The sequence below is a fragment of the Thioalkalivibrio versutus genome (assembly GCF_001020955.1).
Classification (GTDB): Bacteria; Pseudomonadota; Gammaproteobacteria; order Ectothiorhodospirales; family Ectothiorhodospiraceae; genus Thioalkalivibrio; species Thioalkalivibrio versutus.
The window spans coordinates 1084865-1200207 of sequence record NZ_CP011367.1 but is presented as its reverse complement, the minus strand read 5'-3'; the positions used below and the strand labels follow the sequence as shown (position 1 = coordinate 1200207).

The window sequence follows — 115343 nt, the reverse complement described above, 5'->3', positions numbered from 1 at the left end:
CGAAGTTCAGGTCGCGCATCAGCACAAGGTCATCGAAACCCATGGTCAGCCCGCGAACACGGATAACCACTTCGCCTTGCGTGCCATCCGGGACGGTCATGCCCGCGTCGGTCATGCCTCAGACCCCCAGATGGTAGAACAGCACGGCGAACACGCCGTCCAGCACCACAATGAGAATGATGGATGTCACTACCGCGCTGGTGGTGGAAAGCCCGACCGAGGCAGCCCCGCTACCGGTCTGCAATCCGCGCAGACAGCCTACCCCGGCGACCACCAGGCCGAACACCACCGCCTTGACCAGCCCGGAAAAAAGGTCCGAAAGTGACAGCGCGGACGTCACCTGATTGAAGAACGCCACCCAGGGAATGCCGAAGCCCTGCATCACCACCGCAGCGCCGATCAGCCCGATCATGTTCGCGTACAGGGCCAGCAACGGCGCAACCAGCAACCCCGCGAGCACCTTCGGCAACACAAGAAAACGCACCGGATCCAGCCCCATTGTCTTCAGGGCGTTGACCTCTTCGTTCACCTTCATCGTGCCGATCTCGGCCGCGAATGCCGCGCCCGAACGCCCCGCCAGCAGGATCGCCATCATCAACGGCCCCAGTTCGCGGAATAGCGAGACCGCCACCAGGTTGGCCACGAAGATCTCGCCCCCGAACTGGCGCATCGCGATCGCCGACTGAAAGGCCAGGATCACGCCCAGCAGGAAGGCAATCAGCGAAACAATCGGCAAGGCCTGGAAGCCCGCCGCCTCCGCCACCCGCAGGGTATCGCCCCACCGCACCTGGCGCGGGTGGCGCAGGGCACTGCCCACGGCTCGGGTCAACTCGCCGACAAAGCTGAACTGCGAGTGTGCCGCACGCCCTACCCGGTCCACGCCGTCCATCCAGCCCTGCCACCAGCCACGTCCATCGGCGGCGCGAGCCGGCTCGACCGCATCCAGCTCGCGGTACGGGGCAAGCTGCTCCTCGACCATCCGGCCCATACCCTCGAACCGGACCTCCGCATCTGCGCGCGCAAAGTCTTGCTCCAGCGCATGCAGCAACGCCGCCCCCGCCCCGTCGCAATACTCGACGCCCCGCAGGTCCACCAGCACCGCACCCGCCGCCTGCTGCCCCAGATCGCGGGCACGGCGCCGCAGCGAGCCCCAGTGTTGCTCTACGGCATGCACATCCAGCCGCCCCGACAGGCGCAGCCGGGGCGCGGGATCGACTGTGGCATCATATTCGAACGGGGGTTCCGCACTGGCGGCCGTGGAATCCATCGCGTGACTCGCGGAAAACGAGCCTTCATGGTAGCCGCATCCTGGCACCTGGAACCATTCGCCGGTGAAGAACTCTTCAAGGCAGACTGCCAATCCATCCGCCGCAACCAACAACGAGGCTCGAATGTCATCGGCCAAGGACGCCCTGCAACAGGTAGAACACGCACTGAACGAGGTCCTCCTTGGCAAACCCGAGCCGGTCCGCCTGGCGCTGGCCTGCCTGCTGGCCAATGGGCACCTGTTGATCGAGGACGTGCCCGGGGTGGGCAAGACCACCCTGGCCCACGCCCTGGCCCGGGCGATGAACCTCGAGTACCAGCGCGTGCAGTTCACCAGTGACCTGCTGCCCGGCGATGTCCTCGGCGTCTCCATCTTCGAGCAGGCCAGCGGCCAGTTCCGCTTCCACCCCGGGCCGATCTTCACCCAGGTCCTGCTCGCCGACGAGATCAACCGCGCGCCCCCGAAGACCCAGAGTGCCCTGCTGGAAGCAATGGAAGAGCGCCAGGCCAGCGTGGAGGGCGCCACCCGCGAATTGCCGGTGCCGTTTTTCGTCATCGCCACCCAGAATCCGGAGGAGCAGGTCGGCACTCACCCGCTGCCGGAATCCCAGCTCGACCGGTTCCTTATGCGCATCCAGCTTGGCTACCCGGACGCCGGCGCCGAACGGGCCCTGCTGGAACGCAGCGGGCCCGCCCCCGCGGCCGCACCGGTGGCGGAGAGCCACCCCACCCCGCCCCGCCTGGTGGCCCCGCACCAGTTGCGGGAGTGGCAGGACCGGGTGGCCGAGGTCCATGCCGGCGCTGAGGTCCTCGACTATCTCCAGGGCCTGATCAGTGCCAGCCGCGACCGAGCGCGCTTCGCCCACGGCCTGTCACCGCGTGCCGGGCTGGGGCTGCTGCGTGCGGCCCGGGCCCACGCCTTCCTGGAGGGCCGTGACTACACGACACCCGACGATATCGCCCACGTATTGCCAGCCGTTGCCGGGCATCGGGTGCGCGCACGCGAGCCGGAGGCCCCCGAACGCACGGTCGCGCGCCTGATGGAATGCGTCCCGACTCCGTGACCGGACCCGCCCGCTCGCGCGGCCGCATGGCCCGCCTGCGCGACGATGCCATCCGCTGGATCACCCGGCGCCACGCACACGATGGCGACCAGGCGCACCTCGGGCGCGACCGCATCTACATCCTGCCCACGCGTGCCGGGTACACCCTGTTCGGCATCATCCTGGTGATGCTCCTGGGATCGATCAACTACTCCAACAACATGGCGTTCCTGCTGACCTTCCTGCTGGTGGGCATCGGCCATAACGCCATGTGGTACACCCATCGCAACCTGCTGGGTTTGCAGGTCTCCACCCTGCCCGTCCCTGCGGTATTTGCCGGTCAACCGCTGACCCTCCCGCTACGCCTGAGCGAGACCGCTGGACGGGCCCGCGAGGCCCTGGTCCTGCGCATCGGTACGCACACCAGCGCCCCCTTCCCGGTCCCGGCACAGGGGACCCATACCGCACAGCTGGAACTGCCCGGACTCGCACGCGGCGTCTACCGCCTGCCACGCCAGCGGCTGGACACACGCTACCCGCTGGGCATCCTGGAGGTCTGGAGCTGGCTGACCCTGGCGCCGGAGATCGTGGTCTACCCGGCGCCGATCGATCCGGGACACACCGCCGGGGACGATGGCGAAGAAGCCGCAGGGGCGCACGACCGGCGCGAGGGCGATGCGCCCGACCAGATCCGCCCCTACCGCACAGGCGATCCACCCGGTCGCATCGTCTGGAAGGCCTTCGCCCGCAGCGGCAAGCTGCATGTCCGTGAATTCGCCAGCGGCCAGGGTGATCGCCTGTGGCTGGAATGGGGGGCCATGCCCGCCTCCGATACCGAGACCCGCCTGTCCATGCTGTGCCATCAGGTACTCGCGGCCCATGCCGAGGGCCGCGTCTTCGGCCTGCGCCTGCCCGACCAGGCCCTGGAGCCGGCCCAGGGAGTGATTCACCGCGATCACTGCCTGCATGCCCTTGCGCGGTTCCGCAGCACCCCGGTCGAAATGAACCCGGAGCCGGGCCCATGAGAGACAAGACCGCCAGGCCTGCAGACCACACGAATCTGCGCGGATTGGAGCTGGCCCTGGTCGCCCTGCCGGTCGCCGCCCTGCCACACGTCTGGCATCAGCCACCGTGGATCACCGCGCTGGTCGTGCTCGCCATCGCCGCGCGGGCGTGGCTGCTGGGCACGGGCCGCCCCGCGCCTTCCCTGGGCGTGATGAGCGTGCTGGCCGTGATCGCCGGCGGCCTGACCTTCGCGCAGTTTGGCACCGTATTCGGCCAGGAGGCCGGCACCGCGCTACTGCTGGTGATGATCGCCTTCAAGTTGCTGGAGACCCGCAACCGCCGCGACATCGTGATCGCACTGTTCCTCGGCTACTTCGTGGTGGTCACCACCTATTTCTTCGACCAATCCATCCTGATCGCGGCTTATTCGCTCCTGGCCACCTGGCTGCTCACCGCCGCGCTGATCCAGGTGCATGCCGGACGCGTGATCCCCCGCCCGCGCCTCGCGCGGCAGGCGGGCGCCATGCTGCTGCATGCCCTGCCCTTCATGCTGATCCTGTTCTTCGTCTTCCCGCGCGTCGAGGGTCCGCTGTGGGGCGACCCACAACGCGAGCAGACCGCGCGCACCGGGTTGTCCGGCGAGCTCAATCCCGGCGATATCGCCAACCTGCTGCAGGACGAATCGACCGCGCTGCGGGTCGAATTCGACCGCCAAGTGCCGCCCCTGCGGGCGCAATACTGGCGCGCCCTGGTCATGACGGACTTCGATGGCCGGCGCTGGTCCGCGGACGAAAATCGCTCGCTGATCCAGCCCACGGCCGCCGACACCGACAACGTCATCCGCTACACCGCCACCCTGGAGCCCACCCGAGCGCGCTATCTGCCGATGCTGGATTACCCAAGCACCCTGCCCGAGGATGCCGAGCTGCGCGCGAACTACCAGGTCCTGCGCGATCGCCCCGTGACCAGCCGCATCCAGTACAGCGCCGAGGCCGCCCTGACCACCCCGCCCGGAGCGGGCGAACCCACACTGGACCCACAGGAGCGCACCCGCGCACTGCACCTGCCGCCTTCCGCCGCGCCCCGGTCGCGGGCCGAAGTCGCCCTGTGGCGCGCCACCCACGGAGACGACGATCGGGCCATCATCCAGGCGGCCCTGCAACAGTTCAGCGCCGAGCCATACCGCTACACTCTCCAGCCGCCACGACTCGAAGACGACACCACCGACACCTTCCTGTTCGAGACCCAGGCCGGCTACTGCGAGCACTATGCCTCCGCGTTTGCAGTGCTGATGCGCGCGGCCGATATCCCGACCCGCGTCGTCACCGGCTACCAGGGCGGAGCATGGCAGGCCCGTGGCGAATACCTGCGCCTGCGCAACGCCGATGCCCACGCCTGGAACGAAGTCTGGCTGGATGGCGAAGGCTGGATCCGGGTCGACCCCACCGCCGCCATCGCACCCGAACGCATCGAACAGGGGCTGCCCGGGCTGGCCAGCGACACCGGCGAGGAGATACCCGGCTTTCTTCGCCGCGGGGAGGGGCTCTCCTGGCTGCAGCGGGCGCGCTTCGGGATGGACGACTGGGGCGACTTCGTACGCTTTCGCTGGGAGAGTTGGGTGCTGGCCTTCGACCCCGAACGCCAGCGCGAGCTGTTCGCTCGCCTCGGGCTGGATTCGCAGGACTGGCGCTCGGTCCTGATCGCGCTGGGGGTTGGGTTCGGCAGCCTGGCGCTGATCGCCCTGACCTGGGTATGGCTGCGCCGGCCGCGCCAGCGGCACGCGCCCGCCGATCGCGTGCTGCAACAACTATCGCTTCGCATCGCGCGCCACGACCGCCGCCTGGCCCGCCAGGCCCACGAGCCTGTGGATGCCTGGTCCCGCCGCGTCGCACGGGCGCGCCCGGATCTGAGGGAATCCTTGAAGGCCTTCGCAGAGGCCTACAACCGCCAGCGTTTCGCCCCGTTGACGCCCGAACAACGCCAGGAGGATTTGCGTCACCTGCGCGGCCTGCTGTACGCGGTACCGCGCGGGAAGCCACCCGCGCCCCGACCGGACCCTGCCCACGCGTAGTGCGCGCCCGTGTTTCCGGCGCCCCAAAACGACTCGGGGCCGCCCGGTCTGTCTGACCCGGACGGCCCCGTTTTCTGTCCACGATCCGCGTGAGCGAATCGCCCCGAATAACGCCTTATGCCGCGTCGTTACGGAAGATGAAGTGGTGCCGCGCACCGCGCCGCTCGTCCTGACGCCGCGCGACCTTCTGCACCTCGGGACGGTTGGCAAACTGCGCCAGGGTAATCCCGTCGAGGAAGTCGTAGAGCTGCTGGCTCAGGTCGTCCCACAGCTCGTGGGTCAGGCAGCGATCGCCGTCCTGGCAGTCCTTGTGGCCCTTGCAGCGCGTCACGTCGACGGATTCATCCACCGCCGTAATGATGTTGGCAATGCTGATCTGGTCCGCACGCTTGGCCAGGCGATAACCACCACCCGGGCCCCGCACGCCTTCCACCAGATCGGCCTTGCGCAGCTTGGCGAACAGCTGCTCGAGGTAGGACAGCGAAATGCCCTGGCACTGCGAGATGTCGGCAAGCGTCACGGGACCAATCCGGTCGTGAATCGCCAGATCCATCATGGCCGTCACTGCATAGCGGCCCTTGGTTGAGAGTTTCATGCTTGTTGCCTCCGAATAACCTTGAGTATGTGTCCTGCTCGACATCCGTTCGCAGGCTGGCATCCATTCTTAATTCCTGACAACGCCTGTCAAGAATAATTCCTTACTTACCTGACAATGGTAGTCGGGAATAATTCCCTCATTCTAGCAGGAGAATGAAGAAAGATCACGGAATGCTAACGTAGGTATTCAGAACCGTTCCATGCAGGGGAGTTCCCCGGCACAAGAACGCATCGGCGAGGGATCCGCGCTGGCAGGAGGGATTGGGGAGGGCCGAACGAAGCGACGATATACCCGAGCGGAGATGCGCCTTTCAGATCGGTACCGGAGATGGCGGACGCGCCCGTCCGGGTACTTGGCTTGTCAGCCGGGCGGGCGACTGAGGTCCGGCACGGCCGGACCCTCGAGGATCATCACCAGCGTCCCGACCGGCAGGCGCGGGAACAGCTCGATCACTTCATCGTTGCGCATGCGCACACAGCCCTCCGAGGCCGGTTCGCCAATGCGTCCCTCCTCGTCGGTCCCGTGGATGTAGATGTACCGGCGCAGCGAATCCACATTGCCGCCCCGATTGATGCCCGGCTCCAGGCCTTCCAGCCAGAGGATCCGCGAGGTGATGTTGTCGCGTGGGCTTTGCGCGCCCGGCTCGGTCAGGATTTCCGCGATCTGGCCGGTGTTGCCGCGGGCACGGAAGATCGTGCCCCGCGGCGCGCTGTCACCGAAGCGCTCGGCAATCCGATGCAGGCCCAGCGGCGTCTTGAAGGTTCCCTCCTCGAAACCCACCCCCCGCGCCGAGGTCGATACATCGAAGATCTCCGTCACCCGCCCGGCCTCCCAGACGTACAGCCGCTGCTGATCCACCCGGACCACCACCACCGGGACATCATCCGCATTGGGGGCTCGTTCGCGGGCATCCCGGACGACGGGTTCGATCCATTGGAGACTGGGCAAGAGCACCTCGCGTCTACTTCTTGTTGGCCAGATCCAGCACCTCGCCGGCGACCGGCGTGTTCACCAGCCCGTCACCGCGCAGCGCTGCGAGGTGTTCCAGGTAGTCCGGAGGCAGTCCAGTCACGTACTCCCCGGTGAAGACCGAGCAGTCGAACTCCTGGATGTTCCGGTTGCCGCGGCGCACGGCCTTTTGCAGGTCTTCAAGGTCCTGGTAGATCAGGCGGTCGGCGGCAATCGCCTCGCACACCTGGGCCTCGTCCCGACCGTGGGCAATCAGCTCGTCGGCGGCCGGCATGTCGATCCCGTACACGTTGGGATAGCGCACCGGCGGCGCGGCCGAGGCGAAATAGACCTTCTTCGCCCCGGCCTCGCGCGCCATCATCACGATCTCGCGCGAGGTCGTGCCGCGCACGATGGAGTCGTCCACGAGCATCACGTTCTTTCCGCGGAACTCCAGCGAGATCGCGTTGAGCTTCTGGCGCACGGATTTCCGCCGCTTGGTCTGGCCCGGCATGATGAACGTACGCCCGATGTAGCGGTTCTTGATGAACCCCTCGCGGTACTTGATGTTCAGTTCGTGCGCCATCTCCAGCGCCACGGTACGCCCGGTGTCGGGGATCGGCACGATCACGTCGATGTCGTGATCCGGCCAGATGCGCCGGATCTTTTCACCCAATGCGGTCCCCATGCGCATGCGCGCGCGGTGGACGAACACGTTGTCGATCACCGAGTCCGGGCGCGCGAAGTAGACGTGCTCGAAGATGCACGGGTTCAGGCGAGTCCCCTCGGCACACACGCGCGTGCTGACCTCGCCGTCCGGCGTGATAAACACCGCCTCGCCCGGTGCCAGGTCCCGCTCCAGATCAAAGCCCTGGGACTCCAGCGCGGCACTTTCGGAGGCGACCATCCATTCGCGCCCGCCCTCTTCGGCCTCGCGCGAGCCATAAACAATGGGTCGAATGCCGTGCGGATCGCGGAACGCCAGCAAACCGCCCCCGGCGATCATCGCGACCACCGCGTAGGCGCCTTCCGCCCGCTGATGCACGCGTTCCACCGCATCGAACACGGAATCCGGCGTCAGCCCGTTGTCGAGGAAGCGCAGCAGCTCCTGGGCGAAGACGTTCAGGAGGATCTCGGAGTCCGAATCGGTATTGATGTGCCGCCGATCCGTGGCGTACAGCGCCTGCTTGAGCTCGCGCGCGTTGGTCAGGTTGCCGTTGTGCCCCAGCGTAATCCCGAATGGCGAGTTCACGTAGAACGGCTGCGCCTCGGCCGAGCTGGACGAACCGGCCGTCGGGTAGCGCACGTGGCCGATACCCATATGGCCCGTCAGGCTCTGCATGTGCTGGTTGTTGAACACATCGCGCACCAGACCATTGTCCTTGCGCAGATGCAGCCGCCCGTCATCGTCACAGGTCACAATGCCTGCGGCATCCTGGCCCCGGTGCTGCAAGACCAGCAGGGCGTCATAAAGGGGCTGGTTCACCGGGCTGCGCCCGACGATTCCGACAACTCCACACATACGGTTTCAGGCTCCAGGGTTTTGCAAACGCTGACCAAAGCCGTTCACGGCCTGTCAGCACACGTTGCGCTGCAAATGCCGTTTGCAGCTCGCTTCTAGGGCGTCGCCGGCTCGTCGGCTTCGGGGATTACTTCTTCGACCGGCTCGTCACTCGCCAGCAGATCATGGATCTGTTCCTGCCAGCCTTCCGGCAATTGGGCAATCAGCCAATCCACGAGGCGCTCGAACTCCGGGATCAGGCGGCTGTTTTCCCACCAGGACTCGTCCGGCATCAAGGTCAGCGAGGCAAGGAAGATCAGCACCGCCACCAGCAGCACACCGCGCAGCAGCCCGAAGATCACGCCCAGCGAGCGGTCGGTACCGGTCAGCCCGGTCCCCTTCACCAGGCGGTTGGCCACTACTCCGAGAATGCCGCCCACAATCAGGACGCCAATAAAGATCAGGGCGAAGCCAATGCCCAGGCGCAGGGTGGCATCCGACACCGCCTGGGGGATTTGTTCCGCCACCTCGGCCGCATAGCGGATACCCAGCCACACGCCCACGATCCACGTGGCGAGCGAAAAGGACTCGCGCACGAAGCCACGGAAAAGGCTGATCAGCCCTGACACAACGATCAGGGCGATGATGATGAGGTCGATCCAGTTCACGGGGCCGGCATCGCGTGCTGAAAGGGCGCGTAGTTTACCCCAGCCATCGGTTCCTCGCAGGGGGCCCCGGTCGTCATGGCCATCAGGGGTGTGCCACCACGATACCGGACAACTCCAGCTCGTCCTGCAGCCGTTCGCCCAGCTTCACGGCCTCCTCGCGCTGCGCCAGCGGACCGACCTTCACCCGGTAAATCGGGCGGCCATCGGCCATGGAGTCATCGATGAAGGCGGGCCAGCCCGTGTCGCGCAAGCGGGCCGCCTGCTCGCGCGCGTTGTCCTCGCCGCGGAAGCTCCCGACCTGCACCGCCCACCCGGCCTGCACCGGCTCGTCTGGCTCGACCGAGCGCACCGGCACGTCCTGGCGGGCCGCGGAACCTCCCTGCTCCCCCGCGGCCGCCCGCGCGCCCTCGCCGTTCTCCAGGCTGTGCAACTCGGCAACCGGCCTGTCGCGTTCCGCCGCCGGCGCGGCGGGTGCCGTGTCCCGACGTGCAGCCGGGCGCTCCGATGGCAGGGCGATATCGGGCTCGGCAAAGGCGGGCGCCGCGGGCACCGGGTCATCGATCCCGCTCATGTACTCGTAACCTGCCCCGTCGAACAACCAGGGCAAAAAGATGACCGCCAGCACGATCAGGATGACCGCGCCAACCAGGCGAAAGCGGATGGGATTGTCGCTGCTGGTCATGCGGTCATCCGAGGGCGGCGCCAGGGCCAGTTAAGGAAACACTACACGCCTGTGACAGTACGCTCGCTCGCGCCGGCGTCGCAAGCCGTCGGGCGTGACGCTCCTGACGCTCAAAGGGCATGCACAACCTCGCCCGCACCACCAAGCGCCTCGGCCTGCCCGGACAGTGCCAGCTCGGCCAGGTCCTGCGACTGCTCCAGTACCGCCGCCACGGTGTAGAACGAACCGAACACCACCACCCGGCCACAAGGTCCGGCGCAACGCGTTGCTTCTGCGATGGCCGCCGCGACGTCATCCACGCGGGACACCCGGCGTTGTCCGCTCGCCTCCAACTCGGTGGCCAGCGCCGCGGCGGGCAATGCCCGCGGCAGGTCCAGCGGGACTGGCACCCAGGCATCGACGAGGCCATCCAGACGACTCCACATGGCGGCACGCTCCTTGTCCGCCATGACGGCGACCAGGGCCACCACCGCGCCCGGGGCGGGATGCGCCTCCAGCCAGCGCGCGAGTTCGTTGACCGCATGCACGTTGTGGGCAACATCCAGCAGCCATTCCGGCTCGCCGTGTAGCCGCTGCAGACGCCCCGGCGCCGAGATCGCCAGGGCCCGACTGACGACAGCATCGTCGAGCCCCCGGGCCATTCCCAGTGATTCGACCACAGCGAGGGCCGTAGCCGTGTTCAGGAGCGCCGCACCATCAATCCGGGCGGCTGCGCCCTCGACCCGCCATTCGCGCGCCGTCCCCTGCCACTGCCATCGTAGCGTCGTCGCGTCGCGCGTCAGGGCGAAATCACGCCCACTGCGCAGGACCTGCGCCCCCAGTTGTGCGGCATGCTCCAGCACGCTGGCCGGCGGTTCGGGCTCGCCCAGCACTACCGGGCGATTGGGGCGCATGATACCCGCCTTCTCGCGGCCGATCGCCTCGCGACTGTCGCCCAGCCAGGTCTGATGGTCGAGGTCCACCGCGGTGATCGCAGCGACGTCGGCATCCCAGATGTTGACGGCGTCCAGGCGCCCGCCCAGCCCCACCTCCAGCACCTGTACCGCGACTCCCTGCTCGCGGAACAGCCAGACCGCGGCCAGTGCACCGAATTCGAAATAGGTCAGGGAATCCTCGCCGCGAGCCTGGTCGATCGCCTCGAAGGCACGGCACAGGGCGGCATCGGAGACGGGCTCGCCGTCGATGCGGATGCGTTCGTTGTAGCGCAGCAGGTGCGGCGAGGTGAACAGGCCGACCTTCAGCCCCTGCGCCTGCAGCAGGGCCGCGGTGCGCGTCGCCACCGTCCCCTTGCCGTTGGTCCCGGCCACGATCACGGTGGGCGGTCTGTCGGCCCCACGCAGCCCCAGGCGATCGGCCACCAGGGCAATGCGCTCCAGGGTCAGATCCATTCCCACGGGATGCAGTTGCTCCTGGAAGGCGAGCCACTGCGCCAGGGTCGTGAAGCGCACCGGCTGCCTCAGGCGGGGCGCGGCGCGTCGACGCGCTCGCCGTCCGCCCCGTTTTCGGGACTGATAACCTCGACGGACCCCTCGCCCTCCGCCTCATCTGCGGCTGGGTCGGCGCCCGGCGCCGGGGCGTGGGTCAGCATGCCCAGCACCGCAGCCAGACGGCTGCGCATGTCACGGCGATCGACGATCATGTCGATCGCGCCATGCTCGAGCAGAAACTCCGAACGCTGGAAGCCCTCGGGCAGGGTCTCGCGCACGGTCTGCTGGATCACGCGCGGCCCAGCAAAGCCAATCAGGGCATTCGGCTCGGCCACGTTCAGATCACCCAGCATGGCAAGGCTCGCGGACACACCCCCCATGGTCGGATCCGTCATCACCGAGATGAACGGGATGCGTTCTTCCTGCATGCGCGCCAGCACCGCGCTGGTCTTGGCCATCTGCAACAGCGAGAACAACGCCTCCTGCATGCGCGCACCACCGGAGGCACTGAAGCACACCAGCGGGATGCCCTGTTCCAGCGAGCGGTTGGCGCCGCGCACGAAGCGCTCGCCCACCGCGGAGCCCATGGAACCGCCCATGAAGCGGAAGTCGAAGGCAGACGCCACCAAGGGGCGCCCCAGAAGCTGGCCCTGCATCACGATCAGGGCATCGCGCTCGCCGGTGGCCCGCTGGGCAGCCACCAGGCGATCCTTGTACTTCTTGGAATCGCGGAATTTCAGGACATCGGAGGATTCGATATCCGCCGCGATCTCCTCGCGGCCCTCGGCATCCAGGAAAGTCTCCAGGCGCCGGCGTGCGCTCATGCGGCGGTGATGACTGCATTTCGGGCAGACATCGAGGTTGCGTTCCACCTCGGGGCGATAAAGCGTCGCGTCACAGCCCTCGCAACGGACCCACAGGCCCTCCGGGACCCCCCGCTTGGTCGCATTGTCGGTGCGGATGCGCGAAGGCATCAACTTCTCGAACCAGCTCATGCCGTCTCCCCGTAATTCGAATCGGCGCCGCGCATTCTACACCGTGGCTGCCGCGCCCGGGGAGCGCGCCGCATCCATGGCATGACGCATCTCGCTGACCACCGCCGCCGCCGCACGGGCGAAGCCGTCGGCATCGCCGTCGTGCTCCTCGGCCAGGCGCACGATCGCGCTGCCCACCACCACGGCATCGGCCACCTGCGCGACCCTCCCTGCGGTCTCGGCATCGCGAATGCCGAAGCCCACGCCCAACGGCAGCCCGGTGTGGCGACGCAGACCTTCCAGGCGCGCGGCCAGTGCCGAGGTATCCAGGGTCTGCGAACCGGTCACGCCCTTCAGCGATACGTAGTAAACGAAACCGCGCGCCGCCCGGGCCACATGATCGATACGTGCCTCCGAGGTCGTGGGCGCGATCAGGAAGATGGGATCGATGCCGGCCTGCTCCAGCAGTCCCACCACGTCCTCGCTCTCCTCGGGCGGCAGGTCCACCGTCAGCAGCCCATCCAGCCCGGCCGCCTTCGCGGTCTGGGCAAAGGTCTCGTACCCCATGCGCTCGACCGGATTCAGGTAGCCCATCAGGACCACCGGCGTGGTGGTGTCGGTCTTGCGGAACTCCGCCACCATCGCCAGCACGTCGCGCAACCCGGTGCCAAAACGCAGGGCCCGCTCGCAGGCCTTCTGGATCACCGGGCCATCGGCCATCGGGTCGGAAAACGGGACGCCCAGCTCGATCAGGTCGGCCCCGGCCTCCACCAATGCATGCATCAGGGGTACGGTGGCCCCCGGCTCCGGGTCGCCCGCCGTCACGTACGGGATCAACGCCGCGCGATTCTGTTCGCGCAGTTCGGCAAAACGCTGCTCGATGCGACTCATAGCGTAATCCCCTCGCGTTCGGCCACGGTGTTCAGGTCCTTGTCGCCGCGCCCGGACAGATTGATGATGATGCTTTGATCGGGACGCATCTGCGGGGCCAGGTCCAGCACATGGGCAATCGCATGACTGGTTTCCAGCGCCGGGATGATGCCCTCGGTGCGGGTCATGCGGTGGAAGCCGGCCAGCGCCTGGTCATCCGTTACCGACACGTAGTTCACCCGGCCGATGTCCTTCAGCCACGCATGCTCCGGCCCGACGCCCGGGTAGTCCAGGCCCGCCGAGACCGAGTGCGTGCCGATGATCTGGCCGTTCTCGTCTTCCATCAGGTACGTCCGGTTGCCGTGCAGAACGCCCGGCTGCCCGGCGCACAGCGGCGCAGAGTGGCGCCCGGTCTCGACCCCGTCGCCCCCGGCCTCGACCCCGATCATTTCCACCGACTCGTCGCCAAGGAACGGATGGAACAGCCCGATGGCATTGGACCCGCCGCCAACACAAGCGACCAGGGTATCCGGCAGGCGGCCAGTCATCGCCAGGTGCTGCTCGCGCGCCTCGCGGCCGATCACCGCCTGGAAGTCCCGGACCATCGCCGGATACGGGTGCGGCCCTGCCACGGTCCCAATGATGTAGAAGGTGTCGTCGACGTTGGTCACCCAGTCGCGCATCGCCTCGTTCAACGCGTCCTTCAGGGTGCGGGTCCCGGATTTCACCGCCACCACCTCGGCGCCCAGAAGGCGCATGCGATAGACGTTCTGTGTCTGGCGCCGGGTGTCCTCTTCGCCCATGTAGACCACGCATTCCAGCCCCAGCCGCGCGGCCACGGTGGCCGTCGCGACGCCGTGCTGTCCGGCACCGGTCTCGGCGATGATTCGCTTCTTGCCCAGGCGCTTGGCCAGCAGGGCCTGGCCGATCGTGTTGTTTACCTTGTGCGCGCCGGTGTGATTCAGATCCTCGCGCTTGAGGTAGACCTGCGCCCCACCCAGTTCCCGCGACATGCGCTCGGCGTGGTAGAGCGGGTTCGGCCGCCCAACGAACTGCTTCAGGTCATGATCCAGCTCCGCCAGGAAGTCGGGATCCTGCATGTACTGCTCGTATACCGCCTGCAGCTCGTCCAGCGCCCCCATCAGGGTCTCGGACACGAAGCGCCCGCCATACGGCCCGAAATGCCCACGGGCATCCGGGAAAGCCGCCCAGTCAATCTTGTTCATCAGTCTCTACCTCGCATTGACGCACCGCCTGCACGAAGGCCCGCATGCGTCGTGCATCCTTGATTCCGGGCGCGGATTCCACCCCGGAACTCACATCGACCCCGTACGGACGCAGGTGTTCCAGCGCAGCGCGCACCGAGTCCGAATCCAGCCCCCCGGCCAGCAGCCAGGGCCGTTCCAGTGCGTCGGGGACCCGCTGCCAATCGAAGCGATGCCCCGATCCGCCGCTGCGCCCCCCGCCATGACTGTCCAGGAGAAACCCCTGGGCATCCGGGTGCTGCTCCATCACCGGCCGTGGATCCTGCCCTTCGCCCATGGCGATGGCCTTCAGATAAGGCCGCCCGAAGCGCGCGCAAAACGGCGCCGTCTCGTGCCCGTGAAACTGCAGGCAATCCAGCCCTACCGTCTGCAATACCGTTTCGACGCGTGACGGATCCGGGTCCACAAACAATCCCACCGTGGTCACGAACGGGGGCAGCGCGGCCGCGATGGCCGCGGCCTGCGCCGGCTCTACCGCCCGCCGACTCGCTGCATGAAACACCAGCCCGATGGCATCGGCCCCAGCCGCCGCCGCGGCACGTGCCTGTTCCGGGCTCGTCACTCCGCAGATCTTCACCCGATAACGCATGCGCCCGCCGGCCTCCTCTATCCGGTCGCAAAGCCTACCAGAACCCGGCACGCGATCCGGCTTTCCCGCAATCACCCCTGCGCATTCCCCGGGACGCCATCGAGGACCGGCCCCGCGGTGATCGGCAGCTCGAACTCCACCGGATAATCCACATGCACGAAATAGAGCCCGCCGGCCGGCGCGGTGATCCCCGACGCGCGCCGATCCCGCGCCGCCAGAACCTCCATCGGCCAGCCCACTTCGGCCCGACCATCCCCCACCGCCAGCAGAACGCCGGCGATGTTGCGCACCATGTGGTGCAGAAAGGCATTCGCGTGGATATCCAGAATGACGTAGGAGCCGCGCCGGCTCACCGACAGCGAATGCACCCGCCGCACGGGCGACTTGGCCTGGCACGCCGCCGCTCGCAGGCTGCTGAAATCGTGCTCCCCCACGAAGGTCTGACCGGCCCGATGCATGCGCCGGGCATCCAGCGGCCGTCGCCACCACGATACCCGCCCGGCCTCCAGCGCCGGACGGATCTCGCGATTCGCGATCACATAGCGGTAGCGCCTCCCGAACGCGCCGAACCGGGCGTGGAAGGTATCGGGTACCGGCTGCGCCCAGGTCAGCGCAATCGCACCCGGCAGACGACTGTTGCTTCCAAGGATCCAGGCGCGTGGTTCGCGTTGTGCCGGGGTGTCAAAGTGCACCACCTGGGCGGTGGCATGGACGCCCGCATCGGTACGCCCGGCACAGTTCAGCTCCACCGGGTGATTCGCCACGAAGCCCAGCGCCGCCTCCAGGTGGCCCTGGACGCTCGGACCATCCTTTTGCCGTTGCCAGCCCAGCAGCCCGCGGCCATCGTATTCGACACCCAGCGCCCAGCGCTGGCGCGTGGCCGGCCCCGTTCCACCCCCGGATGACACCGACATCTGGTCGCTATTCAAAACCCTGCCCCCAGCACCATCCACCAGACCGCCGCCACGCCCGCCCACAGCCAGGCCAGCGCAGCCTTGGGGATTCGCCAGCCCGAGATCATCGCGGATTCCGCCGGGAGCTCTGCCGTGACAGCGCCACCCCCTGCGAGGGCCTGATCCAGGCGCAGGACAAGCCATTCCCGGACCTGTGCCAAGCGCGCTCGGCGCACTCCACGCAGGCCCGCCCGGCGTTGCTCCAGTGCCACCCGTTCACCCTCGAACATGGCCAGTGCCAGAAACAGACGTCGCGCGAAGCGCTCGCCCCAGCCCCCCAGCACCTGGCGTGGGCCGCCCAGAATGCCCCCAAGGGCACGCACCAGGGCCGGCCGCGGGAAGCGTCCGGTCATCCAGACCACCAGCACCACCACGAGCATCAGTGCAGCAATACGCCATCCGGCCACCTGCAGTCCCGTGCCCCAGTCTCCGCCCCCGGTCGGCCACACCCCGTAGAACACCACGAGCGAGAGATAAAACCATTTCAAACGCAGCACCAGCCGGCCCGCACGGCCCCAGTCCAGACCGGTCAAGGCCAGCCCTCCGGCCACTACACCCGCGACGGCCACCACCTGCGGCTCGGCCGGCACTAGCGCCGCAGAAACACCCAGCACACCCAGCAGCGCCGCTGCCGCGGCTCCGGCATCGCCCTCAGCGGGGGCCGACCTCATCGGCTCTTCCGCGCTCATCGCCACTCAGCGCCCATCCCCATCCTCCAAACCAAAAGGCCCCGCCCGAGAGATCCCCCCCGGGCGGGGCCGCACATCGTAGCCATGATCGGTTCACGGCGCCGGCATCACCAGCCCGACACGACCCGGCTCCAGCAATCAGCTTCCCTGAATCTGATCCCGGATCGCCTCGGCCTCGCGCTTCTGTTCGTCGGTACCGGAGGCCAGAACCTCGTCGATGAGCTCCTGGGCACCCTCCGCATCACCCATGTCCGCGTAGGCCTGGGCCAGACTCAGCCGCGTAACGTTCTCGTCATCGCCGGCCCCATCCGTACCTTCCCCGGCATCGGCCGATTCCGGCGCGGCGAATGCCTCGCCCGAGGCTGGCAGATCCTCGTCCATTTCCAGTCCGGTCTCCTGGCCTTCACCACTGTCACCGCCACTGGCGGGCGCATCAAGGTCCGGAAGCTCGTTCTCCTCGAGATCGAAGGACAGGTTGTTCAGGTCATCGCCTGTCTGGCCTTCTTCCGCAGTCGCTTCGGCCGCACTGGCGAGGTCCTGTTCCAGGTTGTCGTCGATATCAAACGAAAGCCCCTGATCCTCTGCCGTGCCCGGCTCTTGCGCATCGGCACGCGGCTCCGCATCGTCGGATTCCGGCAGCTCCAGATCGGAGAAATCGATCTCGTTGCTGTCAGCGTCGCCCCCCGCGACCCCGGGGTCCACCGAAGCCGGCTCGTCAAGGGAATCGGCGCTGGCCAGGCCGGCCGCCCCGGAGGCACCGCCCAACTTCGACTCCAGCTCCGAGAGGCGATCGCGCAGGGCATCGTCGTCCGCGCCCAGGCGATCGCGCAGGGCCATCGCCGCCTCGCGTGCGCCCGCTTCGTCCTCAAGCGCCACATGGGCCTCGACCAGCTTGAGCCGGTACTGATTGTTGTCCGGGTTCTCCTTCAGGGCGGCGTTCAGCGTCTCGACCGCCTGGTCATTCATGCCATAGGCCAGGCAGACATCCACCTCGGCCAGCACGTCGTCCGCGCCCGCCGCACCCTCGCTGGTGCTGGCGACCACCACTTCGCCTACCTCTTCTTCGGGTTGGGCCGGTGGATGCGCGGATTCTTCCTGCGCGGTCTCTGCAGACTCGTCGGAGCGCGAAGCGGCCGATCCCACAATGGTTCCGGCCGCAGCCGCGGTCGCGGCCCCGGACACCCCGGAACCCGCGCCTCGCTCGCCGCCCTGGACTTCACGCGCCTCGTACCCCGTGGCACCCACGGTCGACGCCTGCACCCCGCTGTTGTCGGCCCGCGGCTTCAGGCCGGAACCGTGTTCGTCGACCATCACCTCGCGGCGGCCGCCGCGGGCAAATGCCAGCAACACCAGCAGCAGCAGAATGACCAGCGCAATCGCCATCATCAGCAGCAACGGATCGTTCATGATGCGTTCGTGCAGCGGGGCATTGCGTTCGGCGTCCGCACGATCCAGACGGGTGCGCAGCTGTTCGCGCTCGGCGCGCAGCTGGCTCAGCTGTTCCTCGAGCCCGGCCATGTTCTCGCTGGAGATCTCGGCCAGACGCCCGCGCTCGCCCAGCTCCTCGCGCAATTCGGAGAGCTCGTCGCGCATTCCGTCCATTTCGGCACGCTGGGACAGCAGGGCTTCCTGCAGCAGCTCTTCGGAACTGCCCTGGGTTGCCCCGGCTTCGGCATCTTCCGGCAGCAGATCGGCGACGATCTCCAGGCGATCCTCGGCCGCCACCTCCTCGGTCGCGGCCTCGTCGCCCACCGCCGTTTCGTCCTCGGTCACGGCCGAGTCCGATTCGGCCACCGCGGATTCGTCGTCCTCAACCGCCGCGGCAGCGTCCTCTGTAACAGCTGCTTCTTCGTCCTCGGCCAACGCCTCGCCCTCGACACCCTCCTCAGCCGCGGCCGGAGCCGGCTCCGGTTCTTCGCGGGCGACGCGAGTGGATTCCTGCCAGGCGCGCGTCTGGTCGGCAACCTCGGCCCGCGCCTCGGCGGTACTACGCGCGTCCAACTGTTCGCGGGACGGCGTACGCAATTCCGCGTCCGCTCGCAACGAATTGATGTTGTTACCCATGAAGGCCTGCGGATTGGCGTCGAGGAACGCGAGCATGGCCTGCTCGTCGCTGTATCCCGACACACCGCTGCGGCGCACGACCGCGTAGAGGGTGTCGCCACTACGCACCCGGATGGTTTCGCCTTCGCGGGTCGCACGGGGCGCCGCGCCGGGGTCCCTGCTCACGGCCGGCGCAGAAGTTCCGGAAGGCATCGTGCCGGGCGGATCCAGCAACAACGAGACCTCGCGCATGGCGCGCCCGCCATCCCAGCGCGCCTCCAGCAGCATGCCCACATAGGGCTCGCGCACCGGCCGGCGTGTGGTCAGGATGATGCGGTCACCCTCAACCTGGATGTTCAAGTCCCCCGGAACACCGCCACGGTTCAGACCGGCGCGGCGGTATGCATCCTCGGAAGCCTGGCGAATTCGCAGGGAATCGCCAGCAGCTGCCGCTCCCCGCAAGGGAATCTCCGCCCGCAAGGGCTGATTCAGGAAGGATTGAAGATTGATTTCGCCGAAGCCCACGGAACTCGAGGACGCCGGGGCCACCAGCAGCAAGAACAAAAACCCAACCAAAAACTTGCGCACGAATTCCCCCTGAAAATGCCACCTGGCCGTACTGCCTCGGCCGACACGGCCGATGACCCCCTGGCCACGGATGTACCGGGTAGTGTCCCCGGCGTTTTCCCGGATTAAATCACAGGTAATCGCGGATCAAAACCTCCGCGATCTGAATCGTGTTCAGCGCAGCCCCCTTGCGCACGTTGTCCGAGACCACCCAAAGGTTCAGTCCGCGGGGGTGGGAAATGTCCTCACGGATGCGGCCGACGAACACCGCATCCTTGCCGGAACCCTCGGTCACCGCAGTTGGATAGCCCCCGTCCTCGTGCTTGTCCAGCACCGTGATCCCCGGTGCGCCGGAGAGGATTTCGCGCGCCTTCTCCGCACTGATCTTCTCGCGCGTCTCGATATGCAGGGCCTCGGAATGCCCGTAGAACACCGGAATGCGCACCGCGGTCGGGTTCACCAGGATGGACTCGTCGCCCATGATCTTCCGGGTCTCCCAGACCATCTTCATCTCTTCCTTGGTGTAGCCATTGTCCTGGAAGACGTCGATGTGCGGCAGGGCATTGAACGCGATCTGCTTGGGATACACGTTGCACTCCACCGGACGGCCATTCAGCAACGCCGCCGTCTGGTGCGCCAGTTCATCGATCGCTTCCTTGCCGGTACCGGACACGGCCTGGTAGGTCGCCACGTTGATCCGTTCGATGCCTACCGCATCGTGCAACGGCTTCAGCGCCACCAGCATCTGAATGGTGGAGCAATTCGGGTTCGCGATAATCCCGTGTTTCGTGTAATCGCCCACCGCGTCCGGGTTCACCTCCGGAATCACGAGCGGGATTTCCGGGTCGTAGCGGAACTGGGAGGTATTGTCGATCACAACGCAGCCGGCCGCCGCCGCCTTGGGCGCATATTCCGCGGACACCGAGGCGCCCGGCGAGAACAGCCCGATCTGCACCGTGGAAAAATCAAAAGTCGCCAGGTCCTCGACCTCCAACTCGCGCCGGCCGTAGTCCACCGTCTTGCCCACCGACCGCGAGCTGGCCAGGGCATGCACGCGCCCGATCGGCAGGTCGCGCTCGGCCAGGATGGACAGCAGGGCCTCGCCAACGGCGCCCGTTGCCCCGACCACGGCCACGTCAAACTTGCGGTCACTCATCGTTAATTCCCGGTTTAATTTTGATCTTCAAGCTATTGATAGTTCTATTGAACCGTAGGATGCGACGAGCGCAGCGAATCGCATCAATCTCTTGCCCAGCGGAGGCAATGATGCGTTTCGCTGCGCTCAACGCATCCTACACTTGCGCGTGATACAAGCCCCGTTCGTGAGGCCGCCTCAATCGTCCAACGCAGCCACCAGGGCATCCCCCATCCCCTGCGTACCGACCAGCTTCATGCCTTCACCGAAGATGTCTGGGGTACGCAAGGCCTGATCCAGTACCCGACCCACAGCCGCCTCGATGCGTTCGGCCAGGTCGTTGCGGTTCAGACTATGACGGAGCAGCATTGCGACCGACAGCACCGTCGCCATCGGGTTGGCCTTGCCCTGCCCCGCAATATCCGGTGCCGAACCGTGGATCGGCTCGTACAGGCCCACGCCCTCGCTGTTCAGCGAGGCGGACGGCAGCATGCCAATGGAGCCGGTCAGCATCGCCGCTGCATCGGACAGGATGTCGCCGAACATGTTGCCGGTCACCATCACGTCGAACTGCTTCGGGTCACGCACCAGCTGCATCGCGGCGTTGTCCACATACATGTGAGACAGCTCGACCTCGGGGAATTCCTTCCCGACACGCTCGACCACCTCGCGCCACAGCTCGGAGACCTCCAGCACGTTGGCCTTGTCCACCGAGCACAGGCGCTTGCCCCGCTTCATCGCCGCCTCGAAGCCGACCCGGGCGATCCGCTCAATCTCCGATTCGCTATAGACCAGCGTATTGAATCCGACCCGCTCGCCATTGCGTTCCTCGATCCCGCGTGGCTGGCCGAAGTAGATCCCCCCGGTCAGCTCGCGCACGATCAGGATATCCAGCCCGCTGACCACCTCGGGCTTCAGCGTGGAGGCCGAGGCCAGCTGCGGGTACAGGATCGCCGGGCGCAGGTTCGCGAACAGGCCGAGATCCGAGCGGATGCCCAGCAGCCCACGCTCGGGGCGCAGGTCGCGCTCCAGCGACTCGTACTGCGGGCCACCCACCGCCCCCAGCAGGATCGCGTCTGCACGACGCGCCGCCTCGCGGGTGGCCTCCGGATAGGGGTGCCCGGCCGCGTCATGCGCCGCGCCCCCGATCAGGCCCTGCTCGATCTCCAGATCCAGACCGCCGATCTCGCCCACGCGCTCCAGCACCTTCAGCGCCTCGGCCACGATCTCGGGCCCGATCCCGTCCCCGGGCAATACCAGAATTCGGCTCACAAACCTCTCCCAAGTAACTATTATGCTTTAGCTATACATTCCTAGTGGCAACGTCATTGCGAGGATCCGCAGGCGACGTGGCAACCTCCGTGGGCGCCCCGACGTTTACCCGAGCCAGCGCCGGACTGCCCTGGGAGATCGCCACGTCGCTGCGCTCCTCGCGATGACGGTGCTTCCTGCCCCCCGTCATTGCGAGGCCCCGCCAGGGGCCGTGGCAATCCCCGGACGCCCCCCGACGTTTGCCGGGACCAGCGTCGGGCCACCCACGGAGATCGCCACGTCGCTACGCTCCTCGCCATGACGGTGCTTCCTGCCCCCGTCATTGCGAGGCCCCGCAAGGGGCCGTGGCACAAAAGCGCGAAGCGCGTTGAACGGCCGCAGGCCGGCCCGAAGGGCGAGCGCAGCGAGTAACCTCCCAAAGCTGGCAGAGCGCCGGTACGAAGATCCGGTGGTTCCGGACGGAGGTTGCTTCGTCGCTTCGCTCCTCGCAATGACGGTGCCCGGATCCAGGCCGCGCCAGACGCACTGTCTACCGTTGTTCCGCCATCCACGGCCACTCGCGGCGCTGGCGGTCCTCGAAGGCGCGGATATCGTCCGCGAACTGCAGCGTCAGGGCGATATCGTCCAGCCCGTTCAGCAGCCGGTGCCGGCGGTCCTCGTCCAGCGTAAAGCTGAATACCGTACCGTCCGGCGCGGTCACGGTCATCTCTTCCAGGTTCACCTCGACCTGCGCGCCCGGGTTCGCCTCCACCTGTTCGAACAGGTTCTGCACCTCGTCCTCGGCCAGCACCACCGGCAGCAGGCCATTCTTGCAGCTGTTGGAGAAGAAGATGTCCGCGAACGACGGCGCAATCACCGCGCGGAATCCGAAGTCCGTCAGCGCCCAGACCGCGTGTTCCCTTGAGGAGCCACAGCCGAAATTCTTGCGCGCCAGCAGGATGGTCGCCTGGTCAAACGGCGCCTGGTTGAGCACAAAGTCCGGGTTCGGCCGGCGCTTCGAGCCATCCATGCCCGGCTCGCCCGGGTCCAGGTAGCGCCAGTCGTCGAAGGCATTGGGGCCGAAGCCCGTGCGCTTGACCGACTTCAGGTACTGCTTGGGGATGATCGCATCGGTATCCACGTTGGAGCGGTCCAGCGGCGCGACGATCCCCTTGTGTACAGTAAAGGCCTGCATCGCTTACGCCTCCTTCAACGCGGACGGTTCAATGAAGTGCCCGGCGACGGCCGCCGCGGCGGCCAGCGACGGGCTGACCAGATGGGTGCGCCCGCCCTGCCCCTGGCGGCCCTCGAAGTTGCGGTTCGAGGTGGAGGCGCAGCGCTCGCCCGGTTCCAGGCGGTCGGCGTTCATCGCCAGGCACATCGAGCAGCCCGGCTCGCGCCACTCGAAGCCGGCATCCAGGAAGATGCGGTCCAGCCCCTCCTGCTCCGCCTGCTGCTTCACCAGCCCGGAGCCCGGCACCACCATGGCCAGCTTGATGTTGTCGGCCTTCTTGCGGCCCTTGACCACCTCGGCGGCGGCGCGCAGGTCCTCGATCCGCGAGTTGGTGCAGGAACCGATGAACACCTTGTCCGGACGGATCTCCGTCATCGGGGTATTCGCCTTCAGGTCCATGTACTCCAGCGCCCGCTGCATGCCCTCGGCGCGCACCGGATCGGACTCGGCCGCCGGGTCCGGCACCCGCCCGTCGATCGGCGCGACCATCTCCGGCGAGGTGCCCCAGCTGACCTGCGGGGCGATCTCGGCGGCGTCCATCTCCACCACCGCGTCGAACTCGGCATCCGGGTCGGAGACCAGCGTGCGCCAGTACTCGGCCGCCCGATCGAACATCTCGCCGGTCGGCGCCTGCGGCTTGCCGCGCACGTATTCGATGGTCTTCTCGTCCACCGCGACCATGCCCGCACGGGCCCCGGCCTCGATCGACATGTTGCAGACGCTCATGCGGCCTTCGACCGACAGGCTCCGGATCGCCGAACCGGCAAACTCGATCGCGTAGCCGGTACCGCCAGCGGTGCCGATGCGACCGATGATGGCCAGCACCACGTCCTTGGCGGTGACGCCCGGGCGCAGCTCGCCCTCCACACGGATCTGCATGGCCTTGGTCTTCTTTTGCCACAGGCACTGGGTGGCCAGCACATGCTCCACCTCGGAGGTGCCGATGCCGAAGGCCAGCGCGCCCAGCGCGCCATGCGTGGAGGTATGCGAGTCCCCACAAACCACGGTCATGCCCGGCAGGGTCGCGCCCTGCTCCGGGCCGATCACGTGCACGATGCCCTGGCGCACGTCCGCCATCGGGAAGAACTTCAGCCCCAGGCTGGTGACGTTGCTCTCCAGTGTTTCCACCTGGATGCGCGAGACCGGATCCGCGATCCCCTGGTCGCGGTTCTCCGTGGGCACATTGTGATCCGGCACCGCCAGCACGGAATCGCCGCGCCATGGCTTGCGCCCGGCCAGCCGCAGCCCCTCGAAGGCCTGCGGACTGGTCACCTCATGCACCAGGTGGCGATCGATGTAGAGCAGCGTCGAGCCATCCGGCTCCTCGCGCACCCCATGCGCCTCCCACAACTTGTCATACAGGGTCTTGCCAGCCATTACCTACTCCCGCGGCCGTGCCGCGTTCTATCGTTCTTGCGTCCCACCGCCAGCAATCCGCCGGCGCTATACAGGCTCGCCCTTGCACGGCGTCGCCACTGGCACCGTCATTGCGAGGCCCCGCAGGGGCCGTGGCAACCTCCGTCCGGAACCACCGGATCCCGGTACTGGCGCTCTGCCAGCTTCAGGAGGTTGCCGCGTCGCCTTCGGCTCCTCGCAATGACGTCGTTTCATGACGCCCGTTGATCTAGAGTCTGGGCCCACCCCCGGTATTCTTTCAAATCCGATTTCTTATCCGTATCATTCCATACGGTTATATAGGTGCCGGGTCATGCAGAGCCCGACCATCGAACGGACCATTATCTCACGCAGGGACTGGAGAGACACGGATGCGCCCAGAACAACTGAGTGTCGAATCCCTGCAAGCCTTCGTCGCGGTCGTCGACACCGGCGCCTTCTCCGCCGCGGCCGAACGGCTGCACCTGACCCAACCCGCGATCAGCAAGCGCATCCAGTCCCTGGAGGCCACGCTGGAGCGCCCGCTGTTCGAGCGCCAGGGCCGCCGCGTTCGGCCGACGGAGGTCGCGGAGCGCCTGCTGCCCGAGGCCCGCGAAATCCTCGCCCGCCTGCGCGCCATCGAGCAGCAGGTCGCCGACCTCGACCAGGTGGTGCGCGGCCGCATCCGCCTGGCCACCTCGCACCACATCGCCCTGCACCGCCTGCCCACGCCACTGTCGGCCCTGCGCGAGCGCTACCCGGAACTGGAACTGGAACTGGCATTCATGGATTCCGAGGCCGGCATCGAGGCCGTCATGCACGGCGATGCCGACCTGGCCCTGGCGACCCTGCCCGAGGATCTGCCGAAGGGCGCCGAGGCGCACACTGTCTGGACCGACGACCTCGTCCCCATGGTCGCCCGCAACCGTGCTGCTGATACCCCGCTGGATACCCTGCGGCGCCTGCACGACTGGCCGGCCATCCTGCCGCCCGCGGATTCCACCACCCGGCGCCAGATCGACCAGGCCCTGGCCGCACAGGGCCTGCACCCCACGGCCGCCCAGGAAAGCCCCTATCTGGAAGTCATCCGCATGATGATCGCGGCCGGCCTCGGCATCGGCTTCCTCCCCCGCACCATGGTTACGGATGACCTCACGGTGCTGGACTGGACCGCCGCACCCATAACCCGCCACCTCGGCTGGGTCCGCCACGCCGACCGCTACCGCTCGCGCACACTGGACGCCGTCATCGAGGAATTGCACAACGGGCTGGCCCGGGAGATCCCGGACCTCACCGATCTTCAGGAGTGAGCCTACTGGGCAAGTCCATTGCATCGTGGAGAACGCGGAGCACATCCACGGTGCGAGCCCTGTCAGGCGCGGCCCGGAAAACAAGCAAGTGCCGGCCTTTCCGCCCTCCCCGTGCGACATGGAGGGTGCATATCCCCGAGCCAATCTCGCCGCGCCGACGCACGGCAAGGAGGTCCGGCCCACCTTTCAGCGCCACGATCGCCGCGGACAACGTGCCGGCATAGACACGAGCCTGCTTCTCGCCAAACTGCTCCGCCGTCCAGGAAATGATCTCCCGAAGATCCTTCTCGGCCCGCGCCGCAAGACGGACATTCCATTGTCCGGAGGGATCGGGCATACGTTATTCCTTGGCGATGGTCTGTTCCGTCAGTTCCTGCAGATGAGCCTCCAGGGCACTCTCGCTATCAAATTCGGCATACCGGCCTGCTTCTACGTCTCCGATACCTTCCGCAGTCGCCCGCCGCAAGGCTTCCAGACGCGCTTCCTGCTCACGCTCGCGAACCTCCACGAGCCGAAGTCCGTCACGCAGAACCTCGCTGGCATTCTGGTAGCGACCGGACCGAACCAGTTGCTCCACAAAACCGCTTTGCTCCGCCGTCAGGACAATGTTTCGCGTCGGCATGGTTAACCTCCGTCCGTCATCATTGGCACTTTATGCCAATGATGACGGACAATCCAGTCGCCACCCCGCTGCACACCCTTTCTCTGCGAGCATCGCACTCGACAGAACGAGCACCGCGCGATTCGGGACACCGGCAACCGAGCCTTTCCGGCATCAGGTGCGGGCGGCGTCGCGGGGCAGCAGCGAGGAGATCATCCAGGTGGCGAAGATGAACAAGGTGGAGGCAATCAGGGCGCCTTCCAGGCCCCAGACCATGAAGATAGCGCCGGAGGCGACGGTACCGACCAGACGGCCGCCGGCGTTGGCCATGTAGTAGAAGCCGACCTTCATCGCGACGCGGTCGGCCTCGGCGTAGTCGAGGATCAGAAAGGAGTGGACGGCGGAGTTGATTGCGAACACCACGCCGAACACGCCCAGCCCGACCATCAGCACCCAGGCCGGGTCCAGGCCCACCTCCAGGCCGATCACGATGGCGATTGGCAGCAGCATCAGGATGAACGCCCACAGCCGCGCGGTGAGCCCGGTCGGATGCACCCCGCCCTTACCCAAGAGGCGGGGCACGGAGGCCTGCACGATGCCGTAGCCGATCACCCACAGCGCGAGGAACGCACCCACCTGCATGTGGTTCCAGTCCAGCGTGGCGCTGAGGAATACCGGCAGCGCGACCACGAACCAGACATCGCGCGCGCCGAACAGAAAGAACCGTGCGGCCGAGAGCACATTGATGGCGGCGGAGTTGGAGAACATCTGGGTGAACTTCGGCTTGCCACCGACCTTGCCCAGACCCCGCGGCAGGCCCACCACCGAGAACAGCATCACCACGGCGAGCATCCCAGCCAGGATCACCAGCGCCATCTGGAAGCCCACGCTGTAGAGCAGCGCCCCGCCGACGAAGAAGCCGACCCCCTTCAGCGCATTCTTGGAGCCGGTGAGCACCGCAACCCAGCGAAACAGCCGCCCCTCTCCGTCGCCGGCGACCAGCTTCACGCCGGACTTCGCGCTCATCTTGTTCAGATCCTTGGCGATCCCGGACAGGGCCTGCGCAAACATCACGTAGGCCACGCCCAACCAGGCCTCGGGCACCGTGAGCATCAGCAGGGCGGCCACCTGCAGCAGCGTCCCGCCGATCATCGTCGTGTTCACCCCCAGCCGCGCGGCCAGCCAGCCGCCGGTCAGGTTGGTGATGACCCCGAACAGCTCGTAGAACAGGAACAGAAAGGCGATCTCCAGCGGGCTGTAGCCCAGCTGGTGGAAGAACAGCACGACCAGCATGCGGATCGCGCCGTCGGTGACGGTGAACGCCCAGTAATTCGCGGTGATCCGCGCGTAGGCACCCAGCCCCAGGGTAGGCGGCCCGCCGGAGTTTGGCTGGTCGGCCGTGCCGCTCACAACGGCCTCAAACCCCGAGCTTGGCGACGCGGGCGACCAGCTCGACCAGCCGGTTCGCGTAGCCCCACTCGTTGTCGTACCAGGCCAGCACCTTCACCTGCGTGCCATCGACCACCATGGTCGACTGGGCATCCACGATGGACGAGCGCGGGTCGGTGCGGAAATCGCTGGAGACCAGCGGGCGCTCCTCGTAGCCGAGGATGCCGTTCAGATCACCGTTCGCCGCCTTGCGCAGCAGGCCGTTGACCTCGTCCGCCGTCGTCTCGCGCGCGGCCTCGAAGGTGAAATCCGTCAGCGAGGCATTCATCAGTGGCACGCGCACCGCATGGCCGCTCAGCCGCCCATTCAGTTCGGGGAAGATGTCGCCAATCGCCTTCGCCGAGCCGGTGGTGGTCGGGATCAGGTTCAGCCCGGCGGCGCGGGCCCGGCGCAGGTTGTCGCGCGGCAGGTCCACCGGCGACTGGGTGGCGGTCATGTCGTGGACGGTCAGGATGGTGCCGTGGCGGATCGATAGCGCCGGGTGCAGCACCTTGACCAGCGGCGCCAGGCAGTTGGTGGTGCAAGAGGCAGCCGTCACGACGTGGTGCTTCGCGGGATCGTAAGCGGCGTCGTTCACACCCATCACCACGTTCAGCGCGCGCTCGTCCTTCACCGGCGCCGCGACCACCACGCGCTTCGCGCCCCGGGTGAAATGCGGCTCCAGCGTGTCCATGGTGCGGAAGGCGCCAGTGGCATCAATCACGATGTCCACGTCCGACTCGCTCCACGGCACCTGCGCCGGCTCGGCCAGGCTCGTGTGGCGCAGCTCGCGCCCGTCGATCCGGATCCGGTCCGCTTGGGCCTCGGGCTCGCGGCCCCAGCGCCCGTGCACCGAGTCGAACTCCAGCAGGTGGCCAGTGACGGTCCCGTCGGCCGCGACCTCGTTCAGATGCACGATCTCGATGTCGTCCCGGTCCCATGCCGCGCGCAGGGCCAAGCGACCGATCCGCCCCATCCCGTTTATACCGACGCGCACCGCCATGGAGCCCCTCCCGCGAAAAATCGCGTCAGCATACCCCGCCCAAATGACAACCGCATGACGCCCAACCGCTGAAGACCCGGCTCGTCAGTTGAGCCAGACGATCCCCGCGTTGAGGTAGATGGCGAAGGCGACCCACAACAGGTACGGCACCAGCAGCGCGCCGGCAACACGATCGATCCGCCAGAAAGCGATCAGGGTGGCCAGGATCAGCGGCCACAGGATCAGGATCTCGGCGAGCGCCAGATCCGGGCGTTGCACGCCGAAGAACAGCACCGACCAGCCGAGATTCAGCGCGAGCTGGGCCAGGAACAGCCCCAGCGCCATCGGGGCGCCGGTCAGGCCGACGCGCCGCCAGACATGCCAGGCGGCGAGACCCATCAGGCCGAACAGCACGGACCAGACCGGGCCGAATACCGCGTCCGGCGGGTTCAGCGGCGGGCGCGTCAGCGTCGGATACCAGTCGCCCACCGACAGGCTGGTCGCCCAGCCACCCAATCCCGCCACAGCGAAGACCAACACCATCCAGGCCAGCAGGCCCAGCATGTCCGTGGCAAAGGAGCGCCGCCGCGGGCGCGAGGGACGGGCCGAATCGGATGTCGTCACGGAATTCTCCTTGTACTCGGGGGTCCTAGTCCGGGCTTCATCGAATCGGCGCCGAATTCCGAACGGAATTCATGCACGATTCAGTGAACCACGCGACACTCTAACCTGGCCACCCCGCACGCAAGCGAGTCGCAATGCCCCGCCCCTCCACACTGATCACCGCGATCCTGTTTCTCCTGGCCGCTGGCATCCTCGCCTGGATGCTGCTGGGCCCGGAAGACGACGCGGCCCCTTCCGGTCGTCCGGGCGGTGGCGAGACCCGCCCGGTCGCGGTCGCCATCGCCGGCATCGAGACCCGCGACCTGGTCGAACGGCGGCGTTTCACCGGCAGCATCGAGGGCGCCGACCGGATCGAGATCACCCCCCGCGTGGGCGGGCGGGTCGCCGAGGTATTCGTCAATCTGGGCGACCGCGTGGAGCCCGGTGATCCGCTGCTGCAGCTGGATACCGAGGAATTCGAGCAGGACGTGGCCCAGGCCGCGGCGGAGCTGGAAGTCGCCGAGGCCAGCCTGGCCGAGGCCCTGGCCAGCCGCGATGCCACCCGGCGCGAACTGCAGCGCACCCGCGAGCTGCGCGACCAGGGGATCGCGTCGCGCTCGGAGCTGGAGGCCGCGGAAACCGAACTCGCCCTGGCACAGACGCGCGTCACCCTGGCCGAATCGCAGATCCGCCAGCGGCGCTCCGCGCTGCGCACCCGCGAGATCCAGTTGAGCTACACCCGCATCGAGGCGGGTACGGCCGACAGCACCCGCTGGGTCGCCGAACGCCACGTGGATCCCGGCACGGTCATCAGCGCCAACGACACCGCACTGGCGCTGGTCCGGCTGCAGCCGGTGCGCGCCATCCTGGCCGTGACCGAGGCCGACTACGGCCGGCTGTCGCCGAGCCAGGGGGCACAGGTCTACACCGCCGCCTATCCGGACGCCGGCTTTGCCGGCACCATCGCCCGCATCGCCCCGGAATTCCGGCCCGGTTCGCGTCAGGCGCGGGTCGAGGTGGAGATCCCCAACGAACGCGACCAGCTGCGCCCGGGCATGTTCGTGGAGGCCGCCATTACCCTCGGGGAACGCAACGCCGTCCTCGCGATCCCACGCGACGCGATCATCCAGCGCGAGGTCGGCCCGACCCTGTTCAGCGTGGACCGCAGCGGCGAGCGCCCGCAGGCCCGCCGCCATCAGGCGGTTACCGGCGTGCGTGACGGCGACTGGGTCGAACTGCTGGAACCCGAGCTGCCGGAAGGCACCGAGGTCGTCGTGCTCGGCCAGCACCTGCTCGCGGACGGCACCCCGCTGCGCCTGACCGACCCGCGCAACGTGCCGGGTGGAGACGACACACCCGAGTCGGACACCCCGTGAATCCGGCCCGCGTAACGGTCCACCGCCCCGTGCTGACCAGCATGGTGGCCCTGATCGTGGTGATCCTCGGCCTGACCGCGCTGACCCGCCTGCCGGTGGATCTGCTGCCGAATATCACCTACCCGGTGGTCACGGTGATGACGTCCTACCCCAATGCCGGGGCCGAGGAAGTCGAACAACTCGTCACGCGCCAGGTGGAGCAGGCCGCGGCCGCCATTACCGGTGCCCAGGAGATCCGCTCGACCTCCGCCGAGGGCAACAGCAACGTCCGCATCAACTTTGCCTGGGGCACGGACATCCGCCAGGCGGTGGACGACCTGCGCGATCGCCTGGCGCGTATCGAGGACCGCCTGCCCGATGACGCCGATCGCCCGCTGGTGCGCCAGTTCGACACCCAGGACTCGCCCATCATGCGTCTGGGCATCGGCTCGCAACTGGACGCCATCCACCTGCGCACCCTGATCGACAACCGTATCGCCCCGCGTCTGGAACGCATCCCCGGCGTGGCAGCTGTAGATACCTTCGGCGGCCTGGAGCGCGAGGTCCGCGTGGAGGTGGACCCGGAGCGCATCGAGGCCATTGACCTCGGCCTGGACGACCTGCGCAACCGCATCCGCGACGCCAACGTGATCACCCCCGGCGGCCCGATCATGGACGGGCGCCGCGAATACCGCCTGCGCACGCCGGCCGAGTTCCGCTCGGTGGACGAGGTCCGCGATACCATTGTGCAACGCAGCGAGGACGGTGTGACCTACCTGCACCAGGTGGCCGACGTGCGCGACACCCACCAGCGCGTTACCCGCCGGTTCCGGGTCAACCAGGAGGAAGGCGTGCAGCTCGCCGTGCGCAAGCTGGCCGACGCCAACACCGTCGAGGTCTCCGAGGCGGTCCACGCCGAACTGGTGCGCCTGAACCGCGACTTCCCCCAGATCGACATCCGTGCGGTCACCGACGAGGCCGGTTTCATCCGCAACTCCATCACCAATGTCGGTCGGTCGATCCTCTACGGCAGTGCACTGGCCGTGCTGGTGCTGCTCGTGTTCCTGCGCAACATCCGCTACACGCTGGTCGCGGCCACCGCAATCCCGCTGGCGGTGATCGCCACCTTCGGCCTGGTCTACTTCGGCGGCTACTCGCTGAACCTGATGACACTCGGGGGGATCGCGCTGGGCGTGGGGCTGATGGTGGACAACGCCATCGTGGTGATCGAGAGCATTGCCCGAAGGCGCGAGGAACATGCCGAACAGACCGCCGCCGAGGCCGCCATCAGCGGCACCGGGCGCGTCGCACCCGCCATCGTCGCCAGCACCCTGACCACCGTGGCGATCTTCCTGCCGCTGTTCTTCGCCGAGGAACTGGCCGGCCAGCTGTTCAAGCCGCTGGCGGCGGTGGTCGCCTTTGCCCTGGCAGGCTCGCTGATCGTCGCGCTGACCCTGGTCCCGATGCTGATGGCCCGCGCCCCGATGCCCAAGCGCGACACCAGTGCCCTCGCGCGCATGGAGCAACGCTACCAGGGGCTGCTGCGGCGCACCCTGGCCCAGCCGTGGATGGTCATCGGCATCAGCCTCCTGCTGCTGATGATCGCCCTGGCGGGGCTGCGCGGCGTGGGCACGGAATTCCTGCCCGCCACCGACGAAGGCGAATTGCGCGTGCATGTCGCCATGGAGCCCGGCACCCCCCTGGAAGAGCTCTACGCCACCATGTCCGGCCTCGAGGCGATCATCCACGACGAGGTCCCGGAACTGGAAAACCTAGTCTCCAGCTCCGGCGCCTCGGCGTTCCGCGCCTCCTCGCCCGCCTCCGGCAACATGCGTGTGATGGTCGGCTCGCGCGACAGCCGCAGCCGCTCCTCCGACGAGATCGCCGCGGCCCTGCGCGAAGCGCTGGGCAGCCCGCCGGGGGTCGAGATCCGCGTGCGCGCCTCCAGCGGGATTTTCTTCCGCGGCTTCGGGCGCGGCGCCGACGAAGAAAGCCTGTCCATCGAGGTCCGCGGCTTCGAGCTGCCCACGATGAACGCCGTCATCGAGCGCTTCGAGAGCGCGCTGGCGGACGTCCCCGGCGTCACCGACACCCGCGTCGGCTCCGACGGCGGGCAGCCGGAATTCGCCACCCGCATCCACCGCGACCGCGCCGCCGACCTCGGCGTGGACGTGCGCACCATCGCCCAGACCCTGGAAACCGCCCTGGGCGGCTCCGGCGCCGGCCAGCTGCGCGCGGGCGGCGACGAGACGCGCATCTGGGTCCAGCTTCGCGACGCCGACCGGAGCTCGCTGGACGACCTCCTCAACCTGACCGTGCGCAGCGAGGACGGCGAACGCGTGGCATTGCGCAGCCTGGTCACGTTCGATACGGCGATCGGCCCGGACAGCATCCAGCGCCGCGAACAGGCGCGCATCAGCACCTTGTTCGTGAACATCGGCGACCGTTCGCTGGGCGAGGTCGCCGCCGACGTGCGTGCGGCGCTGGCCGACATCCCGCTGCCGGAGGAGATCGACTTCTCGGTCACCGGCGACATCGAGGAGCAGGAAGCGGCGTTCTCCGAACTGCTCCTGGGCACCCTGCTCGCGACGTTGCTGGTCTACATGGTCATGGCCAGCCTGTACGAGTCGTTGCGCGATCCGCTGATCGTGATGTTCTCCATCCCGCTGGCGATCATTGGTGTAACCGGCGCGCTGCTGATCACCGACACCACGCTCAACGTGCAGTCGCTGATCGGCATCCTGCTGCTGGTCGGGATCGTGGTGAACAACGCGATCCTGCTGGTGGACCGCATGGCGCGGCGCCACCGCGAAGACGGCATGGAACTGCAAGCGGCCATCGTGGCCGCCGCGGGCGAGCGCCTGCGCCCGATCCTGATGACCACGCTGACCACCATCCTGGCGCTGTCGCCGCTGGCCATCGGCATGGGCGACGGCGGCGAGGCCCAGGCCCCGATGGCCCGGGTCGTGATCGGCGGGCTGCTCTCGTCTACCCTGATCACCCTGGTGCTGATCCCGACGCTCTACCTGCTGTTCCACCGCCGGGGCGAGCACCCGCAACCCGTCTACCGAGTCGCCACGGATCATGCCTAGAACTCCCCTGCCCTTCCTCGTCGCGCTCGCACTGGCGCTCGCACTGGCGCTGGCCCTCCCGGCCCACGCCTCTGAAGCGCCGGATGCCTCCGACGGGCTGCGCCTGTCCCTGCCCGCGGAGGCACTGACGGACGCCCGGCCGTTCGAACGCGAGGCGGTGGCGGAAGAGACCCTGTCCCTGGAGGAGGCCGTCGCCCGCGCGCTGGAAGGCAACCGCGGCCTGCGCGCCGAGCGCCTGCAAACCGCGATCCAGGGCACCTTCGAGGCACAGGAACGCGCGGTGTTCGACCCCGAGCTGTTCGCCGAGCTGGAGATTAGCCGCGACCAGAGCGTGCGCCAGCTGGAACAGATCGGAGAAACCGATGAAGTAACCACTACCCGGCGCTTTGGCGAGGCGGGCCTCAGCCAGTCGCTGCCAACCGGCACGGACCTGACGGTCTCCGTACGCAGCTCGCGCAGTTCCAGCTCGCGCGTGGAGGCACCCCAGTTCACTACCCGCGCGGGCCTGAGCCTGACTCAGGCCCTGCTCCGCGGCGGGCGTATCGAGTCCAACCTGGTGCGCCTGCGCCAGGCCGGCCTCGACGTGGAGGCCTCGGAGTACGAGGTCCGCGGCTTCGTCGAACAGCTGATCACCGACGTCGAGGGACGCTACTGGGATCTGGTGCTGGCCGACGAACGGATCGCCATCTTCGAGGAGGCCCTGGCCGTGGCCCGCGAGCAGCTCGACCAGACCGAGCGGCGCATCGCCGCCGGCGACCGCCCCGAGACCGAGGCCGTGTCGGCCCGTGCCGAGGTGGCGCTGCGGCGTCAGGGCCTGATCGACGCCCGCGCCGAACGCGCCCGCGCGCAGGACGGCCTCGCGCGACTGCTCCAGGGCGACGGCGGCCTGTGGGATACCCGGCTCGAGGCGAGCTCCGAGCCGGGCCTGGAACGCTACACGCTGGAACCCCTGAATGCCTACGTGGCGCTGGCCCGCGACCATCGCGCCGATCTCAACGAAACGCGACTGCGGGTCCAGCGCGACCAACTGGAGGTCGTGCGCACCCGCAACGGCCTCCTGCCGCGCCTGGACTTCTTCGTGACCCTGGGCCAGTCGGGCTACGCAGACAGCTTCAGCCGCACCTGGCGCGACCGCCAGGGCGACGGCTACGACCTGGCGGCCGGCCTGCGCTTCGAGATGCCGATCGGCAACCGCGCCGCCGAGGCCGAACACACCCGGGCCCGGCTGACCCGCCAGCAGATCCAGGAAACCCTGGCCAACCTGGAACAACTCGCCATCGAGGACGTGCGCGGCACCTGGTTCGATGCGGCCCGCATCCGCGAACAAATTCAGGCACAGAAGGAAACCGTCGAGTTGCAGGAAGAACTCCTGCGGGTGGAACAGACGCGCTTCCGCGTCGGCGCCGGGACCGCGCTGGCCGTCTCCCAGGCCCAGCGCGACCTGCTGGAGAGCCGCCTGAACCTGACCGAGACGGTCGTGCGCTTCCGTCAGCTCACCACCGAACTGCTGAACGCCAGCGGCACCCTGCTGCTCCATCGCGGCATCGACGCCCCCGGCGCCGAACGCGTGGATATCCGTCTGTAAGCCGGTTTGCACACGACCCGGCGCCTTCGGTTCGCGCGGCTATTGATCCACCGGCCGGGCATTGCCCTGCGCGTCGATCTCGACGACCAGCATCGCCCCGGCGCCAAGGCTGCGGCCGCTCAGCTCCATGATGTTGGCCCGGTGGGTCACGTAGACCGCCGGCCCCGCCGTCTGCCGGTATTCTTCCGCCAGGTGTTCGCGCCACGCCTGCATGCGCCGCTCGCGATGCGGGGCATTAGTGCGAAACACCGAGCCCATTGCCTCCAGCACAACGGGCTCACCGAACCCCAGGAGCGCCGCGGTATCGACATTGCGGCACCACGGACCCGCGAACACCCGGATCGACTCGAGGCCCGCCGCGCGCAGGCGCTCCCCACTGACGCGCGCCTGCGCGCGTCCTTCAGCCGACAGATTGCGCTGCGTGGCGCAGTCATCGACATCGAAGCCCGACGGGTCACCGATGCCGGGCGCCAGGGCATGGCGCAGCAGCAGGATGCGGTGGGGCTCCTGTAATTGCGCGACGATCGCGCGTTCGGCCGCCAGGTCGCCCGCCACCAGGGGCAGAGGCACCGCCAGCACGGCGATCCAGAACACCAGAACGACAAAGCGCTTCGTCACGCGATCTTCCCCGAACGGCGACGCCGGCAGGCGTCCGAACAGTAGCGAACCTCATCCCAGCACCGGGCCCATTTGCGCCGCCAGGCGAACGGGCGGCCGCATACCGCACAGGTCTTCTCCGGTAGATGCGGCTTGGCGTGGGCCACCTTAAGGAGACGCTGATTTAATCGCGCGTCCGCGCTCGAGTCGCTTTTGCGTGCGAACAAGGCGCGGTGACTGCCGTGCAGTCATTCTGCACAAGGGAACCGCAACGCAGTTCCCACGCAAAAGCGGCCGAGCCCCTGCTTTCAATGGCTTGTGGGGTTGGTGTCCCCTGTTCCCCGATCCTGCGTTGCGCCGCTTGCCGGTAGAACCACTACCCGCTGCACGACGCGCCTTGTCTCGGAAAACAGGGGGCACCAACGCGGACGTGCGATTAAATCAGCGTCTCCTTAGCGGTCCGGGTGACAGACCCCATCGTCGCAGCGCGAGCGCCAGCGATAACGCGCAATCACGTTGTAGACGCGATCCATCAGCCAGACGATCGGCGGCAGGCGATGCAGCACACCGCCAAGCCAGCGGTAATATGGCAGGTGCCGCCAGACCAGCACGAAGGCCCAGGCGCCGCTGCGAATGCGCCCGTCGGCGCTTACGGCATGCATGCGCCGCATCGCACGATCCCAGGTGATCCCCCAGGCGTCGAGCGGTGTGGCATCAGCATGGATATCACGCCAATCGATCGCACCCGCAGTGTCGAGCCGCTGGTAGTGGCCGATCTCGCGCCGGCAAAGCGGACAACCGCCGTCGAAGAACACCACCGGTCGTCCCGGGGCCTCGGAATATTGGTCCTGGTGGTTTTCAGGCATGCCCCACCGGCCCGGTCTGCTGGTGCCGGGCACCATCGAGGGATCTAAGCGCCCGCTCGACCACATCACGCGCCAGATCCTGGGTCATCTCGGGGTTGGCCGGGATCATCTCCGTGCGCACGGCCAGGGCCATTGCCAGCGCTTGCAGCACGTCGCCATTGCAGGTATCGCCCAGCACGCCGATCTCGCTGTCCAGCGTGTCAGTCAAGCGATCCAGCAACTGTTGTACCCGCACCGCCGAGCCGGTCTCGGGGTGCAGACGGAAGTCGAAGGACACGGCCTCGCCGCTCGGGGTGACATAGCGATAGGGCAATACGTCCATGGCTCTCTCCTTCGCGAACGGTTGGCTTGTTAAGGCGAATTCCGGGGTCGTCCTCCTCACCCCTTCGCCATTGGGCCACGAAACGGCAAAACAGTTCGCCGCGCATGCTTCCAGAAGAGAAGAAAGGGCACGCCCCATCCCGCCCGGCGAGCGCAGGGGTTATCCTTTCAGCCCATGAATCCACGTGTCCGGACAGTCATCCATCCGCACGCCCACCGCCCAGAGGCGAGACCGTAGTGGCCACGCGCCGCAAGCGCCGCCCGCTCCGCCGGTTGCTCTACTGGACGGGCGGACTGGCCGCATTGGTCCTGGCGCTGGGGATCGGGGCAATGCTCGCCCTGGTGGTGCTGTTCGCCCGGGTCGACCCGCCCTACGGCATGGCCATGGTGGTGGCCACCGACTGGCAAACCGCCTCCAACCGGCGCCCGGACTGGCAACGCCTGGACGATCTGCCCCGCCATCTGATGCTGGCGGTGATCGCGGCCGAGGACCAGCACTTCCCCAACCACCGCGGCTTCGACTGGGGCTCGGTACGCCAGGCGCTGGGCGATCACGTTCGCGGCGGACGCCTGCGCGGCGCCAGCACCATCAGCCAGCAAACCGCCAAGAACCTGTTTCTGTGGCACGGCCGCTCCTGGGCGCGCAAGACGCTGGAGGCCGGATTCACCCTGGGCATGGAGACCCTCTGGCCGAAGCGGCGCATCCTCGAGATCTATCTGAACCTGGCGGAATGGGGCCCCGGCATTTACGGCATCGAGAACGCCGCCCAACACTACTTCGGGATCTCCGCCACCGAGCTGGATCGCCACCAGTCCGCGCGCCTGGCCGCCATCCTGCCCAGCCCTGGCCGCATGAACCCCGTGCAACCCGGACCACAGCTGGATCGCCGGATCGCCTGGGTCGAGCGCCAGATGGCCCAGCTCGGCATCGCCTGGCTGGATCCGATGCTGCTGGAATAAAGCCTGTGCGCAGGCCACCGAAATTGTGGTACGGAACTTCCAGCCATTAGACTGCCTCGGACTGACTGACCGTACCGGGGGCTCGCATGGATGTCCCGCCCAGACATGGAGGTTTGCCGTGACCCACCTGCGCGCGCCGCGTATCGACTTCTCCCGCCTGCTGGTGCTTGTCGCCCTCCTACTGATCCTGCCCCTCGGGGCCGCGTCCGCACAGGACACCGGTCAGCAGGATTCCGGCAGCGATCTGCGCCAGATGCTCATCGACGCGCTGGAGAACGAGGAGGCCCGCGAAGACTTGCTCGAGGCCCTGCGCTCCGGCGACGGCTCCAGCGCGAAGGACGCCGCCACGGATGACCTCCCGGTCGAAACCGGCGACAGCGAATCCGTGGCGCGCCAGATTGCCCAGCTCACCCAGTCGCTGGCCGAGGGCACCGTGGCCGAGGTCCGCGCCCTGAGCGATATCGCCACGGACATCGCCGAGCGCGTCCGCGCGATCGAGCCAACCGTGTTCGGGGTGGCCGTGCTCGATCTCGCCATCATCATCGTGTTCACCGTGGCCGTGTTCCTGGTGCTACGCCGGATGGGTGCGCCGCTGTTCACGGCGCTCGACCGCTGGGCGCTGAATGCCGCGGAGCACATGCGCCTGATGCGGGCGCTGCCGGCCGTGTTCCTGGCGGCCGCCATCGACTTCCTTGTCGTCATCCTCGCCTGGCTGGCCGGCTATGCCCTGGCGCTGTTCGTGCTGGGCGATACCGGCGAGATGAACACGCGTCATTCGCTGTTCCTGAACGCATTCCTGCTGATCGAGGTGACCAAGGCGGCCCTGCGCCTGATCTTCGCCACGCGCTACCACGGCCTGCGCCTGCTGCCGATGGCCGGGGACGAAGCGGCCTACTGGAACGCCTGGCTGGCCCGCATCGTGGGGTATATCGGCTACGGCCTGTTGCTGCTGGTGCCGATCGCCAACAACCAGATCTCGTCCGAGGCCGGGCGCTCCCTGGGCCTGATCGTGATGCTGACGGCTTTCCTCTACGCCGCCGTGATCATCCTGCAAAATCGGACGCGGGTGCATGACCGCCTGATGGCGTTGGCGAACAGGACCCAGTTCACCTTCACCCGCATCCTAGTCTCGATGCTGGCGAATTTCTGGCACTGGATCGCCCTGATCTACTTCCTGGCCCTGGCCGTGGTCAGCATCACCCGGCCGGAAGATGCGCTCCCCTTCATGGCCAAGGCGACCGGACAGACGCTGCTCGCCATCTTCGTGGGCATCTTCGTCGCGAACCTCCTGACCCAGTTGATCGGCCGCCGGATTCGGGTCCCCGAAGAGACACGGGAGAAGTTTCCGTCGCTGGAGCTGCGCCTGAACTCCTACATCCCCAACGCGCTCAAGGTGATGCGCCTGGTGATCCTGCTGATCGTACTGGCCGTGGTCGCGGATGCCTGGGGTGCATTCAGCCTGACCACATGGCTGGCCTCGGATATGGGCATGGCGGTACTGGGTACCGCGATCTCTGTAGCATTGATCCTGCTCGGCGTTCTGGCCATCTGGCTGGTCTTCGCCAGCTGGATCGAGCACCGCATGAATCCGAATACCGGGGGTGGTCAGCCGACCGCCCGCGAGGCCACGCTGCTGACGATCTTCCGCAATGCGATGGCCATCGTTCTGATCGTGATGACCACCATGATCGTGCTCGCCGAAATCGGCGTGAACATCGGCCCGCTACTGGCCGGTGCCGGTGTCCTCGGCCTGGCGGTCGGCTTCGGCGCACAGAAACTGGTGCAGGATGTAATCACCGGCGTATTCATTCAGCTGGAGAACGCAATCAACGTCGGCGATGTGGTCACCGTGGCCGGCACCACCGGTACGGTCGAGCGCCTGACCATCCGCTCGCTGGGCGTCCGCGACCTCTCCGGAACCTATCACCTGATCCCATTCTCGTCGGTGGATGCGGTGGCTAATTACATGCGCGAATACGGCTATCACGTCGGCGAATACGGCGTCGCCTATCGCGAGGACATCGACGAGGTCATCGTGCGCCTGCGCGAGGCCTTCGAGGAACTCAAGGCCGATCCGGTTCAGGGGCCGAACATCCTCGACGAGATGGAGGTGCACGGTGTCACCGCGCTGGCGGACAGCTCGGTCAACGTGCGCATCCGCATCAAGGCCCTGCCCGGCACCCAGTTCGGCCTGGGCCGCGCGTTCAACCGCCTGGTCAAGCGTCACTTCGACGCCGCCGGCATCGAGATCCCGTTCCCGCACCAGACCATCTACTTCGGTCGGGAGAAGGACGGCGGCGCCCCGGCAGCCAATCTGCGGCTTCTGCAGGACAAACCGGCCAACGAGCAGGATGGCGACGACTACTCGGATGACCGGCGGGCGCGCCCGAATCCGAAGCACAAGGGCGACTACGACGAGGCCGACGACTGAAGCGCTTGCCCGTGAGCGGGGCGCGCACTCGAATCCCCCCTGCCGCGGCAGCTCCCGGGCAGGGGCTTCGCGGGCGACCCCGCTCCCAAGGCCCCAGGGAGACGCTGGCTCTTTCCGACGCCTCGGGCTTCGGGAGATCATGAGCGTATGCGTCTCCTGATCCTGCTTGTGCCTCTGCTCCTGCTCGTTGCCTGGGCACCGGGCTGGTGGGTCCGCCACACCATGAAGAAATACCACCGCCCGGCGGACCGCTACGATGGCACCGGCGCGGAGCTGGCGCGCGAGCTGCTGGACCGCCACGGACTGCACAAGGTCCAGGTGGAAACCACGAAGGACGGCGATCACTACGACCCGGCCTCGCGCACCGTGCGCCTGTCACCGGAGAACCACGACGGCCACTCGCTGACGGCGATTACCGTGGCCGCCCACGAGGTCGGCCACGCCGTACAGCACGCCCAGGGCTATGCGCCACTGCGCATGCGCAGCACGCTGGTCGGAATGACGCGCTACGGCCAGCAAATCGGCGCCTGGCTACTGGTCGCCATTCCGTTCATTACGCTGCTGGCGCGGCACCCGGCGCCGGGGATCCTGTTCTTCCTGGCCGGGGTGCTGTCCATGGGTCTGGCCGCCCTGGTCCACTTCATCACCCTGCCCACCGAGTTCGACGCCAGCTTCCGCCGTGCCATGCCGATGCTGCGCGAGGGCAACTACCTGCACCCGCCCGACTACCCGCATGCCGAACGCATCCTGAAGGCGGCGGCCTATACCTACCTGTCGCAGTCGCTGATGAGTCTGCTGAACATCGCCTCGTGGTTCCGGTACCTGCGCCGATGATCGTTCCCGCCCCGGACGCCTGTCCGTTGTGCGGGCAGTCCACCCGGCCGTTTCACCACCGCGGCATCGGCGACGCCTCGCCCGGAGACTATCGCCGCTGTCAGCACTGCGGCGTGATCGCGCTGGAACGCAACGCCTGGCCCCACCGCGAGGTGGAGAGGGCGTACTACCAGACCCACGAGAACCGGCCGGATGATCCCGGCTACCGCGCCCATCTGCAGCGACTGATCGAACCATTGGTCAAGGCGCGGCCACCCCCGGCCCACGGACTCGACTGGGGTTGCGGTCCGCAACCCGTGCTCGCCGGGTTGCTCCAAGACCGGGGCTACACGATGGCGTTCTGGGACCCGGCCTTTGCTCCCACACAACCCGATCCGCCCGGCGACGGCTGGGACATCCTTACCTGCACCGAGGTCCTGGAACACCTGCACACGCCCCTGAACACGCTGGGAACCATGGTCGCGGGACTGCGCCCCGGCGGGGTCCTGGCCATGATGACCGAATGGCCCCCTGCGGCGGCCGGCTTTCGTCGCTGGCACTATCGCCGCGACCCCACCCATGTCGCCTTCTACGGCCCGACCACACTCCAGTGGATTGCCACCCGCCTGGGATGCACACTGGACCTGCCTGCCCCCGATATCGCCCTGTTCAGCCGCACAGGAGACCTCCCGCAATGATCCACCGACTGCGTGCCTGGCGCCCGGAGTGGTTCGGTCTGCCCGTCGCGCACCTGCAGGCAATCCACGTCTGTGCCGCGGCTGGCGACCCGATGGATACGATCGAGTCCATCGAAGCCATCGCCGGCAGCGGACTCCGGGGCGATCGCTACGCCACCCATCGAGGGCACTGGCATGCGGTCGAGAGCTGCCCGGTCACACTGATCACGGCCCCGGAACTGCAACGGGCGTCACAGCGCCGCGGCCGCCCGATCGCCCCCGGGGAACACCGCCGCAACCTCGTGGTCTCCGACTGGTACCGCATACCCCGCCAGAGTGGCTTTCTTCGGATCGGAGAGGCGGTCCTGAAGATCGGACGGCCACGCCCGCCCTGTGGGTATCTCAACCAGTTAGTGGGCGACAACCTCGCACGAGCCCTCGGTCTCGACAGCGGGATTTGCCTTGAAGTCGCGCATTCCGGGATCCTGCGCGTCGGCGACCGGGTGAGCTGGCACCCGGGCGGGCCCGCATGATCCGGCCACGCTTGTTAAGCTGGGGTTAAGTGCCATTGACTACGATGTACGTGTATTCACGAGGAGAAACTTTATGAAGATTCGTTCCCAGTCCCTCGCCGGACTGATTGCCGCCGCCGCGCTCGCGCTGGCCAGCCCACTCGCCATCGCCCAGGGCATGGGCCAGGGGCAAGGTCAGGGCGGCATGGGCATGCAGGGTGGCCAGGGCGGCAACCCGCAGATGGAGATGCAGCAGCTCCAGCAGACCCTCGCCGAGACCCAGCAGCAGGCCATCGAGAACAACCCCCAGCTGGAACAGAAGGGTGAAGAACTGGAGAACCTGGTGCTGGACAAGATGGAGGCCGCCGGCTACCAGCCGCGCCGTGATCTGGAGACCCTCGAATCCGCCGAAGAGCAGCTGCGCGACCCCGATCTGAGCGCGGAGCAACGTCAGGAAGTCATTCAGTCCGAAGACGTGCAGCAGGCGCAGATGAACCTGCAGGAAGCACAGCAGGCCGTCGCGGAAGACCAGGAAATTCGTCAGGCGCAGGAATCCCTGCGTGAAGACCTGATGGCCGCCATGCGCCAGGAAAACGCCGATATCGACGACGTGATCGAGCGCATGCAGCAAATGCAGCAACAGATGCAGCAGCAACAGGGTGGTCAGGGCGGCATGATGCGCTAATCGCGCAACCAGCCCGGTAACAAAGAAAGCCCGGCCCCTGCAAAGGGACCGGGCTTTTTTCATGTCCGGGCCGGACCGTCAGTCGAGGCGACCCGTCTCCTGCGCCAGCGCACGCAGCGCCTCGGTCTGTCCATCGGGCAGCTGGTTCCAGCCAAAGCGCCAGCTCCAGTTGCCGTTACCGACTGTGCCGGGGGTGTTCATGCGCGCCTCCGATCCCAGGTGCAGGGCGTCCTGCATCGGCAGGATCGCAAGCTGGGCCGGTGACCGACAGGCCGCACGAATCAGCGGCCAGGGCATCTCCTCGGCCGGGCCCTCGTCCAGTGTCCCGATCACATGCTCCTGCATGGCCGGCTCCAGGGAGCGAAACCAGCCCAGCGTGGTGTCGTTGTCATGGGTCCCGGTATACACCGCACTCAGTTCATCGTGATTCGCCGGCAGGTAGGGGTTGTCCTCCCCTCCTTCGAAGGCGAACTGCAGGATGCGCATGCCCGGCAGATCGAAACGCAGACGCAGTTCGGTGACCTCCGGCGTGATCACCCCCAGGTCCTCCGCCAGCAGCGGCAACGCGCCCAGGCGGGCCTGCAATTGCTCGAAGAAGTCGGCACCCGGCCCCGGCACCCAGTGGCCCTGAGTCGCATCCGGCTCGCTCGCCGGCACTGCCCAGCTCGCCTCGAAGCCGCGGAAGTGGTCGATGCGCACGGCATCCACTGTCTCCAGCGTCCAGCGCATGCGCTCCACCCACCAGTCGTATCCGCGCTCGGCAAGACGATCCCAGCGGTAATGCGGATTGCCCCAGCGCTGCCCGGTCTCGGAGAAGTAATCCGGCGGCACGCCGGCCACGGTCTGCGGATGCCCCGTGGCGTCGAGGTCGAACAGGTCGCGGTGGGCCCAGACCTCGGCCGAGTCGTGGGCCACGAAGATCGGCATGTCGCCGAGGATCAGGATGTCCTGCTTGCGTGCATGCTCGCGTACATCCTGCCACTGGTCGAACAGGACGAACTGGGCGAAGCGCACGGCCTCCAGGGCCTGGCCCGCTTCGGCCTCCACGGCCGCCAGGGCGGCCGGATCGCGATCGCGCAATGGGGCCGGCCATTCCCACCAGGGGCGGCCGTCCTCGCGGCCGCAGATGACCACGAAACGGGCAAAATCATCCAGCCAGACCGGACCCTGGGCATCAAGGAAGGCCTGGTAGGCCTGCGCCCAGCCCTCGCCCGCCTGCTCCAGCCGCTCCCGCGCCTGTTCCAGCAGCGTTCCGACCGGCTCGTCGTCCGCATCCAGGCCCGCCCGTTCAGCCAACCGCTGCGGGTCGATCAGGCGCACATCTCCGGCGAAGGCCGAGATACTGGCGTAGGGCGAACCGTCCTCCTGCGGCGGATGCAACGGCAGGATCTGCCACAGGCTGAATCCGGCATCCCGCGCCCAGTCCAGAAACCGGAAGGCCTCCTGCCCGAGCGTCCCCACCGGGCCCGGGCCCGGCAGTGAGACCGGATGCAGCAAAATGCCGGCCCGGCGGCGCTGCATCAGCGGATTACAGTGCTCTTCACCCGCCTCCATGGACTACTGTCCCTTGCGCATGGTGCCGCCAGCGGCGGGATCACCACCCCCGACCGACAGCACCTCGCCCAGTGACTCGGGCACTTCAAGGTCCGCCAGCTGGTACAGCCGTGCCAGGTGACGGCGGTAGAGCTGTTCGAAGTCGCTGACCGACCCGGCCGGGTTGTACTCCCCGAACCACCAGCACCAGTCCGAGCCCTCGCACACCGCCAACTGCTTGCGCAACTGCGGCGTATCCAGCGCAGGGCGCTGCGCGATTGCCTGATCCACGGCCGTCCAGGCCTCGATCAGGCGGTCCCAGCCGAGGTTCTTGTCGGGATCACCGATCCAGGTGGAGAAGGTCCCGTAGACCCAGGACCCGGCCACCATGCCCGGCAGCTCGCCGCGATCCGCGCGCGGCCCGCTGCGCTGGCACACGTCGGAGAAGGTGCACAGGTTCAGTCGCGGGTTTTCCGCCAGGCGCTCATACAACGCCCGCAGGAAATGGAAGCCGTTGTCCGGGTAGTATTCCCAGGCGTTCTCGCCATCCAGGATCACCGCCACCACGCCACCCTCGGGCGAGACCGCGGCAATGTTCTCCAGGTGATGGACGAAATCGCCGACTGCGTCGTCGGCATGCCAGTCGGCATAACGAAAACCGATGGCATCGGACAGCCCGTCATCACGGAAAAACAGCTCGGTTTTGGCGTCCGCCAACCGATACGGGCGGTGCAGCCAGCCCTCCTGTTCCGCCGATCCGGTGTTGGATTCGGCCGTCTGACCGGCTGCGGCCAGGCTGTTACCCAGCACGGTCTGCCCACTGGCCGTCCAGCAGATATCGTAGTCATCCAGCAGGCGCACGGTCGCCTCGCTGATGCCCCCCTCCGACGGCCAGCAGCCACGCGGGCGAAAACCGAAATACTGCTCGAACACCTCCAGCCCACGTTCGATGTGCCAGCGCACGCGGGCCTCGCCATCCGGGTAGACCGGGGCCTGCGGCAGGGCGATATCCGGCATCGCATCGCGAGCGGAATCCAGATCCAGCAGCAACGGCATGATCGGGTGGGCATACGGGGTAAACGACAGCTCCACCCGCCCCTGCTGCGCCAGCTCACGATAGCGTGGCAGGATCGCCTTCACCTCGTCACGGATCAGCTTCAGCAGCCGGCCCCGGACATCACGATTAAAGGCGGTCGTGACTTTCAGCCAGCCCTGCACCTCGGGATAGGCCCGGCGCACGGTTTCGCCCAGCCAGGCCAGGTGGTAGCACGTCGCCAGATCCTGGAAATAGCGGTTATCCAGGTGCGCCAACAGCACCGGATCCTCCAGCGCCTGGCGCGCCAGGGCCGCCAGGCGCTCGAACAGCGGAAACGGCTCGATCATGCGCGGGGCATGCGCCCGCAGGCACACCCGCAGGATCTCGCGGCGCTGCACCGGGTCCACCGGCACGATGTCCATCTGCAACAGGTCCAGCACCGGATCGCCAAAACTCGAGCGGTCGCCAATACCGGCCTCCAGCCGCTCGCCGTAATCGGCGATCTGCTCCAGCAGGATCGGGGCGAAGTTCACCACCGCGCGCGCCTGGGGGCAGGCCTCCAGGTGCGCGGCCATGTCGGTGTAGTCCTTCAATGCGTGCAGGTAGGTCCACGGCAACACGTACTCACCCGCGCCCGAGTCGTAGTATTGCGGCTGATGCATGTGCCAGCACAACACCACATCGAGCTGCGGCGGCTGGGTGGCGAGCGCGGTGGTACTGCCGGATTCAGCGGACATGATGAGTGGCCTGGCCCAGCATTTCGGGCGTGACCACGCGCACTCCACCCGGAGAGACGAAGTAGTCGCGGGCATCGGCCTCGTCGTCCACCCCGATCTCGGTCCCGTCCGGGACCTTGCACCCCTTGTCGATCACCGCATTGCGGATCACGCAGTTTTCGCCAATGGTCACGCTCGGCAGAATCACCGAGTCCTCGACCGTGGCGCAGGCGTTCACCTGCACGTTGGAGAACAGCAGCGAGTGGCGCACGGTACTGCCGGAAATGATGCAGCCGCCGGAGACCATGGAGTCGATCGCCATGCCGCGCCGGTCCTCGTCGTCAAACACGAACTTGGCCGGCGGCAGCTGTTCCTGGTAGGTCCAGATCGGCCATTCCGAATCGTACAGGTTCAGTTCCGGGGTCACGCCGATCAGCTCCAGGTTGGCCTGCCAGTACGAGTCGATGGTCCCCACATCACGCCAGTAGCCCTGGCGTACGCCCTGCTCGTCGCGGAACGGGTAGGCCATCACCTGGTTTCGCTCGATGATGCCGGGAATGATGTCCTTGCCGAAATCATGGCTGGAGAAGGTGTCGTCGGCATCCTTGACCAACTGCTCGAACAGGAATTCAGTATTGATCACGTAGATCCCCATGGAGGCCAGCGAGTGGGTCTTGCTGCCGGGGATCAGCGCCGGCTCCTCCGGCTTCTCGGCAAACGAGGTAATCCGGCTGGAAGCATCCACGCCCATCACCCCGAAGGCCTTGGCGCGCTCTTGCTCTACCTCCAGGCAGCCCACGGTCATGTCCGCGCCGCTCTCCACGTGGAAGGCGATCATCTGGCCGTAGTCCATCTTGTAGATGTGGTCCCCGGCCAGGATCAGTACGTAGCTCGGATTGTGCTGCCGGATAATGTCGATGTTCTGGTAGACCGCATCGGCGGTTCCCGCATACCAGGAGGTCTCGATGCGCTGTTGCGCCGGTAGCAGCTCGATGAACTCGCCGAATTCCCCGCGCAGGAAGCTCCAGCCGCGCTGCATGTGCTGGATCAGCGAGTGCGCCTTGTACTGGGTCACCACCGCCACCTGACGGATGCCCGAGTTGATGCAGTTGGACAGGGGGAAATCGATAATTCGGAACTTGCCGCCAAAGGGCACGGCCGGCTTGGCCCGCCACAGCGTCAGTTGTTTCAGTCGCGAGCCGCGCCCGCCGGCCAGGATCAGGGCCAGGGTCTCCCGGGTCAGGCGGCTAACGTAGCGTTGCGGTTGCGGAGTCATGCACCCTTCCTTGCTTAGTCGTGTTGTACTAGGGGAAACACTGAACCCGAACCCCGTCGTTCCACATCCCACATCTGAAACGCGAGTTGGATCCGAGTATGGCAACAGCCCCCGACAAATGCACCCGTTCCGTCGATGACCCGTTAGCACGCCTGACCGAGGCTCGGCTCCATGATCCCCATAGCGTCCTGGGACACCATGCGCTGGATCAACAAACGGTCTGCTACCGTGCCTGGCTGCCGCACGCAAATGAGGCCTCCATCACGCTTTCTGACGACCGGGTACAACCCCTGATGGCGGCACCCGGCTTTCCGGGCTTGTTTCTGTGGCAGGGCGCGGGTGACGAGCTCCCCGAACACCCGACACTGCATTGGATCCCCGAGGGTGGCACGGAGACATTACACCACGTTGACCCCTGGTCTTTCGCCCCCGACCTTCCGGACTTCGACCGCCACCTGTTCGCCGAGGGGCGCCACTGGCATGCCCACCGCATGCTGGGTGCCCATCCACTCACGCGTGACGGCGTCGAGGGCGTGCGTTTCGCTGTCTGGGCGCCCAGCGCCGAGCGCGTCGCAGTGGTCGGCGACTTCAACCGCTGGGACGGCCGCTGCCACCCGATGACCGTCCACCCCGGCAGCGGCATATGGGAGCTCTTTATCCCAGGCCTGGCCACGGAGACGCTGTACAAGTTCGAGATCCGCAACCGCGAGCATGGCAGCCTCCACCTGAAGACCGACCCGTACGCCCGCGCCTACCAGATGCGGCCCGAGACCGCCGCGCGTATCCAGCCGGCCAGCGACTACACCTGGCATGACGACCAGTGGATGCGCAATCGCGACCCCGAGGCCTGGAAGCACCGGCCCATGAGCATCTACGAGGTGCACCTGGGCTCCTGGCAGCGCAGCCCCGAGGGCGCATGGCCCGACTACCGCGAACTGGCCGAGCGCCTGGTGCCCTACGCACGCGACATGGGCTTCACCCACCTCGAGCTGCTGCCGATCACCGAACACCCGTTCGACGGCTCCTGGGGTTACCAGAGCACGGGCTTTTTCGCGCCCACGTCGCGCTTCGGCGACGCCGACGACTTTCGCTACCTGGTTGACCAGGCCCACCAGGCCGGGCTGGGCGTACTGCTCGACTGGGTCCCCGGCCACTTCCCGCGCGACGACTTCGCGCTGGCGCGCTTCGACGGCACGGCGCTGTACGAACACGCCGATCCGCGAATTGGAGAACACCGGGGTTGGGGCACGCTGATCTTCAACTACTCGCGCCCCGAGGTCCGCAACTTCCTGCTCTCCAGCGCGCTGTGCTGGGTCGAGGACTTCCACCTCGACGGCCTGCGCGTGGACGCCGTCGCCTCCATGCTCTACCGCGACTATGACCGCGAGGGCGAGGACTGGCTGCCCAACATCCACGGCGGCAACGAGAACCTCGAGGCGATCGACTTCCTGCGTCACCTGAACGAGACCGTCCAGACCAGCCACCCCGGCGTCGCCATGATCGCCGAGGAATCGACCGCCTGGCCGGGTGTCAGCCGCCCACCGTCCATGGGCGGGCTGGGCTTCACCATGAAGTGGAACATGGGCTGGATGCACGACACCCTGACCTACTTCGGCATGGACCCGATCTACCGCACTCACCACCACGGCCAGCTCACCTTCGGCCAGCTCTACGCCTACAGCGAGAACTTCGTCCTGCCGTTTTCGCACGACGAGGTGGTACACGGAAAACGCAGCCTGCGCGGGCGCATGCCCGGCAACGAGTGGGAGCAGCACGCCAACCTGCGCCTGCTCTACAGCTGGCAGTGGCTCTATCCCGGCAAGAAGCTCCTGTTCATGGGCCAGGAATTCGGCCAGGGCCCCGAATGGTCCGAGGATCGCGAGCTGGACTGGTACGTGCTGCAGTACCCCATGCACCAGGGCCTGCAGAATCTGGTGCGTGACCTGAACCGGGTGTACCGCGAAGACCCGGCCCTGCACGCCCGCGAATTCGAACCCGATGGCTTTGGCTGGCTGGACTGCGACGACGCCGAGCACTCCACGATCAGCTTCGTCCGCCGTGACCATCAGGGACGCCAGGTGGTCGTGGTGCTGAACCTGACGCCCATGGAACGCGCGGCCTATCCGGTACCCGCACCGCATGCCGGGCGCTGGCGGGTCACCCTGAACACGGATGCGGAAGTCTACGGTGGAGGCTCACGTGGCCCGGCAGAGGCCTACGCCGAGCCGATCGAACGTCACGGCCATCCGGCCACGCTCTATCTGCACCTCCCGCCGCTCGCGGCGCTGCTGCTGGAACCGGTCGCAGACTGACGTCACGCCGCCTCGGCTACTCGATGCCCAGCCGCTTGATCTTGCGCCACAGCGAGACGCGGTCAATGCCCAGCAGCCGCGCAGCCCGGGTGCGGTTGCCTCCGGTCTGCTCCAGGGCCTGACGGATCTGCAACACCTCCTGCTCCTCCAGCGTCCGCAGCGGGGCCGCGTCCTCGTGCACTACGCGGGCGCGGGTCTCGCGCAGGGCGCGCGGCAGATCGGCCAGGGTCAGATTCGCCGTACGTGCCAGTGCCACCCCGCGTTCGATAATGTTGGACAGCTCGCGGACGTTGCCGGGGTAGTCGTGTTCGACCAGACGCTCCAGCGCCTCCGGCTCGATGTCGTCGATGCGCTTGCCCATCGACAGGGAGTGGCGCTTGAGGAAATAGTAGGCCAGCAGCGGGATATCGTCGCGCCGATCGCGTAGCGGTGGCAGCAGCAGGTTCACCACGTTCAGACGGAAATACAGGTCCTCGCGCATCTCGCCACGATCCACCGCACGATCCAGGCGCCGGTTGCTGGCGGCGATCACTCGCACATCCACCGGGATCGGCGTCCGCCCGCCGACCCGCAGCACTTCGCGTTCCTGCAGGACCCGCAACAGGTTCACCTGCATCGCCGGACTGGTTTCCGCGACCTCGTCGAGGAACAGTGTGCCCCCCGCCGCGGTCTCGAACAGGCCCTTCTTCTGCTGGGTGGCCCCGGTGAACGCGCCCTTCTCGTGGCCGAACAGCTCGCTGGCCAGCAGTTCGTCCTGCAGTGCCCCGCAGTTCACCGCGAGGAACGGCCCCTCGGCCCGCGCGCTGTGGTTATGGATGTAGCGCGCCAGCAACTCCTTGCCCGTCCCGCTCTCGCCAGTCAGCACGACGTTGCAGTCGGTGGGCGCAATCTGGCGCGCGGTCTCCAGCAGCCGCTGCATGGCCGTGTCCTGTGCCACCAGGGTCGCCTTGCGCCCGCCCTGCTCCACTTGATCGCGCAGGGTGCGGTTGTCGCGCCGCAGGCGGGTGAATTCCACCGCCTTGGCCACGACCTCGCGCACCTCGTCGATACGAAACGGCTTGGCAATGTAGTGGAAGGCCCCGGCCTTCATCGCCTCCACCGCGGAGTCCAGGGTGGCGTGCCCGGTGATCATGATCACCGCCAGGTCCGGATCCAGCTCGCGCGCCCGGCGCAGGATCTCCATACCGTCCACCCCGGCCATGCGCAGGTCGGTCAGGACGGCGTCAAAACGCTCCTGCTCCAGTGCGCGCAAACCCGTCGCTCCCTCCTCGCAGGTCGTCACAGAATACGGGGAATGCCGAAAGACCTGCTCCAGCTGGCGGCAGGCAATCGGCTCGTCGTCAATCACCAGCAGGCGCGCCTCCCGCATTTCGCCGGCCGGAGACGCCCGATGACCGTTGTCCTCGCGACTCATGCGCGGTCCCCGCATTCGCAGGGCAGCCAGACCTGGAACCGCGTCCCGCCCATCGGGCAGCGACTGACGCCGATTGCCCCTCCGTGGTCCTGGATGATTTCCTGGGCCACGAACAGGCCCAGGCCCGAACCGCTCCCCTCGTCCCGTCCGCGGTAAAACGGCTCGAATACGTGATCCAGCGCCGCGTCCGGAATCCCCGGCCCGTCGTCGTCGATCGAAATCCGCACGACCGGGCTCAAATCCTGGCCGTGCACCACAAGATCGCCGACCACATGCCCACCGGGACCCGGCCTCAGGTCCGCCAGGCGGCCCCGCTGGGCCTCAATGCGGACTTCTACGTCGTCGCCCCCTGCCTCGAAGGCATTGCGTAACAGGTTCACGAACACCTGCTGCAACCGCTCGGGGTCCACGGTGACCTGGAGGGCATCATCCACTCGCATGGTCACCTGATCCGCAGGGAGCGTGGCACGGATCAGATCGAGTGCCCCGTCCAGGATGGTCTTCAGCGAGCGGCACTCCTCCCGTTTGGGGCTCCGAGGCTGCTGGCGCGAATACATGAGCAGTCCGCGCACGATGTTCTGCGCCCGCGCCGTCTCGCCCTCGGCCTGCTGCAGCCACTCTTCCAGCAAGGCCGGATCACCGCCCCGCCCTTCCTCCGCGACCAGCTGCAGTGCCGTGGAGATATTGCCCAAGGGGTTGTTCAACTCGTGGGCCACACCCGATACCAGCACCCCCAGGGCCGCCAGCCGCTCGGAACGGCGCAGATCCTGGCTCCGCGCATCCAGCTCGTCCAGCATCGCATTGAAGGCGTGGGTAAAGGACACCAGTTCACGATCCTGGTTGGGCGCGGTCAGACGCCTGCGCGACCCCGCCCCGATCGCCCGCAGCTGGTCCTCTACCGAGCGCAGCGGGGCGAGGATCCGCCGCGCCAGCCACCAGCCGCCCAGAAGGACCAGCACCAGCACGATACTCGTCGCCAGCAGCAATTCCGTACGTGATACCTGAACCCCGGTGCGCAGGTTCTCGCGCTCGCGCTGACTCAGCACCTTGGTCAGCGCCGAGGCCTCGCCGCCGGCGTTGCGAATGGACTCGACCAGCAGCTCGCGCTGCTCACCCGCCAGCCCGGGATACCGGCCCAGCCCCGTGCGATACAGCTCCAGAACGGCCTGCAACTCGTCGAGCTCGCCGGGGCGTGCATGCTGCGCCAGCGCCGCCTCGTTCTCGCGCACCCGTTCCAGCGCCGCCTCGGCATGGTCCCGCGCCGCAGCCAGGTCCCCATGCTCCCCGGAGCCATAGAACTTCTTCTCGAAGCGGCGCATCTCGAGACTGTCCTGCAACAGCTCGGCTACCACGTCCCCCTGTTGCAGCCGCGTCTCGATGGTCGAAAGCGCGATGTACTGCGCGAGCACCAGAGCCAGCACCAACACAACCACTCCGGCATACACCCAGCGGACCTTGCTGCGCAGACTGCGCCCCATAACGTTACTCGTTGCAATAGCGACCGCTACATTCTGCAACGCCCGGATGGTCGCCCGCAACGCTATTCGCGGCCACCCGCCCGCTCAAACGTTACATGGTGCAACACACGCCTCCTCAACACCCCACCACAATCCGGATAAGTCATTGTTTTTATGGAGTGGCACGCGATCTGCATAGAGGCTTCGTGGACGAACCACAACGGAGACACCGATGCCTGCCCTGAGCCACACCATGAAACAGATCCTCGAAGGCCTGGCCTACGCCGACCTCGCCGAGATGCAACCGATGGGCGACAAGTATCGTGCGCTCGCAAACGATACCCCGACCGCGAATCCGCCATCGGTCGGCGCACCTCAAGCCGCTGCGCAGCCCGCACCGCGCCGGCGGATTGGCCTGTTCGTCGGGCCATTCGCCCCGCGCCCCGTGTTCGACTATGCCGCCGACAGCTGCGAGCGACTGGATGCCGAGCTGGTTGTCCTGACCTTTCTGGGCAAGGCCGAGGCAGGCGCGCTGATCGACGGCTTCATTCGTGACACCGGACCCCTGCCGCACGGCGTTCACATCGAGGCCCTGACCGGCGACCCGGAACGGGCCCTGCGCCGGGCCCTCGGTCGCGGTCTGCGTCTGGACTTCCTGGTCTGCGACGAACAGGGCTACCTCGGCCACCAAATCCTTGCCACCGAGACGGCCGCGGAATTGCCGGTGGTCATGGTCGCCGCACCCCGCCAACCGCGGCCGGGCGACACCCGGACCGCGCCGTCCGGCGCCGCGCTCCCCTCCGCGGGCTAGTCACCACCGTCGAGTTGCAGACCCGGCCGCAGCGCATCGCGGCCGGGCCGAACGCGTTCGCCCGAATCCGAAACAAGGAACACCCCGCCTACATGAATACCGACCGGATCTACCGTCTGTTTCCCTTTCTCGCCTGGTTTCCCATGTCCGGGAAATCCGTCCGCGCCGACGTCATGGCCGGCCTCAGCGTCGCCATGATCCTGGTGCCCCAGGGCATGGCCTATGCCACACTCGCGGGCCTCCCCGTGGTGTACGGGCTGTACGCCTCGGCGATCCCGGCGATCGTCGGCTCGCTGTGGGGCTCCTCGCGCTTTCTGCATACCGGGCCGGTCGCGATGCTGTCGCTGCTGTCGGCCGCGTCGCTCGCGCCGTTCGCGGTGGCCGGCACCGAATACTTTATCCAGCTCTCGATCCTGCTCGCGCTGATGGTCGGCATCATGCGCCTTCTGCTGGGCGTATTCCGCCTCGGCATCCTGATGAACTTCGTCTCCCAGCCGGTCATCGTCGGCTTCACCAACGCGGCGGCGCTGATCATCGGACTCTCCCTGATCAACACCTTCTTCAATGTCCCGAAGCCCGATACCGGCGCCTTCCTGACCGACTTCGCCGGCGTCATTGCCCAGCTGGGGGAGGCCCACTGGCCGACCATCGCCTTCGGCGCCGGCACCCTGGTCACCCTCATCGTGATGCGACGGATCATGCCCCGCCTGCCGGGCGTGCTGGTGGTCGTCGTGCTGGGTACGCTACTCAGCGCCCTGACCGGCTTCGAGAACAACGAACGCATCACGCATGGGCAGATCCAGGCCACCGACGTGCGCAACCTGTACCAGGAGCTCGCCGCAACCCGCACGGAGATGGGTACCACCTCGGAAGAGTTGAGCGAGGCCAACAGCGCACTCAAGGAGGCCGAGAAGGCGGGCGAGGAATCACCCGACCTGGCGGTGCGCGTGGCCCGCCTGGAGATCCGCGAGTCGCAACTCAAGCGCGAACTGAGCGACCTGCGCATAACGGCCCACCAGGTACGCCTGGAGCGCACCGAGACCGCAGACGGTCAGGCGCGCTTCCGCGCCTGGCATGCCGATGCCGAGGGCCGCCCATGGCGGCTGTCCGGCTTCGACGAGGAGCGCATCATTGTCGCTTCCGGCGGCCAGGTCGTCGGCACGATCCCCCAGGGACTGCCCAGCCTGCAGCTGCCGGTGCTGGACTGGGAGGTCATCCCGGCCCTGCTGCCCGCCGCGTTCGTGATGGCCCTGATCGGCTTCATGGAGGCGACCTCCATCGCGCGCGCGCTCGCCGCCCAGCGGCGCGAGAAGCTGAACCCGAATCAGGAACTGATCGGCCAGGGTCTGGCCAACATCGTCGGGAGCTTCTTCCAGTCCTATTCCGTCAGCGGCTCGTTCTCGCGCTCGGCGGTCGCGGCCCGCTCCGGCGCACAAAGCGGGCTGTTCGCGGTGGTCAGCGCGATCGGCGTGCTGATCACCATGCTGTTCCTGACCCCCTATCTCTACCATCTGCCCCAGGCAGTGCTGGCGGCCATCGTGATATCGGCGGTGTTCGGCTTGCTCGACTTCCGGGCCCTGGCACGGTCGTGGACCATCAACCGCGCCGATGGCCTGGCCGGATTCCTGACCTTCTTCGTCACGCTGTACATGGCCCCGGATCTCGCCAATGGCGTGATCGTCGGCGTAATCCTGTCATCGCTGCTGTTCCTGGTCGGCACCGTGCGCCCGCGTTCCGAGATCCAGGGCCTGCGCCCCGACGGCTCCCTGGCCGGGGCGATCAGCAACGACCTGCGTCCGGCCGGCCCACATTTCACCGTACTGCGCTTTGATGCCTCGTTGGTGTTCATGAACGTCGCCCACTTCGAGGACGCGGTCATGGACGCCGTCGCGCGCAACCCGAATGCCCGGGCGGTGCTGGTGCTCGGCAACAGTATCAACCGCATCGACGCCTCGGGCGTGGACAAGGTGCGCGCCCTGATCGGCGACCTTGCAGCCGCCGACTGCAAGCTGATGTTCAGTGGTCTCAAGAAACCCGTCCGCGAGGCCATGGAACGTGCCGGCCTGCTGGACGAGATCGGCCGCGGAAACATCTTCCCCAACAAGCGCGTCGCCCTCGCCGAACTGCAGCAGCGCGCCCTCGGCACCCCGGACCGAGTGGAAACCGCCAACCCGGCACTACCCGGCACTCGAGGCGACGATAATCCATCGTGAAGGGAGGCCGGGACTCGCCCATGCAAGGCCTGCCTTCCCGTCTATACTCGGCAGAAAGCGAGCATGCAAACCGTGGCGAACCCGAATTGACGCGTTTCGAGGAGACCCAGCTGGACGGCGCACACGCGATTGGGCCTTTGCGTGGGGGCAGCCTGATCAGAACCTTTCCTGACGCACCCGGGGCGCAATGCGATACTGACGCCCAGCCGGTCCTTGCCACTCCCCAGAACCCACCATCAGGTCTCGAACTCATGAATCTGCGCCTTCTCTCCCTTGCCGTCGCCCCGCTCATCGTCCTTCTGGCGGCGTGCAGCCCCGGTCAGTCCGACACCATCCCGCTCGAGTCGATACAGGCCATCGTCGACATCGGCCAGGAACACGGTTTCGACACCTTCGAGGAACTGGAGGCAGAAAGTGACCGGGAATTCGTCCTCAAGGGCTGGGACGACGCCCAGCTGCGCATGGAGACCCGGTTTAATCTGGATGGTGATCTGCTTCGCGAAGAACGCGTACGCGACCCCGATCACGCGGCGGGCATGACCGCCCAGATGATTCTCCGCTCAGCGGCCGTCGCGCGGGATCACGGCATGCTCCGCTTCAAGGAAATCGAGTTCGAAGACGACGGCGTCATCGAGCTCGAGGGCATCACCGAAGACGGTGACGAGCTGAATATACGACTCGATGGCGAAGATTTTACGCTGCTGTCACTCGAACGCGATTGAAGCGACGCTGACCCCTTCGCCGCCCTCGAACCGAGCCCGGTCGGCATGACCGACGCGCGAGGGGTCAGGCCTCCGGGCGCAGGTGCGGGAACAGCAGCACGTCGCGGATCGAGGCGCTGTCGGTCAGCAGCATCACCAGGCGGTCGATGCCAATGCCCTCCCCGGCGGTCGGCGGCAGGCCGTACTCCAGCGCTCGGATGTAGTCGGCGTCAAAGTGCATGGCCTCGTCGTCACCGGCGTCCTTCTCCGCGACCTGGGCGCGGAAGCGCTCGGCCTGGTCTTCCGGATCGTTCAGCTCGGAGAAGCCGTTCGCGATCTCGCGCCCGCCGACAAACAACTCGAAGCGATCGGTGACGAACGGGTCATCGTCGTTGCGCCGCGCCAGTGGCGAGACCTCGGTCGGATAGGCGGTAATAAAGGTCGGGTGACGCAGCTGGTTCTCGGCGGTGTACTCGAAGATCTCGGTCCACAGCTTGCCCAGACCGAAGCTCGGCTTGATCGGGATCTCCAGGCGCTCGCAGTGCGCGCGCACCTTCTCGATGTCGTCCAGGTCGGCGTCCGCGATCTCCGCATTGTGGGCCAGGATCGCCTCGCGCACGCTCATGCGGGTGAACGGCTTGCCAAAATCGTAGCTCTCGCCCTGGTACTCAATGGTGGTCGTGCCCAGCACGTCCTCGCACAGCCCGCGCAGCAGGGTCTCGGTGCGATCCATCAGCGCGCGGTAGTCCACGAACGCCTCGTAGAACTCGAGCATGGTGAACTCGGGGTTGTGCCGCGTGGACAACCCCTCGTTGCGGAAATTGCGGTTGATCTCGAAGACCTTCTCGAAGCCGCCGACCACCAGGCGCTTCAGATACAGCTCCGGCGCGACGCGCAGGTACAGCGGCATATCCAGCGCGTTGTGATGGGTGGTGAACGGCCGCGCGGTCGCCCCGCCCGGGATCACCTGCATCATTGGCGTCTCCACCTCGATGAAATCCTGATCCTCGAAGTACTCGCGGATGTAGCGCACGATCCGGGTACGGGTGCGGAACAGCTCACGGCTGTCCAGGCTGGTGATCAGGTCCACGTAGCGCTGGCGATACCGCTGTTCCTGATCGGTCAGGCCGTGGAACTTCTCCGGCAGCGGACGCAGGCTCTTGGTCAGCAGACGCAGCTCGTCGAGCTGGACCGTCAATTCCCCGGTCTTGGTCTTGAACAGCGTGCCCTGGCCACCGACGATATCGCCCAGATCCCACTGCTTGAACGCCGGGTACACGCCCTCCGGCAGGCTGTCACGCTGCGCGAACAACTGGATGTCGCCCGACTGATCGCGCAGGCGGATGAAGCTTGCCTTGCCCATCACGCGCTTGCCGACCATGCGCCCGGCGACCGTCACGCGAATCCCCTGGGCCTCCAGCGCCTCGCCCTCGGTCTCGTCGTGCGCGGCGTGCAGCGCACCCGCCAGCGCATCGCGACGGAAATCGTTGGGGAACGCCGGACCGGCCGCGCGCAGCTCGTTCAGCTTGCTGCGGCGCTGCGCGACCAGCTTGTTCTCGTCAGTGGTTTCGGTCATCAGAAATCCATGCAATAGATAGACTTACAAGCCACTCTTGAGACTGGCTTCAATAAAGGGGTCGAGGTCGCCGTCGAGCACACCCTGGGTGTTCCCGACCTCCACGCCGGTGCGCAGATCCTTGATCCGCGACTGATCCAGCACGTAGGAGCGGATCTGGCTGCCCCAGCCAATGTCGGACTTGGTGTCCTCCACCGCCTGCTTCTCGGCATTGCGCTCCTGCAACTCGCGCTCGTACAGCTTGGCGCGCAGCTGGTTCATCGCCATTTCGCGGTTCTTGTGCTGCGAGCGCCCGGCCTGACACGCCGCCACCACTCCGGTCGGCACGTGGGTAATGCGCACCGCCGAGTCGGTGGTGTTCACGTGCTGACCACCGGCGCCGGAGGAGCGATAGGTGTCCACCCGCAAGTCGGCCGGATTGATCTCGATCTCGAAGTTCTCGTCGATCTCCGGGGAGGCGAACACCGACGCGAACGAGGTATGCCGGCGGTTGCCGGAATCAAACGGCGACTTGCGCACCAGCCGGTGCACGCCGGTCTCGGTGCGCAGCCAGCCGAAGGCGTACTCGCCCTGGATGTGCACGGTCGCACTCTTGATCCCGGCGGTCTCGCCCTCGGAGAGCTCGGTGACCTCCGCCTTGAAACCCTTGTGCTCGGCCCAGCGCAGGTACATGCGCAGCAGGATGTTGGCCCAGTCCTGGGCCTCTGTGCCCCCGGAACCGGCCTGGATATCGAGATAGGCGTTGGCCTCGTCCATATCGCCGGAGAACATGCGGCGAAACTCCAGGCCCTCGATACGCGCGGTCAGCGCCTCCACATCGGCCTCGACTGACGCCGCCGTCTCCTCGTCGCCATCCGCCTCAGCCATCTCCAGCAGGTCCCGGCTCTCGTCCAGCTGGGTGCCGATCTCGCGGATGTTGACCACCACGCCCTCAAGCTGGGCCCGCTCCTTGTTCAGCGCCTGGGCCTGCTCCGGGTCGTTCCAGATATCCGGGTTCTGCTCCAGCTCGCGCTGGACTTCCTCTAGCCGTTCTTCCTTGGCAGGGTAGTCAAAGATACCCCCTAAGGCCTTCCAGGCGGCCTTTCAGGTCATCGATCAGGGAATACAGCGCGTTCAGTTCCATGGCAGTTTCCGTCGGGTGCCGTGGCGCGCACGGCAGGTTCGATCACGTGGCGAGAAAAGCCGCGCAGTATAACACCCGACAGCGGCTTCAGGGCCGGCGGGGACGGCGCCAGAACGCCAGCGCGTCGCGGCGTTCCAGCACCAGGGCGCCGGCGCCTGACCCGGCCGTGGATTGCGGATCAACAAATTCCAGCGCGCCCAGGCCGCCACGGAGCAGAGCCCGCAGCTTCGGCGCCACCACGTCGTCGGCAACCGACTCCAGAAGCTCGAGCCGGCGCTCGAGCGACGGGGCCGCCTCCAGTGCCTCGACGACGACCACGGTATCGCCGGATTCCGCCGGGTCGGCCGCCGGGTCGGCTGCCCAGTCGATGCCGGCACCCCGCGCCAGCCAGTGCGCGACCACACCGCCGCCACACACACGGCCCACACTCGTTGGGCCACCGGGATGCCCGGGCGACCAGGGCCAGAGGCCATGCACGGCCCCACGCCCCTCCCGCTCGCGCGCCAGATTCACCGGGTGCTGGAACCAGGCCATCTGCAAGGCGTTGGCCAGTACCTGCAGGCGCCGAGCTACATCGCCCTGCATCGACAGCGCCACCATGGCGCGCCCCATGCCGATCGACGGTGGCGGGCCCGACGCATCGCCCTCGGCGTCCATCCGCATCTCCCACAAGCCGTCTTCACTCAGCGCCAAGGTCGCCCCGGCCACCTCCAGTTCCGGCTGTGCAGCCGACCACAAGGCCTCGCGCTCGGCCTCCGACACCGGATCCACCGGATAGGCCACCAGGTCCTTCATCCCCGCAGTCAGCTGCACCGGCTGGACCAGCCAGGTTCGCCATCCGGAATCGGTTGGCCGGTATCCCAGCCGCTCGGCCAACGCGGCCTCCCATCCTGGTGCTTCCGTGCCGCTGACCCCGCTCCGCGCCCGTCCGAGCCAGCGCGCCAGACGTCGCACAGAGAGCGGAGGCGCCCCGGCCACCGTACCCTCGGGCGCTGCCCACAGGCCGGGCAACAGGTGAATCACCCGCCGGCTTGCACCCGGCCGCGTCATCGATCGGACCCGTAGCGCCCCTTCGGCACGTCGCGCTCCTTCGCCGGATCGTCCTCGATCCCCGGCGTCATGCGACCTTCGTCGTCATACGGGAGCCGGACATGCCCGTAGCGAAGCACCAGCACTGCGCCCGCCAGAATCAGGACCCCGGCCGTCACCGCGATCAGCTCCCATACGTCCATGTCCTTCATGTCGATGATCACGTAACGCGCCAGCGCGACGATCGCGATGTAGATCGGCAGGCGCACCGGGAGACGCCCGGAACGCAAGTAGATCCCGACCATCGCCAGCACCTCAAGAAAGATGAACAGCAACAGCAGGTCGGCCAATCCCACCCACATCGCCGAGACCATGGTGGCGATCTCCTGCAGGATCGCGATCACGGTGGCGATGGCGATCACCACCAGCACGGCCACTTCGACATGATGCAGGGCGCGGCGCCCGGCGCGTTCGACGTTCATGCATTCACCACAATTGCCCCAATAAGTCCGGCCATCCTATCACCCGCCCCGGGCACGAACGCTCAATTCTCCCATTGGTCTATACCAATAGGCACAACGATCTGAAGCACCCGCCATGACTCGATCCGTCGACATCAAGAAGCTGCCCGCCATACGCCGCATCCAGTGGTCCGCCGCATGCGGACTCGGCGCGGGACTCGTCCTGCTGTTGCTCGCTCTGCCGGCCGCCGCTGAGGACTACCCCGCCGATTCCGCGATCTCTTGGCAGGACTGGGACAGCCAGCTTTTCGAGGAATCCGAGGCACGCGAGCGGCCCATCTTCTTTTATTTTCACGGCCAATGGTGTACCTGGTGCCGCGACTTCCAGGACGAGTCCCTGGAGAACCCCGACGTGGTGGACACCGTCGACCAACACTACATCCCGGTCCTGGTCGATCTGGACGAACGTGCAGATCTATTCCGGCGCTACGGTGGCCGCGGCCTGCCCTTCGTGGTCATCGTGAACTCTGATGACGAGATGCTGACCCGCTTTACCGGTCACGTGAATGCCCGCGACCTGCAGAGCATCCTGGTGGCCCAGCGGGACATGTTCTCGGTCACCGGTCGCGAGATCACGCCGGACGATGCCGCGATCGACGATCTTGAAGCCTTCATGGAGATGCTCGACGAGGTCTACGATGCCCGCGCCGACCGCCTGAGCGGCAGCGCCACCTTCGGCACCCTCAGCAAGCGCCCGCAGCCCTGGACCTATCGCTTCCTGCTCACCGCCGAAGGGTGGCGGGATCGCATGCCCGGGCTACTCGACCAGATCGCGGAGGACCTCTACGACGAGGTCGAAGGCGGCTTCTTCTTCTTTCACGATCCGGACCAGCGCGACCCCGTCCTGGCACTGGAGACCTCCAAGCGCCTGGACCAGAACGCGGCGTTCCTGTGGCTGTTCTCCGAGGCCCATGACACCACCGGCGACGAGCGTTACGCCGAGATCGCCCGCGGCATCCGCGACTACCTGCAAGACCACCTGTGGGACAGCCGCCAGCTCCGCTTCGGCAACAGCCAGTACGCCGACCGCGACTACTACCAGCTGGACCCGGAGACGCGCACGCAAACCGACCCGCCGCAGGTCGACCGCAACACCTACGCCGACACCTCGGGCCAGGCGATCGCCGCCCTCGCCAACATGGCGCGAGTGCTGGAAGACAGGGACACACTGGAGTGGGCACACGAGGCCCTTCGGGCGCTGGATCGCTACCTGCAGACCGAACAGGGCTACCTGCACGGCATCACCGCGGCGGGTCGCCCGGCGATGGAGGGCTACCTGCCCTCGCAGATCTGGCCGGAGATCGCCCGCCAGGAGCTGGCGCGCGCCACGGAGGCACTGGACGGCGAGCGACCGGAGATGCCCGACCCGCTCGCGGCACTGGACCGGCTGGAACCGTTCTTCAACGAGGAGCTGGGCGCCCACGCCGAGCGGATCGGCACCGACCTGGAACCCTGGTCGGAGACCCGCACCCAGGCGGCGCTGGCCTGGTGGCTCTACCGTCTGCCGGGCACCGCCATCGAGGAATCCCACATCGATCGCAACATGGTGCGGGAACGCCTGCGCATCGAGCCCGGTGCCGACCCCGACGACGTCGCTCTGGGCTTCGACGCCCTGCGCCGGGGCTTCTGAAGCCCCGTTGCAAGGCCTTGCGGTCGCTTATCCGGCGTCACAACACACCACCCCCGGTTTCCCAGGATGGCGAGCCGAACCTGCGCTGCGCCTGGCTCGGCCGTTACGCCTGTTGACGGAACCCCGCAACCTCGCCCTGTAGCTGCTGCGCCAAGGCCTCCAGCGCCTCCACCGCCTGCTGCATCTCGTTCGCCCCGTCGGCATTGCGCACGGCAATATCGTTGATGTGGTGGATGTTGCGGTTGATCTCTTCCGCCACCTGGCTTTGCTCCTCGGTCGCGCTGGCCACCTGGCGGGTCATGTCGTCGATGGCGGTCACCGAGTCGTGGATGTACTCCAGGGTCTCGCCGGCCTCGCCCGCCTTCGCCACGGAGGTTTCCGCATGCTGCTGGCTGACCTCCATCGCCTGCACCGCGCGGGTGGCCCCGCCCTGCAGGCGCTGAATGATCTCGCGGATCTCCCCGGTCGAGTCGTTCGTGCGCTGTGCCAGGTGGCGCACTTCGTCCGCCACCACCGCGAAGCCCCGCCCGGCCTCGCCGGCCCGCGCCGCCTCGATGGCCGCGTTCAGCGCCAGCAGGTTGGTCTTCTCGGCGATCTCCTCGATCACCTGCAGGATCGTGCCGATGTTGTCGCTGTCCCCTTTCAGTTCCACGATCACATTGTTCGCCTGACGAATCTCGCCGGCCAGCGTGTTGATCGCACCCTGGGTCGCCTGCACCACGGTGCGCCCGCCTTCCGCCGCACGCGTCGCCTGCCCCGCGCTCTCGGCCGTGCTCTGCGTGTTGTTGGCGACCTCCTGCACCGTGGCAGACATCTGGTTCATCGCCGTGACCACCTGCTCCACATCACCGCGCTGTTCGTGGGTGGCACGCGTCAGTTCATTGCTGCGCCCATCCAGCTGCCGCGCCGAGGCGGCAATCCCGTCCGCCGCGTCGGCAACCTGGCGAATGAGCCCGGAAAGCCGGCCCATCACCGTGTTGAAGGCCGCGCCGGTGCGCCCGATCTCGTCGTCGGTCGTCACCTCCACTCGGTGCCCGAGATCCGCACGGCCCTCGCCGATCGCCTCCAGCCCCTCGGCCAGGCGCTCCATGGGGCGCGTCAGCACATTGGCGTAGAACCAGCCAATACCCAGCGCCACCACGAACGCCACGATCCACAGCACCCACAGCAGCCACCACAACTGGCTCACCAGCGCCGCGTCCACACCCGCGGCCAGATCACCCTTCATGGTGTGGAAGGTCACCCCGCCCATGATGGACAACGGCACGGTGCTCACCACGATCACCAGGATAATCAGCTTCAGTCGCAGCCCACCCAACGGTCCAATCTTCATCGACGCCCTCCTTTCCGTCTCTTAACGACCAGCCGATCCCGGTCTTGAGCCCGACACAGTATCCATCCGCCCCGCCCCTATCGTCTTGATCCGGGTCAACCTCATGTCCCAACACAAGCCAAAAATCGCTCCTGATTAGCAATAATCATCAGCCAGGCCCAATGACCGTGCCAGCCCGGGTTTCCAGCCGCCCCCAGCTTGGTCATCCCGGAAACCGCGTAGCGGTTATCCGGGATCTCTGCGGTTGGGGGTTGCCCCGACGGGGGAGATCCCGGCTCTTCGCTTCGCTCCGGCCGGGATGACCAGGCAGGGCTAAGGCGCTCCGCGATGGTGACATCCCCAACAAGGCCTGGATCCAAGTGCCCCGGGGCGGGCCATGCACGCCCCCCGAAGGACCCCCGGCACTGGCTGACTCTTATCGCTAATCAGGAAATCGTCTCACCACGAAGCGCATGAAGACACGAAGAAGATCAAGGGCGATTGCGCCACAGAGGACACGGAGCTCACGGAGAGGATGAAAAGGCTTTCAACGTGAAGGATGGGGCTCGCTTGGTTTCAGCCGTGGGGCCAGCGGCCATGGCTAACAGACGTTCCAGACAGAATTCGTCCTTTCTCTGCGTCCTCTGAGTTGATAGGCCTTTGGCCTTGACCTTCTTCGTGCGCTTCGTGGTGAATAAAGCCCTTGAGCGGGCGCTCGCCTCACCCCCGATACCCAGACACAAAAAACCCGCGGGCCCGAGACTCGGGACCGCGGGTTCGCGGTACTGCGTTAGCGGGTCCGCTTACCGGCTGCGAGCCGCGCGGTTGCCGTTGGCGGACGGGCGACCGTTGCCGCCGCGACCACCACCGGGCTTGCCACCGCGACCGTTGCGCGGGGCGCCACTGCGGGCGCCTCCGCCCGGCTTGCCACCCGGACCACCACGGCGATTGCCGTTGCCGTCATTGGCAGCCGGCTTCGGCGTGGCGAAGCCCTCGGTTTCGATACGGTCGATCGGGCGCTGAATCAGGCGTTCGATGCCCTTCAGCAGCTTGATCTCCTCACCGTCCACCAGCGACAGCGCGGCGCCGTCGGAGCCGGCACGCCCGGTGCGACCGATGCGATGCACGTAGTCCTCCGGCACGTTCGGCAGCTCGAAATTGACGACCTGCGGCAGCTGGTCGATGTCCAGCCCGCGCGCGGCGATATCCGTGGCTACCAGGACCGGCACCTGGCCGGACTTGAACTGCTTCAGCGCCTTTGTACGCGCCGCCTGGCTCTTGTTGCCGTGGATCGCCTCGGAGCGCACGCCATCCTTCGACAGCTTCTCGGCCAGGCGATTGGCGCCATGCTTGGTGCGGGTAAACACCAGCACCTGTTCCCATTTGTTGGTGCGGATCAGGTGGCTCAACAGCTCGCGCTTCTGGCTGGTCTCGACCAGGTGCACGCTTTGCTTCACGCCCTCGGCGGTCGTGTTGCGCGGCGCGATGTCGATCTCCGCCGGGTTGTTCAGCAGGCCGTTGGCCAGCTTGCGGATCTCGTCGGAGAAGGTCGCCGAGAACATCAGGTTCTGGCGGTTCTTCGGCATCATCGCAATCAGCTTCTTGATGTCACGGATGAAGCCCATGTCGAGCATGCGATCAGCCTCGTCGAGTACCAGGATCTCCACACCGGACAGGTCGATGGTCTTCTGATTGGCGTGATCCAGCAGACGCCCCGGCGTCGCCACCACGATGTCCATGCGATCACGCAGGGCCTTGATCTGCGGGTTCATGTTCACACCGCCAAAGATCGTCATCGAGCGCATCTTGAGATTGCGCCCGTAGGTCTTCACGGATTCGTGAACCTGCGCGGCCAGCTCGCGGGTCGGGGTCAGCACCAGGCAACGCGGGCGGCCATTGCCGGCCTGCGGCGCATCCGAGGTGGAAAGGCGCTGCAGGATCGGCAGGGTGAAGCCGGCCGTCTTGCCGGTGCCGGTCTGGGCGGCGGCCAGCAGGTCGCCTCCCTTCAGGACTTCCGGGATGGCCTGGGCCTGGATCGGGGTCGGGTGCTGGTACCCGGAGGTTTCCAGCGCACGCAAAAGGGTATCGGCCAACCCGAGGTCGGCAAAGGTCGTATCAGTCATGGAATGCTCCAACGCCACCCGCCACTCGTTCAACACAGAGCACCCATCGGGGGAAACGAAATCAGGGGGATCACTGCGAGCCGGAAGGCTCTGGATCAAATGAACGGACGCTGACGGGCGGGGCGTTCGATCCGGGCACTATACGCCTTTTGTCAATGAAAAGACACCGCTCCATACCCCATCGGATATATATTTGTTTTGTGCGGGAATATCCGCTAGCTTCATTTTCAAAGAAACCGATGCCCACGCAGCAACGGTCAGGCCGACGCGACCCGCCCATAAGGATGCGTCCAGGGGAGTTGTCCAACAATGTGTGCACTTAGAGCCCGATGATTTCGGGTTCCGATCGGTACCTGCGGCAACATATTGCCCTCGCCTCCGGCGTTCTGCTGGCGCTACTGCTGTTACCGCTGGCGATCTGGATGCTCGGGGTGGAGCTGCCGCGGATCCTGCCCCGCGAGCACCTGACCGCCTTCCACACGGGCGCGGAGTTGTTCGCGGTGGTTGTGGCCGTACTGGTATTCGCGGTGGGCTACCACGTAATCGACCGCCGCCGCGTGGCCGCTTCTCTGCTGCTGGCGTGCGCCTTCCTGGCGGTCGCGTTGCTTGATTTCCTGCACCTGATGACCTATCCGGCCATGCCGGATTTCATCACCCCGAACTCGTCACAACAGACCTTGTTGTTCTGGCTGGCCGCGCGCCTGGTCGCGGCCGCGGCATTGCTCGCCTACGTGGCCCTGCCCATGGTCTCGCAAAGCGACGGTCCACCCCGTCTTGTCTACCTGGTCGCGAGCCTTCTGCTGGTCGCCTTGCTGGCGTGGATCGGACTTTGGCATGCGGAGATCATCCCGCTCCTGTTCGACCCGGTCAGCGGGCTCACGCCCATCAAGATGGGGCTGGAGGCGCTGGTGATCGGCCTGCACCTGGCCACCCTGGCCCTGCTCGCCCTGCGCCGTGAGCTCCTGCAACGTCCGGGCATGCCCCTGGTCGCCGCCGCCATGGTCATCAGCATCGGCAGCGGGATGTTCTTCATGTTCTACGAAGACCTGACGGACACCCCGTTTGTACTCGGCCATATCTACAAGCTCGCGGCGTATCTCCTGATCTACCAGGGCCTGTTCCTGGAAAGCGTACGCTCGCCCCTCCAGCGCCTGCACCAGGCCCACCGCGATATCGAGATGCGCGAGCAGCGTTACCAGCAACTGGTGGAGACGGCCCCCGACGGCGTGCTGGTCACCGACATGGACGGCCGTATCGTGATGGCCAATCGCAACATCGAACGCCTGTTCGGCTATCCACGCCAGCAATTGATCGGGCAACCGGTGGAGCGGCTGGTCCCCGAACGCCTGCGCGAACGCCACCGCATGCACCGGCGGGCACATGCCCACACCATCAACCGCCGCACCATGGGGCAGGTGCCCCACCTGCGCGGGCGCCGCATCGACGGCACCGAGTTCCCGCTGGACATCAGCCTGAATGCTTTCGACGACAGCGAAGGCCGCCGCATCACCGCGTTCATCCGCGATATCACCGACCGCCAGCGCCGCGAGGCGCGGATCCAGCACCAGGCCACCCACGACAGCCTGACCGAACTACCCAACCGCTGGCTCCTGCACGACCGCCTGACGCAGGGGATCGCCCAGGCCGAACGTCACGGCCACCCGATCGCCGTCATGCTGCTGGATCTCGACAACTTCAAGATGGTCAATGACACCTTCGGCCATCACGAGGGCGACCAGTTGCTGAAGGCCGTGGCCGCCCGACTTCAGGGCGCCCTGGACCAGGAGGCGACCATCGGGCGTTTCGGCGGCGACGAGTTCATGATCCTGCTGACCAACGTCGAAGACGAACAGGCCATCGGCGCAATCGCCGAGCGCATCCTCGACATCTTCACCAGCCCGTTCCAGACCGAACAGGCCCGCAGACTGACCTCCACCGGAAGCCTGGGCATCGCCCTGTTTCCGCGCGATGCCCGCGACGAACGCAGCCTGGTCCGCTACGCCGACATGGCGATGTACGAGGCCAAGCACTCCGGACGCAACACCTATGCCTTCTTCTCGCAACACCTGGATGCCCAGGTGCACGAAGAGCAACGCCTGCAACAACGCCTCCAGCAGGCGCTCGGGAACGACGGCCTCGAGTTGCACTATCAGCCGCTGGTGGACGTGGCGTCGAATCGCGTCATCGGCGTCGAGGCTCTGGCCCGCTGGACCGACAGCGAGCTTGGTCCCGTTGCCCCGACCCGTTTTATCACCAGCGCCGAGGCCACCGGCCTGATCCTGCCACTGGGCGAGTGGGTCATCTCCGAGGCCTGCGAGCAGCTCGCCCAGTGGTCCCGTGCGGGTCTCGAGCTCCGGGTCGCCATCAACGTCTCCGCGATGCAGTTCCGCCAACACGACCTCGTCCAGCGCCTCGGCGCGATCCTCGAAGCCACGGGCGCCCCGCCCGAGCGCCTCGAGATCGAGGTCACCGAGACCGTGGCCATGGCGGACGTCGCACTGACCCGCGATCAGCTCCGCGGACTGAAGGCGCTGGGCATCCGCGTATCGCTGGATGATTTCGGGACCGGCTATTCCTCGCTCGCCTACCTGAAGTCACTGCCGATCGACAAGCTGAAGATCGATCGCTCCTTCATTGTCGACATCGATCAGGAGCCCGAATCCGAAATGATCCTGCGCGCGATCGTTCACCTTGGCCACAGCCTGGGCCTGACCCTCGTGGCCGAGGGCGTCGAAACCACGGCGCAACGTGACTTCCTCCGGATGATCGGCTGCGACCTCTACCAGGGCTGGGTCCATTCAAGCGCGATGGCGGGCAGCGCGGTAAGGGACCACCTTCACGTAGCGCGCGCGTAAGGCGGCCCCGCTCTTGTGGTAGCCCTAACGACGATCACGGATTAAGTTTGATACCACGGGCGTCTAGCTTCGAATAAGGCGGCAACAGATCGCCCAAAGCCATCGCAGGGAGGTGACATGGCCGACAGGGGATCCACCGACTCGACAGCACCACCGTCCGCACAGGATCCGCGCGACCACCGCTCCGCCGTCGCCATCACCGGCGGCTTCGCGGTCGTCCTGTTGCTGATGATTGTCATGATCGCCCTCGGACTGAACCGCCTCGGTCAGGTCCACGAACGTCTCGACGTGATCGTCCACGAGCACAACATCAAGACCGAATTACTGAACCGCATGCGCACCGCAGCGCGCGAACGCTCGGTGACCCTGCTGCGCCTGTCGATCACCACCGACCCGTTCGATATCGACGAAGGCATCATCGAGTTCCGCGGCCATGCCTCGGACTTCATGGTTGCCCGCAACGAACTCGAGGCGATGCCGCTAACCGGGCGCGAGCTGGCCCTCCTGGAAAGATCCCGCGGTCTGTCATCCAATGCGGTAGAAGTACAGGAGCGGGTGCTCGACCAGATCCTCGACGACGACATCGCCGCCGCCACGGAATGGCTGCTGGAGCAGGCCATCCCGATGCAGAACCTGGTGCTCGACAATCTCGCCGCCCTGCTCGATCTGCAGCAGCAGGCCGCCGAGACCGCAGCGCAGGAAACTGCAAAAGAGCACCAGCAGGCCGTCCAGATCATGTTCCTGCTCGGTGGAACCGCGCTGCTTATCGGGATCGTCGTCGCGGTCGCCGTACTGCGCCGGAGCCGGGATACCGAGGCCGACCTGTTCCGCGAGAAAGAACGCGCGCAGGTCACCCTGCACGCGATCGGTGACGCCGTTATCACCGTCGACACCGGCGGGCGCATCGACTACCTCAATCCAGTGGCGGAACATCTCACCGGCTGGACGCATGCCGATGCCCATCGCGAGCGACTGGACCATGTATTCCGGACGGTCCGGGAAGACGACGGGCAGCCACTCCCGCACCCACTGACCGAGTCCCTTCCCGACGGTACCGCCTGCAGCCTGAACCAGGGCGCAATCCTCGTCTCCCGTGACGGCCACGAATACGCCATCGAGGAAGTCTCCGCCCCGATCCGCGACCGCGCCGGTGCAATCATAGGTGCAGCCCTGGTCTTCCGTGATGTCTCCCAGGCACGTGAAATGGCTCGCGACCTGTCATGGGCGGCCACCCACGACAACCTGACGTCGCTGGCCAACCGCCTCGAGTTCGAGCGCCGGCTGCGCCAGCTGGTCACCACCGCGCGCAATGACGGTCGCGAACACGCGCTGCTGTACATGGATCTCGACCAGTTCAAACTGGTCAACGACACCTGCGGTCATGGCGCCGGGGATGAACTGCTGTGCCAGCTGACCTCTCACATGCAGGCGCAGCTGCGGGAAAGTGACACCCTGGCCCGTCTCGGCGGGGACGAATTTGGTGTGCTACTCGAAAGCTGCCCATTGGAACGGGCAGAGAAGATCGCGGAGAACCTGCGCCGAGCCATCGAGCAGTTCCGCTTCGACTGGCAGGGCCGGCTCTTCCGGATCGGCATCAGCATCGGTGTCGTCCCCGTGAGCGGTCATCACAGCGACCCGGCCCAGTTCATGAGCGAGGCCGATGCCGCCTGCTACCTGGCCAAGGAGCGCGGACGCAACCGGATCCATGTCTCGCGCCCCGACGATGCGGCCCTGTGCCGGCACCAGGGTCAGATGGACTGCCTGCAACGCATCAACCAGGCACTGCAGAACGGGCACCTCTGGCTCTACGGGCAACACATCGAGCCGGTATCCAGCAGCGGACCGCGCCACACCGAAGTGCTACTGCGCATGGTGGACCCCGACGGCACGATCGTGCCGCCCAACACCTTTATCCCGGCCGCTGAGCGCTACGGGCTGATGGGGACCATCGACCGCTGGGTAATCGACCGGGTGCTTCAGATCGTCGCCCGCAGCTCCAAAGACCAAGGTCACTTCGCGATCAACCTCTCCGGACAGTCGCTCTGCGAACGCGGCATGCTGGACTACATCGTGGAACGCATCGAATCCAGCGGCGTGGCCCCGAACCGGCTCTGTTTCGAGATCACCGAAACCGCCGCCATCGCCAATCTCAACCAGGCCAGCCGCTTCATCAGCACCCTCAGCGCGATGGGCTGCTGCTTCTCCCTGGACGACTTCGGCACTGGCATGGCATCGTTCGGCTATCTCAAGACCCTGCGCGTCGATTACCTCAAGATCGACGGCAGCTTCGTCCGCGACCTGAACGACGACCCGGTCAGCCGTGCCATGGTGGAGAGCATCCACCGGATCGGCCAGGTCATGGGTATCCGTACCGTTGCCGAATGCGTCTCCCACAAGGACCTGCTCGTACCCCTGCGCGTAATCGGCATCGACTACGCACAGGGCTTTGGCCTGCACCTCCCTGAACCGCTCGAGCCCTGCCCCGTCCAGACCGGAGCACGCGCCACCGGAACCAGCTGACACCCCTCCAGCGACCGGCCCTGCGGGCACCTTCTACCGCCCACGACGCCGCGCAACCCACCCGGTCATCACGAACACCGCCCACCAGCCCGAACACCGCGCAACCCACACCGTCATCCCGGACACCGTGCAACCCACCTCGTCATCCCGGACACCGCGAAGCGGTGATCCGGGATCTCCCACACCCAAAATCCCGGCGCTGCGCCACGGCCTTAATGACACCAGGGGGAAGGGCACCCCCATCAGCTGGAGCCAGCAGGCGATCATTTTGTGCATCGCTCCGCCTGGCCTCCAACGTCTGCGCGCCAGCCAGACACGAAAAGGCCGCCCGAAGGCGGCCTTTTCGTGTCCGAATCCAGCCGTTCGCGCCGCCGTCGAAACCGGCGACGCGGCGCTGGATCAGTACCCGGTACTGCCGTGCACGTCCGGCGGGGCCTCGCGGGTCAGCATCGACCACGTCAGGTGCGCCATCACCTCGGGCGCCACCACGGTATGGCGGTTCCCGCTGTTCTGCATCCCCTCGCGCAGCTCCTGGCGGACCTGCGGCTGCCCGGTCAGATCAAAGATCACATCGACCTGATCCCCGCGTGCCACGAGATCCGCAACCGACTCCAGCGGGATCCCCTTCGCCTCGGCCAGCCGGCGCCCCTCGGTCTCGCCCTGCTCCGAGGCCGCGCAGATCGTCATTCCGGGCAGACCGGACTCCAGCAACATCTCGAGGAAGCGGCCGCCCACCCGGCCCAGTCCCACCACTGCTATCTGAATCGACATATGCACTCCATCCTTTCTATTTTTTGTTTTCTCCATGCATGCCCGCGAATGCCATCCGCCGAACACGCCCCCCGACTGTAGGCCATGTGCGACACGCGCGCACGCCCGCCCGCACACACCGCGCTCGCCCCGCCCGGCATCCGGCCATTTGGAGCACCTCGCGGGTCGGCCTAAGGTGACACGAATACATCCGCACGCAGTCAACCAACCGGAGCCCCCATGGAAAACGTTCACCTGCCGATCCGTGCAGACCGCCGCGAACAGGGCAAGATCATCCAGCGCATCGAACGCCTGGAGGGAGTGGAGCTGGAATTCACCGACCTCGACGTCGGCGACTACCTGCTACCCAACGGCGTCGTGGTCGAACGCAAATCCGCCACCGATATGGTTCTCAGCGTCGTCGACAAGAGTCTGTGGGAAAACGCCGCCAAGCTGAAGGCCAACTACCAGCAGGTCGTCTACATCGTGGAGGGGGACCTCTACGAGCCCCGTTTCCATCAGCAGGCGCTGGACATCCACCGCGCCCTGGCCCACCTGACGATCGCCCTCGGCATCAGCGTCCTGCCCAGCTCCGATGCCGACAACAGCGGCATGCTGATCTACCTTCTGGGGCTGAACGCACAGATCGAGCCGGACCCGTCCGACCGCCCGACCAAGCCCGACACCCGGCGCAAAGCCGCCGAATTCATCGTCAGCGGCCTGCCCGGCGTCGAGGCCGACCAGGCCCGCGACCTCCTGCGCGACATCGGCAGCGTGCGCGACATCATCAACGCCGACGCCGCCACCCTCGCCCAGACCGACGGCCTCGACGAAGAACGCGCCCAACGCATCGAATCCGTCGTCACCTACGGCAGCCGCACCACCTGAACACCCCCCGAGCCGCCAGCCGCACCACCCTCTGTGGGAGCCTGCTTGCAGGCGAAGCCCCCGCCAACATCAGGAGCCCTGCAATGCGGCCCGGCCACCCCGTCATCCCGGCCGCAGCGCAGCGAAGAGCCGGGATCTCCGACGGGTGTAGAGGCCCTACCGCAGGAGATCCCGGATAACCGCCACGCGGTTTCCGGGATGACGATCCTGGGGCAAGGCTGGACATCGCAGGAACCAAACCCCTGCAGGAGCGGGCTCGCCCGCGAAGCCCCCGCCAAAGCCGGACCTGGACAGCGGACGATGGGCGAAGTGATGCTGCCAACCCCGGACACGGGCAACGGACGTAGGATGCCGATGAGCGCAGCGAATCGCATCAAGAGGGCGCGTGTTGTCCCGTGAACGGTGCGTTTCGCGATGCTCAACGCACCCTGCGACGCTCTACGACGCGTCCCCCAGCCACCGCCGCAGGCCGCCACTGCGGCGGATCTGGTGCTGGCTGGCCGCAACCAGCGTGCCCGCGCGTGGCTCCAGCAGGCTGAACCAGCGGCTGGCGCGGGTGATGGCGGTGTAGGCCAGCTCGCGGGTCAGGATCGGGCTGTCCGCGTCCGGCAGCACCAGGGCCACATGCTCGAACTCCGACCCCTGGGCCTTGTGCACCGTCAGGGCAAATGCGGTCTCGATGGCCTCCAGGCGGTTGGGCAACACCCAGCGCACGCGACCGCCGTCCCCGGCGGCCAGGAACGCCACCCGCAGCACCGAGTCTTCGCCCTTGGTGGCATCCGAGTCCGCCTCCGGCTCACCCCGCGCCAGCCAGGCCGGGACGGCCAAGGCGATCCCGATATCGCCGTTGATCAGCCCCAGCGCGTAGTCATTGCGCGTGACGATCACCGGGCGCCCCTCGACCCATTGTCCGCCGGCCCCCGGCCCGTCCATCCGTCCCGCGTCCCCCGCGAGCAGGCCGCGCGCCTGCAAGGCCGCGGCGACGCGCCGGTTCAGCGTCTCCAGCCCCCACGGGCCGCGGCGCACCGCGCACAGGAGCTGGAACCGCCCGTGGGCCGCCAGCACGTCGCGCGCCCAGTCCTCCCAGGCCGCGCGCGGGGCCGCCGGGGCCGGCCGCGCCGCCCGCAGGCCCTCGAGATAGCCCGCATAACCCACCGCCTCGCCCTCCGGCGTGTCCGCGCGCCCGTCCACCGCGAGCGTCACCAGTACCGGGTCCTCGGGCCCCGCGAGTACCTTTTGCCGGACGGCATCGTCCCCGTCCGGCCCATTCAATGCCTCGCCCGTGTTCACCGCCGCGGCCAACCGCCCGATCCCGCTGTCCGCGCCGAAGCGATGACTCTCCCGCAGCATCACGATGTGCTGGTCCAGCGCCTGACCGGCCGCATCCTGCATGGCCGCCGGTACGGCCATCCCGGTCACGGCCTCCAGCCAGTGCGCGGTCGACGGCGTGTAGTGCCCGCCCCCGGCGCGATGGCACAGCTCGCCCAGCACCGCGCCGGCCTCCACCGAGGCGAGCTGATCGCGATCCCCCAGCAGGATCAAGCGCGCGGTGCGGGGCACGGCCTCGACCAGGCTCGCCATCAGCTCCAAGTCGATCATCGAGGCCTCGTCCACCACCAGCACGTCCACCGCCAGCGGGTTGCGCGCCCCGTGGCGGAAATGCCGGGTGTCCGGGCGCGCCCCAAGCAGACGGTGCACCGTCACCACCTCCGCGGGCAGGTTCCGGCGCAGCGCATCGCCATCGGGCAGCTGGTCCAGCCCCAGGCGATCCAGCGCCCCGCTGACCGAGGCATTCAGGCGCGCCGCCGCCTTGCCGGTCGGCGCCGCCAGGCGGATGCGCAGCGGGTCGTCCGGACCCTGCAACCCCTGCAACAACGCGAGCAGTCGCAGCACGGTGGTGGTCTTGCCGGTCCCCGGCCCGCCGGTAATCACACTGAAGCCGGAACCGGCCGCCAGGGCACAGGCCAGGCGTTGCCAGTCCGGATCGGTGGCAGCCTCCGCCGGCGGTCCGAACAGATGGTCCAGCCAGTCCCGCGACGCCTGCTCGTCCAGCGCACCTTGCCAGGCCTCGCGGTCAGCCAGGCGCGCGCGGATGGCCTGGCCGATGCGGCGCTCGCTCTCCCAGTAGCGGCGCAGATAGACCTGCCCCCCGGTGTACACCAGCGGCGTTCCACCCAATTCGCCCGGTCCGGCCAGGCCACTGTCCTGCAGGGCCGCCGCAACCTGCGCAACGGATACCCCCTGCAGTACCGACGAGGGTCGCGGCGGCGGCTTTGATCCCGGCTCGCCCTCCGGCGGCAGGGCCAGCGTGGCGTCGGGGGCCTGCAGCAATGCGTCCAGTTCCAGGCACACATGGCCGCGCCCGACCTGATGGCTGGCCAGCGCCGCCAGCAGCAGGGCCAGCGGCGACGCCGCCGGGGCCTGCTCGTGCAGGAAGCGCACCAGCGCCCGGTCCACGCTGCGCAGCCAGCCGGCCTCCTCCCACTCGCGCAATAGCTCGAGCACGGCCTCCGCCGAGGCCAAGGTGCCCGTTGTCATCACCGCGCTCATGCCGTCGCCTCCCGGTTCGGGCCGGCCGCCATGCGGTGATCCAGCCATTCAATCAGCGCGCGCGGCGGACAGTGGTGGAACACCCCGTGCCCCGGCGCATCCACGCCACGCAGGAACAGGTACACCCCGCCGCCCATGTGCTGGTCATAGTCGTAGCCCGGCAGGCGCGCGGCCAGCTGGCGATGCAGTGCCAGGGTGTAGAGCACCAGCTGCAGGTCGTAGCGGTGTTCCAGCACCGCCGCCTGCAGGCGTTCCGGGGTGTAGGACTGCGCCGAAGTCCCCAGCCAGTTGGACTTGTAGTCCGCCACGTAATAGCGCCCGCCGCGCTCGAAGACCAGATCGACGAATCCCTTCAGCATCCCATTCAGGGTCACGTTCCCCAGCGGCGGGCGCGGTTGTCCGGGCAGGATCTGCGCGCGGACCGCCTGATCCAGCTCGCCCGCCTGCAGGTTGCGCGTCGGATACAGGAACTCCAGCTCCGGCTGATAGGTGGTCAGGCCGCCCAGACTGAAATGTTCGCCGTCCTCCAGCGGGAAGGCGACCGCAAGCAACTGCTGCATCCAGTCCGCGACCGTCTCCGACCACTCGCCCCAGCCCCGCCGCTCGCAGCGTGTCGCGATCTCCTGCGCCATCCGTTCGGGATCTGCCGCCTGCGCAGCGAGCCCCTGCTCCGCCGCCCACTCCAGCAGCCCGTGGAGGAAGGTGCCGGGCCCGGGCCCGCGCGGGAAGGCATGCAGCCCACTGGCCGCGCGCGACTCGGGCTCCGGCGCCTCCAGCGGCGGCCGACTCGCATCCGCCACCCCCTCGCGCAGCACGTCCTCGCGCGCCGAGTCGGGGGCCACCGGCGCGACCCCCTCGCCATGCGCGGCAATCGCACTGTAGCTGGCCACCCACCAGCGCTCGAAGCGGCGCGTCGGCGGCACCCGGGCCGGCCCCGTCGCGGTCGTGGCACTGCCCATCTGCGCGGCCACCGCGCTCGCCTCCGGCAGCGCCCCCACATGAATCGCCGATGCGTCGCCGGCTGCATCCCGCAGCGCGGCCTCCAACCCGCCGTCCTGCACCCCCGCGGGTCCGGCCAGCAGGTATCCGGCCGCCGTGCGGTCGAAGTGATTGGTCTTGCTGTTTCCGGAGACGATCGGCGCAATCCCCAGCCAGCAGGCATGCCGCGCGCGGGTCATGCCGACATACAACAGGCGCAGATCCTCGGCCAGGCGCTCGCGCTCGGCGCGCTCGAACACCTCGCCGTCCATGCGGAATACCCAGCGCGCCCCACCCTGCGGCGGATGGTCGCGGTAGGGCACATCCTTGGCCGTATCCGTCTGACGGAAATTGCAGACGAACGGCAGGAACACCAGCGGATACTCCAACCCCTTCGACTTGTGCAGGGTGACCACCTTGACTAGGTCTTCGTCACTCTCCAGGCGCAGGACCTGCTCCTCCCCGGTCTCGCCTTCGCCGCCGCGATGCTCCGTCAGGTGCCGGATCAGGGCCTGTTCGCCGTCCAGCTCGGCGGCCGCCTGCTGCAGCAGCTCGCTCAGATGCAGCAGGTTGGTCAGGGCACGCTCGCCCTCGGCCGTGGCCCGCAGCCGGCGCGGGACCTCGAAGTCGTGCAACAGCCGACGCAGCATCGGCAGTACGCCGCGCGTCTGCCACAGCCGCCGATAGTCGCGAAACTGCTCGACGCGTACCTCCCACGCCAGCTCGTCCACCGTCAGCCGGTGCAGCTCGACGAGCGACTGCCCCAGCGTCGTGGTCGCCAGCGCCGCGCGCAGCAGGCGCTCGCTGGTCGGCTCGGCGCAGGCGCGCAGCCAGCGCAGCAGGTCCCCGGCCTCGGCGGTCGCATACACCGACTCGCGATCCGACAGGTACACACTGCGCACACCCCGCCGGCGCAGCTCGGCACGGATCGCATCCGCCTCGCCACGCCCGCGCACCAGCACCGCCATGTCGCGTGGCCGTACCCCGGTCAATTCCTCACCTTTGCGGAAGCCACAACGACCGGCCATCCCGCCGTTGAGCAGTTCCACCATGTAGCTGGCGCAGGCCTGCGCCATGCGCTCGCGATAGGCGCCCTTGGGCACCGGCTCGCCCGGATCAAAGCACCACAGCGTGACGGCCGGCATCGCCTGTCCATCGTTCTCGAAGGCCTCCGCACGCCCGTTCGCGTCCACCGGCAGAAACGGCAAGGGGTTCTCCGTTCCCGAGCGGAACAGGAAGGCCCCGTCCTGCCAGCCCTCGGCATGCTGGAACAGCCGGTTCACGCCCTGCACCAGGGCATCGGTCGACCGAAAGTTTCGTTCCAGCGTGTAATGCCGCCCGGCGGTGGCCGCGCGCGCGGCGAGATAGGTATGGATATCCGCTCCGCGAAAGCGATAGATCGACTGCTTGGGATCGCCGATCAGCAGCACGCCCTGATCGCGCGGGTTCTCGTCGATGCGGTAGACGCGGTGGAAAATGCGGTACTGCACCGGGTCGGTATCCTGGAACTCGTCGACCAGCGCCACCGGGAACTGGGCGCGCAGGGTCGCCGCCAGGTGCTCGCCGCCGGGTCCGTCCAGGGCATCGCGCAGCCGGGTCAGCAGGTCATTGAAACCCATCTGCGCGCGCTGCCGCTGCGCTTGACGGAACCGCGCGTCCACCTGCCGCGCGGCCGCCTGCAACAGGCGCTCGCGGTCATCCACGCAGACCTCGGCATGATCGTCCAGCCCCGCGAAGGCCGGATGCAGATCGTCCGGCAGCGCCTGCCCGGCCTTCAGCCGGGCCTGCATCCCGGCCGCGCTGAAACGCTCCAGGGGCGAGTCGCCGGAGACCCCGCCTGGCCGCAGTGCGCCGGGGTCCGCCGCCCACTCGCGCATCGCCCCCAGCAACTTCTCCGGGTTGCTGTACTTCTGCTTGTTCAGCACCGAGTTGCGCAGCGTCTCGAACTGCTCGGCCACCGCCGCAAAGTCCTCGCGCCAGGGCCGCTTCATGGCCTCCAGCCGCGCCAGCCGATCGCCCAATGCAGCTGCCAAGCCTTCCGGCGTCTCCAGCTCCACATCCGCCGTGTGGGCCGGGAGATGCCCGACCAGCGGCCGGATCTTCTGCAGCAACGTGTCGGGATCAGCACCGAAGGCGTTGCGCAGCAGCGCGAGTGGCGCCGCCGGTTGCGGATAGACAAAACGGCGCCAGTAGTCGCGCGCCGCGTCCGCCAGCAACTCCTGCTGGTCGCTCGCCAGGTCCTGGGTGAACAGGCTCCCGCTGTCGAAGGCATGCTCGCGCAGCATGCGGTAGCACCAGCCATGAATGGTGGACACCGCGGCCTCGTCCATCCACTCCGCCGCCAGCTCCAGCCGGCGCGCCGCACCCGGGCGTTCCGCCTCGGCGTATTCGCCGCGCAACTGCAGGTGGATGTCCTGCACGCCCGGCACCGCATCCGGGTCCTGCGCGCGGAACACGCGCGCGGCGATCGCCAGCGCGTCGCGGATGCGTTCGCGCAACTCCTGGGTCGCCGCGTCGGTAAAGGTCATCACCAGGATCTGCGGCGGCGTCAAGGCGTCAATGCCCTCGGGCAGCTCGCCGTGCCCCAGCACCAGGCGCAGGTACAGCGCGGCGATGGTGTAAGTCTTGCCGGTGCCGGCACTCGCCTCGATCAGGCGGCTGCCGTGCAGGGGCAGCCCCAGCAGATCCAGCTTGTGGGCGGTCGCGCTCATGCAGGGTCCTCCGCCTGATTCACCACGAAAAACACCGGTCGATAAATCCGGTCGCGCCAGAAGGCAAAGTCCGGATCGTCCAGCAGGGTCTCGGGGTCGGGCCAGGCACGCGCCAGCGCCGGGCTGCGCGACCATTCGCCGGCGGCGAAGTCATTCCCGGCCAGGGTCTTCAGCGCCTCGTCATACGGATCCTTCGACCCCTCCTCCGCCGCGAGCCAGGCAAAGGCGGCGGCGCAGGCCAGCGGCAGCGGCCGCTCCTGGCCGGCCGCCCAGGCCTCCAGCAGCGTCCCCAGCAACTCCTCGGCCAGCCCCGGCTCCAGCCCCGGGAGCTCCAGGCGCTTGTCCAGTCCAACCAGTTCGGAGCCCACGCCGCCTGCCCCGGCGTTGGCCAGCAGATGCATCACCCAGGGCGCCATCAGCTTGTCGAAGCGCCACTTCTTGCCATCACCAATGCGGCTCGCGGTGTAGTCGAGGCATACCCGCGCCTGCCCGTCGCTGCGCAGGGCGGGTGGCACGGCCTCCAGGCCCCAGTGCTCGTGTTCCAGACGCAGGGGGCGCGCGGCCGGCAACGACTCGGGGTACAGCGCATAGCGCTCGCCGATCCGCTCCAGCAGCCGCGCGGCCTCCTCCACCATCGCGCCGCGCTCCAGCGCGCCTGCCGCACCCAGCGGCAGCCGGCCCGCGCGCTGCAGCCGGGCCGACTCCGCCTCCAGGATGCTCGGCCAGGCCTCCGCGTCGTCGGTGGTCTCGAGTGCCGCTGCGACCAATTGCTGACGCACCTGCCACTGCTCCAGCCCGGCCAGGCCAAAGGGTTCCAGGTCGTCGCCGGCCTCTTCCTCCTCGTCGAAGAACACCCCCAGACGATGGCGGAAGAAGGCCTCCACCGGGAAGCGCAGAAAGCGCGTCAGTGCCTCCGGCCCCAGGGCGCGCGGCTCGCGTTCGACCTCCAGCAACGGCACGGCCGCGGGGGCGCCACCAGCGGCATCCGCCGCAGCGGCCGCAGCGGCCGGCGCCGGATCGTGCACCGCCTCCCACTCCCGCGCGTAGGTAAAGTGCCGATCGTCGGCGGCGTCCGCCACCGGGAAATTCACCGGGGAGAACGGCTGCAGCGGGTGCCAGGTGGTCAGGTGGTCCACCAGGGCCGGGCCGGCCTCCGGCCCGTCGGACCCGGCCAGCCCCCAGCCCGCCGCCAGGTGATCACGCAGCTGGCCCACCAGCACCGACGGCGGGCGCGGCTCGTTGTCGCGCACATGCCGCCCCACCCAGCTCACATGCAGCTGGCGCCGCGCGGAGAGCAGCGCCTCCAGGAACAGGTAGCGGTCGTCCTCGCGGCGCGAGCGATCGCCCGGGCGGTAGTCGTTCGCCATCAGGTCGAAGTCCACCGGCGTCGGGCTGCGCGGGTAGTCGCCGTCGTTCATCCCCAGCAGACAGACCACCTGGAACGGGATCGCCCGCATCGGCATCAACGTGCAGAAGTTCACCTGCCCGGCGAGGAAGCGCTGGCCCACCCCGGAATCGTCCTGGCTGGCAAGCCACTGCTCGCGCACCACCGCCAGCGGCAGCGCCTCTTCCAGTCCGGCCGCCGCGCAGTCCTCGCGCCATTGATCCAGGGCCTCGCCCAGCTGCTCCAGGGTGAACAGCTCGGCATCGGTCTCGGCCGCGAAGAATTGCTCCAGGAGCCCGCCCAGATGCACGGCCCAGTCTGCCGGCGCATGCGCCTGGCGCAGCCACGCCCAGGCATCCTCCAGGGCGGTGATCAGGGCGTCCATCGGCCCCAGCAGCGCGGCACTCAGCCCGCCGATCTCGTCGTAGGGCTCCAGGCCCTGCCACGGACCCTGGTCGCCCAGCGCATAGCCCAGCAGCATCCGCCGCAGGCCGAAGCGCCAGGTGTTCTGCTCCAGCCCCACGGGCAGGCCCAACCCGGCGCGCTGCGCGGCATCCAGCCCCCAGCGCACGCCCGACCCCTCGGCCCAGCGGTGCAGCTGGCCCAGGTCCTCCTCCGCGATGCCAAAGCGCCGGCGCACCGCCGGCACGTCCAGCAGGTCCAGCAGCTCGCTGACGCCCATCCGGCTCTCCGGCAGTGACAACAACTGCTCCAGCGCGATCAGGACCGGATCGCGGCCGCGCGGCCCCTGGTCCGACAGCGTGTACGGGATAAAGCGGGGATCATCGGTCTCCGGCTGACCGAACACGGCCTCGATGTGCGGGGCGTACTGATCGATGTCCGGGACCATCACGATCACGTCGCGCGGGCGCAGCGACGAGTCGCGCTCGAAGTGATCCAGCAGCCGGTCGTGCAGCAGCTCCACCTCGCGCAGCGGGCTGTGCGCCACGTGGAACTGGATGGAATGGTCCTCCGCCGGGACCGCGGGCCAGGTCTCCCGGGTCTCGGCGAGTGGGCGCAGCTCGCGGATGTCCTCCTGCAGCTGGTGCAGCAGGCAGTCCTCCGGCCCGCGCGTGCCGTGTGGCTCGAAGACGTCCACGCGCTCCCAGTCCAGCGTGCGCAGCACCCGGCCGTAGTGTTCGGGATCGTCGTGCTCGTCCAGCAGCCCGATGTAGTCACGTCCCTGCTTGCCCCAGGCCGCCAGCAGCGGGTGGGCGTGGTTGTGCAGCTCCGCCTCGTCGAGGGCCTCGGGCATGCCTGCCTTGCGCGCCTGGCGCCGGCGCGTGGCGCGCAGCAGGTCCTTGTCGGCCACGATGTCGGCCCAATAGTGCTCGCAGGGGTTGTGCACGCAGACCAGCACCTGGCAGAACCGCGCCAGGCCCTCCAGCGCCTCCAGGATCTGCCCCGGCAGCGAAGAGATGCCGAACACAATGATCCGCCGGGGCAGGCGCGCCGGGCGCTGCTCCAGCGCGCGCACTGCAGCCATGTAGCGGGCATGCACGGCCGAGCGACTGACCGCCTCCCGCGCCACACCGATATCCGCCTGCAGCAGGCGCCACAGCTCGGCCTGCCAGCGCTGCCCTGGGGCCAGCTCGCGCTCCTGCCCGCGGGCGTCGCGCAAGATGTCGCGTCCGGCCGCCCAGTCGGTCAGCCAGTCAGCGCGGTACACCTGGTATTGATCGAACAGGTCCGCCAGGCGCTCGGCCAGCTGGAAACGCTTGCGCAGGTCGCCCCCCTGCCCCGGATCGTCGTCCTGCAGGAACTGGCGCAGCGGTGCAAAGGCCTCCTGCGCCAGGCACTCCGGCAGCAGGCGCATCAGCCGCCAGGTCAGCGGCCGCTTGGCGTAGGGCGATTCCAGCGGAACGGCCTCGGCCCCGAGGACCGCGCGATACGCCGACCACACGAAGCGCGACGGCAACTGCATGTCCAGCGCCGCCGCGATCCCGCAGCCCGGCGGGTCGGCATCCGGCGACGCGGCCAGGGCATGCCGCAGCCACTGCGCCATGCCGTTGCTCTGCACCAGGATGGTCTCGTTCTCCAGCGGACCGAGCGGCGCGCGGCGCATCCACTCCACCGCCAGCGTGCGCAGCGACTCCAGGTGATTGCCATGCAGCACCACCATCCCTGGCTGCAACTCGCGCGACTCCACCAACCCGGCTCCTTGATCCGTTCGGGAAATGCCACGCATGGCCTCAAGGCCCGCGTGGTCCAGATGCGCCTACCCTACCATCCCCAGGCGACGATCCACGTCGCGCCCGACACGCAACCCGGCAGGGCCCATCCGGTCCGCCGCCGACCCGCCGCTCACATCGAACCCTGCCCCCGGGTATGCTGTGCCCGCCATTTTTGTCGGAGACTGTTCGTGACCGAGTTGCAAGCCGGCCTGGGCATTCTGGTCTTCATTGCGATCGCGTGGCTTCTGAGCGAGCACCGGCGGTCTTTCCCCTGGCGGCCGGTACTGGCCGGCCTGGCCCTGCAATTCGGGATTGCCGCGCTGCTGCTGAACGTGCCGGGAATGCAGCACTTGTTCCTGTGGGCCAACGAGGCGGTGATCGCCCTGACCGACGCGACGCAGGCCGGGACCACCTTCGTCTTCGGCTACATCGGCGGGGATGAACCCCCATTTGCAACCGAAGGCCATGGCAGCACCTTCGTGCTCGCCTTTCAGGCCCTGCCGCTGATCCTGGTCCTGAGCGCACTCTCGGCGCTGCTGTTTCACTGGCGCATCCTGCCGCTGCTGATCCGCGGCGCGTCCAGGGTACTGCAGCGGGCCTTCGGGATCGGCGGCGCCCTAGGCGTGGGCACCGCGTCCAACGTGTTCCTCGGCATGGTCGAATCCCCGCTGGTGATCCGCCCCTATCTGCGGGAGATGACCCGCAGCGAGCTGTTCGCGCTGATGGCCGTCGGCATGGCCACCCTGGCCGGCACCATGCTCGTGCTCTACGCCACCATCATCAACACGGCGCTGGACAATGCCCTGGGCCATCTGATTGTCGCCTCCCTGATCAGCCTGCCGGCCGCACTGCTGGTTGCCACGGTGATGATCCCGCCCACCGCACCCTCGACCGCGGGCGAGTTGCTGCCCGAACCCGAGCCCGCCAGCAGTTCGATGGATGCCATCACCCGCGGCACCCTGCGCGGGCTGGAACTGCTGCTGCAGATCGTCGCGCTGCTGATCGTGGTGATTGCGCTGGTCGCGCTGGTCAACGTCATGCTCGGTGCGCTGCCGGAGGTGGCCGGGGCGACGCTCAGCCTGGAGCGCATGCTGGGGTGGGTCTTCGCGCCGCTGGCCTGGCTGATGGGCATCCCCTGGAACGAGGCGGTCACCGCCGGCTCCCTGCTCGGGGTAAAGACCATCCTCAACGAAATGGTGGCCTTCCTTCATCTGGCCGAACTGCCGCGCGACGCCCTGTCCGCGCGCAGCGAGCTGATCCTGATCTACGCCCTCAGCGGGTTCGCCAACCTCGGCAGTCTCGGCATCCTGATCGGCGGGCTGGGCGCACTGGTCCCGGAGCGGCGCAGCGAGATCGTTGCCCTCGGCATCCGCGCCATCGTGGCCGGCACCCTGGCCACGCTGATGACCGGGGCCGTGGTCGGCATCCTGCACCTGCCCGGGGTCTAGTAGCCCGACGCGAGGCCCGCAACGGGCTCGCCAGACGGGCCGCTGCACCATCCTCCGGAGTCGCCCCGTGGACGACCTATTGAGAGATCACACCTAGTGTCCTTTAACAAAAGTTCGTATTTTTATCGAGGCGATCGGTTAGACGGGCGATCGACGCGATAATTTGATCGGCTGTTTTGCGCCAGATGAACGGTCGAGGCTCATCGTTGTACGTCTTCAGGTATTCGCGGATGGAGTCTTCGAGTTCGCGAGTACTGCGATGCGATTGACGCTTGATCCAGCGCTGCGAGATGAGCGCGAAGAAGCGTTCGACCAGGTTGATCCAGGACGCCGAGGTCGGCGTGAAGTGCACGTGGTAGCGCGGTCGTGCAGCGAACCAGGCCCGAACCTTTTCGGTCTTGTGGGTGCCGTAGTTGTCCAGGATGAGGTGGACGTCGAGATCGTCGGGGACCTGGCGATCGATCTCGTTGAGAAACGCCAGGAACTCCTTGGCGCGATGCCTTCTATGGAGTTTGCCGATGACCTCGCCGGTGGCCACATCCAGTGCCGCGAACAGGGTGGTCGTGCCATGGCGCAGGTAGTCATGGGTGCGGGTCTCGGGATGGCCGAACGACAACGGCAACGCCGGCTGGGACCGGTTCAGGGCCTGGATCTGGCTCTTTTCGTCGACGCACAGCACCAGGGCGCGGTCCGGTGGGTGCATGTACAGGCCCACGATATCGTGCACCTTGGCCACGAAGTGCGGATCCGTGGACAACTTGAAGGTCTCGAGCCGATGCGGCTTGAGACCGAAGGCCCGCCAAATCCGGCTGATGGCCATCGCATTGAGCCCGGTCTCCTTGGCCATCAGCGTGGTCGACCAGTGCGTCGCGTTATCCGGCTTCGACTGCAGCGTCTTGTTGATGACTTCGGTCACCTTGTCGTCATCGATCGTACGGGGACGTCCGCTTCTCGGGGCATCCGTGAGCCCTCCGATGCGTGCCTGCTCGAAGCGCTTGCGCCACTTGCTCACCGTCTCCGCCGAGACGCCAACCCGCGCGCCAATCTCCGAAGCCTTCAGGCCTCGCGTGCTCAGCAGAATCATGCGCGCGCGCTGTTGTTCCGCCGCGGGCATCTGGCGCCGCCGCAGCCAGCTCTCGAGCTCGTCGCGTTCGGCTTCACTGATCGTCAACGTCTTGATCGGTCGTCCCATTCCGGTCGCCTCCCGAGTGCCTGTTATCAGGATACAGGGGGACAGTCACGGAGTCGATGAACTTTTGTTAAAGGACACTAGGGAGACGCTGATTTAATCGCACGTTCGCGTTGGTGCCCCCTGTTTTCCGAGACAAGGCGCGTCGAGCAGCGGGTAGTGGTTCTACCCGCAAGCGGCGCAACGCAGGATCGGGGAACAGGGGGCACCAACCCGACAAGTGATTGAAAGAGCGGGCTCGGCCGCTTTTGCGCGCGCACGGCGTTGCGGTTCCCTTGTGCAGAGTGACTGCACGGCAGTCACCGCGCCTTGTTCGCACGCAAAAGCGACTCGAGCGCGAACGTGCGATTAAATCAGCGTCTCCCTAGGGTGAAGGCGTGCCGGGAGCGCTGGTCAGCAAGGCCTCGAACTCGAGCGTCGGCACCGGGCGGCTGGCGTAGAACCCCTGATAGTGGTCGCAGCCCAGCTCGCGCAGAACCGCGAGCTGCTCGGCGGTCTCCACGCCTTCCGCCAGCACGGTCAGCCCAAGGCCATGGCCCAGGCCAACGATGGAGCGGGCAATGGAGCGATCGTCCGCGCTGCCGGCCGCATCGTCCTCGGCCAGGCCGTCGACGAAGCTCTTGTCGATCTTGAGCGTGTCCACCGGGAAACGCTTGAGCTGTGCCATGGAAGAGTACCCGGTGCCGAAGTCGTCGATCGCAAAGTGCACCCCGCGCTCGCGCAGACGCTGCAGGATGCGCCGGGCGCGGCTCGGGTCCGCCATCAACGCGGACTCGGTGATCTCCAGCTCCAGTTGATCCGCCGGGAACTCGAAGTCCTCCAGCAACTGGCCCACCTGCTGGTCGATCGGCACCCGCTGGAACTGCAGCGCCGAGACGTTCACCGCCAGGCGGATCGGCGGATAGCCCGCCGCGCGCCAGCGATGGCCCTGCTCGATCACCCGGCGCAGCACCCAGCCCCCTAGCTCCACGATCAGGCCGGTCTGCTCGGCCAGCGGGATAAAGCGCCCCGGCGAGATCGGACCCAGCTCGGGATCGGTCCAGCGCAACAGCGCCTCCGCCCCCAGCAGACGCCCGTCCTCGACGTTGTACTGCGGCTGGTAGTGGACCTCCAGCGCATCCGCCTCGATGGCGCGGCGCAGGCGCGCCGACAGGTCAATGCGCTCGCGTGCCGCACGGGTGAACTCGTCGGAGTAATACCGATAGCTCCCGCGCCCGTCCATCTTGGCCTGCGACAGCGCCGTGCTCGCCTGCTGCAGCAGGGTGTCGGCATCCACCCCATGGTCGGGAAAGACCGCGATGCCAACCGTCGCGGCAATCTCCATCTCCACGCCGTTGCCGAGATCGCAGGGGTAGCCCACCTCGCGGATGATGTTCTCCGCCACCAGCGCGGCGTCGTCCACATGCCCCAGGTTCTCCACCAGCACCGCGAACTCGTCGCTCGCCAGGCGGGCAACGGTATCGGTCCCGCGCCGCCCCACCTGCAGGCGCTCACCGACGATCTTCAGCAAGCGGTCGCCCGCGGCGTGGCCCTGGCTGTCGTTGATGTCCTTGAAGCGGTCGATATCCACGAACAGCAGCGCCAGATGCCCCTTGCGGCGACGCATCAACGAGATGCCGTGCGTCAGGCGTGCGCGCAGCAAGCGGCGATTCGGCAGCTCGGTCAGCGGATCGTGATGCGCGAGGAAATCGAGCTCCGCCTCCGACGCCTTGATCCGCGAGATATCCGCGAACACCGACACGTAATGTGTAAGGTGGCCCTGCTCGTCGCGCACCGCGGTAATGCTCTGCAACTCCGGGAAAATCTCGCCGTTCTTGCGCCGGTTCCAGATCTCGCCCTGCCAGTGACCGTTCACCTGCAGCTCGTGATACAGGTTGCTGTAGAACGCCTGATCGTGGCGCCCGGACTGGAACATCTTCGGCGTGTGCCCCACCACCTCGTCCTGGGTGTATCCCATCAACTGGGTAAACGCCCGGTTCACCGACAGGATGTGGGCGGTGGCATCCGTAATCACCACCCCTTCTCGGGTGTTCTCGAACACCACCGAGGCCAGCCGCTGCCGCTCTTCCTGTTCGCGCTGTTCGGTAATGTCCTCGACCGTCGCCACCACCCGGTCCAGCTCGCCCTGCGGCGTCCGGCTGCACTTCACGTCGATATCCGCGACCATCACCCGCCCATCGCGGCGCAGCAGGCGCTTCACCACGCTATAACCCGAACGGTCGCCACGGCGCATCTCCGCGTCCAGCACCGCCTCGCAGCCACGATCCTCGGGTATGGCCAGGCGGTCCCAGTCCATCGCCGCCAGCTCGTCCGGCGCATAACCCAGCATGTCGGCCAGGCACGCATTCACGCGCTCCCAGCCCTGACCCCGCGGCCCGGAAATCGCCATGCCGACAAACGGCATATCGAAAAAGATCCCGAGCAGCCGATCTTGATCGGCGTGAGCCCGCACCAGGACCAGGTTGCGCCGCAACCACTGCTGACGCCACAGCAACGCCCCCGCCCCGAGCACGACCAGCCAGACGAACAGCGTGGCCCCGGCCGCCCACGCCGCCTGCTGCCGTGGCAGCACCTGAAGCGCGTCGAGATCGCGCTTCAGCACCAGGTCCCAACCCGCGGGTGCCAGCCCCTGTACACCGGCAAGGAACGGACTGTCCGCGTCGTCAAAGCGCTCGATCACAACGTCGCCACGCGGATGATCCAGGACCCGTTCGCGCAGCCGGGGGAAGGCCGCAGGCGCCGGGATAATCAGGCCCCCGGACTCGGTGATCCGGGCAATCATGGCGCGCTGGTCGCCCTCGCGCACCACGATATGCGCCTGGGCATCCATGCCGTTGCGATTCTCGGTCAGGGTCAGCAACGGATGCAGGTTCTCGAGCGTCGATGACAGCAGCACCAGTCCCACCACCGGATCCTGCGGCGCCGCCCGGTCGCGCACCGGCACCGCCCAACTGATCCGCGGGCGCCGGTCCGGGTCCGCGTGCAGGATCGGCTCACTGGTCTCGCCACTGCGGCGCACCTCGCGCAGCACCGCGTCCATCGCGGCCTCGTCGAGGGCACTGCGGCCCAGTTCGATCACCGGCTGACGATCCGCATCCAGCAGGGCCACGCTGTCGTAATCATAAGCCGTGCGCATCAGCTCCAGGCGATCGAGCACCTGCTCCAGCGCCAGCGTCGAACGCCGCTCAAGGGCCGTGACCGCGAACAGGTTGAAGCCCCGCGCCTCGCCCAGAACCATCGCGTCGCCGGTGCGCTCCGCCAGCCATTGGTCGATCACGCCGCCCTTCAAAAAAACCGAGCGTTGCAAATCCTCATGTGCCTGCGATTCGGCGGCAGCCCCCTGCAAGTGCCACGCGCCCAGCCCTACGCCCGTGGTGGAGGCGATCACCGCCACGGCCAGCACCAGCCAGGGCCAGGAGCCGAACCGCGCCAGCTCCTCGCGCGCACCCGTACCCGACGCCTCGTCGCGCCAGGCCGGCAACCAGCGCATCGCGAGATAAAGCAGCGCCCCGGAGACCAGCACGAACCCAAAGCCCTTGCCCAGGTTCACCCGTGTCAGGGCGGTCGTGATGTCCGCCCCCGCCCACCAGGCCAGCGCCACATCGGACAGGGCAATCCACAACAGCCCCAGCACGACATAGGTGCCCGCAATCCACCCGGCCGCGAAGCGCCGCGACACCTGACGCCGAGTCGTCATCGGCGGTGCTCGCACGCGCTCGACCCGGACGCAAAAAAGCGCCGCGCCCCGTTTCCGGCTGGCGCGGCGCCCCATCGGGCCGAATCACTGCTAGTCGCGTCGTTTCTCGTCAATGCCAACGGCATCTGCATCGGGGGGCACCCCGTCTCCATTCAAGCGTTCATTGCACATTCCAGGGGAACCGGCGGGCTGTCATCCCCTCAGCCCCAACAACAAGGGACCCGCCGAAGCGGGCCCCACTGCACCGGGAACATCAGATCCAATCCAGCCTGCCGCCCGGTCTGCAATACTGGACTGTACCGGATTGCGTTACTCGGCGATGGCCCGCTCGATAATTGCCTCGATCTCGTCGGAAGACTTCTCCATCACTTCGGCCACGCCTTCCGGCATCATCGGCAGGAAATCCGGCACGTTCATCCGCGAGATGAACACGTCGCCCTGGCTGTCCTGATAAATGCTTACCCGGCAGGGCATGAAGGCGGAAACCGGCCGATACGCATCCTCTTCCAGGATCTGCGCGCTGTAGCGCCCGCTGCACACGTCCAGGATCACCACCGGATCAATGGTGAAACCGCGCTCGGACAGCGTCCCGGCCATGTTGTTGCGGTTCAGGATGCTCCAGCCGGCCTCGGACGCCTCGCGCTCGAACGCAGCCAGGGTTTCCGGGAACGAATGCGGGCTCTGCGTCACCTTCACCATCTCCGGCTGCTGATGGCCATGGTTATCGGCCTGCGCCGCACCGACAAACGTCAGCGCCAGCAGCATCGCCACCAGTGCGAGGAACCGCGGGCCGTGGCGCATGGTCATCACTTTAGAATGCATCATGGTTTCTCCTTTCCCGGGAAGCGGGAATGCTCGTGAAAGGCTGCCTCTTCGGTACGTTGGAGGCAGCAACGGTTATACAGGATAGCGCCCAACGAGCCCGGCTATCTTGATGCAGGTCAACCGAACACGAATCAGACCCGTTCTACACGGGTACAACCGACATCACCAACATCGCAACCAGGAGATCGACATGGAAGCCACACTGAAGGACGGAACGGTCACCCTGAAGATCGACAAGAAGACCGCGAAGGGCATCGCCGAAAACATCACCGAGCTCGAAGGCGAGATCAGCAACGGCGCAAGGGCACTGGGCTCCGTGCTGCAAGACGGCATCTACGAGCTGGAAAACGAATTCCGCCAGCCGCCGCATGCCTTCGACGAGCAGGCCCCCAAGCAGCCCTCCATCGAGGACTGAGCCCGCCGCCGCAAAGGCATCATCGACTCACCACAAGACACTAAGGAGCAGCACATGCACCTGGAAAAAGCGGAAAACGGGGAACTCGTCATCACCATGCCCCAGGCGGAAGCCGCCGACGCCCTGGCCACGCTCAAGAAGCGCGCCGACGACCTCGACGAATGCGAGGAGCTATCCAAGGCCCTGGAAAACGCCGGCATCCAACTGCCGGAGCAACCGGACCACATCCGCCACGAATACATGCCCCCCGCCGACCACTAAACCAGGCGCCGCCCCAACCTGTAGGAGCCCAGCCCCCTGGGCGATATGGGCCTAACCAACCCCCAATCGCCGAGAGGCTCGGCTCCTGCACGGCCCGGAGCCACAGAAGGTGCAAGAGCCAACCCTCGTGGGAGCGGCCCTGGCCGCGAAGCCCGCGCCACAGCCGACCATTGCACACCCCCAGATCCTTCCTCGCGACCACGATCCCTAATCCCGTCATCGCTAGGAGCAAAGCGACGCGGCGATTCCCTCGACCCACCCCAAACGCCAGCCCATTACCCCAGCCGTAATACCCGGCACGCAATTAAACTCCGAGACCTCGAATCACCCGAGAAAAGCCAGCAGCGGCGCCTTCCGCCTTCCACCCAACGGAAAGCCACCTCTCCGTCACAAGAACCAGAAAGAGAAAGAGCCACCTCGGCGTCCATGCCCAGGCGGCTCTTTCGGGGACTTCCTTGTCCCCGCGGCAGAAATTATCACAGCGAAAAAATTATTCCATTCACACGCCCGGAAAATCCGTCAGCGGTCGATTCCCACCCCTGAGCGGTAGTTTCGACTCCCGTCACAGCCCGTGATTCGCAACCCAACGCCCTTATTCCGCCCCTATTGACCGACCCACCGCGGCACCCGAACCCCCGAGGTCATCCCACCAGGGCGCCAGGCCTGAACACTGCATCCCAAAGCCGCCTCCCCCCTCGTCAATCCGGAGCGCCCCCTCGTCATCGCGAGGAGCAAAGCGACGTGGCGATCTCCTCGAGCGCCCCAAGCGCCCGCCCATTACCTGCGACCGTAGCGGCCCCACCCGTCATCCCGGCCGCAGCGCAGCGAAGAGCCGGGATCTCCAGCGCTGGATCCACCCAATGCCCAACAATCCCGAATCGCCGCCGAAGAACCAACAGTCGCAGGCCAACCTGCCCGAAAACCGATCTACCTTCACCACACCCAGAAAGAGAAAGAGCCACCCCAGCATCCTTGCCCGGGCGGCTCTTTCGGGAACGTCCATGTCCCCGCGACAGAAACTAGCACATAAAGTAGAGGATCCCAGCCCTGCAGCAGAAAAACCCGCCAACGGTCGATATCGGCCGGTCAGCGGTAGATTCTCATCATCTCAGCGTCCCACACATGACTGACCCTACCAGTTTCTCCGATCAGCATCCCGGAATCGCAGACGCCAAGCCCCCGCCCCGAGGCACACGCAACCCTGGCCGGAGACTAGCACCACCCTACCCCATCATCCCGGCCGCAACGCCCCTACCCCGCCATCCCGGCCCCAGCGCCACCCCACCCCGTCATCCCGGCCGTAGCGCAGCGAAGAGCCGGGATCTCCCACGGATGGAGCCCCACAGCCACTTTGCCATCCCTGGACGGTCGAGATCCCGGATAACGGCTTCGCCGTTTCCGGGATGACCGGGAAGGTCGATCCTGCGGGCGACGGAGCAATCCCTCTCCGTGGAATTCCCTTGTCATCGTCCCGGCCGCAACACCCCTGTCCCGTCATCCCGGCCCCCACACTCTGTCATCCCGGCCGCAGCGCAGCGAAGAGCCGGGATCTCCCACGCCGGACCAACACCAAACGCCGGTGCCACCATCTACACCTGAGATCCAGGACAACCGATACAACCGAAACCCAGAACGCATCACCATCTCTCAAATGACCGTAATTGACCCATATGATGAATGCGCACATTCTATGCGCATCGCATATGAACAGACCGGGAGCCACCATGAACCTCATGCCCTACAACACCGACGCCCCGCGCAAGGCCACCAACCTCACCGTCAATTCCGACCTTCTGGCTCAGGCGCGTGAACTGGGCATCAACCTCTCGGCCCTTTTCGAGCAGCAGTTAGTCCAGGCCGTGCGAGAAGCACGCCGCGATGCCTGGATCGCCGAGAACCGCCAGGCCCTGGCCGGATACAACCAGCGTGTTGCCGAGCGTGGCAGCTTCGGTGACCGCACTCGCCGCTTCTGATGGCCCAGTTCTCGGTCCACCGCAACCCATCCGCCGATACCGCATCCTGGGTACCGTACCTGCTGGTACTCCAGAACGACCTGCTCGCGGAGATCAGCACCGTGGTCGTGGCCCCGCTGATACACGCGGAGTCATTTGGCCTCCCCGCCCACATCCTCAACCCCGCCTTCACTATCGAAGGTCACCGGGTGGTATTGTCCACCGCCGAGCTTGCCGGGGTCTCCCGGACCACGTTAGGCGAAGAAGTCCTCTCCCTCGGCGGCGAACGAGACACCATCATGGCCGCCTGCGACTTCCTGTTTACGGGCATCTGATCGAGGCCCACGCGCCGCCCATCGTGTTCTGTGCCCGCCTCTTCAAGGTGACAATCCACCTGTGTCCGTTTCCTTCCCACGAGAGGCCCGCACGTCTCCGCATCCCTGTATTCGCTCAGAGCCGATCCTGCAAAAGCAGCCGGAACCAGAACCTCATGGCCTCGATATTGACCAAACCTTCCGTCATCCCGACCGCAGCGCCCCCATCCCGTCACCCCGGCCGCACCACCACCCCGTCATCCCGGCCGTAGCGCAGCGAAGAGCCGGGATCTCCCACGTCGGAACCACACCAAACGCCAAAGTCACCACCAACGCCAGAGATCCCGGATAACCGCAACGCGTTTTCCAGGATGACGAAGGATGGAGATATGGCTTTTCGACGGTGCCGGAAGCCGAAGAGAGGGACGTGATGCGGCTGCTAGACAGCAAAGGACGCCGCGCTCGGTTTGAGGGGCCCGACCAACGCCGGATCGGCCAGAGGGCTGGCCTCCTGCAAAACCGGCGGACTGCACCTTCGGGAGGTCAGGCCCGATCCTCCAGATGCAGTCGGAGCCGACGCCCCGTGGCCTCCGCATACCGGCAAAGGGTCTTCCAGGTAGGGGCCGACCGGCCACCCTCCAGCCGCGCCACCACCGACTGCGTGGTCCCCATGCGTCGGGCGACTTCTGCCTGGCTGAGGCCCGCCCTGGCGCGCGCGTCGAGCAGCGCCTCGATGAACTCGAACTCCGGCCCCAGCTGCTCATACTCGCGGCGTACCTCCGAGTCTTCCAGCAGCTCGGCTTTCAGTTCCTCATGGGTCTTCATCACAGATACTCCTCCCACCGCTTCCTGGCCGTATCAATCGCCCGACGCGGGGTCTTCTGGCTTTTCTTCACGAAGGCATGCAGAACAACCACCTCGCGTGAAGCTGCGCAGACATAAAGGCCCCGAGCAATCCCGTCCGACACGCCCCTTCAGCCGCAACTCCCAGATCTTGCCCTCCACCTGCCGCGCATGGGGCGTACCTAACACCCCCGGGCCGTGTTCCTGAATCACATCCACCAGCCGCAGATAACGAGCCTGAAGATCCGACGGCAGCGCCCTGATCTCCTTCTTGGCGAGTGGTACGACACGCACCTTCCATGGAGTATATCGCATTATTGCTATCTTCCTTCGCCATCCATGGCGTAATACCGTCCCCGAAGCCACTCAAGCCGCAGCGCCACCGACCCCGCGATCCCGGCCGCAGCACCACCCCGTCATCCCAGCCGCAGCGCCACCACTACAACGTCATCCCGGCCGTAGCGCCGCCCCACCTCGTCATCCCGGCCGTAGCGCAGCGAAGAGCCGGGATCTCCCACGTCGGACCAACGCCAAACGCCAGTACCACCACCCACGCCAGAGATCCCGGATAACCGCGACGCGGTTTCCGGGATGACGACGCATGGGACCTGGCTGTGAGGTAGTGCGGAAACCCGGAAACCGAACTACGGCCGAACCCGGTCCCCCGATCCGCGCCCCAGCACCGTCAGCACCAGATAACGGAAGTACGCCCGAACCGTCAGGGCATCCAGCATCTGCCGGTCCACCTCGGCCAGCTCGCGCGGCGTGGACATGTCGATCCCGCGAATCTGCGCCAGCCCGGTAATCCCCGGTCGCGCATCCAGCACTCCGCGCGCCGCCCGTTCCTGCAGCAGCTCTTCCTGGTTAAACAACCCCGGCCGCGGCCCCACCAGGCTCATCTCGCCCTTCAGCACATTCCACAGCTGCGGCAGCTCATCCAGCTTTGTCTTACGCAGAAAGCGCCCCAGGGGTGTCACCGACGAGGCCTCGGCCAGATGCGTCGCCACCGACGCCGTATCCGGCCGCATCGTGCGGAACTTCACCAGCACAAAAGGTCGCCGATGCCGCCCCACGCGCTCCTGCCGAAACACCGGCGATCGCGACTCCATCCAGCCCAGCACCCACAACACCAGCAACACCGGCGCCGCCACCACCAGCCCCAACACCGACAACACCACATCCAGAACCCGTATCAAAACACCCTCATCCTTATCGCCAAATGTGGAGCCGGGCCCTCTCGGCGAACACCCGAAAAAGCCCCCGTCATCTCGACCACAGCACCCTCACCGTCATCACGACGAGGAAAGCGAAGCGGCGATCTCCAAGTTCAACCCCCAAAGCCGGCCTTACCTCAATCGTGGGGGCGATCCTGGCCGCGAAGCCCCCGCCAAAGCCCGAAAACCACCAACCCTCAACGCCGCAACGTTCCCACCACCCACCGCGCTACCACCACCTGGTCATCCCGGCCGCAGCGCAGTGGAGAGCCGGGATCTCCCACGCCCACATCACCCCCAAAACGAAAAATCCCGAGCAACCGCGACACGGCTCCCGGGATGCTCATTACTCATACCACTACACCGACTCACAGCAGCCTCCGCACCGAACTCCAACCCTGTTCTGGGCCTATTGTGGGAACGGGCTCGCCCGCGAAGCCCCCGCCAAAGCCAGAAAACCACCAACCCCGGGGAAACAGTGCTCCGCGCACACAGCCGCCCCGGGCAAAACTTGCACGCCAGCCAGGCGCAGCCAGCGCGTCGATGGATCAATCCCTGGCTAGGCAGGCGGACCGGTTTCGGCCGAACGCCGGGCTCGCTCCAGAATCCGCGGCGCAACGAAGAGCGCCACCATACCGAACAGGTCGAGTGTCCCAATAATGCCAGCCGCAACCGCACTGAAGGGCGCAATCGCAACCGCCGCACCCAAGCCCGCAACCACAATGATCACTCCATAGCGTTGGCCTCGGCGGTCTTTTTCGATAGCGCCTTCCAGGCCGCGCTCCCGCACTCGGTGCGCGTGCATCTGCTCATCCACCGCCATCTGCACGATGGCGCGGCGAGTCGGCTCGTCAAAACGATTCAAGAGATCAGGGTGCGGCAATGGTCCGCTATATGATTCATGCCGCGTTGCCGCCATCACCAGCTCCGGTGGCCCGGCAACCAAAAGATCGGCGAGCCGCCGTTGCTCCTCCGCCGACAGGGAACCGGCCTCCAGCCTGTCCACCAATGCCACGAACGTACCGCCATTTTCGCTGGCGGCATCTGGCGGGTCCTCAGGTAGGCCCTCCGTCGGCCGATCGCTCATCCGTCATCTCCCTTCCCTGGCTGGATTCCACGCGCTCAATCCCTGCTCGCAACCGATCGCCCGCATAGGCCCAATGCAACGCCATACGCTGCTGTAGGGAACCAGCGGGCATAAATGCCGAGTAATCATGCGAAGGCCAAAAGTCCATCACCGACCCGGCGGCCAGCCACATCCTTCCAGTACTTCGCTGTCTCGTCTTCACCTTTTCACCACCATTGCTTCGATACCTGCCACAAGCCCATCTTGGCCCAGCCCGCCGCCACGTACAAATGCACCCGCCCCACCATCCACAACCCGCCCTCGCACCCGGCGTGCCCCCTACATTGTGGGAGCGGGCCTGCCCGCGAAGCCCCGCCAAAGTCCGAAAGCCACCAATCACACCCTCATCACCAGGCGACACCCCAACCACCCCGTCATCGCGAGGAGCCAAGCGACGGAGCGATCTCCAAAGCCAACCCACGCAGCCGATCCATCATCGGCGGCCGCAGCACCACCCCGTCATCCCGGCCATAGCACCACCCCACCCCGTCATCCCGGCCGTAGCGCAGCGAAGAGCCGGGATCTCCCACGTCAGAGAAACACCAACGCCAGTACCACCACTTACGTACGAGATCCCGGCTCTCCGCTGCGCTGCGGCCGGGATGACAGCAGGACCCTAAGCCAGCAGCGTAGGGTATTCGAAGCCCCAGCAAGGGCCTTCCCGGTACATCCCGTATTCACGGAACGATTGGCCAGGCGACACACTCGAACATATAATCCCACTTATATGCTTAGCAGGAGGAATGTATGGGCCAAGTCACCATCTACCTCGACAATGACCACGAACAGCGCCTCAAGCGCGCAGCTCAATCGGCCGGCATCCCCGTCAGCCGCTACGTCGCACGGCTGGTAGAAGAAAACACCCGAACCGAGTGGCCCGACTCCGTCCGCACCCTGGCCGGTCAATGGAATGACTTCCCCACGGCCGAGGAACTGCGCGACACGCCCCCGGACAGCCCCCGCGAAGCGCTGTGAAATACGCCCTGGACACCAACACCCTGATCTATTTCTTCAAGGGTCAGGGCAAGGTCCCCGAAAACCTGCTGGCCACAGCACCCTCCGACGTCCTCGTTCCCGCCATTGTGGTATACGAGCTCGAAACCGGCATCGCCAAGTCCAGCGAGCCCGAAAAACGCCAAAAGCAGCTGGCCGAGCTACTCGATGTCGTCACCGTCCTCCCGTTTGACCGACCCACCGCCAGCCATGCCGCCCGCATACGCGCCCACCTCGAGCAACAGGGCACACCCATCGGCCCCATGGACACACTGATCGCCGCCACTGCCCTGGCCCACAACGCGAGCCTCGTCACCCACAACGTGGCCGAGTTCCAACGGGTCCCCAGTCTCCCACTCACCGACTGGTTCACCTGACCCGCAAGGCCATCCCGACCACACCCCACTACAACCCGTCATCGCGAGGAGCAAAGCGACGAAGCGATCTCCAAAGCCAACCCCCGCAGCCGATCCATCATCGGCGGCCGCAGCGCCACCACTACAACGTCACCCCGGCCGCAGCGAAGCGAAGAGCCGGCATCGCGCACGGATGGGATTCCACAGCCACTGTGCTATCGCTGGACGATGGAGATCCCGGATAACGGCTTCGCCGTTTCCGGGGTGACCCGGGGGGGTTAATCCTGCGGGGCGACGGAGCAGGCAGTCTCCGTGGTAACCCCTTGCCGTCATCCCGGCCGCAGCGCTACCCCACACCGTCATCCTAGCCGTAGCGCCGCCCCACCATGTCATCCCGGCCGTAGCGAAGCGAAGAGCCGGGATCTCCCACGTCAGAGAAACATCAAACGCCGGTGCGGCCATACACGCCAGAGATCCCGGATAACCGCTCCAAAATTTCCGGGATGACGGCCAACAACAAAATCCTCTCCGCCCCAGTGTCTCCTCTGCTAAGAAGACGCCAATCGCCCATGAATGCGAACGTGCACATTCAGAGACATCTCCCTACACTGGGATGCATGAGCCATCGCACCGAAATCGATCGCATTCGTGCCGTGTTGCGACACCATAACGAGCTGGAACTAGCCATCCTGTTCGGATCCCTGGCGAGCGGAAAAATGCATCCACATAGCGATGTTGACCTGGCCGTCAGCGCGGGCGCGCCGCTTCCAGCCACCACGCGCATCGCGCTCATCGAAGAAATTGCCTCCACCACCGGGCGCCCTGTGGACCTCGTGGACCTCACCCAGGCCGGCGAACCCTTACTGGGCGAGATCGTCACACGCGGCATCCGCCTGACCGGACAAGACGAGGCCCACGCCCGCTTCCTCACGCGCCATTTGCTCGACCAGGCCGATTTCTCCCCCTACCGCGACCGCATTCTGGCCGAACGGAGACAAGCGTGGATCGCCGGGTAATCGAACAAAAGCTCGAAACGCTGCGCTATTGCGTCCAGCGGGTCGCGCAACGTTGCCCCGACGACCCCAACCAACTCCAGCAAGATCCGGACACACAGGACATCATTGCCCTCAACCTGTCCCGTGCGGTGCAACAATGTGTCGACATTGGAGCCCATCTCGTGACCTCCCTCGAACTACCACCCCCGGACACCATGGGCGAGACCTTCGACCGTCTCGCTGAAGGCGGCATCATTGAAGCGAGCCTGGCCGACCGGCTCAAGAAGGCCGTCGGCTTTCGCAACATCGCAGTCCATAACTACGAGCGCATCAACTGGGAGATCGTTCACGCCGTGTGCTCACGCCACCTCGACGACTTCCGGACCTTTGCACGCACAGTCAACGAACGCCTCTAACGCGTCACCCTTCAACCAGGTGCAACCATCGATTGGCACGAGCAGCCCCGTAGGAGATTCTATGTCTCTCCACAAGGGATCTTCGGTTGGTAATCGGTCTGATTTTTCATCAGGGCGAAGGCGACGCGGGCCAGCTTTCGAGCCAAGGCGTTCAGTGCCTGGGTCGTCGCCAGGCCACGGTCCAGGCAGCGCTGGTAGTAGTCGCTCCAGGCGGCTTTCGACTTGGCCTGCATCGCGGCCAGATAGAGCAGCCGTCGCAACGCCGGATCGGCCTGTTTGGTGAGTTTGCGCTGCCCCCGTTTCGTGCCGGAGTCGCGTATGCGGACATCCAACACCAGGAAGGCAACGAACGCATCTCCGCTGCGGAAGGCGCCGCGATGGAACGCCATCGTCAAGCCGGTGGCGGTGAGCGGGCCCACACCCTCGATCTGCTGGCAGCATCGGGCATGATCCGACCAGCCGGCGCTGCCGACCGTCTCGCGCAGCACACGCTGGAGGACAGCGGCGAGCCGACCGATCTCCCGGAGCAGATCCTTCAGATTGGCCTGCAGTTCGGGTACGCCTCGCAGGCTCTGCTCCAGCATGACCCGTGCCCGCACCAGCGTGGCACGCCGGCGCAGCAGCTTTTGCAGGGTCCGGTAGCCCTCGGGCGGCAGTGTCCAGGGGCGCAGTTCGTCCTGTTCGCGTTGCAGATAACGCACCAGAAGCCGAGCATCCCCGGCATCGGTCTTGGCCCGGCCACCGATGCTCTCGCGGTAGCGATTGAGGCGATAGCCATTGATCAGATACACCCGGTGGCCCTGATGATGAGCCTCCAGCGCCAGGGCCAAGTGATAGTCGTTGGTGGCTTCCAGGGCAAAGTCGGCTGGCCCCTCCAAGCCACGGACCCACCGGCGGATCGCCGGGAGCTCGTTGGGACACGGCTGTGCGGTTTCACCGTCGATGCTGATCCACAACTCGGCCTTGCCGACATCGACCCCGATCCGATGCGTTGCCATCATCACACCTCCCGAGCTAGCTTGGAGTTGTCTGTCGGGGCCTCACCGAACGCTGGCTTGCCATCTATCGTCGGTCCCGTGCCGATCGATTCCTTATCGGCGTTTAAGATGAGGGGTGGGACGAACTCTCCTACCGTCTGTGCCACAGGCCAGATGCCGGCCTCGTCCCTCCACCCCGACAGACCCTTTCTAGGCCTGCCACGGGTAAACATACAAGCGGCCTTGGCCGCGAAGCCCCCGCCAAAGCCAGAACACCGCCAACGCTACCGCCGCAACGGTGCAACAGCCCGCCGCAACCCCTCATCCAGCGAAACCGGCGGCACCCACCCCAGCACCTCCCGCGCCTTCGAAGCATCCACCTGCAACGACCCCAACAACCGCCGCGCCATCTCCCGCTTGCCCAGCGCCATCGCCCCGGCCCGCAACATCCACACCGGTACCGGCACCAACCGCGCCGGCCGCTCCAGCGCATCCCCCACCTTGCGCAACAACCCGGCCGTGGACACATCCTCTCCATCCGCCACCAGAAAGGTCTCCCCTGCCGCAGCCGGATGCTCCAGACACGTCACTATCAGATCCACAAGATTATCCAACGCCACCAACGAGCGCCGATTCTGCGTCACCGCCCCCAGCGGCAACGGCACACCCTTGTTCACCCAGCGCAGCAGACTGCCGAAATTGCCCGGCGCCCCAGGCCCGTACACCAGTGGCGGGCGCACCACCACCACCTCCATCCCCGTCGCGGCCGCCAGGTCCCAAAGCGCCTGCTCCGCCTCGTACTTGGAGACCGCATACGGCTCCTGCGGCGCCGGCACATCCCGCTCCGTAAACGGCCGCTGGGACGCGTTCCCATTCACCCCCACCGAGCTCACAAACAAAAAGCGGCGGACCCCAGAGTCCGCCGCTTGTCGCGCCAACCGCAATGCCCCGTCCAAATTCACCCGCCTGAACGCCTCCAGCGGATCCGCTTCCGGCTCATCCAGCACATGCGCCCGCGCCGCCATGTGCACCACCGCATCCAGCCCCCCGGGCAAGCCCACCTCCGCCCCGAACGCCTCCAGAGGTCCCAACGCCCATTCCTCTCCAAACAGGCCACGACGCTCGCGAACTCCAGCCACCGGCACCCAGCCCGAACCATCATCCGCTAGATGGCCGACCAGACCCTTCCCGACAAAACCGGACGCCCCCGTCACCAGCACCCGGCCCATCAAAGCCCCCACATCACCGTCAACACACACCCCTCATGCGAAACACAAGCCCCGTAGGAGATTCTATGTCTCTCCACAAGGGATCTTCGGTTGGTAATCGGTCTGATTTTTCATCAGGGCGAAGGCGACGCGGGCCAGCTTTCGAGCCAAGGCGTTCAGTGCCTGGGTCGTCGCCAGGCCACGGTCCAGGCAGCGCTGGTAGTAGTCGCTCCAGGCGGCTTTCGACTTGGCCTGCATCGCGGCCAGATAGAGCAGCCGTCGCAACTCCGGATCGCCCTGTTTGGTGAGTTTGCGCTGCCCCCGTTTCGTGCCGGAGTCGCGTATGCGGACATCCAACCCCAGGAAGGCAACGAACGCATCACCGCTGCGGAAGGCGCCGCGATGGAACGCCATCGTCAAGCCGGTGGCGGTGAGCGGGCCCACACCCTCGATCTGCTGGCAGCGTCGGGCATGATCCGACCAGCCGGCGCTGCCGACCGTCTCGCGCAGCACACGCTGGAGGACAGCGTCGAGCCGACCGATCTCCCGGAGCAGATCCTTCAGATTGGACTGCAGTTCGGGTACGCCTCGCAGGCTCTGCTCCAGCATGACCCGTGCCCGCACCAGCGTGGCACGCCGGCGCAGCAGCTTTTGCAGGGTCCGGTAGCCCTCGGGCGGCGGTGTCCAGGGGCGCAGTTCGTCCTGTTCGCGTTGCAGATAACGCACCAGAAGCCGAGCATCCCCGGCATCGGTCTTGGCCCGGCCACCGATGCTCTCGCGGTAGCGATTGAGGCGATAGCCATTGATCAGATACACCCGGTGGCCCTGATGATGAGCCTCCAGCGCCAGGGCCAAGTGATAGTCGTTGGTGGCTTCCAGGGCAAAGTCGGCTGGCCCCTCCAAGCCACGGACCCACCGGCGGATCGCCGGGAGCTCGTTGGGACACGGCTGTGCGGTTTCACCGTCGATGCTGATCCACAACTCGGCCTTGCCGACATCGACCCCGATCCGATGCGTTGCCATCATCACACCTCCCGAGCTAGCTTGGAGTTGTCTGTCGGGGCCTCACCGAACGCTGGCTTGCCATCTATCGTCGGTCCCGTGCCGATCGATTCCTTATCGGCGTTTAAGGTGAGGGGTGGGACGAACTCTCCTACCGTCTGTGCCACAGGCCAGATGCCGGCCTCGTCCCTCCACCCCGACAGACCCTTTCTAGGCCTGCCACGGGTAAACATACAAGCGGGCTCGCCAGCGAAACCCCGAAAGCCACCTGGTCACGATCTCAGCTCGCGATACGAAACCGCCGCCGCGCCATAGCGCCCACAACGACACCCACGCCCAGGATCACCCACCGACCGGATGCAACCACCCCAATCGCCGCGCCACCCGCGGTAGCTGATTCCGCACAGCAGCACGTCCCGTCTGATGGGCCAGACAATACGCCGACCGCACCCGCGACAACCCCTCCAGCTCCCGATACACCCGCCAGGTGTACCCCGCCGTCGTCAGCTTGTTGGACGAAACCGACCCCGACCGAACCGTATACCGCACCAACGGCTCATTCAGCCCGTACGCAAACTCCACCCGTTTCAACAGACGCAACCACAACCCGTAATCCTGCCGACGATCAATCAGCGGCATCTCCACCTTGCCGAAAAACCGGGTGTCGTACATCGCCGTGGAGCAACCAATGTAGTTCGTCTTCAGCAGTTCCTCATACCCTACCCGCTCCGGTACACCTGCCACAGCCAGCCGGTTACCCTGCTCATCGAACCGCTCCATCGCCGTAAAGCTGAACACCGCGCCGCGCTCCATCAACGCGACCTGCCGGCTCAGCTTCTCCGGCTCCCAGGCATCGTCACTATCCAGAAACGCGATATACCGGCCCCGCGCCTCCCGAATGCCCGCATTCCGTGCTACCGCCGGCCCGCCATTGCGCTCCAGGCGCAACACCCGAACCCGCGCATCACCCGCCGCCAGCGCCTCCACCCGAGCCACCGAGTCATCCGTGGAAGCATCGTCCACCACCAGCAGCTCCCAGGCCGCCAGCGACTGCCCCAGCACCGAACGCACACCCGCCTCGACCCGATCCGCCGCGTTGTGCATCGGCATCACCACAGAAACCCGCAGCGTGGCCGAATCCTGAAAAAAAGGGGACAGCCCCCTGTATCCACCTTTATCCACTACACAATCCCGCCAACCCTTTCCCAGCCCGGCACCCGCACACCCTTCCGCTGGTACTCGCCCTCGCCCCCGTAAATCAGCGTCGGCGAGCGGGCCATGTCACCGGCCAGCGGCAAATTGGGGACAGATTTATTTTCCCGTTCAGCTACATCAGGGTGGAATCCGCTCAACACGAAGGCCAGGGATCTTCTCGAAGTCGCTATCCCCCGTCACGAAGGCCCCTTTTGGATCGACCGTGAGCAGGCTCGCCGCCTGGATGGCATCGGGCGTGCGCAGTCCGCGATGGGCGCGCAGTTCCGTCGCCTTGTCCAGGACGGCCGTCTCCAGCGCGACGACCGACAGACCTGGATCCTCGAAAAACGCATCCAGCCGTTCCAGCGCTCGAGCATTCGACTCCCGTAGCGGCCGCACCCGGCATTCCAGACGACTCAAGGCAGAGACCACCAGCACAGGCGGTTCGCCCGCTTCACGCTCCAGCCGCCGGAGTACCTGACGAACGGCCTCCCGGGTGAGTGCGTCACCCTCCAGCAGGTAGATCACGGCACTGGCGTCGAGAAACGCCAGCATCAATCATTCCAGCCTTCGCGCTCCGCCTGGAGTTCACGGTCCAGTTCCGAGCGACTTCGCGGTTTAGAGGGAGCCGAATCTTCTTCCAGCAGCCGGTTCCATAGCCGCGCGCGGGCCTCAACACCGGTCGTCAACTGCTGGAAAGATTCCTCGCTCAAGATCACGTAGCGTGGTCGATTACGCTGGATGACGTGCACCGGCCCTTTTTTCAACGCCTGATCGACTGCACTGATGCCACGTCGCTTGATTTCCTGCGCCGAGATAACGGTTTCCATCAGTCGCTCCAGTACGGATTTCGGTACCTAGAATAGCACTGGATACAGCAGAACCGGGGACACATTTATTTTCTCACCCCCGGCGTGATGACGGGCGGCCGGGGCGGCGGCGCTCGACGCCTACACCGAGGTTCTGCTCCACCTCGTCCACGAACCGCGGGTTGCCGGTGAGCTGGCCGCGCTGCAGGGCCTCGCGCATCAGCGTCAGCTCCTGCTCCGGCACGCCCTGCTCCACGAACCGGGCGTATCGCGCGCGCCGCTCGGCTTCACGGTTCGCCAGGTCCAGGTACGCCGGATCCGGATCGATCCAGCAGTCCTCCTCGCCCATGCGCTGGCGGTAGCTGGACCAGACATAGTCACCGGCCGCAGGCACCATGCGCGCCCGCACCGGGTTCAGCTCGATGTAGCGCGTGCAGGCGAGCAGATAAGTCTCCGTCTGCACCGGGCTGGACTTGTAGCGCCCCTCCCACAACGTACCGGAGCGGCCCTCCAGCCGATTCCGATACCGCGTGGCACGCGCCGCCAGTGCCTTCATCAGACGGCCCATCGCCGCGACCTCCTCGCCCGGCCCCAGCAACAGGTGAACATGGTTGGTCATCAGGCAGTACGCATACACCCGAATCTCCAGCGCCGCGCTCAGCTCCCGCAGATCCTCCAGGTACCGCTCGTAATCCTCGGCCCCGGCAAACACCACCTGCCGGTTATGTCCCCGCTGCACCACATGGTGCGGCATATGCGGCAACACCACTCGCGCCATCCTTGGCATGCCTTCCCTCCCTGGTCATTCCTCCCGACCGCCACATCCGTGCAGCGGAAAATAAATCTGTCCCCGTTTTGGGATCAGCCAGGCTCACGAATCCGACTGCAGGGTGAACTGCCAGAACGGCGGAATCCCGTCGTGCGGGAAGAAGACAGGCTTTACGTCAGTCGACGCCGGAATCTCTGCCAGTTCGACAGGGGGCTCACCGTATTTCTCCAGGTAAGCAAACAGGATGGGATAAAAGCGCTCCTCATCGAATGCATCGATCTGCTGGTACGGCCACGGCTTGCCCATGTGTGCGAGCAGCCACTCCATACCCCGGCGCAGGCCCTGCCCCTCCGGCCCCTCGAAGGACCAGAGATCCTCGCCGACGGACTCACCTAGCCGCGCCAGATGGATCCAGCCCTGGATGGTGAAGCACTCGTAGTGGGCGGAAGTGGTGCGAGCGAGTTCCTTCGGCAAACGGCCATCGGGCGCGAACTGCGCGAGAATCCTTGAGCGACTGTCGCGCAGCGTTTCCCGCACCAGCCTCCATTCGCCTAGAAACGCCGCAATGGAGGCAATCTGCAGGTCGTAATAGGTGCCATGGTTGTTCTCCGAGGCGCGTTCCCCCACACCCTGCGGGCTGGTCCGAAGCCAGTCGAGATACCGTCCCAGCCAGTTCTCCAGCCCGGAGCGGTCGGAGTCGGTCAGCGCCCCGTTCCGCAGCAGCAGACGCAAGCCATCCAGTAAGCAATACAGATCCTTGAATTCGATGAGACCGGAACTGGAACCACGGTTCTGGTTGTGTCCCCGCCGCACTTGTGCGTACTCCAAGTGCGGATTCATCGCCGTATCTTCCTCCAGGAACCAGCGCCGGATGAGCCTGGTCGCGTGCGTGCCATAGCGCTCGTCCCCGGTGGCGTGGTGCGCCAACGCCAGCACGAGCCCATCGTCGAACAGGCGCTGCAGCCGCGTACGGTCGTAGCGGTCGCTTTCCGGTTCATACAACCGCGTGCCCGGGACCCGTTCACCGTCCCGCATCACATAGGGCAGGCCAGGAATTCGCAGCGGATGCGGCCAGTAGTAAGGCGCCGGATGCCAGTAATCATGCGCATCCCCACTGGGGGGCAGTGTCGTCTTGTCGACCACACTGAACGGCCCGCGCCCGAGCGCCTCGTTCGCGTATGCCAGAAGTGGCTCGTGCAGGGACTGCGCCAGCCTTTCGTCGGCCAGGCGATCCTCGTTGATCACGCACAGAGCCAGCCGACCGCGCCCCTCATCAAACGCAAGCTCGTCGACGCGCTCCAGCATCGCCCCCACGGCCTCGATCCGCGCAAGCCCACGACTCTGAAACGCCTCGTCCCTTTTCGAAACCTCCTGCTCCGCCCGGCCGGAGAACAGCCGCGCCACCCAGCCACATTCGGTATAGCAACCGGCCTCGTCGGCAAACGCGGGGAAGTCCAGATCCCAGGGCTCCCGCAGCCACTCATCCCACGGCCCCTTCACCCCCAGCCGCCACAGCAGCTCCACCTTGGGCCGGCGACCATAGAAGAACGCCTCGTCGAACTCTTCCCGTGCGTCCCAATGGAACAGAACCTGCGGTTCTTCTTTTGCCTCCGGCCGAAAACCTTCCTGCCGCAGATCCTCATTCCCGGTAATCCGCGCCATCGGCACGATGTGGTAAGTCCGTTCCGGCCGCGCGCGCACGCCCGCCACGATCTCGTCCCAGGCCTCGCGCGTCACAAAGCAGTTGCCGTCCCAGGGCAACACCCACTCCGCACGGCCGCGACCGCCCCGCAGCGCCGCGTTGCGCGCCCCGTTGTTGTTCATCACATAATTGTTCTTGTGCCGATACAGGCGCATCAGCACCCGCCCCTGCATCAGCTCGGAAAGCTGCTGGAACCCACGGGTCCCCGGCGCGTACTCCGGCGGCACCCCGCACGCGTCCCAGCCAATCGCCCGGTACTCGTCCCAGCGAAACGGGATGTGCACGTACTCCTGCCCGGCCTCCTCCAGAAGCCGCAGGATCGCCTCTTCCTCGCCGGGGTCCACAATACGATTGACCACCCACCGCTTCTCGCAACCGGAAAGTTCCGGTTCGTGCTCCAGAATCCACGCAACGTTCTCGCGCGACTGCCCCACCCGGTGCCGGGGCCACAGATCATTCCCCACGATCCGGTACAACACGAACTCGCTGCCGGTCCGACCCCCCGCCCGAACCCCACCACCCGGCTCACGACAGGCCGGCGGCTCCCCGCGATCCCGCGCCCGCGGCATCGCTGACGCCGCCGGACCCCTGCCCGCCTGCAACCCGAACACCAACGACCTCAGGTCCACAAACGGCCCTACCATGGCATACACAGGCCGTACCAACGGCCATGCACGCGAATGCCGAACCACCATCGCCACCCGGGATACCAATCTGCTCCAGTTCACAAAGTTCCGCATCCAAGTTTCTGTCAGGTCTCGCCTGGTCATATACCCATTTTCGAAACGAATCGGGGGCGTTCATGCTGCCAGGCCTTGAGGGTTTCCACCGGGGTCCGATGGCCCAGCGCCTTCTGGCCGATGTGATGGTTGTACAGCCGCTGGTAGTGCCGCAGCGCCTCGTCCAGGTGCTGGCCGGAGTCGAAGTGGCGGGTCCGCAGCAGATCGGCGATGCGCCCGTTGAAGCGTTCGACCATGCCGTTGGTCTGGGGCCGCTTGGGCCGGATCAGGCGATGCTCGATCCCGTGTTCGACGCACAGCCGGTCGAAGGGGTGATGCCCCGTCGGCTCCCGCTCCCCGGTCGCCGCAAAGCGGTCGGTGAACTCCTTGCCGTTGTCGGTGACGAGGTGGGTGATATGGAACGGCGCTTTCTCGAGAAGCTTCTTCAGGAAGCCGCGCGCGGCCTCGGCGCTCTTGGTGCGCCGCACCTCCAGATAGACCCAACGGCTGGCCCGGTCGATGGCCACGAACAGGTAGCCCCGCGAGGCCTGATCCGCCATCTGCGGCAGGTACTTCACGTCCACATGCACAAAGCCCGGCACGTAGTCCTTGAACGGCTTGTGCGCCGGTTCCTCGGGTTCCCCGTCGCGTTCCCGCTGCAGGGCCCGCAGGTCGCCCACGCCGTGCCGGCGCAGGCAGCGCGCCAGCGCCGCCCGGCTGAGATCCGGGTTCAGGAACTCGCGCGCCACGATCAGCAGGTCATCCAGCGACAGCAGGGCCACTTCCCGAACCTGGACCATGATCGACTCCTGCTCCGGGGTCAGGGTCGTGTGCAGCCGCTTGGGGCAATGAGAGTTATCCTCCACGTCCCGGCGGTAGCGCCACTTGCGCACGGTCATGCGGGTAATGCCGTAGCGCCGGGCCAGCTCGGGGTCGCTCACGCCCGGCGGCGCCTCCTGCAGCTCTCGCCGGATCTGAGGCGTGGTGCGCGCGTTCGAATGGATCGTCCTCGCCATGCTATCCGTCCTGCGTGGAGCCGTCGCACACGATACTCAGCCACTCCCGGCCACGAAACAGGGGTGCCTTCTCGTGCGGTATAGAATCATCCGTTACCCAACACTTAACCCATCCCCTCAAACACCATACAGTCTTTGCATTAACCAAACTCTCGAACAAAAAATAACACATCGAGCCAATCACCAACTTACCACCCGCGATAATGCCGCCGATTACCGAAGATTCCCTCCCCCACCCCGTATCCATTCGTCTATAACGTGTCCGAGGTCGATCACCACCGCTCCCTTCGCTCGAGCCCTATCGACGAGAATCTTTCCGATAACCCCACCCGCGACGAGCACCAAAGAACCCGGCTTCGCCACGCCCTCAACATCCTCGATCACACGTTCATAGACCTCTGGCAGTTTCTTATCACCCTTATTATAACTTTCGCTATCATCCGTATTTTTATGAGTCGGCAGCGTGACGTAACAGAAGTCACCATGCGCCCGAAGAATCGCCGGAACTCTCTCTCGCTTGACACTCGCAACAATAATCAACCGATCCGCGCGGCGGGCCAATGCAGATATTGTGCCTAGATCCCCAAAAAGCCCCGTATTAACGTAGGTTTCGGTAAACATCGTTGATGCGCCAACAACACTTGGAATCCCCATCAAGACACTCACTAGCCCCCTAAATTGTAAAGTATCCTGAAGCGAGTCCGTCTTCAATGAGACATCACGAATAAACCGCTGAATCGAGGGGATCCCAACCAAGTCCGCATTTGCTACGGCCTCCTTTGCCTCTTTCACGATCTTCGACCTCTGCGCAACCTCAAGACGCTCTCCCCACCAATGGCGTTCGCACGCCACCACGTCACCCGGAGAAAAGTAGCCACATTCAGTAAAAAGGTACCCTTCCCTATCACCCAATCGAACGCAGGAAAACGCTTCCTTCGAATCAATAGCCTGGCCGATACGGGACAGAAGCGAAGACCGATTATCGCCTTCTGACCGTATATCCATAAAACGCATTCGATCGCGAATTGCATCATATAACGGCGTCACATCACTCTTAAACTCGCGCGCCACGCCCGCTGGCGCAAGCGCGAGGAACTGCCGCTCCGCTTCCAAGTGATCCCACCCCCCCTCAATCCAACCCGACAAATACTCGAGATTACGTAACTTGAGGGATTCGAATGGCGTTGCCATGGCTTTCATTACTTCAAGCCGCGTAGACACCTTGTCCCAATGTCCATTATATGCGTAGCACCTAAGGACTTGGAACCGATGCTTCAACGACATCTCCTCGAATTCCACAACCTCATGTTCGAGCAACCGGTCCAATTGCCTAGACAGACAACCTCTCATAGCCAAAAGAAGCACAACCTTCAGTAGCCTTTTCCTTACATGAAAATCCAGAGGTCTTGAATGAAGCCACGCCAGAACCATCTCGACGTCCGTAGCGTTAACCTGAGCATTCGAACGAATCTTTTTCCTCAAATACAAATACAACTGCGACGCACTGCCCCATGGCGGACCGATCGCGGCGGAGGGAAGACAATCAATAGGGTTATTATGCCTCTGCAAGACTTCGTCCGCGGCATCAATGAGGATTATCGGGTTAATTACGCCCACATTTTCCGCCCTTACGAGCCATTTAATCGGATCACGCACCTGACTAATCGAAAAGACCGCGAAGTTCTTTTTCCGCGCCCCCACATCGTGTGCGCGTGCCTGGATCTCTTGGACGGCCCCACTCACCCCTAAGTTGTCGCCCCCCCTTTCCGGCTTACCACTATCTGCAACAAGGTTGTTCGCTTTTGTCAGCACCCGGTGCGCCCGCCCGATAAAAGCGTGAAGGGGACCGATAATGCGCTTTGCCAAAACAGGGTATCGACGAATGAGCGATCTACCCGCGCTCTTGGTCTTCCGCTTTAGATACCTTCGTGTCCTTCTAGCCGACGCCTCAGCATAGCAAGGCGATGTTGTCTCAGCCATAATCTCTTTCATTGCCTCCAGAACCAATTGCGCGTTTGCCTCTGACGAGCCTTTATCCGGACACCATTGCGAGAATTCGTGCTTCCATCGTTCATCAAGCACGTAGGCATCCCAAAATCGTCCGCCTAATTGGTCAACAGCCACTTCCTTGGTCAGCCGATTACCTACAAAACCGTAATAGTCCGCTTCGACTGGATCGAAACCAAAATATTGATAAACCGGTATACCATTTCTGAGCAATTCAATCGCCACTGCAGAATTTCCGACCACCGCAATATGGTCTTTGCTCGGAAACGTATCAAGAAGCGTGACGCCGGTTTGCTCGTGCAGCTCTTGTAGCGATCTCGCTGCGCCGGGATGCAGTTTAATCGCTAGGCTAGACACGTGGGGGTTCCCCATAAGGCGCTTTACCACATCGACAAGTGCGTTGAAGAAAACGCGCGACGTCGGGTAGATAACTACATAGCAATTGCCCTCTCGCGGAACGCCCAGAGCGTCTAGATTAGGATCTGTCATACTACGCGACAAGATGTACGTATTGCCTCGGACCGGACCAATATCTTCATATGTCTCAAGAGACTTTCGATTTCTAAGTAAGCTATGCTCAAAGTCCAACGGAGGAAAGCACGATGCCACTTCCGCGTGCTGAAGATAGATGCGCGGCACCCCAAGCGCCTTCATCACCATTGACAAAGCCACCCGTGCTGGCGAATGGTCGTTCGCCTGCACTAGCGCTGACGGGAGAACGGCTCCACGATCAGTAAATGCGAGTACAAAACCAAGGAAAGCCTTGCTATAAAGCATTTGCTGATGAACAAGACTCGACGTTACCCCCCATCGCCCTTCGTAGAATTCCCGTACGTCGGAACGCACTGTCGCCAGATACTGATTGAGTTCTGGTGCACGGTGGCTACATACATACCGTTTTGCCGTTGCGTAGTTCTTATTCAGAATCTCGATCCCAAGGGGAGCACAGAGACGTTCAAAAAACTCGAATTCTTGTAGATTATTATGTGTCTTTCCGTCGCATACAAAACCGCTATGAAGGGCAAGAACGGTTTTCGGTTGCCAGTTTCGAAAACCTTCTTCCACCAACGCAATAGCTCGGGCTCTCGCCTCCACAGTTTCGAGACCGGCAGGAAATTGAGCCACCTCCTTTTCAGGAAGCCGGTGCGCCAACAAATCATCGTACCCTTGGTTACCGTCGATGACACGGGCGACACGCTCAAGTCCTTCCGAATGAAACCGAAGAACCTTGCTCATGAAACGAGGATCCACTCGGCCTCGCGACCGATTTCCTGATACATCGTTATATCTCATCGTTGCCAAGGCGCGACCCCAATTCTATCCATTTACCTTGTGCCTATCGAACGCGATTGTAAGCGAGATTGATACAAGCTCGAAGTCCTGCGCGCGCCACTGTTAGACACGATCTCTTCGACGGCAGCTTCCGTCCGTTTTCTAAAGGAATCAAGCTCCAGCTCCAAACCACGGAATCGACTAAAGCCATCGGTCGCGTCTTGTTGGATGAGTGCTGATAGAAGTTCAACAGAAGCCGTTGAGGCTACGAAACGTTTATTGTTTCTGGCCATAGGCTTATTTCGAGTGAATCGATGCGAAAACTGCTCGACGAGGCTGCGACCCCGCTTCGGCCTCCCAAACGACGCGTCATGACCCTTTTCGGGCGAATTCCTCCGATAGCAAGGCAGGCTAATTTTACGACCGATCGTCAACCCATAGTCAGTTCCGCGTCCATCCTGTTCGAGCAGATAGCTCGGAAGGCGCCTCTTAAGCGCACTTACGTGTCCATGAACACGAAATCCGACATGGAGATCGTAGTTATCATACAAATCGAGCCCATTCTCAGGGTCGCGGTAAATAGAATGGCAAGTTACCCCCAACTCTGAACAAGCAGCTTCGATAGGGCCGTTAACCCCATGTAGCGCGCATTCGACCTGCGCTTCCGGGAAACGCGTCCTAAGACTCGAAACCAAAGCTCGGAAAGCAGGCCTATAGACGTCTCCGTGATGCGGGTCACTAATTACGATTCGCTTTATCTTGTCGGTACACTCGAACGTCCGTTCATCGAAGCGAGCGTCAAGAAACGCTACGTCACCACCAAACCTTGCTCTACTGAGACCATGTTGACTACAAAACGCTTGCGATAGCACTCCTCGCGTCGTGAAAACCTCGGCCGCCCCGCCAATCCGTTTAAGCAAATCCAAGTCAGCAGTCTTGAATCCTCGATTGAACATATCGTGTTTCCCCACTGATAGGTTCGTTCCTGCTGCGAGAACCGATATAGGCACAGTCATATCAAGAATACGTGTCAAAAATGGATAAATTGACCCCATGTCTTTACGTATAGCCAGACACGCGAATACGATATGATCTGCTCCTTCGAGACTCTCTCGTACAGCATCCCAGGCTTCCGCACGCCACACCGTGACAATTTCGGCATCCGGATCAAACGACCGGACCGCATCAGCGGTGCTCAGCTCTATTAGCTTATCTCCAATGTTCTGAGTTCCCTCTCTCGGGAATGTACTTACTAAAACATACTTCATATCTAACGTCCTTTGAACGAGCGCAGTCTAATCACACTGAACTGGGGCCCACCAGATGCCGGTACCAGGCCAATGCGTTTACCTCGAAGCTAACAGCTATCAATTCGATCTAATTATATCGGACCAGGCTTGTGTTTCATGGATGATATTGATCCGGACATGCGATCTCGTGCCTTGCGGCTGGTGATCCTCGCCTCGGACAATCCGAGCGGACTGTTGCATAGTTCTTGGGCTTCCGGGTGATCGGCGAATGACGTTTACGTGTTTGATCGACGATTCAGCTACAGAAGGGCATGCTACCTTCCTCCACCGGAAGGTTGTGGTTCGGCAGCGGGCCGGATCTGTCATCTGCGGAACGTTAAGGGAATCAAACAGAACTTACTGCCTGACACACACCGCCGTCGAGGATCAGCTGTATCGCATAACCAGCACGAGCCTTTCCGAACCCCTCCCTTGAGGCATACCGCGATGCACCCCGGCCTGATCGCTAAGGATTAAAGACCCACGCGGCGCCAGAACAGGAACCGCCAACCTGGTATCGATGAAGGGGCTGTCCGTCTTTGCAGGTGCTATCTCGGAGAGCTTCTGATTCGCTTTTCTCCAAGCACCATCAAGGTGACTCCCCCGAACGTAACAGTACGGTCCATCGTCTAAGCTCGACACATCGGTAAGATAGACAAATCCCTTGATATTTTTTTTGAATGAGTCAACGTGAAACCCCCGGGTCTGCATTACGCTACGATTAATATATAGGTTGAGATTTCTTGCTTCGAGCGCATTGCTGCTTCCACCGATTAGATCTAATAGTCCGCTGGTAATAAAAGGCGCACGGAAGGCACTTTTCCTGCTCCCAACAAGGCGGTCCACGTTAAAGACATCGACCATACCAAAATCGTTGCCGCGCCGAACGTTTACTACAGTTTTTGAGTATGTTGCCATCTCGGTGTAGCTTGTTGCGATGCGTTTGCCTCCTTGAACCAGTATATCGTCGTCTTCATAGTTTCGTTCTTCGCTCGTCAAATTCAGCGCATGCAAGACCGTCGACATGGCATCGTTCGCAATGTTTTGCTCAGCATTATCCAAGTAGTCGGGAACTATAACGATTCCTTCTTCCCTAAGGAGGTTTCGGGCCTTCTCCAATCCTCGTGCGCTGTTGATCTCGCCGACCGAAACTGCGTCGATCCGGCGCGATATCTCATCTTCGGATAGACTACTCAGGTATTCTAGCGCAGGCTCATTCAGCGAAGCGATCTCTTTTGATTCGAGAACGCTGCGTTTGGGTTTCGTTGAGGGAAACGATTGCGTCGACCGGTTGGGGCACGGGGGTTCGGAAAACGGGTATGTTCTGCGCGCAGGAAGACGGCGCATTATCGGGTGCAATAAGTGCTTTAGCGCTTTCCCCATTTTCTTAACAAGATTGTTACGCATCGGTCACCCTGTTATATTCTAATCAAGAAACGCATATCGGCACCTAGATTGTTTACGAATTACTATGTATTTTAATATGGTTGAAACATTAAGAAAGTAGATCTTCTTTGACCGGAGTGGCTTTTTTTACGTCCGCATTTACCTTTTTACCAATAATCTTGCACATATCTTTCGGCGACACCCCATATCCAGGCCGCACGCTACGGACAACTTCTTCCGTAATCACATCCCCCGCCTTCAGGTCTGTCACGAAATATAGAGAACGCCGGAACTTGACGTTGGTTTGTTCGCTGGCTTTTCTGCCGTAGTCTACCTTTCCTAGTGCTTGCCATGCTGTGTTGGCATTCCGACACAAAGCGCTGAGCTCCGGCGGTTCGAGGGAGAAACTATCGTCGGGGCCACCACCATGCCGGTCGAGGCTAACATGTTTCTCGATGAGGGAAGCGCCTAAGGCGACGCTCGTGATAGCGGTGGTGTTGTCGATGGTGTGGTCGGACAGGCCGGTGACTAGGCCGAACTGCTGGATCATGTCAGGGATGGTGTACAGGTTATATTCTTCCGGCGATGCGGGATAACCACTCACGCAATGGAGAATGGCGATTTGGTCGCACCCTGCACCCTTTGCGGCGTCAATGGCGTCCTGGATTTCCTCTGAATCAGCCATACCGGTGGAAATTATAATGGGCTTTCCTGTGCTGGCGGCGTATTCGATCAAAGGCAAATCGACGGCTTCAAAGGAAGCGATCTTGTACGCGGGGGCACCCAGGTCCTCCAAGAGGTCTACAGCCGTGGTGTCGAACGGCGAGCTGAAGATGGTGATACCGAGCTTCCGAGCGTGTTCGAATAGCGGCTTGTGCCACTCCCAGGGCATGTGGGCCTCTTCGTACAGCTCGTAAAGTGTCCGCCCGTCCCACAACCCACCGTGGATACGGAAATCCTCACTGTCGCAATCGAGCGTGATGGTGTCCGGGCGATAGGTCTGCAGCTTTATTGCATCGGCGCCGGCCTTTTTGGCCTCGTCGATGATTCGGAGCGCCGTCTCCAGCTTGCCGTTGTGGTTTGCCGACAATTCGGCAATCACGTAAGGCGGTTCGTCGATAGCGATACGGCGCCCGTCGATGACAATACTCGGTGTCTTCATTGGGTACGGTCTCCTTTTTCCTCAAGCCATTCTGTTGCTATCAGTCCGAAGCCAATAACGTCGTGGTACTGGTTGCCGTCGAAATGATGGTCACGCAGGCAGGCCTCCTGTCGGAACCCGAGGCGCTCGTGGAAGCGAATTGAACGGTGGTTGTAAGCCAGTGCTTCACCACACAGCTTGTGTTGCTCCAGGTCCCGGAACACATAACTCAGAGCAAGCTGGC

At 65.8% G+C, this 115343-nt stretch carries 94 protein-coding genes and 1 pseudogene (2 of these 95 running past the window's edge); 30 read left to right on the top strand and 65 right to left on the bottom strand.

All coding sequences use genetic code 11. The annotated features are described in order from the left end of the window. Window positions 1-115, bottom strand: partial view of an ABC transporter ATP-binding protein gene (locus TVD_RS05580; RefSeq protein WP_019563526.1) — the beginning only. The gene continues 689 nt to the left of window position 1, outside the view; 115 of the gene's 804 nt are visible here — the first part of the coding sequence; it begins with the start codon at window positions 113-115; its stop codon lies off the left edge, out of view. A gap of 3 nt (window positions 116-118) precedes the next feature. Further along, window positions 119-1267, bottom strand: a complete 1149-nt coding sequence (locus TVD_RS05575; protein WP_018937739.1) for an MlaE family lipid ABC transporter permease subunit — start codon at window positions 1265-1267, stop codon at window positions 119-121. A gap of 124 nt (window positions 1268-1391) precedes the next feature. Here TVD_RS05575 and TVD_RS05570 point away from each other — a divergent pair, with 124 nt between their 5' ends. Genes TVD_RS05570 through TVD_RS05560 form a run of 3 tightly spaced genes read left to right on the top strand, consistent with a single transcriptional unit; the run spans window position 1392 to window position 5385 of the window. Beyond that, window positions 1392-2330 carry an AAA family ATPase gene (locus TVD_RS05570; RefSeq protein ID WP_018951743.1) on the top strand — a complete coding sequence of 313 codons (939 nt, stop codon included), beginning with the start codon at window positions 1392-1394 and terminating at the stop codon, window positions 2328-2330. Further along, a complete protein-coding gene (locus TVD_RS05565) occupies window positions 2312-3334 on the top strand; it encodes a DUF58 domain-containing protein (RefSeq protein WP_047251029.1) in 1023 nt (340 codons plus the stop codon). The genes TVD_RS05570 and TVD_RS05565 overlap by 19 nt, the downstream gene beginning before the upstream one ends. 44 nt (window positions 3335-3378) lie before the next feature. After that, the gene (locus TVD_RS05560) at window positions 3379-5385 is read left to right on the top strand and encodes a transglutaminase TgpA family protein (protein WP_205622095.1); all 2007 of its coding nucleotides are present in this window, start codon (window positions 3379-3381) and stop codon (window positions 5383-5385) included. 115 nt (window positions 5386-5500) lie between these two features. On the opposite strand, the gene iscR is transcribed toward TVD_RS05560, so the two are convergent. The 17 genes from iscR to leuC form a co-directional block, all read right to left on the bottom strand. Further along, entirely contained in the window at window positions 5501-5980 is a 480-nt protein-coding gene (iscR, locus tag TVD_RS05555) for a Fe-S cluster assembly transcriptional regulator IscR (protein WP_018145846.1), read from the bottom strand. A gap of 363 nt (window positions 5981-6343) precedes the next feature. Next, window positions 6344-6931 (bottom strand): L,D-transpeptidase, encoded by a 588-nt coding sequence (locus TVD_RS05550; protein ID WP_047251916.1) that lies wholly within the window; start codon window positions 6929-6931, stop codon window positions 6344-6346. A gap of 13 nt (window positions 6932-6944) precedes the next feature. Further along, a complete protein-coding gene (purF, locus tag TVD_RS05545) occupies window positions 6945-8453 on the bottom strand; it encodes an amidophosphoribosyltransferase (protein WP_018169616.1) in 1509 nt (502 codons plus the stop codon). A gap of 95 nt (window positions 8454-8548) precedes the next feature. Continuing rightward, window positions 8549-9100, bottom strand: coding sequence for a CvpA family protein (locus tag TVD_RS05540; RefSeq protein WP_047251027.1), 552 nt, complete (start codon window positions 9098-9100; stop codon window positions 8549-8551). A gap of 82 nt (window positions 9101-9182) precedes the next feature. Then, window positions 9183-9782 carry an SPOR domain-containing protein gene (locus TVD_RS05535; protein ID WP_047251026.1) on the bottom strand — a complete coding sequence of 200 codons (600 nt, stop codon included), beginning with the start codon at window positions 9780-9782 and terminating at the stop codon, window positions 9183-9185. 110 nt (window positions 9783-9892) lie between these two features. After that, complete coding sequence (gene folC / locus TVD_RS05530) at window positions 9893-11230, bottom strand: bifunctional tetrahydrofolate synthase/dihydrofolate synthase (protein ID WP_047251025.1); 1338 nt, start codon at window positions 11228-11230, stop codon at window positions 9893-9895. Window positions 11231-11238: 8 nt separating this feature from the next. Then, window positions 11239-12204, bottom strand: a complete 966-nt coding sequence (accD, locus tag TVD_RS05525) for an acetyl-CoA carboxylase, carboxyltransferase subunit beta (protein ID WP_018169612.1) — start codon at window positions 12202-12204, stop codon at window positions 11239-11241. Window positions 12205-12240: 36 nt separating this feature from the next. Next, window positions 12241-13074: a tryptophan synthase subunit alpha gene (gene trpA / locus TVD_RS05520; protein ID WP_018650236.1), complete on the bottom strand. Its 834-nt coding sequence runs from the start codon at window positions 13072-13074 to the stop codon at window positions 12241-12243. Further along, a complete protein-coding gene (gene trpB / locus TVD_RS05515; RefSeq protein WP_047251024.1) occupies window positions 13071-14279 on the bottom strand; it encodes a tryptophan synthase subunit beta in 1209 nt (402 codons plus the stop codon). The genes trpA and trpB overlap by 4 nt, the downstream gene beginning before the upstream one ends. Then, complete coding sequence (locus tag TVD_RS05510; protein ID WP_018937749.1) at window positions 14266-14907, bottom strand: phosphoribosylanthranilate isomerase; 642 nt, start codon at window positions 14905-14907, stop codon at window positions 14266-14268. The genes trpB and TVD_RS05510 overlap by 14 nt, the downstream gene beginning before the upstream one ends. A gap of 71 nt (window positions 14908-14978) precedes the next feature. Continuing rightward, a complete protein-coding gene (gene truA, locus TVD_RS05505; protein ID WP_047251023.1) occupies window positions 14979-15821 on the bottom strand; it encodes a tRNA pseudouridine(38-40) synthase TruA in 843 nt (280 codons plus the stop codon). Between the two features lie 11 nt (window positions 15822-15832). Beyond that, on the bottom strand, window positions 15833-16549 hold the full coding sequence (locus tag TVD_RS05500) for a hypothetical protein (protein WP_082119088.1): 717 nt from the start codon (window positions 16547-16549) through the stop codon (window positions 15833-15835). Between the two features lie 138 nt (window positions 16550-16687). After that, window positions 16688-19180: a FimV/HubP family polar landmark protein gene (locus TVD_RS05495; protein WP_047251022.1), complete on the bottom strand. Its 2493-nt coding sequence runs from the start codon at window positions 19178-19180 to the stop codon at window positions 16688-16690. A 109-nt stretch (window positions 19181-19289) separates the two neighbouring features. Beyond that, window positions 19290-20315: an aspartate-semialdehyde dehydrogenase gene (locus tag TVD_RS05490; RefSeq protein WP_047251021.1), complete on the bottom strand. Its 1026-nt coding sequence runs from the start codon at window positions 20313-20315 to the stop codon at window positions 19290-19292. Between the two features lie 177 nt (window positions 20316-20492). Next, window positions 20493-21566, bottom strand: a complete 1074-nt coding sequence (leuB, locus tag TVD_RS05485) for a 3-isopropylmalate dehydrogenase (protein WP_018937754.1) — start codon at window positions 21564-21566, stop codon at window positions 20493-20495. Between the two features lie 529 nt (window positions 21567-22095). After that, window positions 22096-22740: a 3-isopropylmalate dehydratase small subunit gene (gene leuD / locus TVD_RS05480; RefSeq protein ID WP_047251020.1), complete on the bottom strand. Its 645-nt coding sequence runs from the start codon at window positions 22738-22740 to the stop codon at window positions 22096-22098. Between the two features lie 3 nt (window positions 22741-22743). Continuing rightward, on the bottom strand, window positions 22744-24156 hold the full coding sequence (gene leuC, locus TVD_RS05475; protein ID WP_047251019.1) for a 3-isopropylmalate dehydratase large subunit: 1413 nt from the start codon (window positions 24154-24156) through the stop codon (window positions 22744-22746). Between the two features lie 389 nt (window positions 24157-24545). On the opposite strand from leuC, the gene TVD_RS05470 reads away from it, so the two are divergent. Then, entirely contained in the window at window positions 24546-25463 is a 918-nt protein-coding gene (locus tag TVD_RS05470; protein ID WP_047251018.1) for a LysR family transcriptional regulator, read from the top strand. Here the strand turns inward: TVD_RS05470 and TVD_RS05465 are convergent. The 5 genes from TVD_RS05465 to TVD_RS05445 form a co-directional block, all read right to left on the bottom strand. After that, window positions 25444-25800 (bottom strand): type II toxin-antitoxin system RelE/ParE family toxin, encoded by a 357-nt coding sequence (locus TVD_RS05465; RefSeq protein WP_047251017.1) that lies wholly within the window; start codon window positions 25798-25800, stop codon window positions 25444-25446. The two genes, TVD_RS05470 and TVD_RS05465, sit on opposite strands and share 20 nt — an antisense overlap. A 3-nt stretch (window positions 25801-25803) precedes the next feature. Then, window positions 25804-26085 carry a type II toxin-antitoxin system ParD family antitoxin gene (locus tag TVD_RS05460; RefSeq protein ID WP_047251016.1) on the bottom strand — a complete coding sequence of 94 codons (282 nt, stop codon included), beginning with the start codon at window positions 26083-26085 and terminating at the stop codon, window positions 25804-25806. A gap of 153 nt (window positions 26086-26238) precedes the next feature. Beyond that, entirely contained in the window at window positions 26239-27474 is a 1236-nt protein-coding gene (arsJ, locus tag TVD_RS05455) for an organoarsenical effux MFS transporter ArsJ (RefSeq protein WP_047251015.1), read from the bottom strand. A 7-nt stretch (window positions 27475-27481) separates the two neighbouring features. Then, on the bottom strand, window positions 27482-28495 hold the full coding sequence (locus TVD_RS05450) for an ArsJ-associated glyceraldehyde-3-phosphate dehydrogenase (protein WP_047251014.1): 1014 nt from the start codon (window positions 28493-28495) through the stop codon (window positions 27482-27484). An 84-nt stretch (window positions 28496-28579) separates the two neighbouring features. Beyond that, a complete protein-coding gene (locus TVD_RS05445; RefSeq protein ID WP_038084862.1) occupies window positions 28580-29038 on the bottom strand; it encodes a TspO/MBR family protein in 459 nt (152 codons plus the stop codon). A 194-nt stretch (window positions 29039-29232) separates the two neighbouring features. On the opposite strand from TVD_RS05445, the gene TVD_RS05440 reads away from it, so the two are divergent. Genes TVD_RS05440 through TVD_RS05430 form a run of 3 tightly spaced genes read left to right on the top strand, consistent with a single transcriptional unit; the run spans window position 29233 to window position 35109 of the window. After that, a complete protein-coding gene (locus TVD_RS05440) occupies window positions 29233-30453 on the top strand; it encodes an efflux RND transporter periplasmic adaptor subunit (protein ID WP_047251013.1) in 1221 nt (406 codons plus the stop codon). Further along, on the top strand, window positions 30450-33524 hold the full coding sequence (locus TVD_RS05435) for an efflux RND transporter permease subunit (RefSeq protein WP_047251012.1): 3075 nt from the start codon (window positions 30450-30452) through the stop codon (window positions 33522-33524). The genes TVD_RS05440 and TVD_RS05435 overlap by 4 nt, the downstream gene beginning before the upstream one ends. After that, window positions 33517-35109 (top strand): TolC family protein, encoded by a 1593-nt coding sequence (locus TVD_RS05430; RefSeq protein ID WP_047251011.1) that lies wholly within the window; start codon window positions 33517-33519, stop codon window positions 35107-35109. Before TVD_RS05435 ends, TVD_RS05430 begins: the two co-directional genes overlap by 8 nt. A 39-nt stretch (window positions 35110-35148) precedes the next feature. Here TVD_RS05430 and TVD_RS05425 read toward each other — a convergent pair whose 3' ends face one another. From TVD_RS05425 to TVD_RS05415, 4 genes are all read right to left on the bottom strand, one after another. Next, window positions 35149-35727, bottom strand: coding sequence for a histidine phosphatase family protein (locus tag TVD_RS05425; RefSeq protein ID WP_047251010.1), 579 nt, complete (start codon window positions 35725-35727; stop codon window positions 35149-35151). Beyond that, window positions 35724-35873 carry a DUF2256 domain-containing protein gene (locus TVD_RS14075; RefSeq protein WP_081620877.1) on the bottom strand — a complete coding sequence of 50 codons (150 nt, stop codon included), beginning with the start codon at window positions 35871-35873 and terminating at the stop codon, window positions 35724-35726. Before TVD_RS14075 ends, TVD_RS05425 begins: the two co-directional genes overlap by 4 nt. A gap of 285 nt (window positions 35874-36158) precedes the next feature. Continuing rightward, window positions 36159-36572 (bottom strand): thiol-disulfide oxidoreductase DCC family protein, encoded by a 414-nt coding sequence (locus TVD_RS05420; RefSeq protein WP_047251009.1) that lies wholly within the window; start codon window positions 36570-36572, stop codon window positions 36159-36161. Beyond that, window positions 36565-36894, bottom strand: coding sequence for a hypothetical protein (locus TVD_RS05415; protein WP_018650250.1), 330 nt, complete (start codon window positions 36892-36894; stop codon window positions 36565-36567). Before TVD_RS05415 ends, TVD_RS05420 begins: the two co-directional genes overlap by 8 nt. A gap of 236 nt (window positions 36895-37130) precedes the next feature. Between TVD_RS05415 and mtgA the strand changes: the two genes are divergently transcribed. From mtgA to TVD_RS05385, 6 genes are all read left to right on the top strand, one after another. Further along, a complete protein-coding gene (gene mtgA, locus TVD_RS05410; RefSeq protein WP_047251008.1) occupies window positions 37131-37853 on the top strand; it encodes a monofunctional biosynthetic peptidoglycan transglycosylase in 723 nt (240 codons plus the stop codon). Between the two features lie 118 nt (window positions 37854-37971). Continuing rightward, a complete protein-coding gene (locus TVD_RS05405; RefSeq protein WP_047251007.1) occupies window positions 37972-40284 on the top strand; it encodes a mechanosensitive ion channel domain-containing protein in 2313 nt (770 codons plus the stop codon). Window positions 40285-40431: 147 nt separating this feature from the next. Further along, a complete protein-coding gene (locus TVD_RS05400) occupies window positions 40432-41118 on the top strand; it encodes a zinc metallopeptidase (protein WP_047251006.1) in 687 nt (228 codons plus the stop codon). A 26-nt stretch (window positions 41119-41144) separates the two neighbouring features. Further along, window positions 41145-41795, top strand: coding sequence for a class I SAM-dependent methyltransferase (locus TVD_RS05395; protein WP_019563500.1), 651 nt, complete (start codon window positions 41145-41147; stop codon window positions 41793-41795). Continuing rightward, window positions 41792-42307, top strand: a complete 516-nt coding sequence (locus TVD_RS05390) for an MOSC domain-containing protein (RefSeq protein ID WP_019563499.1) — start codon at window positions 41792-41794, stop codon at window positions 42305-42307. The genes TVD_RS05395 and TVD_RS05390 overlap by 4 nt, the downstream gene beginning before the upstream one ends. A 73-nt stretch (window positions 42308-42380) precedes the next feature. Next, window positions 42381-42971 (top strand): hypothetical protein, encoded by a 591-nt coding sequence (locus tag TVD_RS05385; RefSeq protein WP_018169586.1) that lies wholly within the window; start codon window positions 42381-42383, stop codon window positions 42969-42971. A 78-nt stretch (window positions 42972-43049) separates the two neighbouring features. On the opposite strand, the gene malQ is transcribed toward TVD_RS05385, so the two are convergent. The 3 genes from malQ to glgC are packed head-to-tail and all read right to left on the bottom strand — an operon-like array spanning window position 43050 to window position 47532. Continuing rightward, on the bottom strand, window positions 43050-44525 hold the full coding sequence (gene malQ, locus TVD_RS05380; RefSeq protein WP_018937769.1) for a 4-alpha-glucanotransferase: 1476 nt from the start codon (window positions 44523-44525) through the stop codon (window positions 43050-43052). Between the two features lie 3 nt (window positions 44526-44528). Then, window positions 44529-46277: a glycoside hydrolase family 57 protein gene (locus TVD_RS05375; RefSeq protein ID WP_019563498.1), complete on the bottom strand. Its 1749-nt coding sequence runs from the start codon at window positions 46275-46277 to the stop codon at window positions 44529-44531. After that, window positions 46267-47532 carry a glucose-1-phosphate adenylyltransferase gene (glgC, locus tag TVD_RS05370; protein ID WP_047251005.1) on the bottom strand — a complete coding sequence of 422 codons (1266 nt, stop codon included), beginning with the start codon at window positions 47530-47532 and terminating at the stop codon, window positions 46267-46269. The genes TVD_RS05375 and glgC overlap by 11 nt, the downstream gene beginning before the upstream one ends. A 98-nt stretch (window positions 47533-47630) precedes the next feature. Between glgC and glgB the strand changes: the two genes are divergently transcribed. Beyond that, window positions 47631-49844: a 1,4-alpha-glucan branching protein GlgB gene (gene glgB / locus TVD_RS05365; protein ID WP_082119087.1), complete on the top strand. Its 2214-nt coding sequence runs from the start codon at window positions 47631-47633 to the stop codon at window positions 49842-49844. 16 nt (window positions 49845-49860) lie between these two features. Here glgB and TVD_RS05360 read toward each other — a convergent pair whose 3' ends face one another. Both TVD_RS05360 and TVD_RS05355 read right to left on the bottom strand, forming a co-directional pair. Next, window positions 49861-51258, bottom strand: coding sequence for a sigma-54-dependent transcriptional regulator (locus tag TVD_RS05360; protein WP_082119141.1), 1398 nt, complete (start codon window positions 51256-51258; stop codon window positions 49861-49863). Continuing rightward, on the bottom strand, window positions 51255-52736 hold the full coding sequence (locus tag TVD_RS05355) for a sensor histidine kinase (RefSeq protein WP_047251003.1): 1482 nt from the start codon (window positions 52734-52736) through the stop codon (window positions 51255-51257). The genes TVD_RS05360 and TVD_RS05355 overlap by 4 nt, the downstream gene beginning before the upstream one ends. Window positions 52737-52947: 211 nt before the next feature. Between TVD_RS05355 and TVD_RS05350 the strand changes: the two genes are divergently transcribed. From TVD_RS05350 to TVD_RS05340, 3 genes are all read left to right on the top strand, one after another. Then, window positions 52948-53526: a hypothetical protein gene (locus TVD_RS05350; protein WP_047251002.1), complete on the top strand. Its 579-nt coding sequence runs from the start codon at window positions 52948-52950 to the stop codon at window positions 53524-53526. 92 nt (window positions 53527-53618) lie between these two features. Beyond that, window positions 53619-55739: a SulP family inorganic anion transporter gene (locus tag TVD_RS05345; RefSeq protein WP_047251001.1), complete on the top strand. Its 2121-nt coding sequence runs from the start codon at window positions 53619-53621 to the stop codon at window positions 55737-55739. A 251-nt stretch (window positions 55740-55990) separates the two neighbouring features. Beyond that, window positions 55991-56461, top strand: a complete 471-nt coding sequence (locus TVD_RS05340; RefSeq protein ID WP_018145883.1) for a PepSY domain-containing protein — start codon at window positions 55991-55993, stop codon at window positions 56459-56461. Between the two features lie 64 nt (window positions 56462-56525). On the opposite strand, the gene lysS is transcribed toward TVD_RS05340, so the two are convergent. From lysS to TVD_RS05320, 4 genes are all read right to left on the bottom strand, one after another. After that, window positions 56526-58016, bottom strand: coding sequence for a lysine--tRNA ligase (gene lysS, locus TVD_RS05335; RefSeq protein ID WP_047251000.1), 1491 nt, complete (start codon window positions 58014-58016; stop codon window positions 56526-56528). 24 nt (window positions 58017-58040) lie between these two features. Further along, window positions 58041-59139 (bottom strand): peptide chain release factor 2 gene (gene prfB / locus TVD_RS05330; RefSeq protein ID WP_155984856.1). Its coding sequence is split into 2 segments (ribosomal slippage): window positions 58041-59066 and window positions 59068-59139, totalling 1098 coding nucleotides; the frame shifts between segments, so codons are not numbered across the junction. Window positions 59140-59226: 87 nt separating this feature from the next. Beyond that, a complete protein-coding gene (locus TVD_RS05325; protein WP_047250999.1) occupies window positions 59227-60015 on the bottom strand; it encodes a hypothetical protein in 789 nt (262 codons plus the stop codon). A gap of 170 nt (window positions 60016-60185) precedes the next feature. Then, window positions 60186-60650 carry a phosphate-starvation-inducible protein PsiE gene (locus TVD_RS05320; protein ID WP_018145887.1) on the bottom strand — a complete coding sequence of 155 codons (465 nt, stop codon included), beginning with the start codon at window positions 60648-60650 and terminating at the stop codon, window positions 60186-60188. Window positions 60651-60765: 115 nt separating this feature from the next. On the opposite strand from TVD_RS05320, the gene TVD_RS05315 reads away from it, so the two are divergent. Beyond that, the gene (locus TVD_RS05315) at window positions 60766-62319 is read left to right on the top strand and encodes a DUF255 domain-containing protein (RefSeq protein WP_082119086.1); all 1554 of its coding nucleotides are present in this window, start codon (window positions 60766-60768) and stop codon (window positions 62317-62319) included. A 103-nt stretch (window positions 62320-62422) separates the two neighbouring features. On the opposite strand, the gene TVD_RS05310 is transcribed toward TVD_RS05315, so the two are convergent. Further along, window positions 62423-63652 carry a methyl-accepting chemotaxis protein gene (locus TVD_RS05310; protein ID WP_019628270.1) on the bottom strand — a complete coding sequence of 410 codons (1230 nt, stop codon included), beginning with the start codon at window positions 63650-63652 and terminating at the stop codon, window positions 62423-62425. A gap of 782 nt (window positions 63653-64434) precedes the next feature. Next, window positions 64435-65754 carry a DEAD/DEAH box helicase gene (locus tag TVD_RS05305; RefSeq protein WP_018951780.1) on the bottom strand — a complete coding sequence of 440 codons (1320 nt, stop codon included), beginning with the start codon at window positions 65752-65754 and terminating at the stop codon, window positions 64435-64437. A gap of 329 nt (window positions 65755-66083) precedes the next feature. Here TVD_RS05305 and TVD_RS05300 point away from each other — a divergent pair, with 329 nt between their 5' ends. Continuing rightward, window positions 66084-68609, top strand: coding sequence for a bifunctional diguanylate cyclase/phosphodiesterase (locus TVD_RS05300; protein WP_047250998.1), 2526 nt, complete (start codon window positions 66084-66086; stop codon window positions 68607-68609). 117 nt (window positions 68610-68726) lie between these two features. Next, window positions 68727-71129, top strand: coding sequence for an EAL domain-containing protein (locus TVD_RS05295; protein WP_082119085.1), 2403 nt, complete (start codon window positions 68727-68729; stop codon window positions 71127-71129). 399 nt (window positions 71130-71528) lie between these two features. Here TVD_RS05295 and TVD_RS05290 read toward each other — a convergent pair whose 3' ends face one another. Continuing rightward, on the bottom strand, window positions 71529-71900 hold the full coding sequence (locus TVD_RS05290) for a Rossmann-fold NAD(P)-binding domain-containing protein (protein ID WP_018169568.1): 372 nt from the start codon (window positions 71898-71900) through the stop codon (window positions 71529-71531). A gap of 219 nt (window positions 71901-72119) precedes the next feature. On the opposite strand from TVD_RS05290, the gene TVD_RS05285 reads away from it, so the two are divergent. Continuing rightward, a complete protein-coding gene (locus TVD_RS05285; RefSeq protein ID WP_018937782.1) occupies window positions 72120-72767 on the top strand; it encodes an ERCC4 domain-containing protein in 648 nt (215 codons plus the stop codon). A gap of 438 nt (window positions 72768-73205) precedes the next feature. Here TVD_RS05285 and recD read toward each other — a convergent pair whose 3' ends face one another. Genes recD through recC form a run of 3 tightly spaced genes read right to left on the bottom strand, consistent with a single transcriptional unit; the run spans window position 73206 to window position 82512 of the window. Further along, window positions 73206-75317: an exodeoxyribonuclease V subunit alpha gene (gene recD, locus TVD_RS05280; protein WP_047250997.1), complete on the bottom strand. Its 2112-nt coding sequence runs from the start codon at window positions 75315-75317 to the stop codon at window positions 73206-73208. After that, complete coding sequence (gene recB, locus TVD_RS05275; RefSeq protein WP_047250996.1) at window positions 75314-79006, bottom strand: exodeoxyribonuclease V subunit beta; 3693 nt, start codon at window positions 79004-79006, stop codon at window positions 75314-75316. The genes recD and recB overlap by 4 nt, the downstream gene beginning before the upstream one ends. Beyond that, window positions 79003-82512 (bottom strand): exodeoxyribonuclease V subunit gamma, encoded by a 3510-nt coding sequence (gene recC / locus TVD_RS05270; RefSeq protein WP_047251911.1) that lies wholly within the window; start codon window positions 82510-82512, stop codon window positions 79003-79005. The genes recB and recC overlap by 4 nt, the downstream gene beginning before the upstream one ends. A 240-nt stretch (window positions 82513-82752) precedes the next feature. On the opposite strand from recC, the gene TVD_RS05265 reads away from it, so the two are divergent. Then, the gene (locus TVD_RS05265) at window positions 82753-84012 is read left to right on the top strand and encodes a NupC/NupG family nucleoside CNT transporter (RefSeq protein ID WP_047250995.1); all 1260 of its coding nucleotides are present in this window, start codon (window positions 82753-82755) and stop codon (window positions 84010-84012) included. Window positions 84013-84115: 103 nt separating this feature from the next. On the opposite strand, the gene TVD_RS05260 is transcribed toward TVD_RS05265, so the two are convergent. From TVD_RS05260 to TVD_RS05250, 3 genes are all read right to left on the bottom strand, one after another. Beyond that, a complete protein-coding gene (locus tag TVD_RS05260; RefSeq protein WP_012981522.1) occupies window positions 84116-85204 on the bottom strand; it encodes an IS630 family transposase in 1089 nt (362 codons plus the stop codon). A 361-nt stretch (window positions 85205-85565) separates the two neighbouring features. Next, window positions 85566-88898, bottom strand: a complete 3333-nt coding sequence (locus TVD_RS05255; RefSeq protein ID WP_047250994.1) for a putative bifunctional diguanylate cyclase/phosphodiesterase — start codon at window positions 88896-88898, stop codon at window positions 85566-85568. Window positions 88899-89207: 309 nt separating this feature from the next. Continuing rightward, entirely contained in the window at window positions 89208-89705 is a 498-nt protein-coding gene (locus TVD_RS05250) for a DUF302 domain-containing protein (protein ID WP_018951787.1), read from the bottom strand. 208 nt (window positions 89706-89913) lie between these two features. On the opposite strand from TVD_RS05250, the gene TVD_RS05245 reads away from it, so the two are divergent. The 4 genes from TVD_RS05245 (at window position 89914) to TVD_RS05230 (ending at window position 92686) form a co-directional block, all read left to right on the top strand. Then, window positions 89914-90138, top strand: a complete 225-nt coding sequence (locus TVD_RS05245) for a hypothetical protein (RefSeq protein WP_018169561.1) — start codon at window positions 89914-89916, stop codon at window positions 90136-90138. Between the two features lie 54 nt (window positions 90139-90192). Continuing rightward, entirely contained in the window at window positions 90193-90399 is a 207-nt protein-coding gene (locus TVD_RS05240) for a hypothetical protein (RefSeq protein WP_047250993.1), read from the top strand. Window positions 90400-92123: 1724 nt separating this feature from the next. Continuing rightward, window positions 92124-92372 (top strand): type II toxin-antitoxin system CcdA family antitoxin, encoded by a 249-nt coding sequence (locus TVD_RS05235; RefSeq protein ID WP_047250992.1) that lies wholly within the window; start codon window positions 92124-92126, stop codon window positions 92370-92372. Continuing rightward, window positions 92372-92686 (top strand): CcdB family protein, encoded by a 315-nt coding sequence (locus tag TVD_RS05230; RefSeq protein ID WP_018145905.1) that lies wholly within the window; start codon window positions 92372-92374, stop codon window positions 92684-92686. Before TVD_RS05235 ends, TVD_RS05230 begins: the two co-directional genes overlap by 1 nt. 522 nt (window positions 92687-93208) lie before the next feature. Here the strand turns inward: TVD_RS05230 and TVD_RS05225 are convergent. The 5 genes and pseudogenes from TVD_RS05225 to TVD_RS05215 all read right to left on the bottom strand — a co-directional run bounded on the left by TVD_RS05225 (window position 93209) and on the right by TVD_RS05215 (window position 95809). Further along, a complete protein-coding gene (locus TVD_RS05225) occupies window positions 93209-93490 on the bottom strand; it encodes a helix-turn-helix domain-containing protein (RefSeq protein ID WP_017926249.1) in 282 nt (93 codons plus the stop codon). Next, on the bottom strand, window positions 93490-93582 hold the full coding sequence (locus tag TVD_RS14995) for a type II toxin-antitoxin system RelE/ParE family toxin (protein WP_276202102.1): 93 nt from the start codon (window positions 93580-93582) through the stop codon (window positions 93490-93492). The genes TVD_RS05225 and TVD_RS14995 overlap by 1 nt, the downstream gene beginning before the upstream one ends. Window positions 93583-93694: 112 nt before the next feature. Next, window positions 93695-93823: pseudogene (locus tag TVD_RS14990) on the bottom strand (type II toxin-antitoxin system RelE/ParE family toxin); the annotation flags it as partial. 329 nt (window positions 93824-94152) lie between these two features. Further along, entirely contained in the window at window positions 94153-94704 is a 552-nt protein-coding gene (locus TVD_RS05220; protein ID WP_047250991.1) for a sugar transferase, read from the bottom strand. 577 nt (window positions 94705-95281) lie between these two features. Then, the gene (locus tag TVD_RS05215) at window positions 95282-95809 is read right to left on the bottom strand and encodes a hypothetical protein (protein ID WP_047250990.1); all 528 of its coding nucleotides are present in this window, start codon (window positions 95807-95809) and stop codon (window positions 95282-95284) included. A gap of 786 nt (window positions 95810-96595) precedes the next feature. Here TVD_RS05215 and TVD_RS05210 point away from each other — a divergent pair. The 4 genes from TVD_RS05210 (at window position 96596) to hepT (ending at window position 98608) form a co-directional block, all read left to right on the top strand. Next, window positions 96596-96823 (top strand): hypothetical protein, encoded by a 228-nt coding sequence (locus TVD_RS05210; protein WP_019611618.1) that lies wholly within the window; start codon window positions 96596-96598, stop codon window positions 96821-96823. After that, the gene (locus TVD_RS05205) at window positions 96820-97218 is read left to right on the top strand and encodes a type II toxin-antitoxin system VapC family toxin (RefSeq protein ID WP_047250989.1); all 399 of its coding nucleotides are present in this window, start codon (window positions 96820-96822) and stop codon (window positions 97216-97218) included. The genes TVD_RS05210 and TVD_RS05205 overlap by 4 nt, the downstream gene beginning before the upstream one ends. Window positions 97219-97814: 596 nt before the next feature. After that, window positions 97815-98213: a type VII toxin-antitoxin system MntA family adenylyltransferase antitoxin gene (gene mntA, locus TVD_RS05195; protein ID WP_047250988.1), complete on the top strand. Its 399-nt coding sequence runs from the start codon at window positions 97815-97817 to the stop codon at window positions 98211-98213. After that, a complete protein-coding gene (gene hepT / locus TVD_RS05190) occupies window positions 98198-98608 on the top strand; it encodes a type VII toxin-antitoxin system HepT family RNase toxin (RefSeq protein WP_047250987.1) in 411 nt (136 codons plus the stop codon). Before mntA ends, hepT begins: the two co-directional genes overlap by 16 nt. 59 nt (window positions 98609-98667) lie before the next feature. Here the strand turns inward: hepT and TVD_RS05185 are convergent, their stop codons facing one another. The 14 genes from TVD_RS05185 to pseH form a co-directional block, all read right to left on the bottom strand. After that, window positions 98668-99609, bottom strand: coding sequence for an IS110 family transposase (locus TVD_RS05185; RefSeq protein ID WP_047250986.1), 942 nt, complete (start codon window positions 99607-99609; stop codon window positions 98668-98670). A gap of 260 nt (window positions 99610-99869) precedes the next feature. Beyond that, window positions 99870-100814, bottom strand: coding sequence for a UDP-glucose 4-epimerase family protein (locus tag TVD_RS05180; protein ID WP_047250985.1), 945 nt, complete (start codon window positions 100812-100814; stop codon window positions 99870-99872). 63 nt (window positions 100815-100877) lie between these two features. Beyond that, complete coding sequence (locus tag TVD_RS05175; RefSeq protein ID WP_047250773.1) at window positions 100878-101819, bottom strand: IS110 family transposase; 942 nt, start codon at window positions 101817-101819, stop codon at window positions 100878-100880. Window positions 101820-102137: 318 nt separating this feature from the next. Next, on the bottom strand, window positions 102138-102905 hold the full coding sequence (locus tag TVD_RS05170; protein ID WP_047250984.1) for a glycosyltransferase family 2 protein: 768 nt from the start codon (window positions 102903-102905) through the stop codon (window positions 102138-102140). A gap of 222 nt (window positions 102906-103127) precedes the next feature. Beyond that, window positions 103128-103544: a type II toxin-antitoxin system VapC family toxin gene (locus TVD_RS05165; protein ID WP_047250983.1), complete on the bottom strand. Its 417-nt coding sequence runs from the start codon at window positions 103542-103544 to the stop codon at window positions 103128-103130. After that, window positions 103544-103819: a type II toxin-antitoxin system Phd/YefM family antitoxin gene (locus tag TVD_RS05160; protein WP_024329939.1), complete on the bottom strand. Its 276-nt coding sequence runs from the start codon at window positions 103817-103819 to the stop codon at window positions 103544-103546. Before TVD_RS05160 ends, TVD_RS05165 begins: the two co-directional genes overlap by 1 nt. 73 nt (window positions 103820-103892) lie before the next feature. Beyond that, window positions 103893-104585, bottom strand: a complete 693-nt coding sequence (locus tag TVD_RS05155; protein ID WP_205622088.1) for a transposase — start codon at window positions 104583-104585, stop codon at window positions 103893-103895. A gap of 84 nt (window positions 104586-104669) precedes the next feature. After that, window positions 104670-106964, bottom strand: coding sequence for an alginate lyase family protein (locus TVD_RS05150; protein WP_047250981.1), 2295 nt, complete (start codon window positions 106962-106964; stop codon window positions 104670-104672). Window positions 106965-107035: 71 nt separating this feature from the next. Then, the gene (locus TVD_RS05145) at window positions 107036-108004 is read right to left on the bottom strand and encodes an IS481 family transposase (RefSeq protein ID WP_082119082.1); all 969 of its coding nucleotides are present in this window, start codon (window positions 108002-108004) and stop codon (window positions 107036-107038) included. A 213-nt stretch (window positions 108005-108217) separates the two neighbouring features. Beyond that, window positions 108218-111247, bottom strand: a complete 3030-nt coding sequence (locus tag TVD_RS14540) for a GT-D fold domain-containing protein (protein ID WP_156167504.1) — start codon at window positions 111245-111247, stop codon at window positions 108218-108220. Between the two features lie 89 nt (window positions 111248-111336). After that, window positions 111337-112551 carry a polysaccharide pyruvyl transferase family protein gene (locus tag TVD_RS15095; protein WP_082119081.1) on the bottom strand — a complete coding sequence of 405 codons (1215 nt, stop codon included), beginning with the start codon at window positions 112549-112551 and terminating at the stop codon, window positions 111337-111339. Window positions 112552-112959: 408 nt separating this feature from the next. Continuing rightward, entirely contained in the window at window positions 112960-113979 is a 1020-nt protein-coding gene (locus TVD_RS14535; RefSeq protein WP_156167502.1) for a hypothetical protein, read from the bottom strand. Between the two features lie 88 nt (window positions 113980-114067). Further along, window positions 114068-115120 carry a pseudaminic acid synthase gene (pseI, locus tag TVD_RS05125; RefSeq protein WP_047250977.1) on the bottom strand — a complete coding sequence of 351 codons (1053 nt, stop codon included), beginning with the start codon at window positions 115118-115120 and terminating at the stop codon, window positions 114068-114070. Then, window positions 115117-115343, bottom strand: partial view of a UDP-4-amino-4,6-dideoxy-N-acetyl-beta-L-altrosamine N-acetyltransferase gene (gene pseH / locus TVD_RS05120; RefSeq protein WP_082119080.1) — the end only. It continues 307 nt past the right edge of the window; the window shows 227 of its 534 coding nt (coding positions 308-534); its start codon lies off the right edge, out of view — the gene reads right to left on this strand; its stop codon occupies window positions 115117-115119. The genes pseI and pseH overlap by 4 nt, the downstream gene beginning before the upstream one ends.

Coding starts and splice junctions, on each gene's coding strand:
- trpA (WP_018650236.1), bottom strand. CDS start 13,074: ATGAGTCGCATCGAGCAGCGTTTTGCCGAACTGCGCGAACAGAATCGC.
- TVD_RS05430 (WP_047251011.1), top strand. CDS start 33,517: ATGCCTAGAACTCCCCTGCCCTTCCTCGTCGCGCTCGCACTGGCGCTC.
- trpB (WP_047251024.1), bottom strand. CDS start 14,279: ATGAACAAGATTGACTGGGCGGCTTTCCCGGATGCCCGTGGGCATTTC.
- TVD_RS05490 (WP_047251021.1), bottom strand. CDS start 20,315: ATGAGTGACCGCAAGTTTGACGTGGCCGTGGTCGGGGCAACGGGCGCC.
- TVD_RS14535 (WP_156167502.1), bottom strand. CDS start 113,979: ATGCGTAACAATCTTGTTAAGAAAATGGGGAAAGCGCTAAAGCACTTA.
- TVD_RS05355 (WP_047251003.1), bottom strand. CDS start 52,736: ATGGGGCGCAGTCTGCGCAGCAAGGTCCGCTGGGTGTATGCCGGAGTG.
- TVD_RS05440 (WP_047251013.1), top strand. CDS start 29,233: ATGCCCCGCCCCTCCACACTGATCACCGCGATCCTGTTTCTCCTGGCC.
- TVD_RS05350 (WP_047251002.1), top strand. CDS start 52,948: ATGCCTGCCCTGAGCCACACCATGAAACAGATCCTCGAAGGCCTGGCC.
- TVD_RS05360 (WP_082119141.1), bottom strand. CDS start 51,258: ATGAGTCGCGAGGACAACGGTCATCGGGCGTCTCCGGCCGGCGAAATG.
- leuC (WP_047251019.1), bottom strand. CDS start 24,156: ATGGCTGGCAAGACCCTGTATGACAAGTTGTGGGAGGCGCATGGGGTG.
- iscR (WP_018145846.1), bottom strand. CDS start 5,980: ATGAAACTCTCAACCAAGGGCCGCTATGCAGTGACGGCCATGATGGAT.
- accD (WP_018169612.1), bottom strand. CDS start 12,204: ATGAGCTGGTTCGAGAAGTTGATGCCTTCGCGCATCCGCACCGACAAT.
- TVD_RS05235 (WP_047250992.1), top strand. CDS start 92,124: ATGAACCTCATGCCCTACAACACCGACGCCCCGCGCAAGGCCACCAAC.
- glgB (WP_082119087.1), top strand. CDS start 47,631: ATGGCAACAGCCCCCGACAAATGCACCCGTTCCGTCGATGACCCGTTA.
- TVD_RS05470 (WP_047251018.1), top strand. CDS start 24,546: ATGCGCCCAGAACAACTGAGTGTCGAATCCCTGCAAGCCTTCGTCGCG.
- TVD_RS05375 (WP_019563498.1), bottom strand. CDS start 46,277: ATGTCCGCTGAATCCGGCAGTACCACCGCGCTCGCCACCCAGCCGCCG.
- TVD_RS05500 (WP_082119088.1), bottom strand. CDS start 16,549: ATGAGCGCGGAAGAGCCGATGAGGTCGGCCCCCGCTGAGGGCGATGCC.
- TVD_RS05250 (WP_018951787.1), bottom strand. CDS start 89,705: ATGACCATGCGCCACGGCCCGCGGTTCCTCGCACTGGTGGCGATGCTG.
- TVD_RS05185 (WP_047250986.1), bottom strand. CDS start 99,609: ATGATGGCAACGCATCGGATCGGGGTCGATGTCGGCAAGGCCGAGTTG.
- purF (WP_018169616.1), bottom strand. CDS start 8,453: ATGTGTGGAGTTGTCGGAATCGTCGGGCGCAGCCCGGTGAACCAGCCC.
- TVD_RS05420 (WP_047251009.1), bottom strand. CDS start 36,572: ATGCCTGAAAACCACCAGGACCAATATTCCGAGGCCCCGGGACGACCG.
- TVD_RS05575 (WP_018937739.1), bottom strand. CDS start 1,267: ATGGATTCCACGGCCGCCAGTGCGGAACCCCCGTTCGAATATGATGCC.
- TVD_RS05160 (WP_024329939.1), bottom strand. CDS start 103,819: ATGGAAACCGTTATCTCGGCGCAGGAAATCAAGCGACGTGGCATCAGT.
- TVD_RS05400 (WP_047251006.1), top strand. CDS start 40,432: ATGCGTCTCCTGATCCTGCTTGTGCCTCTGCTCCTGCTCGTTGCCTGG.
- TVD_RS05255 (WP_047250994.1), bottom strand. CDS start 88,898: ATGACGACTCGGCGTCAGGTGTCGCGGCGCTTCGCGGCCGGGTGGATT.
- TVD_RS05320 (WP_018145887.1), bottom strand. CDS start 60,650: ATGAACGTCGAACGCGCCGGGCGCCGCGCCCTGCATCATGTCGAAGTG.
- TVD_RS15095 (WP_082119081.1), bottom strand. CDS start 112,551: ATGAAGTATGTTTTAGTAAGTACATTCCCGAGAGAGGGAACTCAGAAC.
- TVD_RS05295 (WP_082119085.1), top strand. CDS start 68,727: ATGGCCGACAGGGGATCCACCGACTCGACAGCACCACCGTCCGCACAG.
- TVD_RS05315 (WP_082119086.1), top strand. CDS start 60,766: ATGACTCGATCCGTCGACATCAAGAAGCTGCCCGCCATACGCCGCATC.
- TVD_RS05345 (WP_047251001.1), top strand. CDS start 53,619: ATGAATACCGACCGGATCTACCGTCTGTTTCCCTTTCTCGCCTGGTTT.
- lysS (WP_047251000.1), bottom strand. CDS start 58,016: ATGACCGAAACCACTGACGAGAACAAGCTGGTCGCGCAGCGCCGCAGC.
- TVD_RS05460 (WP_047251016.1), bottom strand. CDS start 26,085: ATGCCGACGCGAAACATTGTCCTGACGGCGGAGCAAAGCGGTTTTGTG.
- TVD_RS05445 (WP_038084862.1), bottom strand. CDS start 29,038: ATGCTGGGCCTGCTGGCCTGGATGGTGTTGGTCTTCGCTGTGGCGGGA.
- TVD_RS05245 (WP_018169561.1), top strand. CDS start 89,914: ATGGAAGCCACACTGAAGGACGGAACGGTCACCCTGAAGATCGACAAG.
- TVD_RS05465 (WP_047251017.1), bottom strand. CDS start 25,800: ATGCCCGATCCCTCCGGACAATGGAATGTCCGTCTTGCGGCGCGGGCC.
- malQ (WP_018937769.1), bottom strand. CDS start 44,525: ATGGAGGCGGGTGAAGAGCACTGTAATCCGCTGATGCAGCGCCGCCGG.
- TVD_RS05300 (WP_047250998.1), top strand. CDS start 66,084: ATGATTTCGGGTTCCGATCGGTACCTGCGGCAACATATTGCCCTCGCC.
- mntA (WP_047250988.1), top strand. CDS start 97,815: ATGAGCCATCGCACCGAAATCGATCGCATTCGTGCCGTGTTGCGACAC.
- TVD_RS05145 (WP_082119082.1), bottom strand. CDS start 108,004: ATGGCGAGGACGATCCATTCGAACGCGCGCACCACGCCTCAGATCCGG.
- TVD_RS05510 (WP_018937749.1), bottom strand. CDS start 14,907: ATGCGTTATCGGGTGAAGATCTGCGGAGTGACGAGCCCGGAACAGGCA.
- TVD_RS05385 (WP_018169586.1), top strand. CDS start 42,381: ATGAAGATTCGTTCCCAGTCCCTCGCCGGACTGATTGCCGCCGCCGCG.
- TVD_RS05165 (WP_047250983.1), bottom strand. CDS start 103,544: ATGCTGGCGTTTCTCGACGCCAGTGCCGTGATCTACCTGCTGGAGGGT.
- TVD_RS05305 (WP_018951780.1), bottom strand. CDS start 65,754: ATGACTGATACGACCTTTGCCGACCTCGGGTTGGCCGATACCCTTTTG.
- TVD_RS05285 (WP_018937782.1), top strand. CDS start 72,120: ATGGAAAACGTTCACCTGCCGATCCGTGCAGACCGCCGCGAACAGGGC.
- truA (WP_047251023.1), bottom strand. CDS start 15,821: ATGTCGGTGTCATCCGGGGGTGGAACGGGGCCGGCCACGCGCCAGCGC.
- TVD_RS05535 (WP_047251026.1), bottom strand. CDS start 9,782: ATGACCAGCAGCGACAATCCCATCCGCTTTCGCCTGGTTGGCGCGGTC.
- TVD_RS05390 (WP_019563499.1), top strand. CDS start 41,792: ATGATCCACCGACTGCGTGCCTGGCGCCCGGAGTGGTTCGGTCTGCCC.
- TVD_RS05290 (WP_018169568.1), bottom strand. CDS start 71,900: ATGTCGATTCAGATAGCAGTGGTGGGACTGGGCCGGGTGGGCGGCCGC.
- TVD_RS05225 (WP_017926249.1), bottom strand. CDS start 93,490: ATGAAGACCCATGAGGAACTGAAAGCCGAGCTGCTGGAAGACTCGGAG.
- TVD_RS05340 (WP_018145883.1), top strand. CDS start 55,991: ATGAATCTGCGCCTTCTCTCCCTTGCCGTCGCCCCGCTCATCGTCCTT.
- TVD_RS05450 (WP_047251014.1), bottom strand. CDS start 28,495: ATGGCGGTGCGCGTCGGTATAAACGGGATGGGGCGGATCGGTCGCTTG.
- TVD_RS05175 (WP_047250773.1), bottom strand. CDS start 101,819: ATGATGGCAACGCATCGGATCGGGGTCGATGTCGGCAAGGCCGAGTTG.
- leuD (WP_047251020.1), bottom strand. CDS start 22,740: ATGCAGGCCTTTACTGTACACAAGGGGATCGTCGCGCCGCTGGACCGC.
- pseI (WP_047250977.1), bottom strand. CDS start 115,120: ATGAAGACACCGAGTATTGTCATCGACGGGCGCCGTATCGCTATCGAC.
- recB (WP_047250996.1), bottom strand. CDS start 79,006: ATGAGCGCGACCGCCCACAAGCTGGATCTGCTGGGGCTGCCCCTGCAC.
- TVD_RS05260 (WP_012981522.1), bottom strand. CDS start 85,204: ATGGGACGACCGATCAAGACGTTGACGATCAGTGAAGCCGAACGCGAC.
- TVD_RS05570 (WP_018951743.1), top strand. CDS start 1,392: ATGTCATCGGCCAAGGACGCCCTGCAACAGGTAGAACACGCACTGAAC.
- recD (WP_047250997.1), bottom strand. CDS start 75,317: ATGAGCGCGGTGATGACAACGGGCACCTTGGCCTCGGCGGAGGCCGTG.
- TVD_RS05230 (WP_018145905.1), top strand. CDS start 92,372: ATGGCCCAGTTCTCGGTCCACCGCAACCCATCCGCCGATACCGCATCC.
- TVD_RS14540 (WP_156167504.1), bottom strand. CDS start 111,247: ATGAGCAAGGTTCTTCGGTTTCATTCGGAAGGACTTGAGCGTGTCGCC.
- TVD_RS05415 (WP_018650250.1), bottom strand. CDS start 36,894: ATGGACGTATTGCCCTATCGCTATGTCACCCCGAGCGGCGAGGCCGTG.
- TVD_RS05150 (WP_047250981.1), bottom strand. CDS start 106,964: ATGGTGGTTCGGCATTCGCGTGCATGGCCGTTGGTACGGCCTGTGTAT.
- TVD_RS05565 (WP_047251029.1), top strand. CDS start 2,312: ATGCGTCCCGACTCCGTGACCGGACCCGCCCGCTCGCGCGGCCGCATG.
- TVD_RS05210 (WP_019611618.1), top strand. CDS start 96,596: ATGGGCCAAGTCACCATCTACCTCGACAATGACCACGAACAGCGCCTC.
- TVD_RS05170 (WP_047250984.1), bottom strand. CDS start 102,905: ATGCCGATGCACAACGCGGCGGATCGGGTCGAGGCGGGTGTGCGTTCG.
- TVD_RS05215 (WP_047250990.1), bottom strand. CDS start 95,809: ATGAGCGATCGGCCGACGGAGGGCCTACCTGAGGACCCGCCAGATGCC.
- glgC (WP_047251005.1), bottom strand. CDS start 47,532: ATGACTCCGCAACCGCAACGCTACGTTAGCCGCCTGACCCGGGAGACC.
- TVD_RS05155 (WP_205622088.1), bottom strand. CDS start 104,585: ATGCCAAGGATGGCGCGAGTGGTGTTGCCGCATATGCCGCACCATGTG.
- TVD_RS05240 (WP_047250993.1), top strand. CDS start 90,193: ATGCACCTGGAAAAAGCGGAAAACGGGGAACTCGTCATCACCATGCCC.
- recC (WP_047251911.1), bottom strand. CDS start 82,512: ATGGTGGTGCTGCATGGCAATCACCTGGAGTCGCTGCGCACGCTGGCG.
- TVD_RS05180 (WP_047250985.1), bottom strand. CDS start 100,814: ATGGGCCGGGTGCTGGTGACGGGGGCGTCCGGTTTTGTCGGGAAGGGT.
- TVD_RS05310 (WP_019628270.1), bottom strand. CDS start 63,652: ATGAAGATTGGACCGTTGGGTGGGCTGCGACTGAAGCTGATTATCCTG.